Genomic DNA, 115017 nt, shown 5'->3' with positions numbered 1-115017 from the left:
AGAACCCTTGAATGTTGTAAAAACCGAGATCGTGCAAGACTTGCAATTGCGCTCGCTCTTCTACTCCTTCGACAATCACTGACATGCTTAGGTTTCTTGTCAAGGTGTGGATTGCTTCCAACAAAGGTTGGATCGTCTGGCCATTACCAAGGTTGTTAACGAATACGCGGTCGATTTTGATGATGTCGAATGAATATTGACCAATAAAATCTAAACCCGAATATCCGGTACCAAAATCATCCACCGCAATTCGGATACCAAGTGCGGTTAATCGGTCCAAGTGCTTTCGAAGTACAGCCAGTTCACTCGCGCTGAAGATGGCTTCTTCGGTGATTTCAAACACCAAACGCTCACTAATGAAATAATGATATTTAAGACGCGATTCAACCTCTTGAATAAAGTCTTCTCTGAGGATCAATGAGCGGCTCACGTTGACGCTAATGTAGCGGTCATGGAACGCAAGCTTGTTACTGCTTATCATGCTGATCACTTTATCTAGCACAAGGTAAGTGATCTGATCGATCAACCCCACCTTTTCTGCCAGAGGGATAAAGATACTTGGTGAAATAAACCCTTGTACTGGATCGTTCCAGCGAACAAGTGACTCTCCACCAATAACGCTGCCATCACGTTGATCGACAATGGGTTGATAATGAACGGTTAAGTTACGTCCTTTAATGGCAAGAGCAAGAGAGAATTCTAAGCTATTTTTGGCGAACTTCTTGGAAGAGAAAAATAGGTGAACAATCAACGCACACGCCATTCCCAACAACCCAATCCAAAGCTTGCTACCTAAGAACTGAAAATAGAATGGATAGCTGATTGCAGAGTAGACGGTAAAAGGCAAAATCTCGGAACTGGCTTGTTCCATTCTAAGTGGGTTGAGTGCAATGGAATCTATAGCGGTTTTGTCTGTGATGTCGATTCGGTAATCCATATCACCAAAACGAAATATATCGCTAACGAGAACTTCCAAAACCTCTTTCGGGAAAACAACACTGATTCCTCGTCCTTGTTGTTTGGTGAAAAAGAGAATCAGAGCTTGGTTGTTGGTGAGCGCTCGCTTAGTAAAAGCCAATGTTGCATGCACATCACTGTCACCAAGACGCGTCAATATTGACGAATAGATACTGAAAGACGGGTGGCGTTCGCTACTCGTGCACAACACTTTTCCGTTTTGATCGAAGGTGGCAATGTCTTTTGCCATGCCCAAACCAAAAATGCTTGTCCTGAGATCATGGATAAGCTCGTCGCACGACTTAAGAAAAAAGTTATCGTCTAACAGGTGTGTTAACTGCTCCACGTTATCGTGAAATTCAGACTCAATCGTCAAGATAGCTTCTTCTGTGAGCTTTTTATGATATTGGTGTGCAAAAGGGATAAAAGCCAGCATAGTGATGCTAAAAGAGAGTACACCAACAACTATTAATGCAATGTTGTCACTCCAACTCTTGGACGGATTTTTAAAGAATTTATTGTTCACAGTTATCGGTGCTACCAGCAAGTAATTGCGTAAAACTATAACAAGTGTCTCATTTTTAGGAATTGAACATTTCAAAGTGTGAGTTAGATCTTATAAATTATCTATAAACTACTATTTTAAAATAAAAAGTATGGGTTTCCTTATCTAAATATAAGGCGACCATAAAGCGAGTTTATTCAATTTTAGTTGCTATTTAGGCAACTGGTCGTGCCTGTTCGAGTAGAAATTGGCTGAGATAAAGACAATTTTTTTGCATTATCTTAGGGTGATTTTGATGTGATTTTATTTGTTTCTGGGAGTGAAGTTTTTGAGATTAAATACTGGATTTATGATCGATGAAAATGCTGGTTTTTGATGATGAGATAGTCATGAATATGAGAGGTTTTGGTGTTTTTTGCTGAGCTTTTATTTCTCTTTTGAGCTTTATTTGTAACTTTGTGTGGGCGTATAGTTTATCGATGATGACTGAATGACAGCATACCGTGCTTGAAGCGCACAATGACGGGATAAAACTAAAAAAAAAGCGGCTTTACCCCGGAAAAGATAAAAGCCGCTTGCCAATAGACGTGTTAATTCACGTCTTAGCGCATAATCATTTGTTCACGACCAGGACCAACCGATACCATCTTCACAGGTACACCCATCAGCTCTTCAATACGTAGAACGTATTTTTGTGCCGCGACTGGTAGCTCTTCGAATTTACGACAACCAGTAATGTCTTCGCTCCAGCTTTCCATCTTCTCGTAGATTGGTGCTAGTGCAGCCGTTTGAGGCCAAATTGGGTTTTCGCTGTGCTCGCCTTCGTAACCAACACAGATTTTTAGATCTTTAAGACCAGTCAGACAGTCCACTTTTGTCAGTGCGATTTCAGTCGCTGCTTGAAGCTCAACACCGTTCTTCGTTGCTACTGCATCGAAGTAACCCATGTCACGTGGACGACCTGTTGTTGCACCGAACTCACCCGCTAGTTCACGGAATGCATCTTGCTCTTCCATTGCAGTAATTAGTGTGCCGGTACCTACCGATGAGCTGAACGCTTTTGCTACCGCAATAACACGCTCTGGACGAAGAGCAGGAAGACCACTACCGATACCAGCATACATAGACACAACGTTTGAAGATGTTGTCCATGGGTACTCACCGTAAACAAGGTCACGACCTGCACCTAGCTGCGCTTCGAACAGTAGAGTTTGGTCTTTTGCTTGCAGTTCTTTTAGCGGTAGCGTTACGTTGCAGATAGCGTCACGCCAAGGTGAAGATACTTCTAACAACCAGCTCGCCATCTCTTCAGCGGTTTGTTCAAATTCGAACGTTGGGTAAAGCGCACGTAGTTGAGGAAGTTTCCACTCCATCCAGAATTTGATGCGCTCTACTAGGACTTCTGGCTGCTTCAACCAACCAACTAGGATGCCTTTTTTCATCACACGGTCGCCGTATGCAGGTGCAATACCTTGACGAGTTGAACCGTATGCTTTGTCGCCTAAACGTTGTTCTTCTAGCGTATCTTCTAGTGCGTGTAGAGGTAGACACAGTGTTGCGCGATCAGAGATGCACATGTTCACTTTAACGCCTGCTTCTTCAACTTCCGCAATCTCCTGAGACAGCGACGCTGGGCTGATTACCATACCCGGACCTAATACTGCTAAACAGTCAGGGTTGAAAACGCCACTTGGTAGCTGGTGTAGCTTAAACGTACCTAGGTCGTTAACTACGGTATGACCCGCGTTGTTACCACCTTGGAAACGAATGCTTGCAGAAGCTTGCTCTGCCAAAAAGTCAACGATGCGGCCTTTGCCTTCATCACCCCAGTTTGCACCCACAACAACGATAGACGACATAATTCATTCTCCAAAAACAGACCGGAAAATCTTAGGATGCTCGCATGAATAAGAGAAATTAATTATACTCATTAACTTGATAAGAAATTCATATCGGGTAATTTTCTATGTTGGATTTGAACTGGTTACGCACGTTTGTCACCTTGGCAGAAGTGAAACATTTCGGAAAAACAGCGATTGAACTGCACATGACGCAGCCAAATGTGAGTCTTCATATCAAACAGCTAGAACAAGCCACTCGCACTAAGTTGATTGAACGCAACCCTGTGCAATTGACCCAAGCCGGAAAGCGTTTGTTAGACACTGCCGAACACATGCTGAATGAGCTGCAAATCTGCCAATCCGACCTCAATGCCATCAATGACTTAACGCAAGGAACGCTCTCGATTGCAGCGAGTGATATTGTCTCGCGCCTATTACTTATCAAGCCTTTTCAACAGTTTAAAAGTGAATATCCTGGAATTGATTTGGCGCTGTTCAACACTACATCATCACAAGCGGTAGATTTGGTAAAAAGTGCTCGTGCAGACATCGGCTTTGTTATTGCGCAGAAAGAGAGCCAACCATTGCACTTTACGTCACTTACTCAAATTCATTGGTGTGCTTTCGGCGATAACATCTTTGATTGGCGAGAAAACAGTGAAGAGAACCAAACATTGATCTTGCTCGGTCACGACACCCGAACGCGCGAGTTGATTGACGCGTCTCTACCAGAGCTAAATCTTCCTAGGCATAGGGTCATGGAAGTTGGCAGTGTTGAAGCTCAAATAGATTGGGCTGAAGCCGGATTTGGAACTGCGATTGTACCTGACTTCTCCCTCGACCCAAGGTTGAAACTCTCGCGAGAAGTCACGCCATTACCTAGTTTCCCCAACACAGATTTTGGCTATATAGTGCGCCAAAACCAAGTGCTGTCCAAAGCCGCAAAACAACTTCTTAAATGGGTGGCTGATAATGTGTCTGTGGTGGGGTAATACCTAATAAAGCTCTTCGAAAGTAAGCGCATTTAGGTCGCAAACACTATAGATTTCATTGGTGACTGGTTCCGTTTGTGTTGTAGGGTACGTGAATACTTTGAGTGGGGCGTCCAAATTACAAGCTAAGCTTTCAAGAGAAATGAGCAGAAGGGGAGACGGGTGAAATGAGTGTACTTTTGATTGCCATATCGTCACTTCATCACCTTGAAACTCGGTACTCAGATCCAGCTTCACTCGAATATCTTGCAAAGAATGTTGTTGGTGTTTGGAATCTAATAGCACAGCTTCAAAAACAAAGTGCCCTTCGGCGTCAGATTGCGTCGAGTCAGAAGCAACACCGTTGAAAACAATCGTCCTTTCTATATTGATGCCCTCGACGGGCTTGCCATTTAAATGCAAATAGCCAGAAATATAAGGGCTTAAAATGCGCTCCATTTCTTATATCACCTTGTCCAAGAATGAAAGGTGCCAGAATCTTTAAAGTCTATTGAGCGGGCAAGCATAAACCTTGTATTTTCGACCAAAATCACCACGCTTTGAAAACGATTAGGTTTTCTCGATGAAAAAATGAGGCGAGCTGTTTATCATAGGCGACGAAATTAACCATGCCACTATTGTGATGACTGACAAGACTATCTCCATCCCTCTACCATCTTTGATTCACCGAATTGGTGGCGATCATGCTAAGCGAGCTAAAGCAATTGCGGCTGATAAGAAGTGCGAAATGAAGCGCATTCGACGCTCTCGTAATTGGCAAATTGCTGGTGATGCGTTGGATTTAAAAGTGTTCCTCGATCATATCAAGGCAGAAGAATCTGAGCCGATGCGGTTCGTGATAAACAAAATGGAAGTTGGTCTGGCTAAACACAGCGATAAGCTTGAACCTTTGGAAGCCAAGCTGATTCGATTGGTCTTGGAGAATCCAAACATTACTTTGGCGGAGCTAATGTCAGAAACCAACTGTACTATCGCCCAAGCTCGAACGGCGCGTTTCGAGGCTGAGATGCTTTAAACCTGAAAGTTTCTTCTGATTTTTCCTGTCTATAGTGGTAAGCGACTGATTATCGACATTGGATAAGATGAGAGAGGAAGTTATGAAGCTGATATCGAAACTTTTGAGCGTATTCTTCATTTGGGGGAGTTTGACGCTTCCTGCTTTCGCGCTTGATCCCGTTTATAGCGACTTTCTCGGTAAAGCGATTCGTGGTTATGACCCCGTCGCATACTTCACTCAATCGAAACCGGTAAAAGGTGACAGCGATTTCACTTACCGTTGGAATGATGCCAAATGGTACTTTTCATCGGCTGAAAATCGAGATGCATTTGCGAAAAATCCTGAGAAATTTGCACCGCAATATGGTGGTTATTGTGCTTGGGCAGTAAGCAAAGGTTACACCGCAAAGATAGACCCGAATGCATGGTCAATTGAGAATGGCAAGCTCTATCTCAACTACAGTAAATCTGTGCAAGCGACATGGGAAGAAGACATTCCTGGCAATATTGCGAGTGCTAATAAGCACTGGCCAACACTGCTTTCCCAATAGGGCTCTGATGCCAAAACGAAAAGATACAGAAATCAAAAGACGCAGAAATAATTCAGCCGCGATGATCGCGGCTTTTTCAATTTGGGTTCCAAGAAGTGGAGCATTACCACATCAGATCGTCTGGTACGACGAAATCTGCGTACGGGTCATCTTCTGCCGGGATGTCTGCTTCTGGTTCTTTTTGCTCGATGATCACAGATTCATCGCGTTGAGCAATCTTGTTTGCTACACCACGTGGGATGACAACGTAGCTTTCACCAACAATCGCGATTGCCAAGATGCCTTTGATAAGCTGTTCGCGGATCTCTGACTCAACGTACAAAGACTTCACAAGCGTACCGTGTGTGAAGTTGTATTTGATGTCTCCATCTTTCAAATCAACCTTGTTCATTTCAATCAGTTGGTTGATCTGAGCTTTGATTTCTTTGTTCAAGCGTTCTGCGTTTTGCTGCTCGCTCAATTGCTTGTCACGCTCTAACTGCTGACGTTTGTTCTCTTCAACCGCCGCTTTTACTTCGCGAGCTTGAACGCGTGATTTTTTAGAGCCTTTTTTCGCTTTCTTCAGTTTTTTCTCGTTAACCAAGCCTGCTTTTAGCATCTGCTCTTGAAGGGTAAGTTTTGCCATGATCTATCCAGTTAGTGCGCAATTTTGTGCATTTTAACCAGTCATCCGCCGCAAAGAAAGAGGGATATACTCAAGTGACTTCAAGGTGCAGGATTCAGAGCGTTGTCACTGATTCCCTATTTACCGAAAGCAAGCAAGGAAAACAACGAAGCGGAATAGTTAGCTCTTTCCAATATAAACACAAGGCGGGATATAGCTCGGCGCTTTGTTGAGCAAAAAAACGAAAAATAAATCGAGAAAGTGTGCGTCTTATTGCAACTTCCAGCGTCTTAAGTACATTAGGCGAAAAATTTTGAAGCAAAACCATGAGTACCTCAGACAAACAAACGATCCCACAACAAGTGATTGAAGAAGCTTGTGAGTGGGCAATCATGCACGGCGTGGCATTTCGCCAAGCAGATAACACCGCAAGACACTGTCCTTTTAGCTTTGCGCCAATGACGATAGAGCGTGATGTGTTCGCTCATTTGAAGAAAGTGACGCCGTTGATCGCCAAGCTGATCAGTCACGTGTCTGAGGATTATGAATTCCTGCAAACCTCCTTAGCCGAGCTAGGCAAAGCCGATACTTTCTTTGAGCGTTTGTTGGAGCTGCATAAAGAGGTTCACCATGAAGCAGCACGCCAGCCACTGTTGTTAATGCGAACCGACTTTATGGATGATCGTCAACACGGCGCGAAAGTGATCGAGTTTAATGGTATTGCGGCTGGGATGGCGCCTTTCGGTCAGCGTGCCACAGAGCTGCATCAATTTTTGAGCTCTCAGTGGGGCAGCGTTTACCAACAATGGTTAGAAGATAAAACGGCAACACCAGCCGATAACCAAGGCATGCAGCAACTTGCGCTTGGCATTGCCACTGCCGCGAGAAAAGTCAAAGCGCATTTTAATGAAGAAGGCGCACCGACGTTTCTGATGGTGGTGCAGAAAAACGAAGACAATGTATATGACCAACACTTACTCGAAGTGGAATTGCAGAAGCTTGGCGTTCGCACAGTAAGACGTACCTTTGAGCAGTTAAGTTCACAGCTATCGAGCGGTGACAAGCAACGCCTCTTGCTAGATAACATCGGCGGTCTTGACGTTGTGTACTTGCGCGCAGGTTATCAATATATGGACTACTTCTCGCCAGAGCTAAATGAACCAATCTGTTGCCATACCTTGAGCCAGACTCGTTTGTTCATGGAAAAGCACTACGTAGCGATGAATGCGACCATCAGCCAACAGTTGGCGACCAGTAAATCAATGCAAATGTTGTTAACTATGATGCCGGCAAGTGAGTATCAGCGCTGGGGGATCAATCTTGAAGAAGCCGAGTTAGTCAAAAGCGTATTGGCAGAGATGAAGCCAATTAACACTGATACGATTAAATGGTTTGCTGCTTCTGGTAACAAAGACGAATGGGTATTGAAAAACCAAGGTGAGGGTGGTGGTCATTGTATCTTTGGTGACGATATTGCGAAACAGCTGAGTCGACTGCCGCAAGAGCAATATAGTGCTTGGGCTTTGATGCAGCGTTTGTATCCGCATGAAAGAGAAACACCAACGATTGCAGTGCGTGATGCAAAGCAGAGCGTGGTGACGGACCTTGTGAGTGAAATTGGTTTATTCACGGCGCACTATCAAGGTGAACCTGTAACGCAATTGGATGGCTACGCTGGTTATTTGATTCGCAGTAAACCAGCCAGTGAAAACGAAGGTGGCATCCACAGCGGCAAAGGCATCTTAGATTCTTTAGTGCTGGTGGATTAAAAAGAAACACTCTCCATGAGTAAAGCATGGAGAGTGTTTTTATCTGTGGATTAGTCGGTTACATGTGACCCATACCGTGGAACATCCCACCGAAAAGCGCCCCTAAGATACTGAAAATAATACCTAGGATGATCATCGCAGGAATTGAAGCGATAGCGAACTTGACCATAAAGATCACCATCGACATAAACGGCATTTTAATATCAACAACCGTCACTTCCTGTTTTGTTTTTTCATCAGACACGAGCGTTCTCCTAAATTTGCATTCTGAATATGCAGCCAGTTTATTACACTCAAACTTAAGAAAACGTTGAGCTGTGTTGCGCTTTTCTTTTTATGGGATAGCAACTGATTAATCTGAGAAATACGGCACGCTATGAATCGTTACCAGAAGCGGGTAAAGCCTCTCAACCAAGCGCCGGATAATCTGTATAGCCGTGTTCATTACCACCAAAGAGTGTGGAGCCATCCAGTTCTGCCAGAGGTTGTTGGTGCTGTAAGCGCGCCACCAAGTCTGGGTTAGACACAAACGGGCGTCCAAACGCGACTAAATCCGCATAACCTTTCTCAAGTACCTCGTCAGCACGCTCTTGGGTGTAACTGCCCGCGACGATAATCGTATTGGTGAAGTATTCACGCAGTTCGATGCGGAAGCTTTCTGGAATCACTGGTGCGTCGTCCCAATCCGCTTCAGACAGGTGTAAGTACGCAATATCACGAGCTTGAAGTTGTTTCGATGCATCGAGGATGGTTGGCACAATGTCCGGGCAGTTCATGTCCTTGAAAGTGATGAAAGGTGCGAGTCGTACTCCCACTTTGTTGGCACCAATGGCTTCGCTCACCGCATCGACCACTTCTAATAAAAAGCGAAGTCGGTTTTCGCGAGTACCGCCGTAGTTGTCGGTTCTGTGGTTTGAGTTGGTACGTAGGAATTGGTCAATCAGGTAACCATTACCGCCGTGGATTTCGACGCCATCGAAGCCTGCTTCAATCGCACGTTTCGCTGCATGGGCAAAATCACTTACCACACGGTCAATATCGGCTTGAGTCATCGCTCGTGGCTCTACACAATCGACCATATTGCCGTTGCCTTGCTCGTCGGCAATCCACACTTGGGTTTCTACGGGTTTTAGTGCTGATGGGGCAATAGGCTGTTCGCCTTTTTGGAATGTTGGGTGTGATACACGACCGACATGCCACAACTGACAAAACATAGCTGCGCCTTGCTCTTTTGCTGCTTGAGTGACGGTTTTCCAGCCTGCCACTTGTTCATCAGTGTAGACGCCTGGTGTGAATGAGTAACCCTGCGAATCGTCTGAAATCTGGGTGGCCTCAGAGATGATTAACCCTGCGGTAGCGCGTTGCTTGTAGTAAGTCGCCATCATTTGGTTTGGAATGTTTCCCGGTTGGCTAGTGCGCGCTCGGGTCATTGGAGCCATGGCTACGCGGTTTTGCAGAGTTAGTTGTTTCAGCTGTGTTGGTTCAAATAGCTTGCTCATGATCGATTCCTTACTTAAGTAGTGGTACTTGGGTTTTGTTGCTTACAGATTCCATCCAATCTTTCACAGCGTTGTCCCATTGGATTTCTGCGGCGCTGAAGAACCCGCGCAAAATAGAAAATAGGATCGCTTCGTCTACCAAAGTCACATGCTGATAAGAGTCGAGATTCAACACGCTTTTCGCACGTTCAATGAGCGCTTCGACCTCTTTGGCAATGTTTGGTGTGTCTTGCAGAAGTGCATCAAAATTGAGTGCATCCGTTTCCTTTTTTGCGCGCCAAGCTTGTTGTGCAGACTGAGTGGCAAACTCTGGTAAATCCATGTTTGACCAACGTGGGTAACCCACTTTTTGTAGTGGAAGGAACGCGATTTTTTGCCAATCCAACACCGCTTGCGACGGTTGGCTTGTTTCACTTGATGTTGCCAGTTCAAGGAAGTAAGCGATGATATCGAGACTTTCTGCCATCGCTTCACCGTTGTCTTTGATAAGAAGTGGCACTTGCTTGGTTCCAATCAGGTCTGTTGTGGTTTTGTCGTCGTCATAAGCAATATTGATGACGTCGAGTTGGATATTCAGCATGCCAGCAACGTAGCGGACGCGAGCACTGAATGGGCAATGTTCGTAAATGTAGAGTTTCATAGTATTTTCCTGGTGATTCGTATTGGGTAGCCCCGCTTGCTCGAGAAGCGTTAAGTCAGGGCTACCTGTAGGGATGACATTAATTGTTGAAGCTCGGAGCTAACTCAGCCTGTTTGCTTTCTTTGCGGTTTGCCTTGGCGATGAATAGCAAACCAATCAGTGGAACAATGATGGCTGCGTAAGGGATCATGCTTGCGCCCATTTGGCTATCGAGCACCATGCCGCCTAAGAAACCGCCAAAGGCATTAGCTAAGTTGAACGCCGAGATGTTTGCCGTCGCTGCTAATTCCTGACCTTCACCACCGTGGTTCATTACTCGAAGCTGCATTGCTGGTACGTTGGCGAATGACGCAATACCAAATACAAAGGCGGTGGCAATGAACAGCACTTTGCTGTCTACAGTGATTCCGACCAGTACGAGTGACACAATCATCGCGATAGCCCAGAACATAGATGCTTTTTGTAGGTTTTTATCCGATGAACGACCACCCATAGTGTTACCAACAATCAGACCGACACCAACGATAACCAGAATCCAAGTTACGGCACTTTCACCAAAGCCAGTGATGTGCATGGCGATAGGGGCGATGTAGCCATACAGAGTCATGAACCCCGACCAAGCAAATACGGTGATCGCAAGGCTGATAAGTAGCATTGGGTTTTTGAACGCAGCTAATTGCGCTTTGACATCTTTTGCTTCGCCATGACCGGTGGATTTGATCACTGAAGTGATAAAAAACAGAGCCACTAAACCAAAAGCTGCAACGGTCAAGAAAGTGGTGTGCCAGCCGAATTGCAAGCCAATCCAGGTACCGCCAGGCACACCTAAAACGTTAGCCAGCGTTAAGCCCGCGAACATTTGTCCGACCGCACGACCCGCCATTTTTTCTGAAACCAAATTGGTCGCGACCACGGCACCGATGCCGTAGAAAGGGCCTTGAACTAAACCTGTGATCACTCGGCTGACCATCAATACAAAGTAGTTCGGCGCGAAAGCGGACAACACGTTGCCGAGAATAAACAGCACCATTAGCCCAGCCAGTACGGCTTTCTTGTTAAAGCGTGCTAAGTAAATCGTAAGTAGCGGACCGCCAAATACAATGGCAAGTGCGTAGGCACTGATTAGGTAACCGGCTTGTCCTTCCGTGATGGACAAAGAGTTGGCGACTTGAGGAAGGATTCCTGCAATAACAAATTCTGCGGTACCGATAGCAAAAGCTGCAAGTGTTAAGATCCATACCTGCAGCGGCATTTTTTCTTTATTCATGGGGGAGTCTCTTTTTTTAATTAGTTTTAACCCATTGGTGCCATGCTTTTTTCTTGCTCTGGCACCTTGTTTTTATTTGTTGTTATCCAAACGTGTGTTATTAGCCGAGCAGTGCGCCACCATCGACATCAATCACGGCACCGGTCATATAGGTGTTTTCAATCAGAAGCAGGTAAGCTTTTGCAACGTCACTGGCTTCGCCAACTTTGCCCACTGGTAAGCTATTTTGTGTGCGTTTGTACATGGCATTTCTGTCGTCTTCGTTCATGCCTTGATACGCCTCAGTTTTGGTCAAACCTGGGCTGACTGCATTCACTCTGATCGGAGCCAGTTCTTTCGCCAGTACTTTTGTGGTTGCTTCAATGGCAGCGTTAATCGCGGTTTTTACGTAGGTGTTAGCAACAACTTTGCGCGATAACATGCCGGAAGTTAGCGTTATTGATCCGCCTTTCTTGATGTAGCGTGCTCCATGTTTCGCAGCGTTGATGGCGCCCCAAAATTTGGTATCGAACGCGTATTTTGCTTGGGAAACTTCTACATCCACCACTTTGCCTGCCGGAGCATAAGAACCTGCTGTGACGATCAGGTGGTCAAAAGCACCAATGGTTTCGAAGTAGTGGTAAACCGACTGTTCATCGCTGATGTCTAACCCTGTCTTGCGGCTTGCTACGTGGACAACCGCATTGTCGCTCGCAAGTTGTTGGCTAAGTTCAGCGCCAATACCTGATGTGCCACCCAGTACGACATAAATGGTTTTTTCTCTTGTCATGATTTGTTTCTCCAATCTCGTTTCGATGGAGTCAGTATATTGATTGGAATAAATTTGATAATTGAGTAATATTTGAATTGATTATTCAGCCCAGATGAATAATGAAGTTTAAGGAGGGAATGTGGACAAGTTTTCGGATATGACGCTGTTTGTCAGCATAGTGAAGAACCAAGGGTTGGCGGCGGCTGGCAGAGAGCTCGGCTTATCGCCAGCAACAGTAACGGCAAGATTGCAGTCGCTGGAAGATCGCTATGGGGTGAAATTACTTAATCGCAGTACAAGGCATATCTCACTGACGGACTCTGGCGCTATGTACCATCAGGCATGCTTGGAAATCATCGACAGCGTCAAAGAGACGGAGAACTTACTCCAAACTGGCACCAAAGAAGTGCGCGGCACACTTAAAATCTCGGCTCCTCGTGATATTGGAAAGCAATACATTTCGCCAATACTGTCGGAATTTAGTCAGCTCTATCCCGATGTGATCCCTTATCTGTATTTGAACGATAACTTATCCAACTTAGCTGAGTCCGGTTTGGACATCGTTATCCGATATGGGGAGCTAGCCGACAGCAACCTTATCTCTCGCAAACTGGCGTCCAGTCGCCGAGTGCTTTGTGCTTCTCCTCAGTATTTGGCAAAGAAAGGCACGCCGATCACGCCACAAGATTTAGCACATCACGATTGTTTAGCCATGGTTCGCAGCAATGAAGAGTTGAAAACATGGCACTTTCAAGATGAAGAGCAGCACAATGTTGTTACTGTCGTACCGAAGCGTTTTTCTGATGATGGCGAAGTGATTCGTCAGTGGGCGTTAGATGGCGCGGGTATTGCGTTGAAATCGATTCTTGATGTACAAGAGGACATCAAACAGCAGCGTTTAGTGACGGTGTTAAATGGCTATATGAAGAACTTCAACGCATCGACCTCTTCTGCAGGTGCGGATTTGAACGTGATTTACCTGAGCCGCCAGTATCAACCCAAGCGACTTCGTTTGTTTTTGGACTTCTTGATTGAGCGTTTTCACACTCAATTTTAATGAGGCGAACGTTTCGATGTGTCGCATGGAAAGGCTGCATCATACTGAGGTTAGAGATTAGGGTCTGTTGACCTTTTGTGATGATTTTTGTAGCAATTTGTAGGTGTTTTATACAAGGCAGAGGCTTTGATATGTAGCTATTCTACCTGATAAGCCGATAACGCAGTAGAAAGCACCTACAAACGCTGCCCAAAGGGTTCGGCTAAAAGCGTTTTACTCTTTGTTGAGTCAATTTTACTTAGAACCACTAGGTTTAAATCGACTCGCCGCGATTAAAACGCTTTTATCTCGAACAAAATTTAACCACGAAAGATAAACAGACCCTAGTAACACAGCGCTTTTAAGAATATTGGCATCAAGCGCGGTGTGGCTGAGTTAGCTAAAAACAGGTCTGAAGAAGCTGCGTTCGTAACTCAATACACAGTCGGTCTCTTCCGCGAACTTAAAGGCTTGGATGCACTCTTCATCGTTGAGCGACTTTTCTCGGTATTCCTCATACGCCGCGAGGCTTGGGAATGTAAATAATGCCAGTGCAATATTGTTAGCACCTTCAGATGGAAGATAGTAGCCGTTGTGTTGTCCGCCAAATTTCTCTACTAACGGAATCCACATTTTTGCGTACTCTTCAAACTCTTTGGTTTTTTTTGCATCAATGACATAACGAACATAGCAAGTGATCATAAAGATAAAGTTCTTTTTATTTGGTTTATACCCAAGTAACCTCGAGATGCTAGGTTCAGCGAGAATGACTTGGTTTGTAGACGCGGCGGCGATTTAAAGGTCTAGTGGGTCTAAATCAAGAATCGACAACAAAGTATACAAACCAAGACAACTCGCCCTTTGGGAGCGTGTCATTGACTCGACTTCTGCGTCATACAACTTGGAAAGAGCTGGCTATTACGCTGCGTTGTTTTCCTTGACCTCGAATCAATGACTACGCTCTGAATCCTGCATCTTGAAGTCACTTGGGTATATATATCCGAGAACCTTGAGGTTACTTGAGTACAAGTTTTAGGTTTGGCCAAATGGTTAGCCAATTTTTCTGAGTTAATCGCTGTCGAAATAAAACTAATGGTCGTTCTGGATTCCAAGTCAGGTAACCTCTAAACAAAGACTCAAATCCGAACGCTGAAATGCACTCTATCTGGTTCTTTTCGTTCAATCTGGCAGCAACCGCCGTCTCTTTTTCTGGCCAGTAACTCATCGCATCCAAGGTACTTTGGTATGGCTTATCACCATTCTTTAGGTGCATGTTTGCTTGATTACGCACTTGCCAGTTGAACTCTGGCATCATTGCAGTTAACTGAGCTTCATAAATCAACGCCGCCTTGTCATCTATTTCATTTGGGTCGAAGTAGACAATATCAAGGTCATTGAGTGGGGTTGGCTGCGGTTTGTGATGAAGATGGTCCCAAACTAGATTTCGTACGAAGCCTGCAGCAACGTAGCAATCTGGTAAAGCCAGTGAGCGAGCACATTCCATTGCTTTCATACGTTCATGATCGGCGAGCAATAATTGAACAAGATCTTCCATGTTCACCCTTAAGATTTGGCTGGTGGCAGCTCAATGCCCAATTCATCGCGTTTTCGCTTACTCAAGCCAAGTGCAACTAATCGATAAGATTCTGATAAATAGTACTTTAGCTCTTCGTCTAGGCGTCCGGAGGTTTCCGTTTGTTGAATCCACTTCATACCTCGGTTAGCGAAATAAGGGGCAGGAATATAGCCTTCATAATCACTTAAAAAATCGAAGTTTAAAGGGGAAGTCTTAAATGTAAATGCAGGCTGCTTGTCTTTACTCCAGCCACCAATAGCAAATACCTTTCCACCGACTTTCCATACGTGCGCATCACCCCATTGAACAACATGAGAAGTAGCAGCGAATGAGCCACAGAATTGATTAAATTCATCGTATGTCATGATGACGTCTCAACCTATCTTAGTCACGGATTTCGCTAGACTAACACAGGTTGAGAGTAAGGTTAGGACGTTTGCGGAAAAGTGCTCACCAGCGCTTGGATTCCGACATGCTAATGGAGAGATGGTCGATAAAGGCTCTTAATAACGGTGTGACTTGTTTACGTGTGCCATAGATGGCATGAACGCCTAACGTTTTTGGGTGCCATTCTGGTAACAGCTGAATCAACTTACCCTCAGTGAGCAAATCCTTCACGGTTGGGAAAGGCTGTAAGCTGATTCCGTTACCATTTAAAGCGGCAGCAAGCAGTACTTCTGGGGTATTCGCGCTGATATTGCCTTTGATGGAGACTGATTCATCACCGTTTGGTCCAGAGAATATCCACTCGGAACGACCAAAATAGCTAAAGGAAAGACAATTGTGGTGTCCTAGGTCTTGGGCGTTTAACGGTGCGCCTTTTTGTTCGATATATTTGGGAGATGCACATATCACCGAGCGGCATTCACCTAATTGCTTTGCTACGACATTAGCAGGCAACTCATTGGTGATGCGTATGGCAAGATCAATGCGTGATTCCACGAGGTTTATGGTTTCATCTGTCGACACAATATCAATCGCCACATCTGGCCATTGTTCAACAAAGCTTGTGATTGCATCAATGAGGAAGCTACTCACAATGGAATAGCTTGCGGTAATACGCAATTGACCTTTTAGATTCACTCGATTTTGGTTTCGGATTCCGCTTAGGGATTCTTCAAGTGCAAGTAGCTCTCGTGCAATCTCAAGCGTCTCTTTCCCTGCACTGGTTAAGCTGAGGCTTCGAGTTGTGCGGTGGAGTAAACGAGTATCCATCCACTTTTCGAGCTCACCTAAATAACGTGTCACTTTAGTTCGCGAAAGATCGAGATGCTCAGCGGCAGCACTTAAGCTTCCTCGCTCTACGATCGTGACAAAGACGTTCATTGCCTCAAGTCTGTCCATTCTGTTGCTTCACCTTAAGAAAATCGCCGTCACAGTATATGTCCGGATTTCGCAACAGTGAAAGTTAAATTGCTGTCTATTTCATCTAAAACCAATCAAATAAGATGACCTCAACACTAAACGAGCCGCATGAGTTGGTTCTCTAATACGGAATAAGATGATGAATAAGCGTTCAATTACTCTACTGATTACAACACTAGCGGCATCGAACTATGTGTCGGCTGCGGACTTAACGATTACCCACTACAACCCCGGTGAAAATGCGATCTTTCCTGCAAGCTCTGTGCTTGTTTCTGGTGAAAAAGAGCTGATGTTGTTTGACGCACAATTTAGCGTCAAAGACGGAAAAAAATTGGTGGAACAGATTAAAAACAGTGGCAAAGAGCTGTCGATGATTTACATCAGCAGCGGTGACCCAGACTATTATTTTGGCTTAGAGCCTATTGTTGCTGCATTCCCTGATGTAAAAGTGGTTGCGAGCGAAGCGGTTGTTAAACATATCGAACGAACAAAAGACGCGAAACTGGCGTACTGGGGACCTATTTTGGAAGAGGGGGCACCATCAAAAATTGTTGTCCCTACTGTACTCAATGACACCACTCTGACGCTTGAAGGTAAGCACATTGAAGTAAAAGAAATCAATACTCATGATGCTTACCTTTGGGTGCCTGCGGAGAAAACGGTATTTGGTGGTGTATCGGTTTACAGTGGTGTTCATGTTTGGATGGCGGACACTCAGTCGAAACAAGAGCGTGCTCAATGGTCTCAATCGTTGGAGCGCATGAAAGCACTGAAACCAAAAACCGTGATTCCGGGACACTACCTTGGTGATATGCCGAAAGGTGTGGAAGGTGTTCAATTCACCATAAACTACATCGCAGACATCGAGCAGACGTTAGAAAAGTCAAGCAAGCCATCATCAAGCGAGATTTCGGCAGCGATGAAGGCTAAGTACCCACAGTTTGCTGCGACAGAAGGCGATCTTGAACTGGGCGCGAAAGTGCTAAGTGGTGAAATGGAATGGCATTAATCTAAGCTTGCTATTCGCCATACTGCCCAAAAAACAGCCCCTCATTGTGAGGGGCTGTTTTTTATTATTTTGCTGCTTGTGGACGTGGCTTGCGACGTTGTCCTGATGGCTTGTTGCCTGACGGTTTGCCGTTTGAAGGTTTTGCACCCGCAGGTTTACCGCTGTTAGGCTTGCGGTTTCCTGATGGTTTACCACCGTTACCATTTTTATTTGCGCCTGATTTGTTCGTATTAGGCTGTTTGGTATTCGGCTTGTTACCGCTTGGCTTGTCGTTTGTGCGAGCTTGACCATCACGGTTGCCTTTTGGCTTACCAGCGCCGCCTTTGCCTGATTTGTTTTCGCCCTTGCCATTTTTGTTGTCGCTGTTGAAACGACGCTTTGGTTTGTTGTTACCGCCGTTGTTTTTCTTCTCAGCTGTTTGACCGTTTTCACCTTCTGCTTTTGGCTTCTTAGGCTTTTTCGGTTTCTTTGGCTTGATAGGGCGAGTATCAAGCTTCGACTCTGGCAATACGTTAGTTGGTGCGTAGCCTTCCAGTTCTTTACGAGGCAGCAGTTGTTGAATTAAACGTTCAATCGCAAACAACTCGGATGCTTCAAGTGCGCACACTAGAGAAATCGCTTTACCTACTTCACCAGCACGACCGGTACGACCGATACGGTGAACGTAGTCTTCAGCTACTTTTGGTAGCTCAAAGTTAACCACTTGAGGAAGCTGAGGAATGTCGATACCGCGCGCAGCGATGTCTGTTGCGACTAATACGCGAACTTCGCCAGATTTAAAGTCAGCCAGAGCTTTAGTACGTGCGCCTTGGCTCTTATTGCCGTGAATTGCAGCTGCTGTAATCTTTTGGTCGATTAGGAACTTGGCTAAGCGGTTCGCGCCATGCTTGGTTTTGGTAAATACCAATACTTGTTTCCAATCGCCATCTTTGATCAGCTTGACCAGCATTGGTGCTTTCTTCTTCACGTCTGCTGGGTAGATGCATTGTTCTACGGTGCGTGCTGTCGAGTTTGCTGGGTTAACTGAAATCTCAACAGGGTTGTTGACCAGACCTTTCGCAAGCTCACGGATTTCGTTTGAGAATGTCGCAGAGAACAATAGGTTTTGACGTTGCTTCGGTAGCAATTCAAGAATCTTGCGAATGTCGCGAATGAAACCCATGTCAAGCATGCGGTCTGCTTCGTCCAGTACTAGCATTTCTAGTTGGTCGAACTTCACTGCATTTTGGTTGTATAGGTCCATTAGGCGGCCTGGTGTTGCAACCAATACGTCTGCACCTTTACGCAGGCGAAGCATTTGTGGGTTGATCTTCACACCACCAAATACCACTGCACTCGTTAGAGGTAGGTGACGGCTGTACATGAATACGTTTTCTTGTACCTGGGCAGCAAGCTCACGAGTTGGTGTCAGCACCAATGCGCGGATGTGGTTGCCGCGTACGCGTGGACCGTTTGACAGACGTTCAAGAATTGGCAGCGTAAAGCCCGCCGTTTTACCTGTACCAGTCTGTGCTGCTGCCATTACGTCTTTCCCTTCCAAAACAGCAGGAATTGCTTGAGCCTGAATCGGCGAAGGGGTGTCGTAGCCTTTTTCCTGAATAGCCTTAAGGATTGGAGCAGATAGACCTAACGAGGTAAAACCCATATGTATGATTCTCAATTGTCGAGTTTGATAACAAGGCGTCGATTTTATGCGCGACGCGAAAAGTGCGACATTCTGAGGCTTTTGGGCGTTAGCTTCAACTATTTCCGTCATGGATAAATGTTTGAGGTAGATCTCATTTCGAAATTGAGTGAGCTAATCAAGCGATTTGAGCGTTGAAGAAGAGCTCTCATACCTTTGGCATTTTTGGTAGTGATGATAGAGGAGGGAGGCTTAACAACACATTTCATAGATATGAATACTGTTGCTAAATGTAATTGTTGCTTATTAATTTAAAGGTGTCTTTTTTATTTTATAATATTTGGTTATGCAAATTAAATTATCTTTCTATTTATAAAGCAAAAATATAGCAAACGATAAAACGACGCTTTGTAATTGAAAATTAAGAATTAATCTAATTGATTTCATGTGTGTAAAGTGAAGATGAAAAAATAGAAATAATCGTCTTAACAATGAGACCAATTGCTGTGCTTAAATGCTGAACGCCGAGACGGCTATTAAAATAAATAGATATAGTGGTAATAAGAGCGATCATAAACCACATAGATAAATGATATTCAGCTTGCTTAATAAAGGTTCCTTAATGTTCTCGTTTCTTCGTATTAATTTAAAATATATATCCTCATTTCTTTATTATAAGTTCAACGTTATTCTTTCTGTCAATTAATTGACTGCTTCGGCGTGCCAGCGTGAAAGTACCGCTATGTAACGCCCTGATTTGAAAATTATATAAATTCACTGCTGTTTACCTGACCACGTCATTTAGCGGTTCGGGTTCAAGGCATTTTTTGCGTTCCTGTCGATTAAATTATTCAAAAAAGATCTGTAAAGGTTCTATATTTTTAATTAGTAGGTCGTTCTAATATTTGTGTGAGTAATAATCATGTTAATTGAGAATGAAAAGTTCTATTGGCTCGGGGATAAACCAACTGAATACGAACTTGAAAATGTAGAGTATATCAATGACGTAGAGGCACTGCCTGCTGGTATGGGAGGTATGTTTTGTGTAAACGCTTCGGAACCAAAGCAACTTGAAGGAATACTTAAAGCTTTTTACCAACAGCAAGAGCGATGGAGTTGGGCTGTCTACACCACGATTGAAACACCATATTCTCGATGTGTTACTGATGGCGCTTTTGATTTAACGACGTCCTATAAAGCATGGCAAAGCTCGCGAAGCCGCCTTGAATCGGTACCTCAGGTGACGTCGTTAGATCCGCTGATTGGCTGGCTTGGTATAAATAGAAACCGCAGATTAACGGCGATGAAAAGCCTTGAATCATCTTCAATTTATACGTATCCACTGATAGAAGCGTTTTACCCTGACATTTACTCAACCTATCGCTACGTGTTGTCCGAGAAAGCTCGAGATATTTTAGAAAGTGAACAACTGATGGATCGTATTCGTGTCTGTACGCATTGCAACAGCGGTCACTTGAATTACGTTGAAGTTTGCCCTCAATGTAGCAGTATCGACATTGAGTCTCAGAGTTCGCTCCACTGCTTTACTTGTGGTCACGTTGGTGAGCAGCAGTCATTTCAACGCCGCGGTAAGTTGGAATGCCCAAAGTGTTTAACGCAACTAAGACACATTGGTGTGGACTACGACCGCCCTCTAGAGAATCACGTTTGCAATCAGTGCTCTAATCTTTTTGTTGAAGCAGCAACGATGAGCCAATGCTTGAGTTGTGATGAGAAGATGAAGGTTGATGATCTCGTTGTGCGCAAGCTGTACCAATACCGTTTAGGTGAAGCAGGAGAATACATATTCCAGCACGGAAAGTCCTCTCAAGCTCCTGAGCTCTCAATCAAAGGTAAGGTTGAGAACAGTTTCTTCCAGAACTTACTCGCGTGGCTAAATAAAGTCGCTATGCGCCACAAAGAGCATCACCTACTTTTGGGGTTACACCTTCCATCTTTAGATGAGTACGGAAAGCAGCACGGTGACGCCAAGCTTTTCTCCTTGATGGATCAACTGACTAAGCGTCTTAGTGAGATATTCAGAGATACGGATATCTGCTGCCAATTTAAGCAAGATGTGTTGCTGGTGCTCATGCCGAATACCGAAACGTCTAGCTTATCGGTATTGCAGAACAAACTCTCGGTACTGGGAAGCCAAATTGAAGATGAAGAGTTTGAACTCAATGTCTTCTCATGGGCACTTCCTCAAGCAAGTATTGAAGATGGCGTAGCGGTATGGTTAGAAACACTGGTTGGTGATATTTATGCTGCAAGATAGTCTTGTTCTGCTTGATTATCTTCGCGGGATGCTGCTGCACAATGAAGAGCTGTGGCTACTGCTATTCCCGGTCATGATTATTATCGAACTGCCCTTGTACCTGTTGGTATTAACGGGCATTTTTCGATGGTCGTATGATCAGGAAGACGTTGAGTTGACGCAGTTTCCATCGATCAGTTTTGTCATCACTTGTTATGGCGAAGGGGATGCGATTGGAATCACCATCGACACTTTAGTTGAACAAGTGTATCCGGGTCACATAGAAATTCTCGCCGTCGTAGATGGCGCGGTACAGAACCAAGATACTTACCAAGCGGCGTTGAACGGAGAACTACGTCACGCTGGCGTCCGCAATCGCAAAGTACGGGTTATTCCAAAGTGGCAACGTGGCGGTCGAGTGTCGACTCTTAATGCTGGTTTATCTGTTGCTCAGGGCGAGATTGTGATTAACGTCGATGGTGATACCTCCTTTGATAACGACATGGTGTTTACCATGATGAAACAATTTACATCGAAAGATGTGATTGCAAGCGGAGGCGCGTTACGGGTTAGAAATCATGACGCCAATATTCTGACAAAAATGCAGTCCTTAGAATACATGTTGTCCATGCAAGCAGGCAAAACTGGGATGGCAAAATGGGGCGTATTAAATAATATTTCAGGTGCGTTTGGGGCTTTTAGAAAAAACTTACTCAAACAAGTGGGTGGCTGGGATACGCATACTGCAGAAGATTTGGATCTAACCATGCGTTTAAAACAATATAAGCGACGCTATCCAAACAATAAATTAGCTTTTGCCACACATGCGATTGGTCATACCGATGTTCCAGATACCTTAAAAGGGCTAGTTATGCAGCGTTTAAGGTGGGATGGCGATTTGCTTTTTCTATTTTTGCGTAAGCACAATGAAGGATTATCACCATCTCTTCTGGGGTGGGGTAATTTTCTATTTACTCTCGCTTATGGTGTGGTTCAAAACGTCTTATTACCTTTGTTAGTTGTTATTTTTACCGTGTATATGCTTATAGCGTATCCGCTTAAATTTGTTTTAGCGTTAATGCTGTTGCTGTACTTAACGTATTTATTTCTCTCTTTAATTATATTTATTGTTTATATCGGGCTGGTGTCTGAGAGAAGAAAAGAAGACTTAAAATTTACGAAATGGCTATTTCTATACCCCGTTTATCAGTTTTTCATGCGTCTAATAACGGCGTTTTCGATGGTGAATGAGGTAGTAAGACGCAGTCACGAAGAATCTAGCATGGCACCTTGGTGGGTATTGAAACGAGGCAAAAAGTTTTAGTATGAAAGTTAACTTTCACTTAGATAAAAAGAACAAGCCACAATCTGAGAGTGGCATGAAAGTCGCCTACGGCCAGGCGAAGCGTGGTGGTTATCGACTTCGTTGGTATCTGATTTTGGCAATTGTCATTAGCCCACTGTTATTTATGGCTTATTACTTGTTTAAGACGCAGATTCTAGTGACTGCGCCCGGTATCGTGACCTCTTATCCATTAACGATAACGGCGACTCAAGCCGCAATTGTTGGACCGATTCCGGCGAATGTTGGAGACGAGGTAGGCAAGGGGCAGTCTTTAATTCTATTGGCAGATAGTGCGTTAAACAAAGAAGTCGAGTTTTTACAAAAAGAGTTGGTTTCGTTGTCCAATAACAAGGTTCAAAGTACTGATGAGTTGTACCAGCAAGCGATAGCCAGTACCAAAACAAGCCTCGCTAAGGTGCAACAAATTCAGCAAAAGTACGACCAATTTAGAAAGAAAGGTCAGGTGTCAGAAGTGGATTACGCTGCGGTAGTTAACGTGAGCAATGCCATTGATAGCCAATTGAGCGACCAAGAAATAGCTTACATCAATGCCAAACGTGATAGAGAGCAATTGGCATTGGCGGGGCCGGTTGCACAGCAGTATCGAGCGTTAATGCAAGAGCTTGTCGTAAAGCGTGCCCAACAAGAGAGCTTGACGTTTAGAGCACCGTTTAGTGGTCGAGTTTTGGATATTCATGTTCATGAAGGTCAGCGCGTTACAGAGAATGCACCATTATTGACGGTAGCTCAGAACGTAACACCGGACATTACCGCATTTTTAAATCCTAAGTATCTGGATTACAGCCAAAAAGGAACCAAAGCGAAGGTCATCTTCCCTGACGGTAAAAAGTTATCTGCGACAGTTTCAAGGCCGGTTGAAGTGGTTAACAAGCTACCCCAAGAGCTGCAAAGCCCATTTGAGGGTCAACCAGCGTACCTGAAAGTCACATTATCTTTTGACGAACCCGTAGAGCAAACGAGATGGATTGAGGGCGTTGAAGTGGAAGTTCGTTTTTAACTTAATGAGTTTAATAAATGATAAAAGGGAGCAAATGCTCCCTTTTTTGATGAATATCGCGAATAGACTCAACGCTTCGCGTGATCCAAAAACGCTTGAGTCAGCGTTTGAAACAACGTATCAACACTTAGTTTTTGTTCTATATGGTCGAATAGGGGAGTATGAACGTCGCCACGAATATCATCGTTATGCCCGCAAAGGCGATTACATAGCTTTACTGGTTCAACGATTTTTTCTACGTCAGCATCTATGAGAATACAGGCTTGAGAGAGCACTACTTGTCCTCCGCCTTTTTTCAGTAAGACACGTTGTGCTGTCCCAACCACTTTTTTCCCATCAATATTTAAGTTGTATTCGCCATCACAATAGGAGTTTGGCGTAGCGTGCACATCAACTTTGACACCTAACTGTTTAAAAAACACGGCGAGTACGGAACATAAGTCGAGATACGCTTTTTTAATGTTGTAAGGTTGACCTTCAGGCCAGTGGTAGATATGAGAGAGGTTTATGATCCCCGGAACCTGTGGAACTGGTGCACCGCCGGTTTTACGTGAAAACAGCCTCCAACCTGAGTCTGCTAGATCTTGTGCTAGTTGCTCTGAAATTGTCCACTTCTTACCTGCTGGAAGCACTAGCGTAGGGCTTTTGACTTGCCACAACAGTAATACTTGAGAAAGTTGACCAGATTGAACAAGCTTGATTAACTCGTTTTCTTTGCTGAATACGTCCGCTACTTCTTTAGATTGGTAACGGATCAGTTTGTTTTTCGAAGTCAAATTCAGTCCCTCTTGCCGCTTACTCCTCTGTTTTACTCTAATTTGGTCAAAAAGCAAATCGCCTAGTTATTTATGTTTTCTATTAAATTATTAACTAAAACATAAACTTAATAAAAATCCATTTAATTAAGCTAAATTTTAATGATTTTATTTCAATCGCAAGTGTTGCGTATACAATGATTGTTGTGTAATCTTTTTTTTTGTGCCGTGAGTCCCAACAACATGAAAAGAGAATATCGCTATGAAAAAGACACTCAGCTTTGCTCATCGAATCACCTCTATTAGTGCATACCTGCTCATCATGAGCTTTTTCACCAGTACAGTCGCGGTTGAGTTGTTTGGTGATCATCACGCAATTTTGGCGGTTAAAACTTATATCTCGTACGCGATTTGGGCAGTTGTCCCTCTTATGGCAGCAGCCGGCATAACCGGGTCAAAGATGGCTCCGAATGTGAAAAAAGGACCTCTAGCGGCAAAGAAAAAGCGTATGCCTTTCGTTGCGATGAACGGCATCTTGATTTTGGTTCCGGCGGCGATTTATTTGCAGCATTTAGCCGCAAGTAATCAGTTTGATACGACCTTCTATATTGTTCAGTTGGTTGAGTTGCTTGCTGGTTTCACGAACCTAACATTGATGACGCTGAACATTCGCGATGCGCGTGCATTAAAGATGCCTAAGAAAGCTCCTAAACGAGCGGTTATGTAAAGCATAAAAATAATTTGTTGGTCATTGTCTAAACGATAAATAGAATCCGCAGACGATTTAATTCTAAGGCGATGAAATTATGAAAAAGTTAATGACTGGTGCAGCATTAGCAGCGTTATTAACTGGCTGTGTGACGTTCCCAACACAAGAATCTGAACAAGTAAAAGTGATTTGGGATGACGCAAACGCAATCGCGAACTGCCAACATTTAGGTACAGTGATCGGTTCAGAAGGTCACTTCTATGACTACTGGTTGCATGCGGACAAAGATATGGTTTGGGGAACGCTGAACCAAATGCGTATCAAAGCTGCTGAACTGGGGGGTGACACTCTTTATTTGTACCAACCGCTTGGTTTTTCGAGCTCAGTGACAATGTTCGCTAACGCGTATAAATGCCAGAACTAATAAAAGCAGACCTGAGGTCTGCTTTTGTTTTTGTGTAATCGTCAATTTTGCTATCTAATTCAAGCCCGCCGTTGCCATGGCGACCGCATCAGTAAATGACACCGAGAATGCTTCGTCGGTATTCAACACTTTCGCAGGAAATTCTAGGCTAAGCTTCATTTCGGATGCGACTTCCGACTCGATACTGGTAATGAAAGTGCGTGTTTCTCCCGGAGCAATCACCAGATCAGTTCCACTTTCTGGACCGAGTTCAGCGATTCCCACGGTTGTTAGACCATTTCCCTCGCTGTCCACTAAGCTCAATAAGGATTCTGATTTGTAGATAAGTTCACCTTTGTCTGTTTGGTATGCTCTAAACGTATTGAAGTTTGGTTGTAGTTCACCATCAGCGGATAGGTTAGTCACAGAGAAGGTCACATTGGAGCCATCGAACTTTTCAACTTTAACCAAAACATTTGGGTCTTGATAGCGAGCTGCCGCTGCGGCTGCCGCTAACTCTTGCTGTCTTTCTTTCTCACGTTCTACTTCTTCTTGGCGCGCCTTTTCTTCTGCGAGCTTCGCTTCTTCTTCAGCAATACGTTTTTCTGCCATCGTATAAGACTTATCGACCATTGTTAGTAGAGCTGGTATTGAAAATGCAGTTAACCCCTCTAAATGGTCAAAATCGATTTTTGCATGCGTAGTGAGTTGGTTGGTTGAGAACTGGCAGTGCCCGTCAATAAGGCTCACAAACGCTACTTCAAAAGTCCCTTGAAGCTTACTCACTTCTACGCCTGCTTTTTCGATGTTTTCTCGTACTTGCTTGATTTCTTCTAATGACTGCTTGGATAACGGTCCATTTGGTGAAACATTGTTAGAGACAGAGACAAGCTCTTCGGTCACAAACGGATTATTTTTTGCTGGGACAACAGTAGTGATTAGATTTGATTTGGTGATGTCTTCACCCAGCAATATCGTCATTTTCTGAGAAGCGGCGGTCTTGTTACCCGCTAGTACGTCGCTACAGTTTGGTGAATTGCCCGCATGCGCTGTTTGTATGGCTGCGAGAGAAAGCATGGCGGACAAGCCCGTGACGACGAGTCCTTTCGATGGTCGATTGTTCATCCTGATAAACCCCTCTGTAATATGATGCGCTAAGCCGACGTGTATAAGACCAATCGCGGATTGGTATAGCGACATTCAGAATGGTTGTAATTGCGTCCTCACCACGTTCATCTTCACAAGACGACATTGCTGATGGTGTCAGCTCGACTTTCGATGGTGATAAGCCATCACGATCAAAAGTGTTTGAATTCGCAGATGATGCTGCAAGGGCGATGTCTTTTTTCTGAAAGATAGACGTAACTTTTCCAAGCTTCAAATACGTGATCGAGATCTATTTTTTGCGATAGTGCGAGGATCAAGCGAAAACAGACACTTAAGCTAGAGAGTTGATTTTGAGAGAAAAAAAATAAATTTTTTAGGGAACTTTTTATACTGCTGCCTTTGGGACTTAATTCGCATCCCAAAGGCAGGTGATTGGATTCTAAAGGGGAATTCGGATTACAGCGCCTTCAGTACATCAGCTAAACGGGTTACGGCAACTCTGAGTTCATCAGGTGTTGCGTTGGTGAAGTTCAAGCGAAGCGCTGCTTTTACTTCTGAACCTTCTGGGTAGAACACTGGGCTCGGTACGACAGCTACACCGTTCGCAAGCAATGACTTCGCTAGCTCAAACGTATCGCACTCTGGAATCTCCACCCATACGAACATACCGCCATCAACCGGTTTCAATACACAACTTGTCGGAAGCTGTTTTTCTAATTCTGCATACATCACGTCGTAGCGCGATTTGTATAGCTCACAAATAGTAGAGATGTGGGTTGCAAAGTTATCGTGCTGCAATAGGCCGTGCAACAGAGCTTGCATAGGCACGCTAGAATGCAGGTCTGCACCCTGTTTGATTTTAATCAGTGGCTCTAGGTAGCTGGTTTTACCCGTTACAACACCGATTCGTAAACCCGGAGAAGCGATCTTAGAGAAAGAACGCAACACGATAGAGTTTTGTGGGCAGAAGTCAGATACCAAAGGCAGAGCTTCACCAGAGAAGCGTAACTCGCGGTATGGTGCATCTTCAATGAAAGCCACGTTGTATTGAATACAAAGCTCCGCAACCTTTTGGCGTGTTTCCAGTGCCCAGCAAACACCTGTTGGGTTATGGAAATCTGGCACGGCGTAGAACATCTTTGGTTGTTGCTTAGCAAAGCATTGCTCCAGCTCATCAAGATTTGGACCAAATTCTGTTTGAGAAACGGTAACGATGTTTGCTTGAACCAAACCAAACACCTGCATGGCACCCAAGTAACTTGGCGCTTCCATCACGACTTTGTCACCTGGATTCACGTAAGCACGTGCGATCAAATCCAAACCTTGTTGGGAGCCAGTAGTGATCATCGCAGTGTGTGTTTCAGGCAGTTTGAAGTAACCGTTTAGGAAGTTTAGTAGTGGTCCATAGCCTGCCGTTGAACCGTATTGGAAAACTTCAGGCATGTTTGCCAAGTTCTCTAATGTTGGCTTCATCAGCTCGATAGGAAAGGTTTTTTCATCTGGCAAACCACCAGCAAGTGAGATGACGTTTTTATCGCTAGCGGCAGCGAGGATCTCTCGAATGTACGATGACTTTACTTGTTGCAGTGACTGTGCGATTTCCATGTGTTGTGTTTCTCGTATTTTTTAATTTTATGTGAAAGATAGTACATGGGATTTGCTAACTAAGGTGTGTCCATTTATGCTGTTAAACATGTCCATTTATGCTATTTAAGTAAAGCGATAAGCTATGAGCCAGCAACAGGTTTCCAGAATCAATGACGTGCTGTTCTATATTCATCAAGACATCAGTAGAGAATTATCCGCCAAAGAGCTAGCTGATGTAGCGGCGTATTCTGAACAGCACTTCCACCGTATATTTAAAGATGTAGTAGGTGAGTCTATTCATCAATACATACGTCGTACGCGAATGGAATACGCAGCAAATCAGTTGATGTTTGATACTAAATCGTCGGTATTGGAAATTGCTAATAAGTGTGGTTTCAGCTCAGTGTCGTCTTTTAGTCGTGCTTTTAAAGCGACGTTTGAATTGTCTCCAGGAGCATGGCGTAAGCATGACCTTCATGTGGCAGAAAAGCCGTATTTGAAGGATCCGGAAGTGGCAGCAGGGTATCATCGAGTCGCAAAGCGCACTCTACCAGAGCCAAAGATTATTGAAGTTCCACAACGCTTTGCTGCGTACGTTCGCCATGAAGGTTACAACCGTTCGATTCGTAATGCGTGGCTGGTGCTGAAAGCGTGGGCGAACTCTGAGCAGCGTGATTTCTCTACTCAATATGGTTTGCACCATTCCAACCCTGCTTGGGTAGAGCTGGATAAGTGTCGCTATGTCGCGTGCATGGCGATTGATAAACCGCTTAAATACCGTGGTGTGGTGAATCAAATGACCATTCCAGGTGGCTTACACGCGGTGTTCCGATTAACAGGCGTCTATGGTGAGCTTTTGCCGCAAATCAGCATGGTATTGGAAAAGTGGTTACCTAACTCTGGTTTTAAGCAACGTTCGACACCTGCTTATGTGCACTATCATAAAAACCATTTTCTTAATCACGAAGAAGTCTTCGAGTTAGATTTCTATTTACCTATCAGTTTCTTCTAAAAGTCTTTGCTTCAAATTGAATGCTTTACTATTGTGTGGGAAGAAAATAGCCATTAATAACCTCAGACTTTATAGAATAAGTTGAAAATAAAATGAACATAGAACATCTAAAACTTTTCGTTCGTTTAGCATCGACCCACAATATCAGTATGGCGGGACAAGAGCTGGGATTATCTCCTGCGGTTGCTAGTGCCCATATTAATAAATTGGAAGAAGGTTTGGGCGTGCGCCTTGTACATCGAACCACGCGCAAGGTTTCGTTAACAGAAGAGGGGCAGGCATTCTTACCTCATGCTGAGGAAGTGTTGGCAACGGTTGAAGCGGCACGAGGTGCTGTAGGTGTTGGTCACAAGGCGCCAACAGGGACGTTACGAGTCACCGCATCTGCATCTTTTGGGCGCTTGCATTTAGTGCCAGCACTTAAAGGGTTTATGGCAAAGTACCCAGAGCTGACCATTGATTTTCGCTTCTCCGATTCGATTATCGACATGGTGGAAGGTGGCTTCGATGTTGCTGTTCGCCTTGCCGAGCTGAAAGACTCGTCTCTAGTGGCACGCAAACTTGCTCCAGATCGTCGTATTGTTGTCGCGTCACCGGAGTATTTGGCGCAGCATGGCACACCTCAATCGCCAGAAGAGCTTGTAAATCATGAATGTGTGACTTTGGCTGGTTTGGAGAACTGGGTATTTGAAACCCCAGAAGGGCAGTACTCGATGCGCGCTTCTGGCAGCTTTAGAACCGATAATGGTGATGCAATGCGTGATGCTTGCATTGATGGGCTTGGGGTTTCAATTAACTCGATTTGGAGCGTATACAAACAGCTACAAAAAGGTGAGTTAGTCGAAATATTACAAGACTATCCATTAGTGATGAATGCGAGTATCTGGGCGGTCTACCCGAGCTCTCGCCTGATCGCCCCTAAAGTTCGAGCGTTTATTGACTATTTCGCGGAGTATTACGGTCAACCGCCTTATTGGGAGCTTGAACTGGCAGAACAGCAAAAGTAGCCTGAATAATATTCAATGGAAACGCCACTTAATTCGCATTAAGTGGCGTTTTTTCTTATAAAATTAAGAAGATTAGCTGCGACCAAGCATACGTGAGATGGTGCCATCCTTATCGATCACTTGGTGTTTGATAGCGCCAGCAACGTGCAAAACAAACACTAAGATGAGCACTTCTACCGCAGAGTGATGAATCGTTGAGCCAAGCTCTTGCAGCCAAGGTGTTTCTGCGCCTTCTGCGATGATCACCCACCCGAAAATATCAACAGCTCGACCACCGCCAGCACTCATAGCAATACCAGAGATAGGCATTGCTAAGGTGGCTAACAGTAGAATACCGTGGACTGCCTTGGCTGCTTTGTCTTGCCATGCTGGCATCTCAGAGGCTGGTGGTAGAGCGCCTTCTTTTAAGCGCCACACTAGACGAGCAAGAGCGATAACTAAAAGGATAGCGCCTAGCGATTTATGAATCCCGTACCATTCGAATTTTACTGGGCTGCGTGGTAAATCCACCATGTATAAACCAAGTGCGAACACACCAATAAAAGCGAGTCCAGTTACCCAGTGCAAAGCGATAGTTTGCCAAGTTAAAGGCGTTTTGTTGAGCATAAGATAATCCTCTTTTTCTTTGTGGTTATGCGAACGATTATCCATTAATGTTGTGAATAGAACTACACATGTCAGTGTAAAGTTGGGTAAATTTTGTTCATAAAAAACGCTCCGAAAGTTGGAGCGTTTTGCGTTAATTCAATGAGCAAAAATTGCTTAGCCTTGCTTTAACTCAGCGAGAGCGTGGTGCAGTGAAGGAACGATCGCATGACCAAATCCACGCACTTCTTCACAAGGTTCAACGAGGTCTGGGATTTGGAAAGTTACCATGTTGGCAGCAACAGCAGCACGAACGCCATTATTTGAATCTTCAAAGGCGAGACATTTGGTTGGTTCTATGTCTAAACGACTTGCCGCAAGCAAATAAATTTCTGGATCGGGTTTACCGTGTGAAACTTCACAGCCGGTAGTTAAGTTGTCGAAATACTGGCTCAAACCTGCCAATTCCAACTTCTTTTTCGCCACTTCTTTTGCTGTAGAAGTGGCAACAGCAATGGGTAACCCTTGCTCTTTCAACCATTCAAGTAGCTCAATCACTCCTTCTTTGACCGGAATGGCTTGGTGTTTAACTACCGCATCGTATCGGTCGCGCCACTCTTTGTGTAAGCGGTCAAGATCATCCCCATAAGCTTTGCGGAAAATTACTTCAATGCCGGCTGCATTGCGACCAATGATTGAAAGGTAAACGTCTTTATAGAATGGGAGGTTTTGTGCTTCACACGCTTCTTGGAAAATGCGCATGCACACACGTTCCGTATCGAGGAGTAAACCATCCATGTCAAAAATAGCAGCTTGAAAATTCATTACGTTATGACTTGTCGATTGAGATGGCGCATTTTGACATAAGCGAAAACGATTTTCTTGTGGAATTCCACCATCTCACATGCTTTTCACTCAATCCTTATTTTATTCCTAAGCGTTTTGCTAAACGGTGCAAATTGCCGTTATCCAGCTCAAGTTGACGTGCCGTTGCTGCCCAGTTACCTTGGTTCCCTTCCAGTGCTCGAACAATCATCGCTTTTTGGAATGCGTCTGTAGCTGGTTTTAATCCGCCTTCTGGCAGCTCTAAGCGAGAGTTTTGTTTCGTTTCTTCAACGTTCTTGATCTTCTGATTCGGCGTTCGAATATCAAAATCTTGTTCGACTAACTCAATATCCATGGAATGGGTGCGTGCTTTGGCCAAAACTCCAGCCCGTTTGATGACATGTTCGAGTTCTCGAACGTTGCCTGGCCACGAATAATCCTTAAGTGCGTGAACGAGCGTAGGGGACAAGCGAATGCTGTTCAATCCGAGCTTACTTCTCAAGTGTTCAGCAAAGAAGCCCGCCAGCAACACAACATCATCCTCGCGTTCGCGAAGAGGTGGCACATGAAGTGGGAAGACGCTTAGGCGGTGATATAAGTCGGCTCGAAAACGCCCAGCGGTGACTTCTTCATGCAAAATACGGTTGGTGGCGGCGACAATGCGTGTATTGACTCGGATATGACGGTCGTCACCCACTCGTTGGATGTCGCCGTATTGTAGGGCTCGAAGTAACTTGGCTTGTAGCTCTAATGACAGTTCACCGACTTCATCCAAAAACAGTGTGCCGCCATCTGCTTGTTCGAATTTACCCTTACGATTACTGATTGCGCCCGTAAATGCGCCTTTGATGTGCCCAAACAGTTCGCTCTCTGCTACGGACTCCGGCAGTGCCGCACAGTTGAGGTAAACCAAGGTATTGCTGGAACGATTGGAGCGATGGTGAATAGCACTGGCGACCAACTCTTTACCCACGCCAGTCTCACCCATGATCAGTACAGACAACTCGGTATCGGCGACTGCATCTATTTGTTCTTGAAGATTCTTCATCCCCTGAGAGTTGCCAATGATTTCGTTGCTCAAGGTGCGTTTCTCGGCGTAAGAATCACGTGGCAGGCTCGCTTGAGTTTCTAGTTGCTCTAACAGTAGAGCTGTATGTAAGCCACCTGCGGCTAATGCACTAACAAAACGTAATTCTTGGTTACGCAACCCATCAAATTGGTTGGGGTCGAAGGCGTCAATCGTAATAGCACCAATGAGCTGATCGTCGATCAGCAAAGGTAAACCAATGCAGGAATGGACATGTAGTTTGTCATCGTGGTTTGGAATCAAGCCGTCGTAAGGATCAGGTAAGTCGCTGTCAGAGGGAAAGCGCACGATGTCGCCAGCTCGGGCAATGGCTTCTAACCTTGGGTGCTGCTCAATGGAGAAACGGCGTCCCAGCACTTCTTCTGCCAAACCATTGATCGCTAACGGCTTAAAGTGCTGATCTTCATACAAAAGAAGGGCAGAAGAGTCACACTTTAATACCTCTCGAATCGTGGTTAACAACGTATCAAAACGAGCTTGCTGAGTGAGTGCTGAGTTAAGGTCTTGTGTGATGTGTAGCCACTGCGCGATTAAAGAAGTCATAACCAATACCAATTGTGTCAATATGACTATTGTAGTGTCTTAATGACAATTTTCAACTGTGTCTTAATGACAGTTATTATTGTTGATTTTGTTTTAACTTGTTGAAAATAAAGAAATTAAAAAGTTGGCATGCCCGATGCAGTATAAAAGTCAGTTCTTCTTATTTATTTCGTCATTCAAGGTAGTAATTATGACAATTCACGTAAAAAACAACATTCATTGGGTAGGTCAGCGCGATTGGGAAGTTCAGGACTTCCATGGTACAGAATACAAAATGACAAAAGGTACCAGCTACAACAGTTATCTAATTCGTGAAGAGAAAACCGTACTGATTGATACGGTCGATCATCGATTCAGTCAACAATTCATCCAAAATTTAGAGATGGAAATCGACCTTAAGTCTATCGACTTTATCGTGGTAAACCATGCAGAAGAAGATCACTCGGGCGCATTGTCTGCATTGATGGAGAAGATTCCGAACACGCCAATTTACTGTACAGAAGCGGCGATTGACTCCATCGTTGGTCATCACCACCATCCCGAGTGGAACTTCAAAACCGTAAAAACGGGCGACAGTATCGATATCGGTAATGGCAAGCAACTGGTGTTTGTGGAAGCGCCAATGCTGCATTGGCCGGACAGCATGATGACATACCTAACGGGCGATGCGGTGCTATTCAGTAACGACGCATTTGGTCAGCATTACTGCGATGAACGTCTGTTCAATGATGAAGTGGACCAAAATGAATTGATGGAGCAGTGTTTGCGTTACTACTCAAACATCCTAACGCCATTTAGCAGCTTGGTAACCGCTAAAATCAAAGAAGTACTGAGCTTCAACTTGCCTGTCGACATGATCGCAACGTCACACGGTATTGTATGGCGCGATAATCCGGTTCAAATCATCGAGCAATACTTGGCGTGGGCAGACAATTATCAAGAAGATCGCATTACGATTTTCTACGATTCTATGTCAAATAACACCCGAATGATGGCAGATGCCATTGCGCAGGGCATTCACGATGTCGATCCTGGTGTGGCGGTTAAAGTCTTTAATGTCTCTAAGCACGATAAGAATGAAATTCTCGCCAATGTATTCCGCTCAAAAGGCATTTTGGTTGGTTCTTCTACCATGAATAACGTCATGATGCCGAAGATCGCAGGCATGCTAGAAGAAATTACCGGTCTGCGCTTTAAAGCGAAGAAAGCCGCTGCGTTCGGTAGCTACGGTTGGAACGGTGGTGCGGTGGATCGTATCCATGCTCGATTGACTGACGCAGGCTTTGAAACGGCGGTGAGCTTGAAAACCAAATGGCGACCAGATGGTAAAGCGATGCGTGAATGTCGCGAACATGGTCAAAACATCGCGAAATTGTGGGCAAAGCATGACCTGACAAGTCCTGTTATTTCTCCGGCGATTGCTGCGTCTGCACCACAAGTTCAATCACAACCCGCAGCACAAGTAGCAACACAAGCTGTGGTAGATGCTGCTCCTAGTAACCCTAGTACCGAGGCGCATCCTGCAGATTGTCAATGCTTGGTTTGTACGGTTTGCAATTGGGTTTACGACCCAGCTAAAGGTGAGCCTAATCAAGGTGTTGAACCAGGTACGGTTTGGACTGAAGTGCCAGATTACTTCTTGTGCCCAGAATGCCACTTGGGTAAAGACGTTTTTGTCGAATACAACGGGTAAGGGGGCGAATATGCAAGCTCCTATTGTGATTATTGGTAGCGGCTTTGCGGCTTACCAATTGGTGAAAACAGTGCGTCGAATGGACGCACATATTCCGCTGCAAGTGTTTACTGCTGATGATGGCGCGGAATACAACAAGCCTGATTTGAGTCATGTATTTAGCAATAAGCAAACCGCCCAGGACCTAGTGGTTAAGAGTGGAGAAGCGTTTGCACAGGAACACAACATTGAGTTATTTGCCCATACCATGATTGAGCATGTCGATGTGCAAGCTCAGCAAGTGGTAGTCAATGGTCAAGTCTATCCTTACTCCAAATTGGTATTTGCGACAGGTGCGAGAGCCTTTGTGCCACCGATGTCAGGCAATGCGGCATCTGAGGTGATCACGTTAAATTCACTCCAAGAATACCAATTGGCAGAAGAGAAAATTAGCCGTGCGAAACGTGTTTTAGTGATTGGTGGTGGGTTGATCGGCGTCGAGATTGCCATGGATCTCGCGACCAGTGGTAAAGCGGTTACGGTGGTTGAGCCAAATCCCCGTTTGCTCGCTAACCTGATTCCTGAATTCGTCGCATTACCGCTCGAAAACCAACTTAAGCAGCAAGGTATTCAACTTGCTTTGGAGACTGGGGTTGTCGCGATCAATCACTCAGATGATTCGCTGGTAGCAAGCGTGAGCAAAGGTAATGCAATCGAAGCCGATGTAGTGATTTCAGCGGCGGGTTTACGTGCTAACACTTGGTTAGCGAAGGCTTGTGGGGTGTGCGTCAATAAAGGCATCAAGGTGGATGCTCGATTACAGACATCAGCAGCCAATGTATTTGCATTAGGCGATTGCGCCGAGATCCAAGGTCGAATAATGCCGTATCTCCAACCGATCGTGCTAAGTGCCAATGTGTTAGGCAAACAGCTACTGGGGCAAGAAGCAGAGTTGAAACTACCACCTATGATGGTAAAGGTGAAAACGCCGAGCTACCCAATTCAATTAGCGGGCGATTTTAGTTCGGTGAAGAACTGGAGCGTGCAGATTTCTCAAACTGGTATTGCCGCAAAGGCTGAAGATGAAAATAGCCGACTCATGGGCTTCGTCGTGACGGGCGAACAAGTCAGCCAAGCATTTCCATTACTTCGAGAGTTGTCTCAAGCCGGTCAGGCTTAACCGATTTAAACGAAAAGAATTGTAATTAGAGAGGGTATCATTATGTCGCACTTACGAATTCCTAAAGACTGGACTGTTCAACGTTCAACGCCTTTCTTCACTAAAGACAATGTGCCACCAGCGCTACTGACTCATCATAATACCGCTGAGGGTGTGTTTGGGCAGCTGTGTGTCATGGAAGGGCAAGTGACTTACTACGGCTTTGCTGATGAAAATGCCACAGAAGCAGAATTGGTGGTGGTGATTAATGCAGGCCAGTTTGCTACCAGTCCTCCGCAATATTGGCACCGAATTGAGATGAGCGATGATGCTCAGTTCAACATCAATTTTTGGTCGAACAAAGATAAGAGTGGGCAAGCGATGTTCCACGCGAAGAAATAACGCATACAGAAGTGAATACAGCGCTAATTTGTCGGGAAGAAGCGTTTACTATCACACTATGCATTAAGCGTAGGCAAAAGAGCAGAGATTCGTCTCTGCTCTTTTTTGTCTCTTACTTTACGACGATTACAAATGATGTTGAATAATGGTTTGCGTACACAGAACTCCGACGAGAAGAGCGTTAAAACGAAACTGTGCTCTCATTTATGTGATGGATATCAATTATATAGTTGGAATGTAACAAAAAGTTACGATATTTTTGTTATGTTATAACGTAATTAATATTGAAAAGCTCGAGTTATTCAGAAAGAATCAACTTAAGGAAATACTATGACGCTAAAAAAAGTGGCTCTATTTTGCGCACTGGCATTCGCAACTAACGCAATGGCAGATGTGGAGGTCAAAGATACCAACAACTTTAACGATGTTGCGGCTAAAGTAAATCAGCTGAAAGAAGCAGGGAAAAATCCACTGATCGTGGTTGATATCGACAATACTTTGCTGACTTCGACTTCCGATATTGGGGGCGATATTTGGTACCAATGGCAACGCGGTAAATTGGATGTGAAGCCGAAAGATGGCGATAAAGTCGATTGTCTTTTTCAAGACTCTATCGGCATGCTGTACGAGCTAGTACCGATGAAAACCATCGAAAATGGCGTGCCTGCGATGTTGCGTGGCTGGCAAGATGACGGTCTAACGGTGATGGCTCTAACGTCTCGTTCTCCAAATTATCGTTACGCCACAGAGCGTGAAATGATGCGTAATCAATTTGATATGACACGCACTGCGCTTAAAGAGAAAGGTTCAGATGCACTGCCTATCTATATCGATAATCCCAAGCGCCCGCTGAGCTACATCAATGGCATTATGATGACCACAGGTATGAACAAAGGCACCATGCTTGAGTACATTTTAGATAAGACAGATCAAAGCTTTAGTGACGTTGTGTTTGTTGATGACAGTGAGAAGAACGTCGTCAATATGAAGAATGCCTACAAAGATGACAAAGCAGTAGATATGACAATCTTCCACTATACCAAAGTAGAGCATGACCGTATTGCAGCAAATGGAGCAGTACTAACACAGGAACAAGCAAATAAGATGGCGAGTGATTGGAAAGCGTTAAACAAAGTCCTGGACCAGATTGCGCCTGCACGTATGGGTGACACTTGTTTGGGTCAATAACCAGATGAAAAAGTGATTTAGGTTTGTTGCTTGTGCCGGGTTATTAATACCCGTTTAGAGAGATGGAGGGGTCCAATCGATTTTTTCGGATTATTTACTGGTCTTGCAACCTTATCCAAAGCGATATCAATGTTGGTATCGCTTTTTTTCTGCCTGTAGAAAGCTAGATTCGATCCTGTTCTGCTTATTCTGAAATCATTCAGGATTTGAATGGGTATAGAGGTCTAACTTGATGATTTTATAGACAATTAAATATCACTAAACTGTCATTTAAATAGGAATCAATAGTCCTGATGTAAGCCTCATCCTACAATTTCTTCATTGCGACGGAGCGACAAGCTTAAGGAAAGTCATCACTCAGTTACGTTTTAGCATTGTTTAGATCGTCTTAAACGTCTAAAGCGTCTTAAACTAGGAGCTTCCACAATGAATTTAATGTTGGACTACGCCTCTCTGGCGATCTTATTTGTGGTGCTGTTAATTCTGATTTTTGGATTGATAGCTTTACATGATATCCCCTACGAAATTGCAAAAAAGCGCAACCATCCCCATGCCGATGCGATTCATATTGCCGGTTGGGTGAGCTTGTTCTTTCTTCATGTGATTTGGCCGTTTCTTTGGGTATGGGCAGCCATGTACGACGGAGAGAAGCAAAACTGGTTAGGTGCTAAGCCTTCGGTATCTCAACAAGATTATGAGCAACTATTGGTTCGTATCAATCAACTTGAGCAAGCGAGAGGGGGCGAATAATGGAAACTCTTATCATCCTAAGTTACGTAGCGCTGTGCGTTATCGTATTTCGAGTATTTCGTGTACCTAAAACCAAGTGGACACTCACCACGGCATCCGTTATTGGCATGTTCATCGTGGGATGGATTTTTCTCTATATGGCAATGTATCAACCCGTTTCTCGCATGGCGCGTTTGTACAGTGTGACGACACCAATCACTTCTCAGGTAGAAGGTATAGTTACTCAAGTGTATGTGCAAGGAAACCAACAAGTGAAAGCGGGTGACCCTCTCTATCAAATTGACGATACACCGTTCAAAGATAAAGTGAGCCGTATTCAAGGTGATATCAGTCGTACCGAATCAGCGATTGATTTCTATCAGGCGGAGCTGGAGAGATACCAAAAGTTAGGGCGTAAGGGGTATTCTTCTCAAGAGAAAGTGGACGATATTGAGAACCAATTGCTGGAACAAAAGGCAAATAAGAGCAAATATCAATCAGAGTTAGCTGTTGCTGAGTTTAAACTAGGCAAAACCACCGTCACCGCACCAACGGATGGCTATGTCACGCAAGTGGCGCTGCGTCCGGGGATGAAGAGTCGCATTGTGCCGTTTCAAGGAAACCTGACCTTCGTCCACAAAGAAGACAAACAACTGTTTGCTGCATTTAAACAAGCGCCAGCACGATACGTGAAAGTCGGTTATCCGGCGGAAGTGACCTTCAATACCATTCCCGGTCATGCTTACAAGGCGCATGTGACACAAGTGAATGACATTTTTGCTCAAGGCGCGGTATCACCATCAGGCAATATGAAGTACCCAGAACAAATTCCTGCTGGTGGTCGAATCTTAGTGAAAGTGGAACTGGATAATCCAGACTTGGTAAAAGACATGCCATTGCCATCCGGCACAGATGCACATGTTGCGGTGTACTCACCGAAATGGGAAATGTTCAGTATCGTACGTAAAGTGATCCTGAGAATGCAGAGTTGGCAAAACTGGTTATTCGAAGGCTAATAGCAACAAGGGCGAAGCAGCAGGCTTCGCCCTTTTTCTATGGATGTTCTGTGATTATTTGTCTGTTAGTCAATGGATTGAGCGACCGCCTGTTTAATTGCATTCCTCAGCCATTCATGCCCTTTGTCGCTCTTTTGTGATTGGTGCCAAGTCATGTAAATAGGCACCTTATTGGCTTCAAAAGGCAGAGGGAAAGCGTTTAATCCGAGGCTGTTCGCCAAGTTGTCAGAGAACCAACGCGAGGTAACGCATATCCAGTCGGTTTGAGACACTAGCTGCAGCGCTGTCATGGTCGAGCCGGTGGAGTAAGCCACTTGTCTCGGGGGAAGCGTATCTTCGATGATCAAAGAGTCTAAAGCATTGGTATTGAGTCGCTGAGTTCGCCAAGTCACATGAGATTCACGCATGAAGTCGTCGTATGTGAGTGTGTTTTGAATACGAGGATGATCTTGGCTTACCGTCACCATAAGTTCCTGTTCAAACAGCAATTCATTGTGATAACCATGATCCGTCAAAGGCACGGTAGCAAGAATCACGTCTACGCGTCGGCGTCTTAAATCGTCTTGACGGTCTTGTTCGTTTAAGTGTTCCACATCCGCTTCAATAGACACCAATGGCGCATGCTGAGATTTGTATTTCGCCAAGGCTGGTACAAGCATTAAATCGATATCTTTATGGCTAGAGATTCGAAACGTGCGTTGGCTGGTTTCTGGCGTGAATTCTTGACGAGATTTCGAACCGTTGATCAGCAGGCTCAAAGGCTCTTTGATTTCTGCGTGTAGCTCAATCGCAAAATTCGTCGGCACAATACCTCTGCCTTGACGAACAAAGAGGGGATCTTGGTATTGATCTCTTAACTTGTTGAGTGCGTGACTCACGGCGGGCGCAGTGATATTTAACGCGGTAGCGGCATCGTTGACGCTTTTTGACTTCATGACCGCATCAAACGTTTTTAACAAGTTAAGGTCCATAGGCTATCTCTTTGATTTGCTTTATCTTCAATGTAGGTGGATAGCGTAAAGATTTCGAGGATTATTTCTGTCAGGCGAGATTCAAATCATCACCAACGAAAAGACCAGAGTATGGGTTCTGTTCTTTTCGTTGGTTGAAAAGGGTTATAAACACTGCAGTAAACGGCGAGGTAGTGCAGTTTTATCCATCCAGTGATTTGGAATCGACATTGGTGTGTCGTAGTAACTTGCCCCAAGAATGGCGCCGAGCGGAATAGCTCGCCCACTTGAATCGCCGCCACAGTAAATGTTCTCACGCATGGTAGTTTCGTAGCTTTCTGAGTTCATCAACAAATGACAAATCACCACAAACGAAGCGTCTAAACCGCAATGCATCCCAACCGACTCCGCAACGCTGGTGGCGCTTCTGCCGCTCATCGCTTCTGCACGTTGAATATCGTTAGCAATCTTTGGAGAAACCGTCTGAGCTGCCATTACACACGCTTTGGGCGCAGCGCCTTGCAACGCCATCTGAATCATCACTGCGATAGCTTGGGCGTACATAACTGCGGTGTCGTTGTTATTGGTAATCCGCACGGCGGAGTCGACCAGTTTAGCGAGTTTGTCATCATCAGAATGAAAAGCCACCAACGGAGGAAGCTTAGATAGTGCTGGATTTTGCGTGTCGTCAGCCCCACATTGCGTTACGCGTAGCTCTTTGGCTTCTAACTCATGAATGTTGAGCAGTGTTTGCTTTGTCGGTTTGTCTGTATAGCCCTGCCATTTACCGCCAAAATCAAACCATTCTCGAAAGGAGCGAATGTAACGCGCCTCGTCGTAGTGTCCGGTTTGAACCAGAGCATCTAACATGGCAACAAGCTGTGCGCCGTAGTGGGTGAGATCACCGACTTGCTTGCTACCGTGGGCAAAATAACCTTTGTCATGGTATTCAGTTCGGTTAGGTTGATGAAATTCCGGATGCGGAGAACCAAACTGCCTGATGAGTTCTTGATCGTAAAGCCAATGAAATCCGAGAGATGCTGCATCACCGACGAGTGCGCCGATAATGGCATGAAGAGAGCGAGCGTTTCTATGAGTCATCTTGCCACCTTTATCAACAGGGCTACTCAATAAGTCTTACACAGTTTCTTGGTTTTGTAGGGAAATTTTTCTGTTTTGGATCAAGACTATAGTGCTCAATTAACCATTGCTTTACTAGGGTTAAAAAGACTAGGGTTAAAAGCAAAACGCCCCGCGAGTGGCGAGGCGTTGGTTTTAGTGGCGTACTATTAATAATAACGATTAGCTGTAAGCGCGTGCGACACGACCTTCACAATCCAAAGTAACCTGTTTTGCGTAAGCTGGAATGAAAACTGATTGTCCTTTTTCAACCACGCATGTTTCGCCGTTTGCGTGAGTTAGCACAAGTTTGGTATCCAGAGGCATAAGGATCTCAGCGGTTTGAACATCTAGAGTACGCTGGTTAGCTTGCTTAACGATAGCGAATTTGAAATCGTCCACAGGAATTGGGTATTCCAACATGTCGTCGATTTCATTCGGTGCGAGCAATAGGCTGTTGAATGGCTTCTCGTTGAAGCGTGTGCATGCAACGAGCTCTTTCACGTCCATGTATTTTGGTGTCAGACCCGCGCGCAGTACGTTGTCTGAGTTCGCCATGATCTCAAGACCCGTACCTTTCAAGTAAGCGTGTGGCGTTTCTGCATCCAAGAACATGGCATCACCCGGTTGTAGGGTAATGACATTAAGCATCAGTGGTGCAAACAAACCAATATCGCCAGGGTATTGCTTCTCTAGCTCAAGAATAAGGTTGAACAGAGGTAAGTCGGTGATGCGAGCTTGAGCCAATAGCACCGTCAGCGCCATCTCTTTCTGTTCGCCTTCTAGTGATAGTAGACCCGAGAAGAAAGTCGCCAAGCCAGTTGGCGTTTGGTTTGCGATAAGGTCACCCACCAAGCCTTGCAGCTCAGGAATCGCCAACTCAGAGAAGAAGCTGATGATTTCACTTGTTGGGCGGAAGCCATTCATCGCTTGGTATTCGGTTAGCGCGTAAACCAACTCAGGTTTGTGGTTTGGATCTTTGTAGTTACGGTTTGCAGCGGTTAGGGGAATGCCTTGTTTTTCTTCCAGTGCAAAGCCTAGCTCTGCTTGTTGTTTGTTTGGGTGGACCTGAATCGACAGTGCTTTCTCAGCGGCAAGCACTTTAAACAGGTATGGAAGTTCACCAAAACGGTTTGCGACTTCTTCACTCAGAAAGGCATTCATGTCTTGAGCAATCAGTGAAGAGAGTTTGGTCTCCTCACCGTTTACCATCACCAATGAGCAACCGTTTGGATGCGCGCCCATCCATACTTCTGCTTGTGGTTCGCCCGTTGGGTTTTCAATGCCAAACAGTTGGTTAACAGAAGTAGTACTGCCCCAAGCGTAGTTTTGAATCACGTTGTTCATCAGGAAAAACATCGGATGCTTAGCTTGAGTTTGAATCGTTTGTGTATCGGACATCGTTAAATCAGACATAGAGTGTCACCATGAGAGAAAATCATGGCTTGGACGACATTGCCCAAGCCATAGGAGCCATTTGGGGGTAGGGGTGATTAAGCGGCTGCTTGCATCATTTTTGCTTTGCGAACTTTCTTCAGAGTTACACACGTTACTGCGGTAACCACTGCGCCAGCTGCCATACAAATCAGAGCAAGTACTGGGTGGTTCATCGCGCCAAGTAGAGCGACAACTGGACCGCCGTGAGCAACACTGTTAGTAATGCCGAATGAGAACGCCATTACTGCTGCTACCATTGAGCCAAGTACGTTTGCTGGAATCACTGACATTGGATCTTGCGCTGCGAATGGAATCGCACCTTCAGAGATACCAACCAGACCCATAGCGCCTGCTGCTTTGCCCGCTTCGGTTTCTGATTCTTCGAACAGGTCGAACTTGCGACCAAGCGCTGTTGCTAGTGCCATACCTAGAGGTGCCACAGGGATTGCACACGCCATCGCACCCATAAATTGAGTTTGACCACTCGCAATCATGCCTACAGAGAATAGGAACGCGACCTTGTTGAATGGACCACCCATATCGAAGCCAGCCATACCACCAAGTACGATACCTAGTAGAACGACGTTACCTGTACTCATGCTTGTTAGTAGCGCAGTCAGACCGTCCATTAGGCTTGCGATTGGCGCGCCGATAACGAAGATGAAAAGACCAGCGATGAATAGCGAACCTGTGATTGGCGCAATCATGATTGGCACTAAAGGTTGAATGAATTTGTGGTAGTTAATCGACGTAATCCACTTCACGAAGTAACCCACAAGCAGACCTGCGATGATGGCACCGATAAAGCCTGTACCAGCGTCTGCGCCGTAGAAAGAACCGTTGTTTGCAATCCAACCACCGATCAAGCCAGGAGCTAGAGCAGGACGGTCAGCAATCGCGTAAGCAATGTAACCGGCTAGGATTGGGATCATCAGCGTAAAGGCAACCACACCTACGTTTAGGATTTGGTTCCACATGCTGCCTTCAGGAATTGCCATGCCCGCTTCACTTGGCTGACCACCGACTGCAAGAGCAAGTGCAATCAACAGACCACCTGTGACAACGAATGGGATCATGTGTGATACGCCGTTCATCAAGTAGCGGTAAAGGTCCGAGCGAGCCTGAGAGGCTTTGTTTGCAACAGAAGTTTGCGCATTGCTGCTTGCTTCTGCTTGGTATTCTGGAGCGCTTAACGCTTCGTTAATCAGACCTTGAGCATCGCGGATAGGGGCTTTTACGTTGGTTTTAACCACGCGTTTGCCCGCAAAGCGGTTCATGTCGACTTGTTTGTCACATGCCACGATGATTGCGTCTGCACGTTCGATTTCTTCTGTGGTTGGGCTGTTTTTCACACCGATTGAACCGTTCGTTTCAACCTTGATTTCGTAACCCATCGCCGCTGCACCTTTCTCTAGCGCTTCTGCCGCTAGGTAAGTGTGCGCAACGCCCGCAGGACAACCAGTAACACCAATGATGAAGCCTTGGTTTGCTGGTGCGTCTGTCACTGCTTGAGGCTCTTCTTTAGCAAGCAGAAGTTCCAGTGCGTCTTGGCTGTTTGCTGCACCTAAGAACGCATCAATAAAACCATCTTCAATCAGTTTTGAAGACAGCTCTGCAAGAACTTCGATATGGTGGTTATCGCCACCGTCTGGAGAAGCGATCATGAAGAACAGTTTTGAAGGCAAACCGTCTTCTGCGCCGTATTCGATACCTGATTTGCTTACGCCGATCACAACCGCTGGTTCAAGAACTGCTGCACTTTTCGCGTGTGGGATCGCAACGCCATCCTCAAATCCGGTGTTACCTAATTCTTCACGTGCTTTTATATCTGCAAGAAATTGCTCTTGGTCTGAAATACGACCTTGGGCGTGTAGAACTGCAACCAGTTCTTTAAATACGTCTTCTTTTGAAGTCGCTTGAAGATCAAGCTTAATCAAGTCTTCATTTATTAGTTTGGTGATCATTGTCGAACCCCTATAAATATAATTTTTATTTCAGGGGTATTTTGAAATTAACCAAGCGGAGACAGTAGTGAAGAAAAAATGCATTTACTGGACGATTGTAACCGCCCGACTAGAGTGTGATGTAGATCGTCTACTGGATAAACTTACTGCATATCTGTGACATTATGTGGAAGTCGATGAACCATAAGTGAAATGTGTTATTGCTCCCATATATAAGGGTTTGAAAGCTTTGTTGATGATTTACTAGACTGGATAATTAATGCGTTGACTGGATTTTTGTAACCTTAAAATGGAAGTGTGATTTTGCTCAATAGCACAAAAATCCAGTAGGGTGTATATCTATAGGTATAGCATCATGGATGCGTGTTTAAGAGTACGTAAAATGATTTTTCATGATTTAATTTCATCAGTATTAAACGAGCGAGAACCATTCCACAATATATGGTTTGCTGGTGATTTTCATACACCACCTGAATTTAGCTATCAGGTTAACTTCCCTCGATTAGAATTGGTTTTGTCTGGTGAATATATTAATGAAATGGAAAGTCATGATCGCAAAGTGACACATATCGTGGCGAAAACCGGTGATGCGATATTTATTCCGCCTAACTGTTGGAATAAACCTGACTGGGATACAGATTGCTCGGTATTAAGTATTCTCTTTGGTCGCCGTCAATTGGGTTTGAGTCTCGTATCCAAACGTAAAGGGGAAGCGAGCTTTTACGATATCCAAAAGCACAGTATTCAAACTCGTTCTGGATTTGCGATTGATAACATTTTGGAAGCGCTCAGTTCACTGGCTCGTGAATGTAATAAGAAGCCAATGGATGAGTTGTTGCTGCAAGCCTTGTTGCAATACGCTAAGTCGATGTTAGATGCACCTGTTGAGACGCAGGCGCACAGCCGAGTGCAAGATCTGTATCAGGGTATTTGTATCTACATCCAAGAGAACTTCCACCGTCCAATCACGCGTGACAGTATTGCGTCGAGGTTCAGCATCTCTTCTAACCATTTGTCGCGTTTGTTCCGTCAGCAAGGTCATATGACGTTAGCCGATTACATTACGTGGGTTCGAGTAGATCGCGCGAAGTTTATGCTCAAGAAATACAACTTTAAGTTGAATGAGGTATCGGTGCGCTGTGGATTCAAAGATGTGAACTACTTCTGCCGCGTCTTTAAGAACCGAACGGGCAGAACGCCAACGGAATATCGCGGTTCAATTTAAGGATAACATTGTAAAGATTAAGCGAGCAGCCTCGACATGGCGTACATCAGAAGCGCCTGTAAGTCGACGCTGCTTTTTGTTAGCAGCAAACGCTCAGCCATTTGGTCGGTCAGCAGGTTACGAGTTAGGTTGGTTGCTGCGATGATGTGCTCGCGTGTGGGCTTTGCTGGCATTACTAATGCTATGGCAAGATGCACTTCACCCATTTTAGATGCCCAATCCATCGGTATCTCATTGGCGATCACTGCGATAGAAATGTGGTCCACACCTTCGAACATGACGTGGGGCAGGGCAATGCCCGGTGTTACTGCGGTTGAAGATCGTTCTTCGCGTTTGATAAAGGCGAGAATGAGTTCGTCTGGGTGAATAGGATGAATAAGCTGCGCTAGCCCTTTCAAGCACTCAAACTTGGTGAGCTCGGTGTGCGCTTTGGCGTAATGCCATTTAATTTCACAAGGTGGGCAGATTTGCGGAAGACGCTCAGCAAGTTGGCTTGAGAATTCGTAGTTGATGTGAGAACCCACAACGGTGAAGTTCTCAGCAATCATATCTTTGATAACGAAACAGGCAAGCTCGGCGTCAATACCAATAGCCGTGATTTGACACAAGTCGCCTTGCTGCAAGCCAACTTGTAAAACCGCGATTGACTTAGTGAGTTCAGCGACGCGATTTTGGGTTATGTTGATGATGTGTAACGTGCTTTTGAACTTTTTGGCGACGCGATTGAGGGGCTGTGCGACATGAGCACTGGCATTAATATCGTCGACAAAAAAGGTGATTTGGTATTCGTTCATCAGCACAGCGTATCATCGACAGTGTACAAGGAATACTTTATCGACATTGAGTAACACGTCTTCAATCGGGATTTGGACTTTGTTGGTGCCTTCAAAGCGAGCTGGTTGTTCAATCTCAATATCGGACACAATTAAGACACGATCCGCTTGTGCAATATCGTGGGGAGTGAGCTGATTCTCAATACCCATCGCGCCTTGCGTCTCAACCTTAATTTGTACGTTATGCTTAGGCGCAGCTTTCATTAGTGCATCTGCCGCCATATAAGTATGAGCGATGCCTGTAGGGCACGCTGTCACCGCTACGATCTTCATGTTCTATCCACTTTATTTTTTTGTGGATTTTAGCATAGTGACCGTCGGAAGGATGGATTTAAAGCAGATAATCGCAAGAGCTCTATCACAGTTTAAATCTCATGTTACATTAATCCAGTTAATGCACTTTTTGTCCTGTATTGGAAAGGACGAGTGTTGGTTACTCTGTACACAGTCATAGATGGAACAAATAACTCATGACTCTCGAGCGTGAACATTGCAAGGTACAAACAATGGACATATTAAACCTTATTGAACCGGAAACCATTTGCTTGGATTTGCAGGCTCAAACCAAAGATGAAGCGCTCAAAGAGCTCGTCGAATTGTTGGACGCGGCGGGCAAGCTCACTAGCAAAAGTCAGTTCTTGGCGGACATTTGGAAACGAGAAGAGATTGGCAATACCGGCTTTGACGAGGGTATTGCCATTCCTCACGCCAAAAGCAATGCGGTCGCAAAACCCGCAGTTGCAGTAGGCATCAGCCGCAAAGGGATTGATTACGGTGCTGATGACGGCGAACTGTCTGACGTATTTTTCATGCTGGCCTCTCCGGATGGGGATGATCATCACCACATCGAAGTCTTGGCACAAATCTCCACCAAAATCATTGAAGATGGTTTCGTCAATAAGTTAAAAGCGGCGAAATCAGTGGATGAAGCACACGAACTACTCACTGACATTCAGTCGAACGCAAACGACTCAGGTTTAGATCCTCTGGAATTCGCATCCGAACCCCTTAGCCCTTGGGCACAAAAGCTGAGCAGAATGAAAGAGCACTTGCTGTTCGGCACTTCACATATGATCCCGTTTATTGTCGCGGGTGGTGTATTGCTATCTCTCTCTGTGATGATCTCAGGTCATGGTGGGGTTCCGAAAGAAGGCATTCTGGCTGATATCGCCAAAATGGGCATTGCAGGTCTGACACTATTTACCGCGGTATTAGGTGGTTACATTGCCTATTCGATCGTTGATAAGCCCGGTCTTGCTCCGGGAATGATTGGCTCTTGGATTGCGGTTAGTCATTACAACACTGGCTTCTTGGGCGCGATTGTCGTCGGATTTTTCGCCGGCTTTGTGGTTTGGCTACTGAAGAAAATTCAATTGCCGGACAGCATGAGCTCCCTCGGCTCGATTTTTATCTACCCACTGGTTGGTACGTTTGTCACCTGTGGCGCAGTGATGTGGGTGATTGGTTCACCTATCGCCAGCGCAATGACGACTATGAACGATGTGCTCACGGGTATGGCTGGCTCAGGCAAAGTGATGTTGGGCACCGTACTGGGTGCAATGACCGCGTTTGATATGGGCGGTCCTATCAACAAAGTGGCGACTTTGTTTGCTCAGACACAGGTGAATACTCAGCCGTGGTTGATGGGTGGTGTCGGTATCGCGATTTGTACCCCGCCTTTAGGTATGGCGTTAGCAACTTTTCTATCGCCAAGTAAGTTTAAACGTGATGAACGTGAAGCGGGTAAAGCCGCGGGCATCATGGGTATGATTGGCATCAGCGAAGGAGCAATTCCGTTTGCGGCGGGTGACCCAGCTCGCGTACTGCCTGCGATTGTTGCTGGTGGTATCGTCGGTAACGTGATTGGGTTTATGTTCCATGTCATTAACCATGCTCCGTGGGGCGGCTGGATTGTGCTGCCAGTTGTGGACGGCAAGATTGGCTACATAGTTGGCACAATTGCAGGTTCGTTTACCACAGCATTGATTGTTATTGCGCTTAAGAAGACAGTCACAGAAGACGATAGCTCAGTCGGTCAATCTCAAGCTTATACATCTGTGCAAGGCGAGGGCGAAGCAGACATTCTTGCTGTGACGTCTTGTCCATCAGGTGTGGCGCATACCTTCTTAGCTGCGAAGTCACTAGAGAAAGCCGCCTGTGCGTTAGGCATTAAGATCAAGGTCGAAACGCAAGGTGCGAACGGCATCATTAACCGAATCACTGACAAAGATATCGCCAAGGCGAGGTTTGTAATCTTCGCTCACGATGTAGCCATCAAAGAGCCAGAACGATTCAGAAAAATGAAGGTGCTGGATGTCAGTACTAAAGACGCGATGCTCAATGCTGCAGCACTGTTGCAGGCGAAAAGAATCCCTTAAGTATGTAGCCCCCTAACTAAGGCTATCTATCTGCTCGTTAGCTCCATCATTTTTGATGGAGCTTTTTTATCCCTGAGAAAAGTGCTGAACCAAGAAATCAATAAAAGTGCGAATGCGCTGAGGTTGGTACTCACTATCTTTGTAAACCAAGTACATTGGTAGCTTAACTGATTGATATTGCGTTAGTACTTGAATCAGTTCACCGTTGTTAAGCTCTTGTTCTACCATCCATTTTGGCATTGCAGCGATGCCTTGCCCAAGCTTTGCCATTTGCACCAGCATCTCAGGACTGTCACTTCGAACCTGCTCTTTCACTTTGACTTTAATGGTTTCATTTCCATCGCTGAAACGCCACAAGTTAGATGGATTGGAGAGTGAGTAGGTTAAACAAAGATGTTTGCTCAAATCGTTAGCGGTATGAATAGATTTTTGCTTGTCGAGGTAACTGGGAGACGCGAAGTAAACCAGTTCGTTATCCATCAACCAGCGTGCTTTTAAACCCGAGTCTTTTAGGTAGGCGGCACGAATCGCGATATCAACATTGCCTTCAACTAAATCGACAAACTTGTCCGATACTGACACATCGACGCTAAGCTCCGGATGTTGGTTGAGAAACTCATTCAGTGGCGCAGATAACAAGCGAACGCTAAACGCACTCGGTACTGAAAGCTTGAGCTCGCCAGAGACCGACGCTTGTTCTTGTCTAAGCTGCGACTCGAAGGAATCCATTTGTTCTGTGAGTGTCTGCGCCAGCTCGAAATATTGCTTTCCACCAGAAGTTAAGCTGATAGCGCGAGCATGACGATGAAACAAGGTGATGCCGACTTCACTCTCAAGCCAAGCGATCTTCTTGCTCACTGCACTCTGAGTGGTATTGAGTTCGTTAGCCGCGGCAGTAAATGAACCTAACTGAGCGACACGAGAAAAGACTTTCAAACAATCAAATTTATCCATGACGCATTCCTGTTTGGAATGATAAGTAGCTAAATACTACTCTCCTTAAGTTTTAAATGGAATGCTTTAATACTTCCATCATTTGTTCGGGAGTTAAAATCATGGTGTTTATTCAAGGGGTATTAATCGCGTTTTTCTTGTTTGCTAGTTCGATCAAAATCATCGGTTGGGTGAAGCCGATTTTTGAGCCACAGCTCGCTTTCTTCCATAAATACGGGTTGAATCGTGCGGCTATGTTTTTGGTTGGAATGATTGAGGCTACGGGTGCAATTTTGATGTTAATTGGCTTGTTATCGGCGAACAACTTATTAAGTGCGATAGGTGCAAGTTTTATTATTTTCACCTCAGTTGGTGCGATGTTTTTCCATTTTCGTTTTGATACTTGGAAAGATGCGATTCCGTCTATTGTGACGCTTTTATTATCACTTTTGGTGGCTTCACCTTTGATTGAGTTTGTTGCGCTTATTTAAGACGAAATTATTGCAAGTAATGTTCTGAAATCTTTAGTAACATGTTTCAAATATTAACGGTTTCAAATAGTAATAGTTTCAAAACGTCACTTATTTCGAATTCAAGGAGGCTTGCAATGGAAAAACTAAGAGTAGCATTTATTGGTCTGGGTGTGATGGGATACCCAATGGCTGGTTACCTAAGTAAAGCGGGCTTTGAAACCAAAGTATACAACCGCACAAAAGCGAAAGCCGACAAATGGGCTGAAGAATACCAAGGTGTGGCTTGTGAAACACCACGTGAAGCGGCAGAAGGCTGTGACATCGTTTTTACCTGTGTGGGTAATGATGATGACGTTCGTAGCGTTGTTTACGGTGAAGAAGGCATTCTGGTTGGCTTGAAAGCGGATGCCGTGTTAGTGGATCACACGACGACTTCTGCAGACCTAGCGGTTGAGCTGGCTGAAGCGTGTGTTAAATACGGCAATCACTTCATTGATGCGCCTGTTTCTGGCGGTCAAGCGGGTGCAGAAAACGGTGTACTAACCATCATGTGTGGTGGTGAACAAAGCATTTTTGATCGTGTTTCTTCAGCGATGGATGTGTACGCGAAGCAGATGACACTACTGGGTGAAAACGGTCAGGGTCAACGCTGTAAGATGGTAAACCAAATCTGTATTGGTGGCGTTTTACAAGGTCTGAGTGAAGCTTTGCTGCTGGCACAAAAATCAGGCTTGGACATCGCTCAAGTTGTAGATACGTTGAAGCATGGCGCTGCAGGTTCATGGCAGATGGAAAACCGCGCAAATACCATGGCGGAAGATAAGTTCGATTTTGGCTTCGCTATTGATTGGATGCGCAAAGACTTGGGTTTCTGTCTGCAAGAAGCAGAGCGAGTGGGTCTAGAACTTCCACTGACTAAGAAAGTGGATGAGCAATACGCAGACCTTCAACGCGATGGTTTAGGTCGCATGGATACATCAGTACTGATCAAAGCGGTCGCTAAAAATCAGTAGTTGATGAATCAGTAATAGATAAACAGTTCTTTGGTATCAAAGAGCTTAAAGAAATCTAAGTTAATCATAATGAATCTCCTTGAGCATGGTTTGTGGCTAGTGATTAAGGATTAGTGATTTGAAATCAGGAGGTGCTGTTGGGCACCTCCTTTTTTATGTCTTTTAATCACACAGTGTGATGATTACAGCGTTCGCTTACTTGTTTAAGCCTAGCGCAATCTCAAGACCTTTGCCGTACGCTTCGTCCGCTTGGTATGCGTGTTGAACGTGGCGCTGTTGGATGAACTCTGGCACACCGTCCATTGCGCGAGCTGTGTTGTCGAACAGAGTTTGACGTTGCTCTTCGCTCATTAGACGGAATAGGTCACCCGCTTGGCTGAAGTAGTCTTCGTCTACACGGTGATCGTAGTGATCAGCGTTGCCATTGATGCGTAGAGGTGGCTCAGAGTAATCTGGTTGCTCTGCCCATTCTTGTTTGTAGTTTGGCTCGTAACCCAGTGTTGAACCAAAGTTGCCATCAACGCGCATTGCGCCATCGCGGTGGTAGCTGTGAACAGGGCAACGAGGTGCGTTCACAGGGATTTGATGGTGGTTCACACCTAGGCGGTAACGCTGAGCATCGCCGTAAGCGAACAGACGACCTTGTAACATCTTATCTGGAGAGAAGCCGATACCAGGGACTACTGCTGCTGGGTTGAACGCTGACTGCTCAACTTCTGCGTAGAAGTTTTCTGGGTTACGGTTCAGTTCAAACTCACCAACTGGGATCAGTGGGTAGTCTTTTTGAGACCACACTTTTGTTAGGTCGAATGGGTTGAAGTTGACTTCATCCGCTTCTAGCTCAGGCATGATCTGTACGTACATCTTCCATTTAGGGAAGTCTTGACGCTCAATCGCTTCGTAAAGGTCACGGTGATGGCTTTCGCGGTCTTTACCGACGATTGATTCTGCTTCTTGGTCAGTTAGGTTTTTGATGCCTTGCTGAGTTTTGAAATGGAATTTCACCCAGTAACGCTCGTTTTCTGCGTTGATAAAGCTGAATGTGTGGCTACCAAAACCATGCATATGACGGTAAGAAGCTGGGATACCACGGTCGCTCATTACGATAGTCACTTGGTGGAATGCTTCTGGTAGTGATGTCCAGAAATCCCAGTTGTTGGTAGAGCTACGCATGTTAGTGCGAGGGTCGCGTTTTACTGCGTGGTTTAGGTCTGGGAATTTTAGCGGGTCACGTAGGAAGAATACTGGTGTGTTGTTACCAACCAAGTCCCAGTTACCTTCTTCAGTGTAGAATTTTAGTGCGAAACCACGGATATCGCGCTCTGCATCTGCTGCACCGCGCTCACCAGCTACGGTCGTGAAGCGAGCGAATAGTTCTGTTTTTTTACCGATGTCAGAGAAGATTTTCGCGCGAGTGTATTTTGTAATGTCGTGCGTTACAGTGAACGTACCGTAAGCACCAGAGCCTTTTGCGTGCATACGACGCTCTGGGATCACTTCGCGGTCAAAGTGCGCTAATTTTTCAAGGAACCAAACGTCTTGTAATAGTTGAGGGCCACGAGGACCAGCAGTCATAACGTTTTGGTTATGGGCGACAGGGCAACCTGCTGCTGTAGTCAGTTTTTTGCTCATTTGATTTTCCTTGCAATATAGTGATTATTTATCGACTTTTCGGCAACTGCTCGAAAGTTATGCAAGGAGAATAGCGCTGCAACTGAGAATAAAAAAACTGTTATTAGCAATCAGTGTGATAGGTATCACCTATGCTTTAAGTGCTTGTTAAACAATGCCTTTGTGTCAATTAACATTATTTGTCGTATGGATTAAAGGTTGTTCTTGAATATGGCTTATATGAATAATTTCTGTCTATTTCAATTAAATCGGAAATAGACAGAAACTTAGGCTACTCAGCGCAGATTGGCAGTCATTAAGTTAGCCATACTTTACCTCTAGTTCTTCAGCTTTGTGGAATGCTGGATGAGTGGCAAGCTGTGCACCATAACGTTGGATGTTTGGGAAGCGCTCAATGACGCCAAACTTGTTTAGGACATCGACGACAAAAGACATCATGAAATCCGCGCCTGTTAGTCGCTCTTCTACAAAGTAGGTTTTTCCTTTAAGGCTTTGATCAACGTAACCCATGACCTTCATGGTTTCCGCATCGGCGTAGTCCGCAAGGAAATTGGTCTGTGCGCCATCTTTAGCAACAAACATCTTGAGCAGCAGGGGAACCATGGCTGAGCTCTCTGCAAAATGCATCCATTGAATGTATTGCGTGTAAGCTTTGCTGCCACGTTCTGGTGCAAAACGCCCGTCCGCGTACTTCTCAATTAAGTATTCAGTGATGGCACCAGACTCTGTAACGATCTCGTCGCCATCTTCCAATACGGGTGACTTGCCGAGTGGGTGAATGCTCTTGAGCTCAGGTGGAGCAAGAAAGGTGACGCTGTCACGAAGATAAGGTATGACTTCATAATCTACGTCCAGCTCTTCTAGTAACCAAATGATGCGTTTTGAACGAGACTGGTTTAAGTGATGCAGTTTAATCATAGAAGAATCCTTTTCTTATACAGGTTGATTAGTTTTAATAACAAGTTTGCCGAAGTTTTTGCCTTCCAGCAGACCGATGAATGCTTCTGGCGCATTTTCTAGACCTTCCACTAAATGCTCACGGTAGTGGATTTTGCCTTCCGCTAGCCATTGGTTTACATCTTTCACGAAATTTGTGTAGTTTTGCTCATAGTGATCAAAAATGATGAAACCTTGCATTTTGATGCGTTTGACCAGGATGTTGCCCATCAACATCGACATACGATCGGGACCTTCTGGTAACGCTGTCGCGTTGTATTGAGAAATCAAACCACAAAGTGGCACGCGAGCGCCGACATTTAACAGAGGTAACACGGCATCAAAGACTTTACCGCCTACGTTTTCAAAGTAGACATCGATACCTTTGTCGCATGTAGCTGCTAGTTGATCTGCAAAGTCATCTGCGGTGTGATCAAGACAATCATCAAAGCCTAGGGTCTCTTTTGCGTACTGACACTTCTCTGCGCCGCCCGCGACACCAATCACGCGGCAACCTTTTAGCTTACCGATTTGACCAACCATAGAACCAACTGCACCTGTTGCGGCTGCGACAACTAGAGTATCACCAGCTTTAGGCTGACCAATTTCCAATAACCCCACGTAAGCGGTAAAGCCAGGCATACCAAGTACACCAAGGGCATAAGAAGGATGCGTCGGCTCACTGCCTAATTTAAATAGACCTTCGCCGTTAGATAGCGCGTAATCTTGCCAGCCTGTGTAAGCTACCACCCATTCGCCTGCTTGGAAGTCAGAGTTCTTCGATTCCACGACCTGACAAACGGTCCCGCCAACCATCACGTCGTTTAGTTCAACAGGATCTGCGTAGGATTTGCCTTCATTCATTCGACCGCGCATATATGGGTCGAGAGATAGGTATACGCTGCGCAGAAGCACTTCACCTTCACTTGGAGTAGGGATAGCAGTTTGTTCTAAACGGAAGTTCTCCGGGACTGGCGAACCTTTTGGACGGTTAGCCAATACGATTTGACGGTTAAGCGTTTGGGTCATGGTAAGTTCCTATATTAATTATTAGACCAGTCGTCTAGTTTTTATTCCTAAAAAATCCGCCGTACTTTTTGGGTAAAGATAAGGCGGATTAAGTGTGGTTCGTTATTTGCCTTTTAGCATACTTTGAGTGCTCTCAAAGCTGCGTATTAAGCCGGAACGATCCTGATACAGTTTGTTGAGTAAGCTTGCACCAATCCATTGATGATAAATCAAGTGGGCGGTTTGTTCTGCTGATTCAACTTGGATAGAGCCGTCTTCAATGCCCGCTTGGACACAATCTTCGATGGCTTTCACCACTTGAGTGGCACCCGAAGCCAGTCTTACACGCATTGCTTCTGAAAGATCAGAAACTTCCGCGCTCAACTTCACCACCAAGCATTTGTTGGCATTGCATTGACCATTTTCAATCGCCATCCAGCGCTCGAAGTAGCTCAACAGGCGCTCGGAACCAGAGCCTTCACTTTCAGTAAAGTGGGCTGTGATCATTTTAAGGTAGCGAGAGAAGTAATCTTCAATCAATGCCTCACCAAATTGCTCTTTCGACTTGAAGTAGTGGTAGAAAGAGCCTTTCGGCACATCCGCTACCTTTAATAGTTCTGAGAGTCCAACACTGGTAAAACCTTTGGTCACTACCAACTGGTAGCCGACATCAAGAATGTGTTGGCGTGTATCGTTCGTTTTTGCATTCATGACTAATACTATAAAAGCGATTAGACCAGTCGTCTAGTGATTTGTGAATCTTACTTGATCAGTTCGTATTCAATCACATACAGCTCATTGATATTTGGGTAGATCTCACGGATAAGTTCTTTCAGTTTTGGCAGTTCAATCGCTTCTTGTTCTGCGTGGAACTCGTTGATGTCATCAAACTTCAGTGGTGCTACTGACAGGATTTTAATGTCGCATACCTTGCGATCTGTTTCTAAGGTAAACACTTCCACTTCGGTATTGGGCACGTAGTGGCTTTCTGATTCATCACGAATCGTGATTGTCTTTTTACCTGCAGTGATAAGTGGTGTTAGGAATTCAAAGAAGGTGATTTTAGTTGGATGCGAAGACATAACCGATGCTCATATTAATGTAATAGGGCGAGAGTATATCTCGCCCTTTAAGAAAAATATCCAAAAAAGTGCTCACCAAAGACGCCTATGTTGAGTTGCTATTTCGAGGCGTATAGTTTGTCGCTTTAGAGTGTTGAGTGCGCCGAAAATGTTATTGTTTAACAATGAGTTTTATAAGTTTGGCGCAGAAATAACCTAATATAATACCGATCCAATTAGTGCTTAAGTCATCAAAACTGAAGGAGCGAGTTGCGATAAACAATTGGCTGAACTCCTCTAAAGAGACGATAAACAATAGGACGATCAGTAACCGAATACCAAACATGTCCGCGTTTGTTGCTGTCACCCATTTAGGGAAGTTAAACACGGCTAGAAAACCAATCAAAAGGCTAAAGGTAAAATGTAACGTACTTGAGCCGCCGACATAATTCTCTAGATTTTGGTACGTGACATGACTGATATCAGAACTCTTCCAAAGCGATAGAGAAATCGTCAGTAGTAACACTCCGATAAAGCTAATTCGTGCAATCGTATTTGTCATATTTACCCCACTGGAAAAAAGCCAAGATAACGTTTCACGAAGTAGAGTGCGGCTAAGTTTTGGATTGCTAAACCTATCGCCATTGCCCAAGCTGCGCCTAATACGCCGTACCATTGAGAGAGCGTGACCAGTAATGTAATGGAGATGACACCAGATACGATAGTGATGTATTTCATGGTCTTTTCATGTCCACTCATAAGCAATAAAAACCCGACTGAACCTGTTGCTACATTCACTAGTTGTCCTAGCGACAATGCAACGAGTAAGGGCGCAGCTGCAGTAAACTCTTTGCCAAACAGTTGCATAACAAACTCAGGAAAGGCGACGCACACAACCACGGGAATCATTGCTGCGCCAATATTTGCACGGCATGCCAAACGACTAAGGCTTTGCAGTCGATCTAGTTTTCCTTCCTTATAGAGTGAAGCAAACATCGGAGCGACGACGAAGTTAATTGTGACTAACACAAAGCCAATGAGTAATGAGGTGCGTTGTGCTGCTGCAAGTAAGCCAAGATCGGAAGTCGCGAGAAAGAAACCCGCAATGACCAAGCTGCCCCATTGAACCAAATTGGAAAAGATGCTGCCAAACCAAACTTGTTTTGCTGAATAGGTTAGCTCGGTATTTTTCTCCGTTTTCCCATGACTATATTGATCAGACTTAAGCCATTTGATGCTCGATTGGAGAGCGACAGCTCCTGTTGCTATGACGAGTAAAATCATAAGGAGGTCCGCATCAATTGAGTAAGCTCTCTGAGCCACTAATACCAGCGCAACCATAAAGAAGCTCACGCCGAGTTGTAACGCAAATAGCGAGGGGACAACTCGTCTAGAGGCTTGCAATACTCGACTATTTGTCTGTCCAATAACGAGTAATGGGATCGACAACAAAGCAAGTGCCAGTGCAGCGTCGGAAACGCCAGTTGTGTTTACGTGTTTAGGGAAAAAGTTGAATGCCAAGTAGATAAAAGTACACGCTGCTACACTAAACAACAGACTTCGTGCTAGCGCGATACGGTAGTTGTTGCTCTGTTCCTCACTATTGTTATTCGAGAAACCAATAGCGTTGTACTTAACAAGCGAAACATCAAATCCTAACTGAGAAATAATGGCAGTGAAGTAAGCGAGATTAAACAAAAAGAAAAACTGCCCTGATGTCGATGCATCTGTGACTCGGGAAACGATGAGCGTTAAAAGAAACGCAAAACCAGCACTCAGAACACGGGTAACTGCGGTTTGAAAGCCGAGGGAAAACAGACTTTTTTCCTTGTTCTGAGTGGCTGCGCGCTTTTGTTGTAGTTGTTGAAGCATTTGATCCTCTAGCTGTAAATGCTGATTAGCGCGATTCGTTGTTTTTCTTCACTAAATGTTTCATTGAGCTCCTTTGAGTACTGATTGAAGTCAATATCGTGGTAGTGATTAATGCAATGGGTGATTTGTTTTGCCATCTCTTGTGGACCTTGTGCCAAGAAAGGGTAGTTAAGATCTTTGGTGGCACCGATAGAGCGAATGACCATAGGTAAATGCAGCTTCGCCGCTTCAAGAATGGTCAGCGGCATACCTTCCCAAGCAGCAGTATGTAAGTACAAATCCGAAGTTTTGAGTAGGCTAACGACTTCATCTCGTGGAATCATGCCCGTGACTTTAATACCTTGTGCACGTAACTGATCTTCAAGCTCTCTCTCGCCGCCACCAATCCAAGTGATATCAATATCATGTGCTAACTCAGCCTTTTTGATTTGACCGAGTGTATCAAGCAAGAACTGAGGATCTTTTTGTGGAGCGACTCGTCCTAGAATGACCAATTTCAGTTGAGTTTTGTTAGTATTTGGACTGCGCTCTTCGCTACCATAGGTTACGTAGTTATTGAGTAACTCAGCGCGCTTAGCGCCTATGCTGATGGCTAAATCGCATTCGCGTTGACTGCACCCAGCAACAACATCGATTTTTTTGAGCGCGATTTTTTCTAACGTCTTGTAAATCTGTTTGGCAAAATTGGAAATATCTTCACGTTCAAATGCATAACAGTGGGGCGTGTAGATAAGGCGAGCATGACCGAGCTTTAAGAATCGACCGAGGAAGCCCGCTTTACTTGAGTGCAAGTGAACAAAATCTGGCTTGATCTCCGCAATGAATGCGTTTGCGTCCTTCATGAATTGCAATAAGTTGCCCTCTACCCATTTTGTGTGGCTAAAGACATGGTTGCTTGATTCATTAGTCATATCATTTGAGCGAGCACGAGCAAGCAATGAATGTTCGAATGCTTCGCTACGCGAAGAGTGAACGTAGCTGTAGAGTGCTGTTTGAACCCCACCGCCAAAAGCTTCGGTTATGTGCAGTACTTTTTTCATTATGCTTTGGTCCCTGGAGTTTGCTTCCACTTGTTCTTAAATGCTTCACGATCTTGCTCTGAGTAAAGGTGACGATAAAGAGGAAGATCGTACATGTAGAAAAGCTTGGAGAAGTCGTAACGCTCTTTAAAGTACTGATGGATATTGGAATACCACTTGTTCTTTGCTTCGTTGCTGTTTTTAAGAATAAAATCATCAAGCTGAAGAAACTCACCGATCTCTTTATCAAGGGAGCTCAGCTGTTCGCATTTAATTAGAATGACACTCGCTTTTTCATTACTGAATGTATAAAAAGGTTGAGTGTTATCAATCTCTTGGCGAAGTACATCGATGTTGAAGTTACGTTTAAGCTCGTTATCGAACCAGTTAGCAAAATAATTAAGGTTAAGGTAGTTATCGAAGCAATGCTCTAAATGTTTGTAAGTCACATCCATATCGCGATGGATAGCGTCGTTTTTCTTGCCTTCGATGAATTGAATATGCAGGTCTTGGAAAAAGCGGGAGAAAACCGTTGCAATTGGGTCACGTACCAGAGTCACAATCTTGATGTTGTCGCGCTTTTGTAAGATGCGTTTTCTTTTGTTGAGAACAAGGCGATACATGGTGCGTTTTTTAAAGTCGAAGAATTTACTCACATCTTTTTTATTGTGGTACATCTGGAACTCTTCGTGATCATCAAACGTGTGGATGTGGTAGCTCGGAATTTTACGCTCACTCAAAGTATGCTCAATAGACGACGAACCGACTTTACCCATTTGGTAAACCAGCACGAAATTGTCTGCTTGAAGTTCTCGGTTTTTCTCAAATTGTCGAGAGATTGAATATTTCATTTATCCTATCCTTGATAGCTTTAAATTGTTTGCTCTTCGCCATTTCTATTTGTTGGTTGGTGGCGAAATCAGTTAATTGGGTTTTGAATCATGAGCAGGTTGAGAGTGGAACTCTGCCGAAACGGTTGTCTCTTGCTGGAGGTTATAATGCCTTGCTTTACTGATCATGACGGGTAGTAAAAGTATTAAAATGATGGTGGTATTCACGGCGACAAAAAACACCATGATTAGAGCGTAGATTGCGAGTAGGAAGCTCTTTCTATTCTCTTCCAATGAGTTGAAACAGCCCTTCATAAAGTGCACATAACCACCAAATAACAACAAAATGCCTAATAGCCCGTATTCGATAGAGGTATCTAGAACAAAGTTGTGGGTGTAAATCGCTAACTCATCGTAGTTAAAGTAGTTGATCATGTAGTGAGGTAACATCTTTGCTCCGACACCTAAAATTGGATATTGAAGCAAGATGTCTAACCCGTTTGCCAAGAGCAATTTACGGTGTAAATTGGAGACCCAACGCGCTTCACTTTGGTTGGCAAATAGGATGTCTTCTTGAGTAATTTCGAGCTTGTCTGCAAGCTGGTCAAAACCCACGTAAAGCGTTGTTGATACGACGAAGAAGATGACCAAACTTACCCCAATCAGAACAGTCCAAGTGTAGGTCTCACTGATGGTTTGTCGTACTAATCGCTTGATCACCAGTTGATCCATAAAAACCAACAAACAAAAACCGAGCAACGCTTTTCTCTCTTGAGAAAGAACCAGTAGTACGAATGCAAATAGCATTAATAGGGGAAAGGCGCGGATTTTGTCTCTGTAAAGGTAGAGTAGGGAGCAGAGAACACCGAAGGCGTACTTACTCACGCCCAATAGCTTGAATCCACTCTGGTAGCCTTGTGAGAAGTGCCACAGCGAAACAAGAGAGCAAATCACCAGTAAGCTGTATGTAAAATAGACCATGATTCGGTCGTCGTTAAAGACACCGTAGGCGTAAAGCAAACACAGCAAACTTAATATGGCAACCCATTGAACTGTCTCCGTAACCAAAGGCATAAATGGGACACGATTAAGAAGTCCATTGACAAAAACATAGCTGGTAAACAGTAATAAGAAGCCCATGCGAGGATGTAGCAATGCATGGGTTTTACCTTCCAGTATGATAAGAGCCACCAAACCGATCGAGAGCAAGCTTGCAATATCGGAAGGTGCGAGTACGAGGCTACCTGCTCCCACTTTAAATGGTGCGAAAAAGAGGGAGAGCGTAATTGCTGCCAGTAATGAGATGCGACTACTTACTGGTGCAGAGTTGCTGGTAAAGTCCATAGTAACCGTCTCGGAATTTGTCGATGGTGTATAACTTGGCGCGATTAACTGAGTACTCGCTTGCTCTGTTGTACATTTCTTGGGTGGTGCAAAGTTGAGTTAATTTGTGGGCAAGTTGCTTTGAATCTCCCAGATCAAACAGGTATTCGCTGCTGCCCATGACTTCATCTAATCCAGGTACGTCAGAAGACAATACTGGCAAACCTGCTGCCATCGCCTCAACCGCAGCTAAACCGAAGCCTTCCACTTTAGAAGACTGGACGTATACGTCGATGTCGCTCAGGAATGACGGAATATCAGAGATGATGCCGTGAAAATGAACCCTTTCGGCAATATTGAGTTGATGACTAAGAGACTGTAGTTCGGTGCGTTTACTACCATCTCCCGCTAAGTGAAGCTCATAATTGGTCGGCATTAGGGCAGTCGCACGAATCAAGGTTTCATGGTCTTTATGCTCATGCAGTCTTCCGACCATACCGATATTAATAACTGGCTTTTGTAGCACTGAACTGGCGGACTTTGCGACCATTGGAAAACGTTCGAGATCAACGCCATTGTGTACAACACGATATTTGTGTTGGTAGTGAGGCATGAATTTCACGAGCTCTTCTTGCACTTTTTCACTGATGCTAACAGTAAGGTTATGACCTCTGTAAAGCAGGTGTTCCATGAATTTGAATAGGGGGTAGTCACGGCGGCGGTTATAAGAACAATGCTCGGTTTGAATTCGTTTTTTCCCCACAGCTAATAGCGCGAGATAGATGGAAGGATATAGGTGACCATGAACTAAATCAGGCCAACGCAACAGTGACCACTTTTCTTTTAGTGAAAGCGTTTTCCAGTTAAAACATTCGATGCCTTGAGCAGATAACAAGTCCAGATAGTCGTTGTCATCGCACAATACAAGAATCTTTATATCGTATTGAGGTGCGTGTTCCATCACAAGATCCACAAGGAATTTTTGCGCGCCCCCATTTTTGGATAAGTCATTGATGATGTGAAGTATTTTTGTTTTCATAATTAGGCAGATAAGTAATCTTTTTTGAACTTTTCGATCTCAGATGCAGAAAAGAAATGCTTAGTGAATTTAGAAGTGAGCATTTCTTCAATGAGCGCTACTTTGGGATGAAAAGTACGTTTAAATTCAACAAGAAGAGGGGAGTACCACTTGTTATCGGCTTGGTTGTCATGCTGCACCTTTACTTCTTGTTGTAAAAAGGTGCTAATTGCTTTTTGTGACTGATCGAGTTTATCGACACGAACAACCATAAGAGAGAAGTTGTCCTTTTGGTAAACTTGATATCCAAGCTCATGATCAAAAGGGTGTGTAAACACGTCGATGCCAGTGAGTGGCTTGATTTCATTATCAAACCATTCCAATGGATATTGATGGTTTACATGCTCCTCAAAAGCTTCATGTAACAATTGAGAACGTTCAGAGCGTACTGCACTGTCATCGTTTAAGTACTTTGCCGCCATCCAGAATGGTAGGGATTGGAAGAACATGGATATGTTTCGACCAATCGGCTCACGCACTAAAGAAATGATGCGGACTTGTTTCTTACGCTTGAGCATGCGACTCATGATCAAGCGCTTTAATAAGCGCTTGATGTAGTTAGTCGCAGGGTTATGCAGTTGTGCACGAACTGGAGATATCTGTTTTTCTGCATCGATAGACATCAGATCGTGTAGATGAATCGATTTTGGAATCGATTTCTCCAACGCGCTCGACCCCACTTTTCCCATTTGATAAATCAGTACCGGGCTGTCCTGCTCCTTTAACAGTTGGTACCACTGCATGCTAAGGCTAATAGGCGTACTGCTGGACATAATTCGCTTCTCCTTCCTTTGATTTTGCCTGAGTAATCAGAACGCCAAGCGAAGGAACTGAGTGTTGAATTTGTTTAGATAGCGCTGCGTTAACCAATGATGCCTTGGTCGATTCTGATCGGATTACCGTAATTAATCCGTTTGCTTTCTTACCTAGAATGAGTGCATCGCTCACTGATAGCAGTGGAGGCGTATCAATAATGATGCGGTCATATTTCCCCTTGAGGTATTCGATCAATTTGTCGAAACGATCGGATGCCAACAACTCTTGTGGGTTTGGTGGAATAATCCCTGCAGGCAATACATCTAGATTCGCCTCCTCGCTGCGAACAATACACTCACTTAGCGATGTATCCATCGTAAGGATATTGGTGAGTCCAGGGCTCGACTCCGAGATATTAAAACGTTTGGCGATCGATGGTCTGCGTAAGTCACAATCGATGATCAAGACTTTCTCCATGGTGGAAAAAGACACTGCCATATTGATGCTCGTTGATGTTTTGCCTTCTTCTGGAATAGCTGAAGTGAAAGGGAGCACTCTCTGTTTCGAGTTTGTTAATCTGAGCAGGAGAGAGGTTCTGACCGAGCGGCAGGCTTCGCTGAACAGTTTCTCATCTTTGTCGAGATAAGCGGTATAGCTCACCCCACCTTTGCGTAGATTACGCTTTTTCACTCTTGGTATTGTGCCTAGGCAGGTGACACCCAGCTTTTCTTGTACATCTGAAGAAGTACGAATCACTTCACGCAATGTTTCTAAAATGATGACAAGCGCACAGGCAATAGCAAAACCAAAGAAGGTCGCAATTAACACCAGCTTCATACGTTGTGGCGCAATCGGGAAAAGCGGAATGATTGCTGGATCAGTAAAACGCGCAGTGACGTTTTTGTAATCGCTAGTGGCGCTGGTCTCTTTCTCGCGGTTCAAAAACGCTTCATACAAATCTTTGTTCGATTCGACCTCTCGCTTCAGTTGCTCATACTTGGCTTTTTGGGAGCCTAACATTTGGAAATCTGACTTTTTGCTGTCTAATTCCGCGCGAAGCATATCTTCTTGCGCTTTCGCTGCGAGTAAGTCTTGTTGTTTGCTGAATGAGATTTCGCGAATCAGCTGTTGAGTTCGGGTGCGAATTGAATCTAGCTGAGCCCTAGCTTGAACCATACGGTCATGCTTTGGTCCATAGCGTTGAGAAAGCTCAGAGACATTTTTCTCAGCTTGAGCTTCAGAAAGTTTAAGATCGCGGATCTGCGCTTGGTTTGCAAATTCGTCGATAGACAGAAGGCTATCTAAGTCTTGTGAAGATTTACGCTTCAAAAGGTCGATCAGAGTCTGCGCTTCAATACGGTTGTTAATCGCGGCATTTAACTTGCGGCTTAGCTCTTCGAGTTCACTGGCGTAGATATCATCAATACCATTGATATCAATAAGACCTTCTTGCAATAAGAAGTCTTGTAGCGCTTGCTCAGACGTTCTCAAGCGTTGTTCTAGCTTTTGTGAGTTATTGGTCAACCAAGTCGCTGCGTTTTGAGTAATTACTAGCTTGGCTTCGAAGTTGGTATCGATGTATGCCTGACCGACGGCATTCGCAATCTTGGTAGCAAGCTCGGGATCAGTAGAGCGAAAGCGAATTTTCACTAGCTGAGTGTTACGTACAGGTTCGATCTCTAGCTTCTCTTTGAATGCTTGAAGAGCTTGGTAGTATGGCTTTGCATGCTGTTGAGTTTCTTCAGGGTTTGGAGACACTCGTAACACATCTTGTACTAGTGGGATGGACTTAATCTCATCGATTTTCTGCTCAAATCTACTTGACCCTGTGAACTCAGGGTGCTGGGTTAAGTTAAGCTGAGTAATCACTTTGTCGGCAATGTGATTTGATTTAAGAATGGCGATTTGAGTTTGAAAGTACTCTTTTTTAGTGGTGTCCACGCCGTACACTTCTTCAATTGAGAGTGCACTTTTTTGCTCTTCTTGAATAAGAAGGGTAGCAGTGGCTTGGTATACCGACTTTTTCGAATAGATATACCAAGTGCAAGTGAGAGAAAAGATGATGGTAAACGCTAAAATGCTTAACCAATTCTTTTTAAGTGTTCGGTAGTGATGCCCAAAACGAATCAACTCGATGCGATTGGAAGAAGGATGAGTAGAATGAATTCCGTTCATTGAATTGCCTGTCATTAGAAGAAGCTCTGATCGATAAATACAATGTCGCCAGGCTCTACCGAGCGCTGCATGTTGACGCTTTCAACAGTTTTACCTGTTGCATGTTGGGTAAGGTTGATACTTTTTCTTGATGCTCGATCGGTCAAACCACCGGCTAGAGCGATCGCTTTTTCTATGGTGAGCCCTGGTTGATATTCAAACCCACCTGGTTTTCTTACTTCACCGTTCACATAGAAAAGTCGAAAGCTGTTGATTGTGACCATGACTTTAGGGTTAATGAGGTAATCACCTTTTAGCCCGGTTTCTATTTCGTATTTCAGCTGTTTTGGTGTTTTGTTGATCGCCTTGATGCGTCCTAGGTATGGGTAATCGAAGTAGCCATCTGACGTAATTAGGATGTTTTTTATCGTCAGATCTTCTTCGCCATACACTTGTACAGAAATGGTATCGCCTGTATCGAGCAAATAATCTTGCTCACTGGTATTTGCCGAAACAAAGGCGCTAAATAGAACCAGCGTTAAGCCAAGCAGCGTTGTTAAAAGGTTCATTGATATTCCTTGTTATAAAGAGAATCGGGCACTGATAGACCAAACGTTTTGGTCAAAACTATAGCCCTGCAAGTTGGAGTTTTTATCTTGATAGCGCCAATCTGCCTTAAGTAGTACCCAGCGCTTAATTTGATAATCCACACCTGCGGACAAGGCGTAGCGATCCTCGTTACGTGTGACGCCGGTATAGTCATCTTGCTGATAGAGTGCTTCTAAACGTGTGGTTAAGTAGCTGTTCCAATCTTGCTTGAGCGCTAGCGTATAACGAGTTTGCAAGTTGTAATCGCCATCCTGATCTGGGCTAACCGCAGCTTGAGTCGTCTTTAAGGTCAGGAGCGTGTGTTCCTGTGGTTGCCATTCCAATCCGATATCCCAACTAAATCCCTCGAAGGTTTCTCTTTGATGACTATCGAAGTCCTTTATTTGGTAACCCAATCGCGCGATACCTTGTGTTTTCCCCGTGACTTCCCACTGAGCACCGGTGTAATAGAAGCCCGAGTGATTATCTTTGGAAGGTACATTTGGATTATCTGTTTGATAATCTGTTAAGGTTTGTTTTGTTCCGATTAACCAATAAGTCCTGGGTGTGGCGCGCAAATAAAATTCGAGATGCGCGCTCGGCGCTCGAAAGTCGTTGTATTTGGTTTTAGAGTCAGGCTTTCCTGGCAGTCCATCACGGTAGTTCTGATAGGTTTTATCTTGGTAACCTATACCAAACTCAAACCGTCCTTTTGAACCGTCAGAGCCCAATATGTAATTGGATCTGAAAACATTGCGATGAAACTCCAACGGATCGGTAATTTTGTTTCCTTGCCCCTCAGTAAACTCTTCACCTTTTTCTTCATGCTGAGCGCGAAATTGGTAATCCAAGACCAAGCGGTTACGATGATTAAACTCAAAGAAGTTAGTGAATTGAATAAGATGATCATCGTAATCATTTTGTTCATCAGAGGAGAAGCCCGCGCTTAACTTATAAAGCAAGTCTGCACGGTATTGATTGCGTTCAATCTTTGTTAATAGGCTTGGCTCAACACCCCAAATATTTACTGATTCAACGTTTTCACCTTGGTCAGCTTTCGCAATGTTGTCATTGCCTTCATAAAACACGCCTACGGTAGGAATAAACTCAATGCCTGATTCGGTTCTGTAAGCCATCGGTTCTGCCATTGAAGCAGCAGAGCTTAGTACTAGAACAACCCCCAAGTACGTCTTTTTTATCATGATCGACTTAGTACGCATTTGAACCTGTAAATCCTTTGAATATCGTCAGGAAGATGATTTTGATGTCCATCCAAACTGACCATTGGTGGATGTAATCCAAATCGAACTCGACACGCTTTTCCATTTTATCGAGTGTATCGGTCTCACCACGGTAGCCATTGATTTGCGCCCAGCCTGTGATGCCTGGTTTTACTTTGTGTCTTAACATGTAACGGTCGACGATTTGGCGATATTCCTCATTGTGTGAAACCGCATGCGGACGCGGACCGACAATCGACATCGTGCCTTGCAGAACATTGATAAACTGGGGCAGTTCATCAAGAGAAGTGCGACGTAGGAATCCACCAAATGGTGTAATGCGAGGATCGTTTTTGGTGGCTTGTTTTACGTCGTTCCCTTGCTCCATCGTGGTCATTGAACGGAACTTCCAAACTTCAATTTTTCTGCCATCCAATCCGTAGCGGAATTGCTTAAAGATAACCGGACCTTTAGATGTAGCTTTAATGCCGATAGCAATTGCGAGTAGGATTGGTGAAATAAGAAGCAAGATAATGCTTGATAAAACAATATCTTCTAGACGTTTTACCCATGATGAAATACCAGCGAAAGGTGTATCGAAAACGCTGAGTGTTTGAACTTGACCTATTTGATCCCAACGAGAGTGCAGTAAGTTGTAGGTAAAGAAATCAGGGATAAGGTAAGTGTTCGCCGTGGTGTCTGAAAACTGAGTCAGGAATGATGCAATACGCTCGTTAGCGTGCATTGGCATAGCGATATAAACGTAATCCACTTCACCGCGTTTAGCTCGTTCTAAGGCTAGACCAACATTGCCTTTTATTGGGTATTCGGATTCTGGCAATCGGTCTTTAGAGCGCTCATCGTAGAAACCATCAAATAAGACACCATGCTCTGTGTGGCTTTCTAGTTCATTTGCAAGTGTTAAACCGTGTGGCGTTTGACCAATAATGATTGCAGTTCTAGTGTTGTAGCCCATCTTTCTCATGTATGCCAAGACCGCACGAAACGCAACGCGCCAAGAAAGAAGTAGTACTGGTGTAATTAAGAACCAAGATGCAAGAATGTAGCGCTCGAACAAGACATGTACTTGAGAAAAGTACAGAACCATAAACAGGAAGGTGCAGGTCACTAACCATGAAATGCACAGGATAAATATTTGTTCTTTAAATGAACTGGTGCGCCAAGAACGATATAGCTTTCCGCTCTCAGCCATGATGAGGAAAGAAACGCTGCCTACGAAAGATAGGATAACGTAATCTTTGTAGAGTGACGTGTTGGCATCTTTGACAACCAAAAACAGCATAAACGAGACGATGACTACGAGATCAGAGATGCGGTATAAAAATGCGAATTCCATCTCATGAGAACGTATGAGTCCTTTGTGTTTCATAACCTAATTTCCCTTAAGACACGCTACCGCCATTGGGTGTCGTTTCCCAATATCCGTGTCGTTAACGCTTTTTAGTGATAAATAAAATGTGTTTGTCGGTGACCGCAGAAAACCGATCTATCAATCACCATAATTCGGAAATTAGTTTAAAAATTCGCTCTGTTTAGGTAAGTGGAAATAAGAATGAAATTTAGACCTTCGGCTAATATTGGCAGTTTAGGAAAAACTTAATACTTGTCTGAGTAGGGCGGGTAAAAGTACTAATCGTAAAGGATTGAAAAGAAACTAAGGTTTTAATTTGCTTATGGTCTATCGAATTAATTCTTAGGACGGAAAATTAATACGTTAGTTTCGGAAATAAAAAATCCCTCTCGAATGAGAGGGATTGGTAGCAAGCAAAGGTGAAAGAAGTTTTACTCGAAATCTACGCCGTTTTCTTTATGTAGTCGGCGGCATGCGCGACCATCGCTGTGGAATAGGTGACAACGATGTGCAGGGATACCGATTTCTAGTTTGTCACCAGACTCTACTGGTAGTGTATCTGGTTGACGGTAGATAACGTCTGCGTCCGCCCCTTCTAGGTTTAGGTAAACTTGAGTCTCGTTACCTAGTTTCTCTACGATCATCACTTCACCGTGAATTGTCGCATCAGCGTCAACGGCTTGAACTAAGTGCTCTGGGCGAATACCTAGTGACATACGGTCACCGCGGTTCACCGTCGTACCATCTACTGGGATCCAGAATGATACACCGTTAGAAAGTTGTACTTTTACGCGCTCTGATTCGACTTCGTCAATGAAAACACTCATGAAGTTCATCTTTGGTGAACCAATGAAACCAGCAACAAAACGGTTTTGTGGGTAGTGGTAAAGCTCTAATGGCTTACCAACTTGTGATACATAACCACCATCAAGAACGACAATTTTGTCAGCCATTGTCATCGCTTCAACCTGATCGTGCGTAACGTAGATCATGGTACAACCAAGCTGGCGTTGTAGCTTCGTGATTTGCGCACGCATGTTTACGCGCAGTGCTGCGTCCAAGTTTGATAATGGTTCATCAAGAAGGAATACATCTGGTTGAGACACAAGCGTACGACCGATCGCAACACGTTGACGTTGACCACCAGAAAGTGCTTTTGGTTGACGCTCTAGCAGGTGACCCAACTGTAGAATTTCTGCTGCGTGTTCAACACGCTTATCGATTTCAGCTTTGTCAGCTTTTGCTAGTTTCAGACCAAATGACATGTTGTCATATAGGTTTAGGTGTGGGTAAAGAGCATAAGACTGGAACACCATACCAACACCACGTTTGGATGGTTCTACGTCATTCATGCGCTGGTCACCAATATACAAATCACCTGAAGTAATGTCTTCAAGACCGGCAATACAACGTAGCAGGGTAGATTTACCACAACCTGATGGACCTACGAAAACAACGAATTCACCTTCGTTGATCTCTAGATCTACGTTCTTAGAAATCAGTACGTCGCCATACGCTTTACAAACATTTTTTAACGTGACACTCGCCATGTAGCTCGTCCTCGATCAATTTTTATTATTCACCGCTCATCATTATATGAATTATCTAGCGAGCAGTAACAGTAGGAATCGGTAAGTTATTGGGATTGGTAAGAAAAACAGGGTAGCGCTCCAAATGTCCTGAACTGGAGCACTACCCATCATAGCCAAATACGAGTTTCTCTCCCCCACATTATTCGTGTTGTCTCCCCCGTGAAATAATTACCACAAACAACACCAATAATGACATTCCACTCGTATGGCAATGAAAAACCAGCAAATCTTTTCACCTATAGGGTAGGTACTGCTGGGAAAGGGTTCTTACCATCCACTCTTGGATGACTGCAGTTTCTAAGATTGTGTTCACTGCTACATCCTCCTAATCGAAATAATTGTAGGGGGAGTAGGCGGGGAGGAGTCAAAAAGGAGGAGTAGAGTGGGAGTTGGGCTGAAATCACATTATTGCGTGACCTAAAGTTGAAACCGATCACAGGAAGTATTCATTTTGTGATTTGAGTCTCTAACCCTTGGCGATTCAGATCACGAAAATACGTCATAATTGCAAGGGCGTAGGGATTAGGAGGATGAGACATATAGGATTATTTCAGATGATATATGTCGAAATACGGCTGAACCTCAATGGACTAGCCCTACATCAAAAATATAAAAAGGATACGAACATGAAAAAATTAAGCGCTGTAGCACTAGGTACTCTTGTTGCTTTGGGTTCTTTTGGTGCTAATGCTGCCATCGAAGAAGGACAACTGACTATCTGGATCAACGGCGACAAAGGCTATAACGGTCTTGCTGAAGTTGGTAAGAAGTTTGAAGAAGACACTGGCATCAAGGTAACAGTGGCTCACCCAGACGGTCTACAAGACAAGTTCCCTCAAACTGCAGCGACAGGTGATGGTCCTGATATCGTATTCTGGGCTCACGACCGTTTCGGTGGCTACGCAGAATCTGGTCTACTAGCTGAAATCAAACCATCTAAAGAAATTCAAGACGGCATCGTTGATTTTGCATGGGATGCAGTTCGTTACGACGGCAAACTTATCGGTTACCCAGTAGCAGTTGAGTCTCTATCTCTAATCTACAACAAAGACCTTGTTCCAAACCCACCTAAGACTTGGGAAGAAGTAGCAGCGCTAGACGCGAAGCTTAAGAAAGACGGTAAGTCTGCAATCATGTGGAACCTAAAAGAACCGTACTTCACATGGCCACTAATGGCAGCTGATGGCGGTTACGCGTTTAAATACACATCTGAAGGTTACGACATTAAAGATGCTGGTATCGCGAAGGAAGGCGTGAAAGACGCGATGAACTTCGTTAAAGGTCTAGTAGACAAAGGCGTAATCTCTGCGGATATGGACTACTCAGTATCTGAGTCTGCGTTCAACCAAGGTACTGCAGCAATGACTATCAACGGTCCGTGGTCTTGGGGCAACATCGAGAAGTCTGGCATCAACTACGGTGTAACAACACTGCCTAAATTCCAAGGTCAGTCTTCTAAGCCATTCGTTGGTGTACTAACTGCTGGTATCAGCACTGCATCACCTAACAAAGACCTAGCGGTAGAGTTCATCGAGAACTACCTACTAACTAACGATGGTCTACGTATGGTTAACAACGACAAGCCTCTAGGTGCAGTAGCGCTTAACTCGTTCCAACGTGAGCTAGATTCAGATACTCGTATCGCAGCAACAATGGACAACGCGATGAACGGTGAAATCATGCCAAACATCCCACAAATGAATGCATTCTGGGGTGCAGCTAAGAACGCTATCATCAACGTTGTTGACGGTCGTCAAACTGTAGATGCTGCTCTAGCAGATGCAGAAAAACAAATGACTAAATAATTCAGTAATACCCTTTTTAAGGAGGGGGCAACTCCTCCTTACTTTTCTATATTTATCCTATATTCGCTAGCAGGTTCCCTATGCAGTCAGTTCAAGGTACAGATGCTATGACAGCACCAGAAGCCAGCCTACCAAGCAGCAAGAAAGTGTTCACCAAATGGGCACTATTGGGCACAGTCGGCATTATCAATGGCTACGCAACTATCTTAATGTATTCTCGCGGTGAGATTGCGTTTGCGCTACTTACGATCATTCTAACCGCATTAGCGCTATTCATTTTTGGTAGTAAGAAAACTTACGCTCACCGATACATCTACCCTGGTATTGCCGGGATGATTCTATTCATCCTGTTCCCTTTGGCATATACCGTCGGTCTGGCGTTTACTAACTACAGCGCGAAAAACCAGCTTTCTTTCGATCGTGCACAGACTGTACTGTTAGACAGAACTTATCAGAGTGGTGAAAGTTTCCCATTCACTCTGTACAAGACTGAGCAAGGTCACCAAATTGTTGTGAAGAAAGGCGACGAGCTATTAGCAACGCCAACCTTCCAACTTGACGGCTTCTCTGCAACGGATCTTGATTTAGCGCCTATCACTGAAGCGACTGGTGACAAAGAGCCAATCAAAACTATCGTTAAGAACCGTAGTGCACTAAGCAGCGTTGACTTGCACCTTCCAAGCGGCGATGACATTCGTATGAGCGGTCTACGTAAGTTCGCAGCTGTGGTTCCGCTATACACACTTCAAGATGATGGCGAATCACTGTTCAACAACCGTACTCAAGAACTATTGCGTCCAAACATGGATGTGGGTTACTACCAACCCGTTGATGAGAATGGTCAGTTTGTTGGCAACACAGTTTCTCCTGGTTTTGTCGTAAACATTGGTACAGATAACTTTGAGCGAGTTTGGAAAGACGACGGCATCAAAGAGCCTTTCATCAGTATCTTCATTTGGACGGTCGTATTCTCAATCCTGACGGTTGTGTTCACGCTAGTTATTGGCTTAGTTCTAGCGAGTGTTGTTCAGTGGGAGGAGCTGAAAGGTCGAGCAGTGTACCGAGTACTTTTGATTCTGCCTTATGCGGTTCCGGCGTTTATCTCAATCCTAATCTTTAAAGGTCTCTTCAACCAAAGCTTTGGTGAGATCAACATGGTATTGAACGCTATCTTTGGTATTAGCCCATCTTGGTTTTCTGACCCATTCCTAGCGAAAACCATGGTAATGATCGTGAACACTTGGCTTGGTTTCCCTTACATGATGATTCTATGTATGGGTCTACTAAAAGCGATTCCTGATGACCTTTATGAAGCGTCTGCAATCGATGGGGCGAACTTCGTCCAAAACTTTATGAAAGTAACGTTGCCTATGATGATTAAACCTCTGACTCCACTACTGATTGCGAGCTTTGCGTTTAACTTCAACAACTTCGTAATGATTCAGCTATTGACTGGCGGTGGTCCAAACATGATTGGTACTTCTGAGCCAGCGGGTTACACCGACCTACTAGTAAGCTACACGTACCGTATCGCGTTTGAAGGTGCAGGTGGTCAAGACTTCGGTCTAGCAAGTGCAATCGCAACGCTTATCTTCCTATTGGTTGGCGCGCTAGCACTATTGAACCTACGTTTCACTAAGCTATCTCAGGACTAAGGAGTAACGACCATGGCTATAGTACAAGGTAAATCTTTAAAGTACCGTGTATGGACGACCCATATTGCTCTTTGGGCTTTCCTGTCACTGATTATTTTCCCACTGCTGATGATCATTGCGATCTCATTCCGTGAGGGTAACTTTGCAACGGGTAGTCTGATTCCAGACAACCCATCGTTAGAGCACTGGAAGTTAGCACTAGGCTTCTCGGTAACAAATGCAGATGGTTCTGTAACACCACCTCCATTCCCAGTACTAACTTGGCTTTGGAACTCAGTAAAAGTTGCGGGTATCACGTCAATCCTTATCGTGGCACTGTCAACAACTTCGGCTTACGCGTTTGCACGTCTACGCTTCAAAGGTAAGAACACTATCTTGAAAGCGATGATGATCTTCCAAATGTTCCCGGCGGTACTTGCGCTTGTGGCTCTTTACGCATTGTTTGACAAACTAGGTCAGTACATTCCGTTCCTGGGGTTAAACACGCACGGTGGTTTGATCTTCTCTTACCTAGGTGGTATTGCACTGCACGTGTGGACCATTAAAGGTTACTTTGAGACGATTGATAACTCGCTAGAAGAGGCCGCGGCATTGGATGGTGCTACGCCATGGCAAGCGTTCCGTTTGGTACTACTACCACTATCTGTGCCAATTCTAGCTGTAGTGTTCATCTTGTCATTTATCGGTGTTGTAGGTGAGGTACCGGTAGCATCTCTACTACTTTCTGATGTAAACTCCTACACACTAGCAGTTGGTATGCAGCAGTACCTATACCCGCAGAACTATCTATGGGGTGATTTCGCAGCTGCAGCAGTATTGTCTGCACTACCAATTACAATCGTATTCTTGCTTGCACAACGCTGGTTAGTCGGTGGTCTGACAGCTGGTGGTGTGAAAGGATAATCTCAGTTGGTCTCTGAGAGAAAAGAATAACTAGAAAAGGGCGACCAAATGGTCGCCCTTATATTTAGCATCGATATTACGCTTTTGGTTTGGCCGCCGATCAGTAATATCAGGCTTTATTGGCGTTACGCATAGCTGGCTGTTAGCTTAGTTCCTTACGCTTTAATCACTAACAGTTTCTTGTAACCATAACCTGAGTCTCGACTCAGGTTTTTTTATACCCGTAGAATCTCTATGCTTTCTTGTTTCCGATACAGACTAACCAGTTTGCAATGGATTACACAGTGACATCAGAATGCCCTGCGTATCACTTCACAGAATTAATTTAAGCGTATTTAGAGGGAAGGGGCTGGATTTTCTGAGAAAGCGTTAAAACTCGCGGCTAGAGGGAGCACAGCCTACATATTGAAGTAAGGTATATAAACTTTCTTGCTGTAGAGCAACACGGCGGAATAGATCGGCAAAAGTTGAGTCACCACCAAAACAAGTTTGTATGTAATGGTTAATTTCTTCTTCGTTATAGCCTTCGACATACATGGTTCTGACCCACTGATATTCGACCGCTTTTAAATTGGTTAATGTATTTTCACTTAACGTGGTCTTTTTTAAGCTCAAGATCCAAACTCTACCCAACACCAAAATTGTGGGTGGATTTAACCAAATCAAAGTGAAAGATTTATGACAATTTGAACCTGGCATGAAGTGAATGACAGAACCATGACATTACTTCACGGGGACACCCAAGTGTCTGGAGGACACTTGGGTATATAAGTTGATTTATTTGAGATATTTGACGTGAGCTTCCATTTCTTCGCCAATCTGCTTGCGCATATTCATTAGGCGAATAGCCGATTGTTCGAGCGCTTTATCTTCTTCAGACTCCGGTTTCCACTTAGGAACATCAGTTGGCTTTCCGTCTTCGTCAACCGCAACCATGATGACGATGCAATGTGTTGTAAGGCGGTTTTTCAATTCTTTTGGATCGCTGGCTTGTACATCAATAGCAATGTGCATTGAACTGCGCCCCGTATAAATGACCTTGGCACTGACCTCGACTAAATTCCCAACATGAATTGGGGCGACAAAGCGAATACCACCTGCGTACGCGGTAATGCAGTATTTTCCACTCCAAGCTGCACTGCATGCGTAAGCTGCTAAATCGATCCACTTCATTACGGCGCCGCCGTGTACTTTGCCACCGAAGTTTACGTCTCCAGGTTCTGCAAGAAAACGAAGGGTAATGTCTCTTTGACCACTGCTCATCTGTCATTCCTTTGTGCGTTGTTTAGCTTCAATGTAACAGCAATGCAACGACTCTTAAATACGTCAGCAAAACATTTATCACATCAGTGTCGTTTCGAGTTGGATTAAGTAATCCAAAAGCTGGCTAAAAATCCTTCAAAAATCGAGTTTTATCATTTTATAGATAAAACATAAGTCACACTTATTAAAAAAATACGCTATTGATAAAAAGCGCACTAATTCAATTAATTGAATATCTGTTTTGTTGGTTATCTTACTTTTGAGAATGATGTGTCTTTGTTTGTAAGGGTTGTGTAAGGATCTGTAATTGTGGAATGAATATCACATAATTTAATTTATGAATAAATATTCATTTGGAATGCTGTTTGGTGATTGTTTGCTCAATTGCATACGGTTTAATTATTTCGTATGGTTCTGCCCGTTTTTTAATAACACTTTATGGTTAGTCTCTTGTTCCGTTTTTTAAGTCTTAGTTTGGCTATCTCACTAATTAGTATAAAGATATATGCAGGGATGGACTCTGGGTATCTGTATGCTTCAGGGTTTGGTGACGCTGAACATGTCGCTCTAAAAGATGCTAAGAAGCAATTGGCACTTAACTTGATTAGTGTTATCGAAGTGAATGAAAAGTCATCTATTGTTAAGACTTCCCATGGTATCGACTCCTCTTTTTCTCAGGATTCATCCATACATTCACTTCCAATTGAAATCCCTCACTTGGAAGTTTTAAGTCATGAATGTGGCGAGAAAGGTTGTGAGTATCGCTATCGGCTGAGTAAGAAAACCTGGCAGAAACAGGTTGAGCATGATTTGACGGTCTCGTACCAAACGGTTGCGATAAAACTTAAAAATCTCAACAACAACTGGCGTGGTGTGAAGGACTACTTTCATGCTGAAGAGCTAATGACGAAAAGTGCCGTTCAGCTCGATGTGCTCGGTATTTTAGATTCCGATGCTGCACAGTCATACCGTGCACAACACCTACAGATTAGCGAAACGATGAACGCGAAGAGAGAAATGCTCTCGATTTCGTTTGTCGCATCGAATGATGCTTTTTCTCATCAAATTCACGAGTTGCTATCACGTCACGCATTTGCGTCGAATCATGGTGGCATCTCCGTTTATATCAAGACGAAATCCCAGCAGGGACGACAAGGGAAAGACTTTGTCGCCAAGCAAAGTATTCAACTTAAAGTCTTCGATTCAAATTCATCTCATATGGTGACCCAAAAGGTGATCACCGTGTTAGGTAAATCCCAAGCTAGCTCTGCGGCGGCAAAACACGCTGCTGAGCAAAAAATAATTAAAAAGCTTACTAATAAATCTATCTATTCAGTATTGATCTAAAGGATACAGAAATGTTTAAAAAAACAGTCATGGCTTCTCTATTTGCTACCGCTCTAGCAGGTTGTTCTTCAATGCCAGGTATGGAGTCTGCGACGGTTGACCGCAACGAAATGAGTGCAGCTCTTGTTAAATCTTGTACTGAGCTAGGCTCTGAGTACACACCAGTATCTTACGCTGTAGACAAAGTATCTAAAGTGATGGTGTCGATTCAAGAGCGTCAATGTGCTGTATTCCAAGACTACCGCACACTAGCAGACAAGCATGCAGACGTAGCAGGTTTCCTAAAGATCAATGCTGATAAGAGTGATGAAGAGCTTCTTGTTGCGATGAATGAATTCGATGAAGGCAAAGCTGAAAACAAGAAAATTCGCCCACAAGTTGAAGCGTACAAAGCGGCGTCTGATTCAATCTTTGACAAGAACGTTGAGCTAGCGAAAGACATCGCGCTTGAGGCGGCTGAAATTGCAATTATTGCTTCAGACAACGCGGCAGTAATTGCGCAAGATTCTGCAATGGCGGGTTTAGGCAACGCACTTTCTTTCCTATCAAACGAGTCTGAAGAAGAAGGCGAAGCGGATGCAGAAGCAAAAGAAGAAGTGCCAGTTGTTGAAGCTTACAACGAGATGAAAGCACGTTCTCTTCTTGTTTACGACGCAAACGACATGATTTCTCTAGACCAAAACACAATCGAGCAACTAGAGAACCTAGACAAAGTTTTAGCAGAGAAAGTTAAGTCGTAATGAAATATTCAAAGATCGCAACACTTGTCGCTGCTGGTCTTGTTTTGGCTGGGTGTAATAGCACGCCCAGCCAACAAACTTACGCAGTTGAGAGTAACGCAGGCAACTCGTCTTTAATCATTGGTAAGTCAGCGTTTGAATTCACCAACAGTGACATCGAAGTTCCAGCATACTTCAACACTCAAGGTCTTCAATTCTGTACTTACGAAGCAAACGAGAAAGACAGCCGTTGTCCGTTAGCTAAAAAGACTATTCGCCTTTACTTCGGTGACGTTCAAACTGACGTTAGCGAGAACCTTCAAGGCAAATCTGCCGATGTATTCAATGCAATGCATTCAAGTATTGGTAAGTTCGAAACGAAAGCGCTTGAGAACACGTTAGAAAACCAATTTGCGGGTGTGAACCGTTTCCGTATCTTGACGCGTGACACTAAGTCAGTAAACGCGGCGATGGAAGAGATTCTTGCCGATGAAGGTGCAGCAAAAGTCGCACAAAAAATGAGTGGTCGTGACAAGTTATCGACGGACTACATCATGAAGGTCGACGTGCTTAAAACTGGCGATATGCTCTTTGGTTCTACGCAGTCTTTATTCCAAACATCAATGGAAATGACGACGGGTGTTATTGACCCGTACACTCGTGAAAAGCTGAGCTACCCGAATATCGGTAAGATCCGCGTTTCTAACTTTGATGTTCGTGATAAGGAAAGCTTCACAACCGTAATCGCAAATGGTGACTACTACCGCGGTTTTAACTACACCAGTAGTAAAGACGTTGATTCTGTGATGAACGAAATGGCGTCACGTGGTTTCGATATCATGTTGACTCGTCTGCTAAAAGAGATGCCAGCAACAGCACAAGTTATGGGCATTAAAGGCGACCGAATCTCGCTAGATCGTGGTCAAAATGCTGGTGTATTACCAAATGAAACCATGGTTGTATTTGAGTACAGTGCAGGTTTTGTTGAGCCAATCGGTGTGGCGACGGTTAACCCTAGCCAACAAAGTGCTCAAGGCAAAATTGTCCGCTGGAAAGACAGTAAGCTTGCTGACCAAGTGAAAGACGAAGCTGAGCAGGGTATTTACCGTCCAGATCGTCAGCGTCGAATCTTTGCAGTTAGCGTCGGTGTCCCGATGGAATTCATGAAGGAACGCAGCACATGGGCGCAAAAGGGATAAGTCTTAGTCTTACCCTCGGTGGATTGCTTTCGGTTGCACCTGCAGCTGCGCTTGAACTTGATAAGAGCCAGTCAACACTGGCTCTTGTTGAGCAGGGGTGCGCCTATGGTCGTGGTGCGTTAGCGATAGAGGGGGCGAAAGCGGATGCGATCAATAACCTGCGACTGTTTTTAAATGGGCAGGTTTCACTTTCTTTATCTTCTGAAGATTCCGAATTACTCAACGAACAGTTTAATCAAGCTGCTCGAGAAATGTTAGTAACTGGAATCGAGAGAGGGATGATCACTGCGGATTTTGGGCAACCTGAAATCTACGGCGATGATACCTGTGTGAATGTGCGTCTTATGCCACCAACGCAAACAGAAGAAGACTCAGATGAGGGTATTGTTTGGGGGTCTGACTCGACGGTTTCTGTTGTGGTCATCGGTGAGGGTATCCCGAACGCTAAGCAAGGTTTAAGTGCGCGCCAAGCGGCTGAGCAAGATGCATTTCGTCGTGCTATCAGCCAAGTTTTGGGCGTGATGGTTAAATCTGGCTACCTCCAGCAAACCTATTCAAGCATGTCGGCAAATGCGGTCAGTGATGACTTTAACTTGCATGATGTGGCTGTCCAATCCTTATCAATGCAATCGCAAGGTATGATTACTGGTTGGAGCGAAATTTCTAGCCAAACTAAACCAAATGGTGTGCTTGTCGTGACGCTCGATGTGTCTGTTGAACGCCAAAAGGTTGAGGCTAAGATCGCTCAACTTATCAAGAGTTTAGGGCAACCTGCCGTTTACGTGGATGCGCACCTTCCGGTTGTTCAAACCACGTTCAGTAGCTCTCTTGCTCAGATGGGCTTCGATCTCTCTGGTACTCCAGAGCAGGCAACCATCATTCTTCAAGTTCAAGAAAAAGAGAAAGTGACGCCTTCCGGCTTGCAGTTGGAATTGGCGGCTAAGCTATTAGACCGAGCGGGTAATGAATACGGTAATTGGCACAACGATCCAACACTGATGACCCTTCCTAACAAAGAGGGGATGCTGAATGAACTAGCGTCAGTGCACTTGGCTGTCGATCAAAACCAGAAAATGCTGACTCAAGCGTTACATAGCGCCGTCCAAAAAATGGCAATGCGTGGTGGCCCGGTTAGAGAATTGATCTTTACGCCGAAAGCGGCGGGTCAACAAGGTCAACTTTATACCTTGCTTAGTGCGATTAACGGCGTTTCTGATATCAAGATTGAAAGTCGTTCTGGCAAGGTTATTGTCCGACTTCGCTCATTAAACAACGCCAATGACCTTGCTCAGTTTATCCAGCCAACGTTGCGCATTCATCAGCCAAATTATCAGTCCAAGCTACGTGTTTTGAACGATTACCAAATCAACGTGCTTTAAGACCTCTACAGGATATTTATGTTTAAAAAAACACTTCTTTCATTGGTACTAGCAAGTGCCTTTGGTTCTGCACATGCAAATGTAGATTTTGACCTTAATGATCTCGTTCCTGCAACCGATGCACCTTCTGAAACACAAGCTGTAAATACAGATGACGTAAAAGAGGTGGGTGATCTAGTTGTGGCGGCAGACCCGAAAGCCGCGGTACTTGTTGCTCACCAAAGCCTGATCGAAGACGAAGGTGATGGCGTTAAGATGATCGCAGTTGGCTCGGGTATCGGTATTCTATCTACGGGTTCTGGTAGCTACGAAACTTACGAAAACCGTAACGCGACGTTGTTATCTAAGCGTGGTGCATACATGAAAGCTTTCCAAATTGCGAAAAAGCAATTAGTGGAAAACATGGAAGGCATGAGCAACATGTGTGCGACAGCGATCAACGAAACCATGGATGTGATTGATACTGCGACAGAAGGCGCGGCAAACACCACAAGCATGATGAGCGATAACTGTGCTGAGTCAGTAAAAGGCGCGTTGGCAGGTTACGTGACGTTCGATGTGTATGATGATCCAAGTGAAAACCTAGTTCGTGTTAGTTTGATTTCAACGCCGAAAACACGTGAGCAAACGAAGCGTAAAGTGGGCGCTCTGACTCAGACTACAGAACCAAACGTGATTTTCAAACAAATCATCGCTGATCTGCAGGCGGGTGTGATGCCTCCTGTTGGTGCGAAAGTGATTACCAACGCTGAAACGGGCGAGTCGTTTGTACTTGGTTTCGGTTCTTCGATCATTCGTGACAACAAGAATAAGAGCGTGAAACGCAAGCTGCTTGGTATGTCTAAATCTCAAGCGCAAGCAAAAGCGAGAAACGGTCTGATTGCAGTAATGCAAGGTGAACAAGTTTACTGGGAAGGTGGTTTCACAGAGAACCAGTTAGAGAAGAATGAACAGTTCGAGTACCCACCTGAGAGCGTTAACCCAGCAGATGCGAAAGTATTGGCAGAAGACAAACACACGTTCATGAACAACATCAAGAGCTTTGATTCGTACAAGTCATTTGCAGCGGGTCAAGTTCCTCCAGGTGTTTCTGTTAAAACCTTTAAGAGTAGCGATGGTGACTGGATGTTAGCCGTTGCGGTTTATGCCCCTTCTCTAGAGGCGACGGCAAAGCAAGCAGCTGCAGAAAACAAAAAGCGCGTTCGTGAAGGTCAAAACGCAAGCTCAGACCACAAAATTTCAACAACTGGCGGTTTGACTGACGGAAGCAACAATACTCAAGGACCATCTGGTCAAGTGAGTAACGCAAATGATCTGTAACCACAGATACTTGCTTGTTCTGGTAGGTCTTTTAGGTCTACCAGTTTTTGCTTCCGACTCTCATTCTTGGTCGTTCAACGGCACGGATTACGAGCTTAAAACCAGTGACTCAGAAGTGTCAGTTGAAGTGAAAAGACAGCATGAACTGACCACGAAACAAATGAAGTCATTGTGTCGTAAAGGGCTCGGTTTAGAGCTTCGCAAAAAATACGAAGACAAGTTGCTTGAAGGTGGTTTCATTCGTGAAACTTTAGATTCGTGGCCTTTTGCGAGTCTAACTTACGAACTGACCAATATTCAGTTTTCTTCAGTGAGTAAGAGTCAAGCTCAGTGCCGTGCGAATGTGAATGATACTGGCTACAAAACCAATCTCCAAACCACAGCGCTGAACTATGCCGTTGCGTATTACTCAACAAAGCAGTACCAGCACATCAAGCCGATATTACCGTTGATCATCAAAGAACCTAGCGTTGCGATGGATGCCGCAGGTTTGGTCACCTTGCTCTTATCTCAATCAGACGTGACCAAAGCTGAAAATTACTATCAGCAGTATGTCGATGTTTCCGCAATTTCCAACAGTGAAATCAAGCACTGGCTAGCTCAATGGCAGTTTGAGCAAGGAGAACTTGAGGAAAGCTTGTTCATCGCAAAGCAGTGCTCAAGCAAAGAATGCGAGCGTTTGGTGATAGACATTGAAGATCAAATGTTTGAGCAACAAGCTGAGAGTGTCGGAGATCTGTCTTCTTATTTCTGATTTAACAAATTACGGTAACTCAATTTATGAAATTGAAATATTGCGCACTGGCTGCGTTGTTAAACCTAATTGTGATGCAACCAAGTTTTGCAAATGATCCTTTTGCCGAACTGGACCAAGAAATCGAACAATTAACCGCTGATGATACGGATGAGTTTGAGCAATGGTATGCCGCCCAAATTCAAGAGTTCAATCAATGGCAGCAAGCTTACTTAGCGGATTGGGACAAAAAACAGAAAGCCTCTATTCAAAAATGGGGTGACACCAAAATACCTTCTCCGGATGTGGTAGTGGTTTATGACGAACAACATAACGCACGAACCGTTGTTGATTTGGAGAAAGGTGAGATTACGGTTAGCTACTTACCGCCTGCGGAAGAAGAAAAAGCCGAAGCTCCAGTTGTTGAAGCTGAAGTCGTCAATGCCGTTATCGAGAAAAACGCCAAGGTGTTTGAAGAAGTTGGTGTAACTCAACCTAAAAAAGCTGAGCCCACAATGGTTTTCGTTGAGGAAATTAAAGTAGAACCAAAGACTTTCGAAGAGGTGAAGAAAGAGATTGAGGCGCAAACTGAGCGCCAAATGAGTCAACTTGACATCTTTGCTGCTGAGAAAAGTGCGGTGTTAAGTGAACAAAAGCAAGAGCAAGTGATTGTTCAGCAAAAACAACAAATGGTGAAGCAGGAAGAAAAACGCATTGCTGCTGTGAAGCAAGAATTAGTTCAGCAAGAGAAGCACCTAAAGCAACAGCCTAAAAAGATTGTTGAGTATAAGGTTAAGATTCCAAAATCATCACTGGCGAACCGCGCCAATCAGTACCTTCCTGCGATTCAACAAGAAAGTGCAAAGCGAGAACTACCGCCTGCACTTGTTTTGGCAATCATGCACGAAGAGTCGCATTTCAACCCGAAGGCAAAATCTCATGTGCCAGCATACGGGCTGATGCAAATCGTGCCGACAACCGCTGGTCATGATGTGAATAAGCTATATCGCGGTAAAGATAAGCCGATGAGAGCGAATGACTTATACGATCCCAATTTGAATATCGAAACTGGCACGGCGTATCTAAAAATTCTTCAGAGTCGATACCTAAAAGGCATTAAAGACCCACAAAGTGCGACTTACAGTGTGATAGCGGCTTACAACACCGGGTCAGGTAACGTGGCCAAAGCATTTGGTGAGCGACGTGTTTCTAGTGCGATTAAGAAAATCAATACCATGAGTTCTGATGAAGTATATGAGCACCTTATCAAGAACTTACCTTATAACGAGACTCGCAAATATCTCAAAAAGGTCAACGATAGAATGAAAACCTATCATGCGCAGTCCAACTCAATTATCTAAAAGGAATTGAAGATGAAATATCAAATTCTTACCGCTGCAATCAGCGCAGTGATCTTATCTGGTTGTGCGAGTCAAAGTGGTTCTGAAAACACGGCGAAAGTGGAAACCAACAAAGGCAGCAATGTGCCTAGCTGGGTACTAAACCCAACTTCAGCGAATGGCTTTGCAGCGTCAAACTGTGTTACGGCGTCAGGTAACTTTTCTGTTGATCGTAACCACGCTATCTCTCTAGCACGTAACACGCTTGCGCAAAACCTTGATATTAAAGTCAGTGTGTTAGAGAAGAACTATCAAAAAATTGATAGCTCAGTTGACGGTCAAACCTCTGGCACATCTTTTGAGCAAATCGCTAAGCAAATAACTAATACTTCAATTCAAAAGAGCCAAGTTGAGCAAGTATCACTGGTTGAAATTGGTGGTGTAGAGCAAATTTGTGCGCTAGTAGTCATGCCAAAGATTGAATCAGAAAAGATGTTTAACTCTGCTGTAACGGCAGGAACGGATATTGATCCAACGGATAAAGCGGCGCTATACAAAGAGTTTGTGAGCCAAAAGACAAGCAAAGAATTGGAACAGCAGGCTGAAGCCCTTTAATCCAAATGAAAGCAAAAAGAAAAGAGCCATCATGGCTCTTTTCTTTTTAGTTGCTATGAGCTCGTTGCAGTTTGAGCTTCTGGGTCGATGACTTTGCCTTTTCTGCGTACTTTAATTTGCGACAAGATAACGCCAGAGATAACCAACATACCGCCAATGATGTGGTAAACATGAACTTCTTCGCCGAGCATGGTTGAAGCGAGAGCTACCGAAACCACAGGCATCAGGTTCATGAACATGGCACTTGAGTCAGCACCAATCAAGTCAATCGCTTTTACCCACATCAATGGAGCAAAGATAGACGCGGCAATACCAGCGTAAGCAATTAAAGGTAATGCGCTTTGGCTTGGTAGAAGTTGATCGCTGCTTAGCCACAATGGCGCAAGCATAACCAATGAGAAAAAGCCTTGCATGTAAACCAAAGTCATACTGTTGAAAGGCATCTTCCAGCGTTTTAGTAACACACAATAAATTGCGTAGCAAAGCGCAGCCAGCAGCATCAAGCTGTCACCTTGCGTCATATCTTGATGCAGGAAGTAGGTGATATCGCCGTGCCCTAACATAAACGCCAAGCCGCCTAATGAAATCACACCACCTGCCACGCTCAGCATGGAAATCGACTTGCCAAGTAAAGGTACACTCAAGAAAACACTGATCAAAGGAACGAGAGACGTAATCAATGCCATGTTAGAAGCGGTCGTCGTAAGACCCGCGTAATAGCCGAGTGATTGGTTTAGTACCATGCCCAGTAGCGCAAGGAACGCTAACTTAGCCAAGTATGGGCGAATCACATGGCGCTGTTTGATAACCGCTGGTAAGCAAAATGGCGTCAGAAGCACCATAGCGACAAACCAACGATAGAAGCTCATGGCACTTGGTTCGATGGCACTTGCTGCCATTTTATTTACGATGGAATTTCCACCCCAAATCATGACAGTAAAAAACGGAAGCAAATAAACCATGAGAACCTCATCGCAGAATAATTAATGGCGCTAGTCTGACAGGTCTTTATAATGAAAAGTATCTCTGGAAAGACATCGTAAGCGATAGGAAGACAAATTTGAAAAAGAGCACAAGGAATCTTCATCCGTCATTATCAATCGACAGAGCACCATCAGATGTGTTTATGAATTTTGAAGCCTTTTTGTCGAATACAGAAACTCGCATTCACAGCCACCCGTGGGGACAAGTTCAACTGATCAGTGGCGGTATTCTAGAAATGGATGCGGAAGACACACGTTTCTTAGCGCCTCCGCATCTTGCGATTTGGGTACCGGCTGGGATCCGTCACACCAGTTATAATCGTAAGCCTTTGGAATACTGCTCGTTAAATATCGACCCAGAGTTGACTCAGCACTTTCCATCCAAAACGAGCTTGATCAAAGTGACGCCCATTGTTTCGGCGATTGTGGAAGACTTTCGCCAGCGTGATATTAATGTTGCTAAGAGCGAAGAAGATAAACGCCTCGTTCAGGTCTTGTTGGATCAGCTAGCCAAACAAGAAGTCGAACATCACTTTTTGCCAACCACAGACAACAAATATCTGGAGCCAATTCTTAAAGCCGTCGAAGAAGCGCCAACTGATGAAATTAGCTTGGGGGAATGGGCGGAAAAGGTTCATACCACGGAGCGCACTTTAGCTCGCCATTGCCAAAGTGAGTTAGGGATGAGTTTTACCGAGTGGCGATTGCGAGTGCGTTACTTGCATTCGATGGAGTTGTTAAGGAAGGGGCAAACCGTAAAAGAGGTAGCGTTGACATTGGGTTACAACCAGGCCAGTCCTTTTATCGCCATGTTTAAGAAATACTCCGGCATTACACCGGAGCAATATAAGAACCGCTTGTTATAGCTGAGTAAGCACGTAATCTAAACCACCTACAACTGCTGCAACTTGAGCGTCGTTACACTCTTCATCAGTGACTTTCGGGCTGTCTGGGTAAACTTCTGTTGTAGTGCCGTAAGTGCAGTTGGTGACGCCGCCACACAGACCCAGTTTCACCATTGGGTAATTAATCACACCAAATTGCACCACTGGCGAACCAATGATTTCGCCTTTATCGTCAGCAGGTGCAATGTGCGTTACTTTCGCTACTGACTCGATGACGGCTTTTTGGAACTCAGGTTGCGGGTTTTCTGTATCGCCCACCGTGTAGAAACCATCTGGGATCATGCCTTCGATGTATTCAAGACCATCACGTGCTGCAAGTGCAGGGCGGAATTCGGTCTCGTCAGAATCGGTGGTTTCGTGCAGGTCGATGTGCATTAGAACATCATCTAAGGTCGCAACAAGCTTAATCAAGTTAGCTGACTCTTCCGCAGGGCTATTTGCGTAGAAAGAGCGGTTTGGGTCAATCGCATTTGGATTCCAGCGGTTGATCACCTCGTACCCCCAAGGGCTGACACATGGTGCAACGACAATATTGAAGTGTTCTGCATAACGCTCTGCCTGCGTATCAACAAACTTCAGCGCACCATGTACGCCACTTGTCTCGTAGCCATGTACGCCGCCAGTTACTAAAACAACCGGTTTTGCAGCATCCCAGTTACGAGTCTTGATACAAAACAGAGGGAAGCGCGCCTCGTCGTAAGAGAGTGCGCCGTATTGCTCAACATCAAAACGTTCGCGAAGAGCATCAATTTTGGTCACGACTTCTTCTTGGTAGCTACGTTTTACGTCACGTTGCTCACGCCAAGCTTTACGTTCTGCTTCACCCCATGACTGACCTGGGGTACCAATTGGGTAAGTGTATCCGCTTTTCATCTATACTTTTTCTTTTGTGTGCGTGAAAGGTAAGACAAGACTAGTCCTGTCTCAAAGCCACGGCAATAGAAAACACAATTTGTGACCTTATTCTTTGCGAAATCATAACTTTGCTGAGTAGTTTATTGGTGTTACATTTTGTTACTTATTCAATTCCATAAAAGAGATAAATAAATGGCTGGAGCAAGTTTACTAACACTGTTGGATGACATTGCAGCTGTATTGGATGATGTCGCGTTGATGTCGAAGATGGCGGCGAAAAAGACCGCTGGTGTACTGGGCGACGATTTAGCGCTAAATGCGCAACAGGTGTCTGGCGTAGCGTCAGAACGAGAAATCCCGGTGGTTTGGGCGGTGGCAAAAGGGTCGTTTAAAAACAAACTGATTCTAGTGCCATCGGCGTTGTTGATCAGTGCCTTCATTCCTTGGCTGATCATGCCATTACTTCTCATTGGTGGTTTGTTTCTTTGCTTTGAAGGGGCTGAGAAGATCTTAGAAAAGCTTTTTCCTCATGCGCACCAACATGAAGAGAAGAAAGAAGAGCTCAATACCGGAGAATCGGTTGAAGAGTACGAGAAGAGAAAGGTCGCCGGTGCGATTCGTACTGACTTTATCCTCTCTGCAGAAATCATCGTGATTGCTTTGGGTACGGTGACAGGCTCAAGCATCGTAACGCAAATTCTTGTGGTCAGCTTAATCGCGGTATTAATGACCATTGGTGTTTACGGCTTAGTCGCTGGCATCGTTAAGCTTGATGACTTAGGTTTTTACCTAGAACGCACATCAAATGGTGAAGGACTGAAAGCCAAGCTAGGTGGAGCGTTAGTGGCGTTTGCGCCTAAGTTGATGAAGATGCTTGCTGTGGTGGGTACTGCGGCAATGTTCCTTGTTGGGGGCGGTATTGTTGTCCATAACGTGCCTGCAATTCATCATCTGATTGAACCGATCATCATGGATTTCCGTGGTCATACGATTGCGACGGCGATTGTGCCGACATTGCTTAATGGTGTGATTGGTGTCATCGCTGGCTTGGTTGTGGTTGCAGCTTGGACTTTAGTAGAGAAAGTTCGTGGTAAATAATTACTCTGTAGACAGTAGACAGTAGACAGTAGACAGTAGACAGTAGACAGTAGACAGTAGACAGTAGACAGTAGACAGTAGACAGTAGACAGTAGACATAAGGCTTTATAGGAGCCAAAAGAAAAGGGTCATGCGTTTCCATATCGAATATGGTGGCATGACCCATTTTTATTTCGTGGAGATGATTACTTCACTTCCCACTCAATCTTTTCATTTGCACGAATTGGCACAACGATGTCGCTACCAAACGGCATCGTTTCTGGTACATCCCAAGCTGCTTTTTCTAGTGTTACTGTGTCTGAGTTGCGAGCGATGCCGTAAAAATCAGGACCATTTAAGCTTGCGAATGCTTCTAGGTTTTCTAGTTTGCCTTCATTCTCAAACACTTCTGCATAAAGTTCTAGTGCTGCGTGTGCGGTATAAGAACCTGCACAACCACAAGCTGATTCTTTTGCGCCTTTTGCGTGCGGCGCTGAATCTGTACCTAGGAAGAATTTCTTGCTACCGCCTGTTGCTGCTTCGATAAGCGCTTGTTGGTGGGTATTGCGCTTAAGGATTGGCAGGCAGTAGAAGTGAGGCTTAATGCCACCGACTAGCATGTGGTTGCGGTTGAACAGCAGGTGGTGAGCAGTGATGCTTGCTGCGACGTTATCAGAAGCGTTCTTAACGAAGTTTGCGGCATCCGCCGTCGTGATGTGTTCAAGAACGATTTTTAGGTTAGGGAAGTCGTTAACGATAGGAGCAAGAACCGTGTCTAGGAATTCCTTCTCACGGTCAAAAATATCAACGTGGTTGTGAGTCACTTCTCCATGAACCAAAAGCAGCATGCCAACTTCTTCCATCGCTTCAAAAACGTGGTAGATGTTCTTTGCATCGGTTACGCCAGAATCAGAGTTGGTGGTTGCACCTGCTGGGTAAAGCTTTGCTGCGACAATTTTGCCTGTTGCTTTGGCTTTGCGGATTTCGTCTGGCGTGGTGTTGTCTGTCAGGTATAGCGCCATAAGAGGTTCGAATTGCTCGCCGTGTTGCTCAGCAAGGATTCGATCACGGTAGGCTAATGCCATTTCAGTATTGGTCACTGGTGGGACGGTGTTTGGCATGATCAGCGCACGGCCGTTATAACGGCTAATATCGCGAACGGTATCTTTTAGAACTTCACCATCGCGTAAGTGAACGTGCCAATCGTCAGGACGAGTAATAGTCAGTGTTGTCATTAATTGCTCCCACCATTAAAAAGTTATGTTTGGAGCCTAAACGCTGCATTTACCTCAAGAGCAAACGCTTGCGCTTAGGCGACAGGATGATAGAGGAATTGCAGCTCTATTTCACCCCATTTTTCACATTTCTTTACGGTAGGAGCTCAGTGGGTTACTTCATCGTCAACCAAAGCGCGTGAATTGTGCCGGGTAGGAAGAAGAAGAAAGTCAGGATTAGGTTGATGAAGAAGTCTTTCTCTAGACCTTTTTCCATGTAAACCGCCACTGGCGGAAGGAAGATACAAAGTAGAATTAGAATCAGTTTATTAGTATCCATGGTCTATGCTCCGGATAGATTATTTATAGTGTCAAAAAGTTGGCGAATTATGTGCTCGATATCACATCTTGGCAATCCTAGTTTCGTCAATACTATGCAAATTTATGGGACTCCATTCATAAAAAGAAGTTCTTCCACCTGCAAAGCAAGTGTCATATCGGGTGACTGACGAAGGTGCGGTTATAAATCGATATTTTATAGAGGCTTGGGTCATAACTGTTATAAGGATATGATAGTCCAATAATGAGAAAGTACCTGTAGGAAGAAGGCTATGTCGCAATCAGTTTTGTCCCAAATTAATATTTTTCCAGTCAAATCCGTCGGAGGCGTTGCGTTATCTTCCGCTTGGGTAGAAAAACAAGGATTGAGTTTTGATCGTCGATTTATGATTGCGACGTCAGATGGCTCAATGGTGACAGCTCGAAAGTTCCCTCAAATGGTGACCATCAAGTCCGCGTTGTTGCCAGATGGAGTGGTGTTTACCAGTCTTGGCGAAGAGCCACTAAAGATTCGCTATCAAGATTTCAAAATGCAGGAAGCACCTGCAACGGTTTGGAAAGACAGTTTTACGGCATATACCACCACGGATGAAGCGGATGATTGGTTTAGCAAAGTATTAGGTCTTCGCGTCGAGTTACTTTTTACTGGTGAGCAATCAAATCGCATAAGAGAGAAACTGGGTCACAACGTCAGCTTTGCCGATGGCTACCCAGTACTTGTCATCAGTGAGGCATCACTGGAAGAATTAAACCGCAGAAGCTCTGAGCTGCACTCAATGGATCAATTCCGAACCAACCTTGTGGTATCTGATACCAAGCCATTTGAAGAAGACTCATGGAAGCGTATTCGCATTGGCGAGGTAGAATTTGAATCAGTAAAACCATGTGAACGATGTATTCTAACTACCGTTAATACTCAGCGAGGCACATTTCGAGAAAGCAAAGAACCATTGAAGACATTGCAAGAGTTTCGTGCAAACGAGCGTGGGGGCGTGTTCTTCGGTCAAAACCTTGTTGCCCTGAACGAAGGCATTATTCGTTCTGGTGACAAAGTTGAAGTGCTGGAATACAAAGAGCCAGAGTTCTATCCAGATAACTCTCCTCACCGAATGACGCTAACTTGTGTCGAACGAGAAGAAATCGCACGCGACTTTGTCACCTTGTGGCTTGAGCCAAGCAAAGGTCAATTACCTACGTACTTACCGGGACAGCATTTACCTATTGAAGTGGATATAGACGGTAAGAAAGTAGGGCGTCGTTATACGCTGTCATCTAGCCCGTCTCGCCCGGGACGCTATGCAATTTCGGTGAAACGTGTTTCTGGTGGGCGCGTATCCAATGCTTTGCTTGACAACCTACAAGTGGGGGATGTTCTGGAAGCGGAAACGCCAGATGGTCAATTTCATCTAAAAGAGCATTCTGTTCAGCCTCTATTGCTGTTGTCTGCTGGTAGCGGCGTAACACCAATGCTGTCGATGGTTCGTTACTTGGCTGATCACAACCAACTCGATGATGTGGTGTTCTACCATCAGTGCAGCAGCGAGATTGATATTCCGTGCAAGGATGAGTTAAACGAGTTAAAGCGCCAACACCCGGGGTTGGATGTAAAGATCTGCTTAACGCAACCTGCGATAGATTGGTTTGGTCTTAAGGGGCGAATCAGTCTATCTCATATAAAACAGATCAAAGATGTTGAACAGCGCCAAGTGTTTGTTTGTGGTCCTGACGGCTTTATGCAAAAGGCGAAAAACCTATTGCTTAAGAAGGGGCTCCCAGAAGGCAATTATCATCAAGAAGCATTTGGTGTTGCAGCGACAAAAGCTAAGCCAGAGAAAAGTGTTGAGATTGAATTCAACGGCTTTAAGTTGATGGGTAACAACCAACAAACGTTACTTGAACAAGTTGAGAATGCCGGTCAAAGTATTACCAATAGTTGTCGTGCGGGCTTGTGTGGTGCTTGTAAGGTTCAATTAGAATCAGGACAGGTAGAGCATCCTGACGTGCCTGCACTGAGCGCAGAAGAGCGCGCGATGGGGAAAGTGCTCGCGTGTTGTGCTATTCCGGAAACTGATGTGACGCTGACAGACTAACGTTGCTGAGCATAAACACTGCTTGTAACAAGCAAACAAAAACGCCGCTAAATTAGCGGCGTTTTTATCTATAGCAGAACGATTTAAAAACGAATCGTTGATGTGCACAATCGTGATTTAGTCGTAGATCGTTGGGATCGGCTGACGCTTGTGCTGAGTCATTTTGTAGATAGCCACAAGGCGATCGCTGACTTCTTGAGATACTGGCTTGCCTTCTAGGAAGTCATCGATTTGTTCGTAAGTTAAACTCAGAGCATCTTCATCAGCTTTTTGAGGATCAAGCTCTTCTAAGTCTGCCGTTGGTACTTTCTTCACGAGCTGCTCAGGCGCACCCAATGTTGCTGCAACTTCGCGAACTTGACGTTTGCTCAAGCCGAATAGTGGGGCCATATCGCACGCGCCATCACCGAACTTAGTGTAAAAACCAGTGATGTTTTCTGCTGAGTGATCAGTACCAAGAACCAAGCCACCAACGTAACCAGCGATTTCGTATTGAGCGACCATGCGTGCACGCGCTTTTACGTTACCCTTCACGAAGTCCACTTTTGCAGCATCCGTTGGAAGAAGGTCTGTTCCTTCAAGTGCGACGTGAGAAGCGGCATGGAGACCATCGACACCAGCTTTAATGTTTACTGATACAGAGTGCGTTGGTTGGATGAAAGAAAGTGCGAGCTGTGCTTCATCTTCGTCTTTTTGTTCGCCATAAGGCAAACGAACAGCGATAAACTGGTAGTTGTTGTCACCAGCTTCTTCGTTTAGTTGGTCTACAGCCAGTTGAGCCAAGCGACCACATGTCGTTGAGTCAACGCCACCGCTAATGCCAAGAACAAGAGACTTACAGCCTGCTTCTTGCAATTTACGCTTAATAAAAGCGACACGGCGTTCAATTTCGAAATGCGGATCGATAGAAGGGAGTACTCGCATTTCATCGCGGATGGATTGTTCCATTTAGGGTTCCTTTTCCTGCAAATATGTACGACACCAAGTGAGTGTGAATAAATTCATACTGTCGCAGGCGTTTATAGTTCACAAATGGCGATAAACCATGCAGTTGATGTCTATAAACGTCGCTTTAGTGTCAAAAAGCTCTAAAGATTAGTAGTATCATACCGAATTCATCGGATTAGAAAACTCTCTTCAACCAGGTAATCACCGGATATGAAAAAAATCGCCGTTTTTGGCAGCGCATTTAACCCACCAAGCTTAGGTCACAAGAGTGTGATCGAGTCACTGAGCCACTTTGATCTTGTGCTACTAGAACCAAGCATTGCACACGCTTGGGGCAAAAATATGTTGGATTACCCAATTCGGTGCAAACTGGTTGATGCCTTTATTAAAGACATGGGGCTTTCTAATGTTCAACGCTCAGACCTTGAGCAAACTTTGTACCAACCAGGACAAAGTGTGACGACTTTTGCGTTATTAGAAAAAATTCAAGAAATCCACACGCAAGCCGATATAACTTTTGTCATTGGTCCTGATAATTTCTTCAAATTTGCTAAATTTTACAAAGCAGAAGAAATTACGGAACGTTGGACTGTGATGGCATGCCCTGAGAGAGTGAAAATCAGGAGCACCGATATTCGCAATGCATTGCTCGAAGGTAACGATATTAGCGGGTATACAACATCAACGGTCAGTGAATTATTGCTAAGCGAAGGCTTATATAAACAATCGTAATCTGAGAACTGAGAGGTCAGGTTTTCATGGTCAGAATCGTCGTACTTAGTGCATGCGCAATGCTTGTGGCAACACAGGCGAGTTCCGCATGTAACTATTTATCTGATCGTTCCGTTGTATTTGCTGATAACACCATGCCAGTTTGTGAAGACATCTTTGACAGTGTTGGCGTTCTTAGTATCGATACGCTCAATTGGTATACCGCAGAAAAACAGATAGAAGGTCCGACAGAAAGTTACTGGGATCAATGGGCGTTCAAGTCTGAAGACTCTCCAATACTTACTCAAAATTTAGATAGTAACTATTTTGGGCTCGGGTTATGGATGCCAGAAGAACTGCGTGATGATGAAGCCGAAATGAGTACAGAAGAGTGGCTGAGAAGTCATGGCTTAATGTTCAGCATCGGCTTTGGTGACAAGAATGGCAGTGAACCACGAATGCGTGTTGATTACCGCTGGCATGAATACTATGACGCTGATTGGATGATGCAGATCGAAGTACCGTTTTAATATTCGAATCAAAATAAAAAGGGCGCACATTGATGCGTCCTTTTTGTATTCTATTGCGACTTACCCTTTATAGCGCTTCCCCAAACACCAAAAAGCAAAGCTGTTCGTATTCTTCTTCATTGTCGTTAAATAGCTTCGCAACGATATCCGCTTGTTTTTTGCCGGATAACTTCATCTTGCGTGCTTCTCGAAGCGTTAATACTAGACAAAGCTCAATGGAAATCTGAGATTCACAGCCTGGTTTCCACTTATTGATAGAATCCGTTAATGCTGAACTGGTAAGCATTGGTTTGAGTGTTAGCACTTCGTGTTTCACAACCGCTAGCAAGTCGAGCTGATGTTCACTGCGTGCTTTTGTCATCACCAACTTTTCAATCAGCGCTGACAATAACACTGGTAGTTTCACGTAGCCTGCTTGTTGAGCAAATGCATCAGTTAAGCGCACAGAGAAGTCACAGCGAGTTACTCGTGTGTTAGGTAAAAAGGTGAGGGAGCTCAAACATCCCTGAGGAATCCAGAAGTGTTGACCCGGTTCAATGGCATACTCATGTTTACCCAATTTAATGATCGCCAAACCTTCCACTACTGATAGTAAGCTGTGTTTTAGCGCTTTTTTACGCGCAGCAACATTAAGAAAAGGGTAATTAGCGTCGTGAAATTCAATTGCGTAGTTCATTGTGAATACCAGAGTTTTTGGGGCGCTAAGGGTAACGCTAAACCCCTAAATTGCCAACCGGATAACAGATTTTTTTGCGAATAGAAATTGTAATGCTACTGGTATGACCATGTTAAAAGTATGGTCTGAAATGCTGCGGGTTGGCAAAACAATGCGTAAAATGTGCCAGCTTTTTTTGAAATGAATTGAATAATGACTGCCAATAACGATCCTTATATTGAAATTCGTCCATACAACGACGAAGAAATTCCAGCTGCGCTGGACCGCCTGATCAAAGACGATGAGTTTATCAGTGCGATTTTAAACCACCGTTTTGCAAACAAAGCGGCGTGGTTCAAAACACTCATGAGTCCGATTATCCGTGTCTACTTAAAAGCGAAGTGGAGTAAACTGGATTCTGTGGAAGCCATTCAGCTAGAAGTGAAGAAGTACCTTAAAGACACACTAGATACGACTACTGACGGAGTTACTTTTTCAGGTTTGGACAAACTCGACAAGAACACATCGTACTTGTTTGTCTCTAATCACCGCGATATCGCAATGGACCCCGCGCTTGTTAACTTTGGTTTACATCAAACAGACCACCGTACAGTGCGTATCGCGATTGGTGATAACCTGCTTAAGAAACCTTGTGCGACGGAGCTAATGAGGCTCAACAAGAGCTTTATTGTAAAACGTTCTGCGAAAGCACCACGTGAAATGATGAAAGCGCTTGGTCTACTGTCGGGCTATATTAAGCACTCTTTAGATACCGGTAACTCAATCTGGATTGCGCAAAAAGAAGGTCGTGCGAAAGACGGTAATGATTTCACTGACCCAGCAATCTTGAAGATGTTCCATGTTGAAGGTCGTAAGCAAAAAATCAGCTTTGGTGAATACACTCGTTCACTGAAGATTGTGCCTGTTTCTATCTCTTACCAAAATGACCCTTGTGATATTGCAAAAGCTAAAGAACTGTATGAAAAAGCAGAGAACGGCAGTTATGAAAAAGGTGAGTTTGAAGATATTGAAAGCATCATCCAAGGTATCGTGGGTTACAAAGGTAAAGTGCATGTCGCATTTGGTGATGTGATCAATCAAGAGTTCGAGACGCCGGATGAGTTGGCAAACGAAATCGATCGCCAAATCCACAATAACTACCGCGTATTCCCTATCAACTTGCTCGCTGCGGGTCGTGAAGACGAATCGATCACTGAGTCAGTAAAATCTCAGTTGCAAGAGAAACTTGAACAGCTACCGACAGGTGCGCATAGTTACTTGGTTGCAAGTTACGCTAACCCAGTAAATAATCAAGAATAACCTTGCTATTGTCCATTGCGCGAAGTAGCAATGGACATTCAATTGCGAGGAACGGGACCTAATCGGAATCTATCTCAGGCGTGTTATTTGTTAGATTCTGAGCTCGTTCCTCACTTCAATTACTTTTATGGTGCAACCGCACCGCCTAAGGTCAAATTCGTTGGCCACTTTGTCACTCGATTTCCTCCCAAGAAGATGTTGCCTTTGACTGTCATGGTGTCAGGAAATGTTGTGACCTTTGAACCTCCTATATAGAGGTTACCATCCACCACCAATCCTTCTGGTAGTTCGGTCAATGGTGTCCGAATGACGCTCAAGTCGCCTTTTACTCTTAGTCTTGCTGGTAGGTTAGTTAACGGGGTATCGGTTAAATTCAAATAACCACCCAGTTTTACACCGCGAGGCCAGCGTTCAACTTTACTACCAAGTAAATTTGCATAGCCTTTAATTTTAACTCCAGGTCTTATCGTTTTGAGGGCGCTATTCGTTGCTTCAAGGCTGCCTTGAACATCGAGTCCTTTAGGAAGTTTAGTAATCGGTGTCTGGGAAATATTGAGGTTTCCTTTTACGACAAGACCATCAGGTAGGGTCGTATAGGGCTTGTTGCGGAGATCGATATTACCGTAGTTGTCGGTATGACCGAATTTAGCATAGTAATCAAGCTCGTAAGCGATAGAAGAGCTCGAGAAAAACACCAGAGCTAATAAAAGAGGAAAAATGCGCATAGCAACCACAGTATTGGTAAAAGCGAGAAAAGGATAACGTAAAGCTTGGGGGGCTGCTACCTATCCATGTCTCAAGAATATGAGATGCTGCCAAGAACTGAAAGCGCTTCTTTGTTAGTTTTATGGCTCTTCATTAAGGGGATATTCATGAACGTAAGATCGATTTCTGTTTTGCTTGCAAGCGTTGCTGCTGTTTTATCAAGTTTTGCGATGGCGAAATCCTATAATACGCCAGATTCAAAAGCGTTAGTGGTGGCAGACGGTAAGCTAGGGCAGCGTGTTTGTTACTATGACGACAAAGCCTACACTACTGGGGCAGTGCTAAACGTAGATGGGGTGCTACTGATGTGTACCGATGAAAATGATTTTGAAACTAATGGCTCGTTGAAGTGGGTTGTGTTTCAGAAAGACAAGAAATAGATAGGTTCATCAGAGATCAAAAAAGCGAGCTGGATGCTCGCTTTTACCTATCTAACGATGAAATATCGACGATTAACGCGCTAGAGAGCGAGTCTTAAGTTCGAAGATTAGCTTTTCAGCGCTTACTTCAAACTTGAATCGAGCAGTAAGCTCTTTCGAATCTTCCGTTAGTTCAGAAACGTTGTATTCAACGCCTGTACAAACTTGTTTTGCTAGTTCGATGTATTTCGCCAACTCAGCTTCAAGTGCTGCTTTAGTCTCTGCGAAAATCGTTACGTCAGCGACATCGTCGCCTTCTTTGATGATAAAACCCATTTCACCAGCGCAACCGCAAGCTTCACATACTTGGTTTTCTTCTAATTCGACACTCATAACGAATCCTCTTGTAAATACTGTCAGTATTCTATCAGGTATTTGATCTCTATCTACAAAAATGAATGATTTTGGATAAAAAAAGGACAGTATGTTATGTTGTTAATGGAGGGTTAACTAATTTTATTAGAACTTCCTTAAGGAAATTAGTGTGATATGTATCAATATTTAAAATCAATTAACCTAGATATTCGTGAGATTTCTGTCAGGTGAGTTGAACTGGGGTTCAATTTATAAGACTATTTCCGGATTAATTATTTTTACATAATTATCATTCTTAGCCTGAGAATAGTTTCGATGAATGATTTGGTGCAAGGTTTTGATGGAGTGGACTTTTCGCCATATTTTGAGTCACATGTATTGACAGAAATATCACTGTAAATTGCACGTTACGCAGTGCAGTTTAGTTATGATTGGTCCTCTAACTTTGATGTTTGAGGTATACAGTACATAATGCTGAGGATGATTTTCATTCTGGCCTCATTTAATTGTGAGTTAGATGGATTTACAAAGAGAAGAGCTTAAAATATGCCAAAGCGTAGTAAAGAAGATACCGAAATCACTATCCAGAAGATCATGGATGCCGTTGTTGATCAGCTTCTGAGACTTGGTTATGACAAAATGTCTTACACCACGTTAAGCCAGCAGACAGGTGTATCGCGTACAGGTATTAGCCACCATTTCCCTAAGAAAACGGACTTTACCGCCGCTTTAGACGGTCGTATTTTCAAAATGTTCGTTGAACATCTAGAATTCGATAAAGGTCTGGAAGCGTTTTCAAAGAGCTGGATCACGGCTCTAGAAGACTCTGAATTCTTAGCGATTTTGCGTCTATTATTCCACCATATTGTTACTTCTGAGAGCGCGCACGAGTTTGCGGCAAACGGCATTGATCGTTTGTACAAAATGGCTGAGAGCCAGTTTGGCGCAGGCAGTGACAAAGAGCTAGAGTGGTTGATTGGTCGCTCATTGATCCAAATGAGCAAGTAACACCACAGTAAATAGCTAAAACCAAGAGGCTGTTTGGCTCTTGAGTATGTTTAGACCTGATTTCAAAGTGTTTGAAGTCAGGTCTTTTAATTTCTTTATGTTGGCGTTTAGCCAACGTTTTTGCTTTCTATCTTTCTCATTAAACGCAGCATGTTTGATGGCATTAACCTTTCCTATCTCCTCTAGACTTCACCCCATCATCTCTTTTCTTTGCTGCCTATCGAGTCGAAGATCTTCATACATTGACAGCAGGAATGTAATGTATGTATGGCGTCAGACGATGAGTTCATTTACAAATTTGCGTCGTCATTTATTCCTTTTTTCAAAATAATCTTACTGTCTGTTTTGTTATTTTTGTGTCATAGAGAGTTATCGAGCGCAAAGAATTCATGCACTTCGGTTGGAAACTGCGCCAATCTGTTCTTATGCTGAATAATAACCTCAAGTTATTAACGAAGTGGAACATGGCTAAAGATCTATTCTCAACTCTTGACTTAAACCTGCTCAGGACATTCATCATTCTTCATCAAGAGCGCAATATGCGGCGCGCTGCTGAACGTTTGTTTGTTTCCCAACCCGCCGTGAGCAAAGCGCTACAAAGATTGCGTGATCATTTTGAAGATGAGCTTTTTGTGAAAACTCACCATGGTTTGCGAGCAACCGAATATGCCAATGATCTTGCAGAGAGCTTAGCGCCTTTGTTGGACGATATTTCCATAACGATAAACGGTTCCAAGGCATTTAACCCACTGGAAATGAACGGCACGGTAAAGATCGCTCTGGCACCATTTATTCTTAGTTCTTACGCGAGTGAGATCTTTCAAGCCATCAGGCAAGCTGCCCCTCATGTCCAAATTCATTTGCTGAATTGGTCTCGCTCAACCATGGAAGAGATCATCAAGGACGAAGTTGTGTTAGGAGTCAATTACGAAATAAACCATGCACCCAAAGAGCTTCTGACTAAAATGATCGTTAAAGATGAATTCTGTGCTTATGTGCGAAAAGATCATCCTCTACAAGGTCACCGACTGCAGATATCTGATTGCAATGATCTGGAATTTGCAACTGTCATCGCTGCTGACTGGAACTCGAACATTTCTTTTTCAGAAAAGATCATGAAAATTAAAGGGGTAGAGCCAAAAATCGCGTTTAGATCAGAGCTTCCATCAGCCATCATCGACGTAGTCGCAAACTCAGATATGGTGTTTCCTGCATCAAAAACCGTCAATGTCGATAAACTTTATAAGCTACGTAGGTTGGATATTGAGTTGGATGGTATGGTGATAGAACCGTGTTTGCACGCTTACTTCCATCATAAGAATCGTCGCAACGAAACCGTGCACTGGTTACGTAATATCGTGACCGAAGTGATCATTAGTCACCTCGAACGCCCTCAAGAACAATAATAACCATCGGTTATCAAGCTCTCTACCTTGGTTTATTAATAACCCGCCGTTAATGGCGGGTTTCTTATAAGCGATTAGAGCAATAAAACACCGCTCAATATACTTCTCTTCATCGGGCAGGGAGTCCACTGAATCTGCAAGAGGCAGCCCTGAATTTCGACAAATTAAGAGAGTAAATCATGAAAGTTAAATTACTAAGTGCAGTTATCGCAGCGTCTTTTCTAGCCGGTTGTTCATCATCTGGTTCTTCGGACTCCCCAAGTGAGCCTGCAGGAGTTGCATCGGTACAAACCTTCGAAGGTGAGCACTTTGATGGCATGGCAATTCAAGGTGACAACGGCGAATACAACACAGTAGCTATTCGCGGCGTAGAAGGTAACACCGTATTCAACGTTGGCGGTGAGCTGTACTTCACTGACGGCGATGTGGTGAAAGACGCTTCTGGTAACGTAGTTGGTAACATTGAAGTTCGCAATAATGAATTGGTGTTTGTGAATGACAAAGGCTTTATTCACTTATCTGTTGACGATGGTCGTCTAGTAGTCGAAGAGGTAAAACCTAAGATCGAGCATCCTATTGAAGAAGATGTAGATCCTGGTTACGGAGGCGGCGTTGTTCCTACATATGGTGACATCATCGAGCTTGAAGGCGCTGCGGTTATCGTTGGTGATAATGGCAACCATGTGTTTATCAGTAAAGACGAAACAGACACGATAAACATTGCCGTCGGTGATTCGGGTGCCTCTTACACCGTTAATGGTAGTGAGATTCGAAATGAAGACGGTGAGATTGTCGGACACACTTCAAAAGAGGGTGATAACTACATCGTACGCTTAGAAGATGGTACAGAAGTCGTATTCCGTAATGAAGATGGTCGTTTATTCGCAGGCGTTACGAACCGCCCGGATATTAGCCATCCAATTGAAGGTGTGCCAATGCATCCAATTGAACTTCCGTCGCCAGTTAACCCAATCGAGCCGGAAATTGGTCACCCGATCGAAGGTCCAGTTAATCTTCCTGCAAATGAGTTAACCAAAGAACAGCGTGCGGAGCTGAAACAAAAGGTTCAATCTCTGTCACAAGAGCAACGTCAGCAAATAAAAAGAGCGATTCGCGACCGCGTTGAGCGTTCGTAAGCTAATCGCATAAGGGTAAGTAGCAAGGAGCCGCTTGAATAAAGTGGCTCCTTTTTTTGTTTTAACTCTTCTTCACAGGTCTCTCCAATGAATAAATCTTTAACATTGCTTTGCGCGCTCTTTGCTGTCCCGTGTTTTTCCGCTGACTATAAAATGCCAGAGTTTGGATTGGACGTATCCAATACAGATGATGAATGGATTGTCACTGCTAGTGGCTACTTACAAGCAACGGAAGAGTGGAATATTTCAGCGGAAATTGACTCGACTGGTTACCTAGAACTTGGGACTGGATATGGTGTCATGCTGGGACAGTTTTATACCGAAGCTTTTGTGAGTTACGGACGTGCTGATTTGTTTGATGTGTATGACGCCGGCGTATTTACTGGAACAGCGTTGGGTGAAGATTGGATGGTTTATGCCAATAGCTCTCACGAATGGAGAAAAAGCGCTATTGGTAAGTCATTTCCGGCATTCGAAAATACAACAAGAGAATGGAAAAACACCATCGGGGCAAGTTATACACCAATTGAATTTGTCAGCCTCGGCTATGCTTATAACTACGATAAAAAGCTCACGGAGGGCGGTCATCGTACAAACCATGAAGTGCGAATTACATTAAAACCAAAGTGGGTTGAACCTTACGTGAAATACACATTTGGTGAACATAGAGTCTCTCCAGGTTCCACGAAGGTAAGTGAAGAAAATAGTGTGGAGCTAGGCGTTAACTTCAACTTTTAAGGAGTCGATATGAACATACAATCAACGATGATTGAATACGCAGTGGCGATTATGGGGTTGCTCTTGACGGGAATCACCCTCTAAGCCGGAAGCTTAGAGGGTTTAGTAAATTAACGATTGATATTGTAGCGAGCCATTGCTGCTTCTTCTGTTGTCACGACTGTTTTACCGATCGGAGCTAGAGAGATAACCGCAAGTTTCAGGTGTTGAAGGGCAAACGGGATGCCGATGATGGTGACAAAGCACGCTACGGCAGAAAGTACGTGACCGATTGCCAACCAGATACCTGCAAACACAAACCAAATTACGTTACCAATGACACCAAGTGGGCTCGTGCCTATGTCCATTTCATTGGTTAATTCATCTCGTGAGACTGCTTCTTTACCGAATGGGAAGAACGAGAAGTTCCCCATTACAAAACAAGCGCGTCCCCATGGAATGCCGATGATGCTGATGAATGCTAGAAGTCCAAAGAACCACCATAGCAAACCCATGAATACGCCACCGAATACAAACCAGATGATGTTGCCGAGTGTTCTCATTTAAAACCCTTTTTGATTTATAGCGTTGTGTTAAGTATGTCACACGAATCTTAACAGAGGATGAATGGACACACTTTATCTTAAATAAGCAATCATTGATGAGAATACAGATTTAATACAGGTACTAGACCGCATGAGATGGAGTAAAGAAAAGGCTCTCAACGAGAAATGTCGAGAGCCTTTCAGGTTAGGCAGTAGCTAAGTTCAAGCGAGGGACTGGCTTGTCATTGATTGGCAGGTGAATCAGTGCTGCAATAAATGCTAATACAACGGTCGACCACCAGATTGGGTCGTACGAACCGTAGTAATCGTAAATACGACCGCCAACCCAAGCTCCTAAGAAGCTACCTACTTGGTGCGTAAAGAACACCAAGCCATACAAGGTGGAAAGGTAACGAGCTCCAAAGATTTGACGAACTAAGCCGGAAGTCAGTGGCACTGTGCCTAACCAGCAAAAGCCAATTGCACCACCAAAGATAGCAGCGGTGTGTTCGGTGACAGGTAGCGTCACAAAAGCACCGATTACGACTGTGCGCATCAAATAAAGTGCAGACATAACATGACGCTTGTTAAAGCGGTCTGCCATTACACCCCAGAAGTACGAGCCAAAGATGTTGAAAATACCGACGTACGCTAGCGCCATTGCCGCCGTTGATGCCGGTAAATCTTTATCGGCTAAGTAACTCGGCAGGTGAGTCGCGATGAACATTACGTGGAAACCACAAACAAAGAAGCCAGCATGGATTAGCCAATAGCCTTTATGTGAAAAGGCTTCTTTCAATGCTTCTTTTAGAGTTTGTGTGTCTTCTTGAGCATTAGTTGCATTGCTCGCTTGTGGTTTCGCCGTTCTCATGAACAGTGCAAACATGATCATAAAGCTACACAGTACAGCGAATGCTTGAAGCGCGCCTTGCCAGCCAAAATCACTCAACAGCGCTTGGGCACCTGGGATCATGGCGAACATACCGAATGAACCTGCGGCTGTTGTCAAACCAAATGCTTTCGCAGCATGTTGCGCAGGGACGACCTTTGCAACGGCACCTAGCACGATCACGTAACTGGTCGCGCTCAGACCAAAACCGACCAAAACACCAAGTGACAGGTACATCATGGTTGGTTCAACTGCGATAGAAGTCAGGTAGAGACCCAAAGCGTAAGAAATGGCACCTAAAATGATAATACGCTTCGCGCCCCAACGATCTGAAGCCATACCAACAAACGGTTGGAACACACCAAACAACAAGTTTTGCAACGCAATAGCAAAGCTAAAGAACTCGCGACCAGTGTGAAAGTAGTCTGAAATTGGCATCATGAAAATGCCGAAAGATTGTCTGATCCCTAGACAAATAATCAAAATCCCTATTCCAAGCCAAACAAGAATTGGAAATCGGAAAATACTCATAATTTGCTCTTATTAATGATGGTGGTGATGAGAATGATCATGATGCTCGCCGTCGCCTGTGGTTTGGTGACAGCCGCTGTTGATGGCTTGCTCTGCTAATATTTCCAGCAACCTAGGAGAGTGATGGACGATAACTAAAGATAGCCCCAACATGACGGACATTCTCAGCACCTGAGCGAAAATGGATTGAGAAAAAAGCATGCATTGTGCGCTCAAGTAGAAAAATGAGCGCGAAGTGTAGAGATAATTGTCTAGCGAGACAAATTACAAAAAGTGAATAGAGGTATGCGTTCTATGCATACCTCTATAATATTTCGTTTATAGTTTTTGTTCTGCAGTTATTAGGGGAACGCGGGTAGAGACTGCGTGTAAGGCAATGTTGTGGATCATTTCGTCAACCGTTGTGCAGCAGTCCATAAGAATTGAGACATCATACTTTTCTGCCGCTTTAGAAATCGCAGTATGAGTGACACAGTTTTGCGTCATCATACCGCATACCAATAGTTCTGTTACCCCATGTTTTTGCAGCACTTCTTCAAGGTTTGTTTGCTCAAAGCTGTCTGCAAAGTGCTTGATAACTACATCTGCACTCGGCGCCAGCGCTAAGATCTCAGGGTGAATAGCAGCACCTTCGGACCCCTCATTAAAGAAAGGTGCAATACCCATTGCCGGATCCGCAATGTGCTGAATATGAATGATAGGAATATTTTTCTCATTCGCTTTAGCAATTGCGCTCTTGATGTTGTTTAGTGTTGCTTCTGTATTCCATAGAGGAAATTTACCGTTTGGGAAGTAGTCGTTTTGTAGATCGATAACAAGAAGTGCTGCTTGGCTCATGGTGTTTTCCTTTTGTTTTCAGTGAATGTATTGCTTTGGTATGGGAGCTATTATGCGTGCTTTCTTTTATCTTGCTCAGTGTCTAAAATGACAAAAAATTGGTTAAAAACGACAATTGGAATGAATGAGATAAACATTGCCATTGTGAGCTATCCGGGCGCCTCCAAAGCGTCAGTCTTTGGTTTGCAGGAGCTGTTTGAGATGGCAAGCCGCGCTGCGATTGAGCTGGGTGCTGAATGCCGCTTTGATGCAGACATCATTGATTGGCAAGAAGACGTTATTCGAGCCGGTGATTTCACGGTCGTCATATTGCCGCCAAGCGGCGCGGAGCAATATTATCTTTCGCCAAGTGAGGCGTTAACGTCTTGGCTGTTTGAGCAACACAAAGCAGGAGCGGTTGTTACGTCTGCATGTGCCGGGGCTTTTGTTCTCGCTCAAGCTGGTTTGTTGAACAACAAAGCGTGCACGACACACTGGGGGCTTGCAGGGTTATTCCGAGACAAGTTTCCTAACGTGAGGCTTAAGCCAGAATCCATCCTTATCAATGAGGGCAGTATCATCACGGCTGGTGGCATGATGTCTTGGCTCGATTTAGGGCTGGAGTTGGTATCTCAGTTAAGCACGCCTTCGGTGATGCGGTTATTGGGAAAAATGTTGGTGGTAGATACAGGCGCGCGCGAGCAGCGTTTTTATCAGCAGTTCATGCCTAATTTTCAACATGGTGATAGTGCTGTGCTTAATGTCCAACATTATATGGCCGACCATTTCTCACACACCATTTCAAACCAAGTGTTATCAGAACTGAGCTGTTTGACCGAACGAACACTTCAAAGACGTTTTCAAAAAGCGACAGGTTTGAACTTGAATCAGTATCTACAACACCTCCGGGTACAAAAAGCATGTGACTTGCTGGAATCAAGCAACCTCACTTTTGAGGCGATTACTTACCACGTGGGGTATCAAGATGCGAGCGCGTTTCGAAAAGTATTCATTAAAACCATGGGACTGGCACCCAAAGCATTCCGCGCTCGTTTTTGTGCTTAATTATCGACGCACTGATTGTTCAATGTGCTGACAAATCGCTTCGGCAAGTTGATGACTAGCAATGTTGCGCTGGACAATTTCAGTGGCGACTTTACCTGACTGAATGACATTAAACCAATCTAGCAACATAGAGTGGAAACCTTTACTGGTCAGCATTGGCGTCCAATCTTTCAAGCTGAGCTTTTGCTCTTGATTGTCTTGCCACAGTCTCCCTTCAACAAATGAATCAAATTCAATCGCTTTATTTGAATAGCAAGCTTGGACTCGCTCCGTTGTGATACCAAAATGGCGGTTCATTGATGCGTGAAACAGTGTCTCACCATGCTGCCATTGGATATCTAAACGAGCCAGTTGGTCGCCTTCCATTTGGTGCGTAATGTAAGCGTCTTGTAGATCTGCTTTGGTCGTAATGTTCACGCTATCGAGAGGGTGGATAAAATCATCGAAAATGAAGGTACGAATATCCCCCGGTAATTGATGACGATTCTTCTCCCAACGTATTGATTTCAAGCCTGAAAGTTCGCCTTGCTGTACGCCCGGCATATGCTGATTGTAGAGCGGAATGTGACGGCGATTGAAACCGACATACAAAGGCTGATTCACGCGTTCTGCTAGTTCGTATAGCTTTTCCACCTCAGCAGCACTGTCTGCCAAAGGTTTGTCAACAAATGTCGGGATGCCTTGTTCTAAAAAGAAAGATGCGATTTGAGGGTGAATGCTCGTCGCTGCATGAATCATTACTGCATCCACACCCATGCCAACCAACTGTTGGTAGTCCTGACAGGTTTCTGTGATGCGATATTGTTGAGCCAGTGTGTTAAGTGTATTTGCGTTACGGGTACAAAATACCAGTTCAACATTTGGAATCTGGGTGATAACAGGAAGGTAGGCTTTTTGAGCAATGTCGCCCAAGCCAATGATGCCAATTTTCATTTGGTTCTACTTTGTTCGTTGACGGGATAAACATTATAACGAGAACCTGTTGGATTTCTGAGAGCAAAAGGTCATAAAAAAGCCTGATTCATATGAATCAGGCTTTATCGTGCTGTTTGATACTAAGATGTTCTGCAGGTTTTAAAGATATCCAAATCTCCATCATAAGCATCGGTTTCTACGTCCATGATACCGAGTAAAGAGTGGAATACATTATCGTGAGAGTGCGTCGCGGTTTGTTGCGCCTCTTGTTCCAAACAATCAGTATTGATGTGTTTAGCTTGCTTAAAGCCCGGAGACATCCAAAGTATCATAGGAACACGCTTTTGGAAATCAGGCGCCAATCCGTAAGGCATGCCGTGTAAGAACAAGCCATTTTCACCTAAAGACTCACCGTGATCAGAAACATAAATCATGGCCGTATTGTATTTGTCTTCTAGCGCTTTCAATTTCGCTATAGTTTGATCCAAAACGAAGTCCGTGTAGCGAATAGTATTGTCATAAGTATTGACGATTTGTTCAACGCTACAGTTTTCGATGTCTGCACGCGGGCAGTCTGGTTGGAAGAAGGCTTTGTCTTTTGGATAGCGTTGGAAATACGTTGGACCATGACTACCAATGAGATGCAGCGCAACAAGGCGGTTACCTTTCATGCTTGCGATTTGATCATCTAGGTTATTTAGCAATGCGATGTCATAGCAAGTGCTGCCGTTGCACTGTTCATTTTTCTGGCTGCGGTCCACATCCATCTTATTGATCTTATGCGCGACGCCTTTATCTCCGCCGTCATTGTCTTTCCACATCAAATCAATGCCAGCACGTTGCATTATATCCAAAGCATTGTCTTGGTTATCTGCTGTACTACGATCGAAGTCGCTACGAGGCAGTTGCGAAAACATACAAGGAACGGAAACCGCTGTTGCTGTACCGCAAGAGGAAACGTCTTGGAATGAAATGACGTCTAGCTTGCTGGTGTATGGGTTGGTTTCGCGATCGTAACCGTTGATTTGGTAGTTTTGAGTACGCGCAGTTTCTCCTAATACGAAGACAACCAGAGTAGGCTTCTCTTTGGCTTGTTCTAAAGCTAGCTGAGATTGCTTAGCATCAGTGCCAATCTCACGGTATGGTTGTGGTGTTGTCAGGTAGGTTTCTTTGACATAACTAGAGATCGCATACACGTACTGAGTAGGGATAATGATTTTCTTTAAGTAGCTATTATTACGACCAACGGATGCGTAGTCTTGGTAATACAAACCAGCAATCACCGCAATGATCACTAAAGAAGCAAGCATTGAGACGATTTTAGTTAATGTGAATCTTAGCCAGTTTCCTTTTAGCGATTGAAACTTCACTTTAAAGACAAGTAATGCAGGAAGTACCCCCATCAAAACTGTCCAGATCAACGAGTAAGCGCTGAAGTAAGAACTTGCTTCACTGGTATCAGTTTCGACAATATTGGTGATCATGTCGGTATCGAAGAGTGTGCCGTAGTTGTAGCTCGCGTAGCTCACTATACCTGAGGTGATCAGCAATAAGATAAAGAATGGTTTACTGATCCAAGGCCAACTGAACAAGTTGAATAAAAAGTTCAGCGCTGCAAAAAAGAAGATGGGAATGGTAATAATGAAACCGATCTTAACTTGATCGAGATTAGTAAGGATGTGAACCAATTCCTTGTAAATGGGAATGTTCACCACAAGGGCGAAATACAAGGCGAGTAAAAGCGTAAAGGTAACGTAAGAGAGACCTTTAGTTGGTAGTTCAATTGTCTTCATAATTGACGTACTTCGATGTAACTAAATTAAAATCGACGCCCAAACAAATAGGGCGAGAACAAGCGCAACAAATACTGCTGCGGAACCAATGTCCTTGGCTCTTCCACTGAGTTCATGCCAGTCATCGCTGACACGATCGACAACCGCTTCGATGGCGGAATTAATCAATTCAACTATTACAACCAGCAGCAAGCTGCTGATCATCATTGTTCGTTCAAGCATGGTGACGGGAAGCAAGAATGCAGCGATAGAGAGTACTAACGTCAGTACTAACTCTTGTCTAAATGCTGCTTCGTTAATCCATGCTGCTTTCAATCCTTGAAGTGAATAGCCGGTTGCGTCCAATATCCGGCGAATGCCTGTTTTTCCTGGTTTCAAAATGGGGCCTATACTGCTGAGCCAAAAAAGAAGGGGCGCTTGAGGGATAAGCATCCCCTGATAAAAGAAAAGGCATCAAATTGCGAAAGTTGAGAGTAATAGGTCGAGCGTGAAACATTTGTGAAAAAGATGTCGCCTGACTATTATTTTATGCAATTGATGCTAATTTATACGTTATGAATCAAGGTCGTATACGGTATAGCCTTTATTTGCTAGGCATTTACGAAGCACGAGCGATTGGGTTTTGGTTGAGTCATTTGCACCGCCAAGTGCACCTGCGCCAGCACCGACTGCTGAACCAGCTACGGCACCTACGGCAGCACCACCGACGCCATCTTCTAGTGCGCCAGCTACGGCACCAACAAGAGCACCTGTCACAGCTCCATTTTTTGCTTCAGTTTTTGCCGCTTCGCCTTTGTCGACTTTTTCGGCATAACCTTGGCAATAAGCGAAGTCTTGCTCGTATTGAGCTTGGTCGACATTGGTCATATCAACGACAGGCTTTTGGTTGTAGGCACAAGCAGCAAGTGTGGAAGAAAGGGTGAGGAGAAAAAGGTGTTTATACATTTTTGTAATCCATTATTGCTGTGAATTGATGGATTAAATGTACACTGTTTTATTTTTGAGCTCTGTCTATCGTATGTATTGAAATGTCGTGTTTTGTAACAACAAGATAGGAGTTACTGATAAGTTTATGATTTTATTTTTGAAAGCATACCGTGAAGCATGCGCCGCCCAAAGGACTGTGAGAGACAGACACGCAGCCATCTTGTAACTCAACAATCTGTTTTACGATGGCGAGCCCTAAGCCAAAACCACTGGTGCTTTTGTTTCGCGCTTTATCGGCGCTATAAAATGCATCGAACAAGTGAGGCCAGTCTTTCTCTTCAATTCCGCAGCCGTCATCGTGGATCTGAATACAGCAGTGGTCGGGAGTATCAACCAGCTCTAAAACGATCTGCTTTTTCGCATAACGCATTGCATTGCGAAGTAGGTTATCGAGTGCACGTTTGAGCAGCGTTGGATCGGCGTTGACAACCACGCCTTGTGATTCGGCATCATCAATCACAATGGATAAAGGCGTATCGCGCTGCCATTTAGGAAGAAGCGATTGAAGAAAGCGAGATAACACCACGGTAGATGTTTGTATCTCGGAATTTGGTCGCTCCATTTTTGCGTAGTAGAGCAGTTCTTCAACCATTTTTTCCATATCGTCAATGTCTTCTACAATGCTATCGACGTATTTTTGCTGATGCTCATTTAACGAAGCGTCCGCCAGAAGATCGGCTTGCCACTGGAGTCGGAAGATTGGTGTTCTTAACTCATGAGCGACAGCATTGGTTAGCATTTTGTTACTCGTAATAAGACGAGAGACCTTCTCTGCCATATGGTTAAAGCTTTTGTTTAATGTTCCCACCGACTTCGCGCTGGAAGTATCGGCGCGAGCATTAAAATCACCGGATGCAAAATCCATCGTGACCTTCTCTAATGCCCTTACGCGGCGGCTTAAAAACCAAATCAGCAGAACACAATACAGTGCAAATCCAGCGAGGAAGAACAGCCAAACGATATTGTCGTCAAAATTAATGGCTTGAATGATTGGGCTGTTGGGGTTTTGGCTTAATTTGAATACTGGCGAGCCTGGTTCAAATCGAAACCATAAATCTCGATCCTCATCAAACGCGGTATTGACGGAAGGATCTTCATCGAAAGCTTGTTGAACCTCAAGAGGGACACTAGTCATCTCTTGAGCGATCAACAACATATGGCTAGAGGTTGCGAATTTCTCCAATTGTTGAATGGTGTAGTCTTCACCTTTTTCACGATAAATCGGATAAATAAGCTCATGGAAAGCTTGCGCCTCATGCTCTTCCAGTAGGTAGTCGTAGTCAGTGTTCAGTTGATAAACAATGATTTCGTAACCAACTAAACTGGCGACAAAAAGAATAATCAGACCTAAGAAGCTTTCCAGATAAATACGTTTCATTACGCATTCCAAGCATCAGGCATAAACAAGTAGCCTTTACCACGCACAGTGATGATCTTTTGTGGTGGAGTGGTGCTGTCGCCCAGCTTTTTGCGTAAGGTAACGATGCGGTTATCGATAGTACGGTCAGTGCCGTCATATTCGATACCACGTAAGGTTTTTGTTAGCCACTCGCGAGAAAGAGTTTGTTCAGGGTGGTTTGCGAGGACCCAAAGTAAGTCAAATTCACCATCGGTTAGGGCAATGGGCTCATGATTTAGAGCGCAAGCCTTACGTAGGCGGTTAAGGCATAATAACCCCACTTCTAGACAAGTATCGGAATCAGACGTCGTTACCTCCTTACGACGCAAAAGCATGCGGATTCGAGCAAGCAAAACTCGTGGTTTGATTGGCTTGTTTACGAAGTCATCTGCGCCGATTTCAAGGGCAGCGACGTGGTCAAAATCATCGTCGCTAGCAGTTAGCATCAAGACTTTGCCTTTAAAGCACTCGCGAATCTGGCGGCAGACGCTCAATCCATCTTGGCCAGGCAACATTAAATCAAGCAGTACGAGGTCGGGCTGAGCCTCTATAATCGCATCTGGAGCGTCTGTTCCATTATCGATACAACGGACGTCGAAGCCTTGTTCAACAAAGTATTCGCTTAACATGGCTTGCAGTTTAGGATCGTCTTCAACGATGAAAATTGATTGCTTAGTGTCTTGTACATTCATGGCAGTGATGCGCTTTGTAGGAATTCTTCCTGAAACTTAAACAAATTTGTCAGTGATTTCAATAAACATCAATAGTCTTGTGGAATTTATAGACGGCAGTGATTGAACTTAACAACCAATAAAAAAGCTCCGACGTTTATCGGAGCTTTTGAGAGTTAGAAGTCGATGCTAGCTAGCTTGAGGAGCGGGTGTCGAGTTTGTTACTTCAACTTGTTGCTCTTGTGCTTGTTTTGCAAGAAGTTCGTCTTGTTGGCGTTGATGCTCCATAATTTGTCCGTAGTTTTGCTTAAGGTATTGGAGTGTTTTAACCGCCGCGATGAAGAACACTGGCACGATCAATACGATGATCAGTACAGGGAACGCTTTAAGGATATTCAAGTCAGCATTAATCAGTAAGAAGATGATTGGTAGTGCTGTTAGCAATAAGCACCAGAACAGACGAAACATTGGGTTTACGTTTGCTTCTTCATCTAGCTGTTTAGTTGCGATGCCTGCTAGTGAATACGAGGTGCCATCTAGTGTTGTTACTGTAAACAGAATCATCGTGACTAGGTAGATAGCAGTTAGCAACATTGGAATAGATGTTGAGTCAAATACTTGCTTCACCAACTCAGTTGGCTGACCTTCACCAATCAGTTTGACACCATCAACGACGCCGTTGTTTACAAGATCCATTGAGAAGGTGCCACATACACCGAAGATAACCGCAGAGCCCATTGTGCCGCCAATCACGAGGATGAGAACCACGTCTTTTAGCTTCTGACCTTGGATGATCTTAGTGATGAAGACACCTACACCCGGTGAGTAAGAAATCCAGTTCGCTAGGAAGAATACCGTCCAGTATTGAGGGAACAACGTTGTGCCATATGGATCTGTGTTGGTGCTCATGCGGATGTATTCAGTCAACATGATACCAATGCCATTGGTTAAGTTGTTCATGATCAGAGCTGATGGTCCGATGATGAAGATGATGCCAACAAACGCTGCACAGATATAAATGGTTGCACTAGATAGGCGGGCCATGCCTTTCTCAATGCCGATGTAAGAGCTGAGAGAGAAGATCACTGACAACCCAAGGATAACGCCAATACCCAACATTAAATTGTCTGGAATGCCCGTTAAGCTCGCTAGGTTAGAGGAAATCATCGGGATGCCCAAACCTAATGTTAATGCGGTTGCGGCAAGCGTTGTGATGATAAACAGTAGGTCAATAAACTTTTGCGCCCAAACCGGTAATCGGTCATCAAACAGTGAGTTAATGACACCACTTAAGCTCATTCGACGGCTTTTCTTTAGGTAGAATACGACGGCGAATGGGATGGCTACAATGAGGTAGATAAACCAGCCTGCTGCGCCCCAGTGGAACATGTTGTAAGCCGTAGCGTATTCCATTGCCATGGCTTTATCTGTAATACCGAACTGAGGGTCCATGAAGTAGTATACCGCTTCAATAAAGCCCCAGTACATGGTGCTTGCACCCATGCCCGCAGACAATGCCATTGCGAACAGTTGGAATTTCGTAAACTTAGGTTTGGTGTCACCCATACGAATATCGCCATATTTAGAAAAGGCGAGGAACAATAGGGCACCTGTTGCAAAAAGTGTGTACCAAAGGAAACCAGAACCGAAGTTAATGACGGTAAAATCTAGCATGCCGCTCATGGTGCTTTTTACGGCTTCTGGGTATACCACTGCAAGAATACCTAGAAGCAGTACAAATCCAAAACTGCCAAAAGTAAGTTTCCAGTCGATTTCTGAAGTATTCAATTTCATTGTGACTTTCCAATATTGTCTATTAATGAGAATACTCGGACGGCCTTGTTTATTGTCACTGACACTCAGGGTGTCTGCCTTTCTCCCGTTCCCATACGAGTAATTAGAAAGGCAGACAGTGTAGGGGTAGAGGGATGTCAGTCTTTTGCTGTCTCTGTATTAATTGTTTATGTCGTGAAGCATGCGGTTTATTCGAAAACGTACGACGCCACAGACATTTCTTTCACTTTGTCCCAATCCATTTCAACACCTAAGCCATTGCCTTCAGGAGCACGGACATAACCTTCTTTGTCGGTGCGGATAACGGTTTTCGACGCTAGCTCAAAGTCTTCGTAAGGGTAGAATTGTTCAAAGAATTTACAGTTGTTATGCGCAAGAGCGACGTGCAGGTTTGCAGCTTGCGTTAGCGTGTAACCCATTGATTGGATCTCTAGGTTCTTAGAGAAGCCCTCTGCAATGTGGAAGCATTTGTTTAGAGGTGTAATACCACCGCAAACCGTCGCGTCTTGGCGAATGTCAGACCACATCTCTTGTGATAAGGCATAGGTCACTTCTTGCAGTGTTAACAAGCAGTTACCATGACTAGAAATCTCAAGGTCAGTGTTTTTAACTAGGCGTTTATAAGTGTTGTAGTCGTAATCAGAAACCGGTGCTTCTAACCATTCCCAGTGGTAGCGTTCTAGGCGTTTGGCCATTGCCATTGCTTGTTCTGGCGTGTAGAAGGTTGCCGTATCAAGCATGAATCGAATGCCTGTTTTGCCGTAACGAGCCTGAACTGCGTCAACAAGGGCAACGTCCTTTTCGTACACGCAGTAGCAGTGAAGCTTGATTGCTTTAAAGCCGTGTGCAATACAGTCGTCTAGGTACGGGAAGTACTCTTCTACGGTGTCGAACATTGGCGTCGATGCGTAAGACAACATTTTGTTTCGAGCGCCACCTAAAAGCATGTAAAGAGGCATGCCCGCTTTTTTGCCTTTGATGTCCCATGCTGCAATATCAATTGGCGCTTTAGCCGGCAGACCACCCCAAGTACAACGCGCCATTAACCAGTTGTAGAGCTCTTGAGTTGCCAATGGATTTTTACCCAGTAAACCTGGAACTATGGTGCGTTGAGATTCGATAATGCAGCGGTCAAAATCATTCTCTGTATAGCTGATTGTTGCGCCTAACCCCTCTGTACCATCGTTACAAATTAGACGGACGATGTTATTGGTGTATAACAAAGGTTCTTGGTTATCTGCCCATGGTACAGGTGCTGCATCGCGGTCTGCTACAGCATAAAGTTCTACACGTTCAATTTTTAGTTCGGTCATTTTTCAGTCCTTACAGGCGTGAGCCATTTTTAATCATGGTGGCGCGAATCTCCGCGACATTTAAGTCACGAATCGCCGTATTTGTATCAATCGCTTGTGCAGCAGCAACGCCAGCTGCATGACCAAGCTCAAAGCATTGCGCGGTGACGCGAGCAGAAGCAAGCGCTTCGTGTTCAGCGCTCAAGCATCGACCAGCAACAATGATGTTTTCACCAACCACTGGCACTAGCGTATGGAATGGGATGTCGTAGTAATCGTTAATTAGCCAGTGCAGTTTTGGTTTATCGCCGGAGTGCAATTCAATAGGCCAAGGGGTACGGCAAATACCGTCTTCACGCTTGCGACAGTTAACAACGTCTTCATTAGTTAGCGTTTCGATACCAACAATAGAGCGCGTTTGACGAATGCCGACTTCTACACCGGTGTCGACAACGAATGCCTGTTCACAACCAGGAACAAAGTTATTCAAGAAAC

Annotated in this window: 113 protein-coding genes (2 of these 113 cut by a window edge); 46 read left to right on the top strand and 67 right to left on the bottom strand. The window is 44.4% G+C overall.

Features of this window, described 5'->3' with window-relative positions; translation table 11 throughout:
• On the bottom strand, positions 1–1393 hold the 5' portion of the coding sequence (locus OH459_RS15385; protein ID WP_005451301.1) for an EAL domain-containing protein. Its footprint begins 95 nt before the window's first position; 1393 of the gene's 1488 nt are visible here — the first part of the coding sequence; it begins with the start codon at positions 1391–1393; its stop codon lies off the left edge, out of view.
• Between the two features lie 671 nt (positions 1394–2064).
• On the bottom strand, positions 2065–3321 hold the full coding sequence (locus tag OH459_RS15380) for an adenylosuccinate synthase (protein ID WP_009699225.1): 1257 nt from the start codon (positions 3319–3321) through the stop codon (positions 2065–2067).
• 107 nt (positions 3322–3428) lie between these two features.
• Here OH459_RS15380 and OH459_RS15375 point away from each other — a divergent pair, with 107 nt between their 5' ends.
• Positions 3429–4295, top strand: coding sequence for a LysR family transcriptional regulator (locus OH459_RS15375; RefSeq protein ID WP_005451305.1), 867 nt, complete (start codon positions 3429–3431; stop codon positions 4293–4295).
• Positions 4296–4298: 3 nt separating this feature from the next.
• Here the strand turns inward: OH459_RS15375 and OH459_RS15370 are convergent, their stop codons facing one another.
• Entirely contained in the window at positions 4299–4733 is a 435-nt protein-coding gene (locus OH459_RS15370) for a DUF6795 domain-containing protein (protein WP_005451306.1), read from the bottom strand.
• Between the two features lie 184 nt (positions 4734–4917).
• On the opposite strand from OH459_RS15370, the gene OH459_RS15365 reads away from it, so the two are divergent.
• Together OH459_RS15365 and OH459_RS15360 are read left to right on the top strand one after the other, a co-directional pair.
• Complete coding sequence (locus tag OH459_RS15365; RefSeq protein WP_045486861.1) at positions 4918–5310, top strand: ribosome recycling factor family protein; 393 nt, start codon at positions 4918–4920, stop codon at positions 5308–5310.
• 82 nt (positions 5311–5392) lie between these two features.
• A complete protein-coding gene (locus OH459_RS15360; RefSeq protein ID WP_005451310.1) occupies positions 5393–5842 on the top strand; it encodes a YHS domain-containing (seleno)protein in 450 nt (149 codons plus the stop codon).
• 103 nt (positions 5843–5945) lie between these two features.
• On the opposite strand, the gene OH459_RS15355 is transcribed toward OH459_RS15360, so the two are convergent.
• Positions 5946–6467 carry a DUF2058 domain-containing protein gene (locus OH459_RS15355; RefSeq protein WP_005439241.1) on the bottom strand — a complete coding sequence of 174 codons (522 nt, stop codon included), beginning with the start codon at positions 6465–6467 and terminating at the stop codon, positions 5946–5948.
• A gap of 305 nt (positions 6468–6772) precedes the next feature.
• On the opposite strand from OH459_RS15355, the gene OH459_RS15350 reads away from it, so the two are divergent.
• Positions 6773–8215 carry a glutathione synthase gene (locus tag OH459_RS15350; protein WP_269987578.1) on the top strand — a complete coding sequence of 481 codons (1443 nt, stop codon included), beginning with the start codon at positions 6773–6775 and terminating at the stop codon, positions 8213–8215.
• A 58-nt stretch (positions 8216–8273) separates the two neighbouring features.
• Here OH459_RS15350 and OH459_RS15345 read toward each other — a convergent pair whose 3' ends face one another.
• From OH459_RS15345 to OH459_RS15325, 5 genes are all read right to left on the bottom strand, one after another.
• Positions 8274–8459, bottom strand: coding sequence for a hypothetical protein (locus tag OH459_RS15345; protein WP_005451314.1), 186 nt, complete (start codon positions 8457–8459; stop codon positions 8274–8276).
• A 163-nt stretch (positions 8460–8622) separates the two neighbouring features.
• The gene (locus OH459_RS15340; RefSeq protein WP_005451315.1) at positions 8623–9714 is read right to left on the bottom strand and encodes an alkene reductase; all 1092 of its coding nucleotides are present in this window, start codon (positions 9712–9714) and stop codon (positions 8623–8625) included.
• A gap of 10 nt (positions 9715–9724) precedes the next feature.
• Positions 9725–10354: a GrxB family glutaredoxin gene (locus OH459_RS15335; protein WP_009699218.1), complete on the bottom strand. Its 630-nt coding sequence runs from the start codon at positions 10352–10354 to the stop codon at positions 9725–9727.
• Between the two features lie 79 nt (positions 10355–10433).
• Positions 10434–11621, bottom strand: a complete 1188-nt coding sequence (locus OH459_RS15330; protein ID WP_005451319.1) for an MFS transporter — start codon at positions 11619–11621, stop codon at positions 10434–10436.
• Between the two features lie 100 nt (positions 11622–11721).
• Positions 11722–12390 carry an SDR family oxidoreductase gene (locus tag OH459_RS15325; RefSeq protein ID WP_269987576.1) on the bottom strand — a complete coding sequence of 223 codons (669 nt, stop codon included), beginning with the start codon at positions 12388–12390 and terminating at the stop codon, positions 11722–11724.
• A gap of 121 nt (positions 12391–12511) precedes the next feature.
• Between OH459_RS15325 and OH459_RS15320 the strand changes: the two genes are divergently transcribed.
• Positions 12512–13429: a LysR family transcriptional regulator gene (locus OH459_RS15320; protein WP_005451321.1), complete on the top strand. Its 918-nt coding sequence runs from the start codon at positions 12512–12514 to the stop codon at positions 13427–13429.
• Between the two features lie 375 nt (positions 13430–13804).
• Here the strand turns inward: OH459_RS15320 and OH459_RS15315 are convergent, their stop codons facing one another.
• The 4 genes from OH459_RS15315 to OH459_RS15300 form a co-directional block, all read right to left on the bottom strand.
• The gene (locus tag OH459_RS15315) at positions 13805–14110 is read right to left on the bottom strand and encodes an NIPSNAP family protein (RefSeq protein WP_017188647.1); all 306 of its coding nucleotides are present in this window, start codon (positions 14108–14110) and stop codon (positions 13805–13807) included.
• 313 nt (positions 14111–14423) lie between these two features.
• Positions 14424–14963, bottom strand: coding sequence for a nucleotidyltransferase family protein (locus OH459_RS15310; RefSeq protein WP_009699213.1), 540 nt, complete (start codon positions 14961–14963; stop codon positions 14424–14426).
• Between the two features lie 8 nt (positions 14964–14971).
• On the bottom strand, positions 14972–15349 hold the full coding sequence (locus OH459_RS15305; protein WP_009697183.1) for an MmcQ/YjbR family DNA-binding protein: 378 nt from the start codon (positions 15347–15349) through the stop codon (positions 14972–14974).
• An 85-nt stretch (positions 15350–15434) separates the two neighbouring features.
• On the bottom strand, positions 15435–16328 hold the full coding sequence (locus OH459_RS15300; protein WP_269987571.1) for a LysR family transcriptional regulator: 894 nt from the start codon (positions 16326–16328) through the stop codon (positions 15435–15437).
• Between the two features lie 160 nt (positions 16329–16488).
• Between OH459_RS15300 and OH459_RS15295 the strand changes: the two genes are divergently transcribed.
• A complete protein-coding gene (locus tag OH459_RS15295; RefSeq protein ID WP_269987602.1) occupies positions 16489–17358 on the top strand; it encodes a Vmh family MBL fold metallo-hydrolase in 870 nt (289 codons plus the stop codon).
• A gap of 64 nt (positions 17359–17422) precedes the next feature.
• Here the strand turns inward: OH459_RS15295 and OH459_RS15290 are convergent, their stop codons facing one another.
• Positions 17423–19003 (bottom strand): DEAD/DEAH box helicase, encoded by a 1581-nt coding sequence (locus OH459_RS15290; protein WP_050924321.1) that lies wholly within the window; start codon positions 19001–19003, stop codon positions 17423–17425.
• Positions 19004–19904: 901 nt separating this feature from the next.
• Between OH459_RS15290 and OH459_RS15285 the strand changes: the two genes are divergently transcribed.
• From OH459_RS15285 to OH459_RS15275, 3 genes are read left to right on the top strand one after another with little or no spacing between them, the layout of a single operon-like run.
• Positions 19905–21260: a diguanylate cyclase domain-containing protein gene (locus tag OH459_RS15285; protein WP_152164113.1), complete on the top strand. Its 1356-nt coding sequence runs from the start codon at positions 19905–19907 to the stop codon at positions 21258–21260.
• Positions 21247–22563 carry a glycosyltransferase family 2 protein gene (locus OH459_RS15280; RefSeq protein WP_017819371.1) on the top strand — a complete coding sequence of 439 codons (1317 nt, stop codon included), beginning with the start codon at positions 21247–21249 and terminating at the stop codon, positions 22561–22563. Before OH459_RS15285 ends, OH459_RS15280 begins: the two co-directional genes overlap by 14 nt.
• A 1-nt stretch (position 22564) precedes the next feature.
• The gene (locus tag OH459_RS15275) at positions 22565–23602 is read left to right on the top strand and encodes an HlyD family secretion protein (protein WP_009697177.1); all 1038 of its coding nucleotides are present in this window, start codon (positions 22565–22567) and stop codon (positions 23600–23602) included.
• 68 nt (positions 23603–23670) lie between these two features.
• On the opposite strand, the gene OH459_RS15270 is transcribed toward OH459_RS15275, so the two are convergent.
• Complete coding sequence (locus tag OH459_RS15270; RefSeq protein WP_269987566.1) at positions 23671–24378, bottom strand: lipoate--protein ligase family protein; 708 nt, start codon at positions 24376–24378, stop codon at positions 23671–23673.
• A gap of 241 nt (positions 24379–24619) precedes the next feature.
• Between OH459_RS15270 and OH459_RS15265 the strand changes: the two genes are divergently transcribed.
• Entirely contained in the window at positions 24620–25084 is a 465-nt protein-coding gene (locus OH459_RS15265; RefSeq protein WP_009697175.1) for a hypothetical protein, read from the top strand.
• A 79-nt stretch (positions 25085–25163) separates the two neighbouring features.
• Positions 25164–25490, top strand: a complete 327-nt coding sequence (locus OH459_RS15260; protein ID WP_005451338.1) for a DUF4156 domain-containing protein — start codon at positions 25164–25166, stop codon at positions 25488–25490.
• 54 nt (positions 25491–25544) lie between these two features.
• On the opposite strand, the gene OH459_RS15255 is transcribed toward OH459_RS15260, so the two are convergent.
• Entirely contained in the window at positions 25545–26594 is a 1050-nt protein-coding gene (locus OH459_RS15255) for a hypothetical protein (RefSeq protein ID WP_074051746.1), read from the bottom strand.
• 438 nt (positions 26595–27032) lie between these two features.
• On the bottom strand, positions 27033–28181 hold the full coding sequence (locus tag OH459_RS15250) for an aminotransferase-like domain-containing protein (protein ID WP_009699691.1): 1149 nt from the start codon (positions 28179–28181) through the stop codon (positions 27033–27035).
• Between the two features lie 124 nt (positions 28182–28305).
• Between OH459_RS15250 and OH459_RS15245 the strand changes: the two genes are divergently transcribed.
• Positions 28306–29175 (top strand): AraC family transcriptional regulator, encoded by an 870-nt coding sequence (locus OH459_RS15245; RefSeq protein ID WP_009697173.1) that lies wholly within the window; start codon positions 28306–28308, stop codon positions 29173–29175.
• A 92-nt stretch (positions 29176–29267) separates the two neighbouring features.
• Positions 29268–30182: a LysR family transcriptional regulator gene (locus OH459_RS15240; RefSeq protein WP_005451346.1), complete on the top strand. Its 915-nt coding sequence runs from the start codon at positions 29268–29270 to the stop codon at positions 30180–30182.
• A 72-nt stretch (positions 30183–30254) separates the two neighbouring features.
• Here the strand turns inward: OH459_RS15240 and OH459_RS15235 are convergent, their stop codons facing one another.
• From OH459_RS15235 to norR, 3 genes are all read right to left on the bottom strand, one after another.
• Positions 30255–30788, bottom strand: coding sequence for a cytochrome b (locus OH459_RS15235; RefSeq protein ID WP_009700145.1), 534 nt, complete (start codon positions 30786–30788; stop codon positions 30255–30257).
• Positions 30789–30944: 156 nt separating this feature from the next.
• Complete coding sequence (locus OH459_RS15230; RefSeq protein ID WP_017188655.1) at positions 30945–31592, bottom strand: HAD family hydrolase; 648 nt, start codon at positions 31590–31592, stop codon at positions 30945–30947.
• Between the two features lie 97 nt (positions 31593–31689).
• Positions 31690–33222 carry a nitric oxide reductase transcriptional regulator NorR gene (norR, locus tag OH459_RS15225; protein ID WP_269987563.1) on the bottom strand — a complete coding sequence of 511 codons (1533 nt, stop codon included), beginning with the start codon at positions 33220–33222 and terminating at the stop codon, positions 31690–31692.
• Positions 33223–33412: 190 nt separating this feature from the next.
• Between norR and norV the strand changes: the two genes are divergently transcribed.
• From norV to OH459_RS15195, 6 genes are all read left to right on the top strand, one after another.
• On the top strand, positions 33413–34915 hold the full coding sequence (norV, locus tag OH459_RS15220) for an anaerobic nitric oxide reductase flavorubredoxin (RefSeq protein WP_269987562.1): 1503 nt from the start codon (positions 33413–33415) through the stop codon (positions 34913–34915).
• A gap of 10 nt (positions 34916–34925) precedes the next feature.
• Positions 34926–36074 carry an NADH:flavorubredoxin reductase NorW gene (gene norW / locus OH459_RS15215; RefSeq protein ID WP_269987561.1) on the top strand — a complete coding sequence of 383 codons (1149 nt, stop codon included), beginning with the start codon at positions 34926–34928 and terminating at the stop codon, positions 36072–36074.
• A 42-nt stretch (positions 36075–36116) separates the two neighbouring features.
• Positions 36117–36455, top strand: coding sequence for a DUF1971 domain-containing protein (locus tag OH459_RS15210; protein WP_009697167.1), 339 nt, complete (start codon positions 36117–36119; stop codon positions 36453–36455).
• Positions 36456–36785: 330 nt separating this feature from the next.
• Positions 36786–37643 carry a DUF2608 domain-containing protein gene (locus tag OH459_RS15205; RefSeq protein WP_009697166.1) on the top strand — a complete coding sequence of 286 codons (858 nt, stop codon included), beginning with the start codon at positions 36786–36788 and terminating at the stop codon, positions 37641–37643.
• A gap of 426 nt (positions 37644–38069) precedes the next feature.
• Positions 38070–38393, top strand: coding sequence for a DUF3302 domain-containing protein (locus OH459_RS15200; RefSeq protein WP_269987559.1), 324 nt, complete (start codon positions 38070–38072; stop codon positions 38391–38393).
• Entirely contained in the window at positions 38393–39388 is a 996-nt protein-coding gene (locus OH459_RS15195) for an HlyD family secretion protein (RefSeq protein ID WP_047515197.1), read from the top strand. Before OH459_RS15200 ends, OH459_RS15195 begins: the two co-directional genes overlap by 1 nt.
• A 65-nt stretch (positions 39389–39453) precedes the next feature.
• Here OH459_RS15195 and OH459_RS15190 read toward each other — a convergent pair whose 3' ends face one another.
• The 4 genes from OH459_RS15190 to OH459_RS15175 all read right to left on the bottom strand — a co-directional run bounded on the left by OH459_RS15190 (position 39454) and on the right by OH459_RS15175 (position 44858).
• Complete coding sequence (locus tag OH459_RS15190; protein ID WP_269987557.1) at positions 39454–40359, bottom strand: LysR family transcriptional regulator; 906 nt, start codon at positions 40357–40359, stop codon at positions 39454–39456.
• Between the two features lie 144 nt (positions 40360–40503).
• A complete protein-coding gene (locus tag OH459_RS15185; protein ID WP_269987555.1) occupies positions 40504–41439 on the bottom strand; it encodes an ADP-ribosylglycohydrolase family protein in 936 nt (311 codons plus the stop codon).
• A gap of 201 nt (positions 41440–41640) precedes the next feature.
• Positions 41641–42873: a mannose-6-phosphate isomerase, class I gene (gene manA / locus OH459_RS15180; protein WP_269987553.1), complete on the bottom strand. Its 1233-nt coding sequence runs from the start codon at positions 42871–42873 to the stop codon at positions 41641–41643.
• Positions 42874–42950: 77 nt separating this feature from the next.
• Positions 42951–44858: a PTS fructose transporter subunit IIABC gene (locus OH459_RS15175; RefSeq protein WP_269987551.1), complete on the bottom strand. Its 1908-nt coding sequence runs from the start codon at positions 44856–44858 to the stop codon at positions 42951–42953.
• Positions 44859–45240: 382 nt separating this feature from the next.
• Here OH459_RS15175 and OH459_RS15170 point away from each other — a divergent pair, with 382 nt between their 5' ends.
• Positions 45241–46083 carry a helix-turn-helix transcriptional regulator gene (locus OH459_RS15170; RefSeq protein WP_085319247.1) on the top strand — a complete coding sequence of 281 codons (843 nt, stop codon included), beginning with the start codon at positions 45241–45243 and terminating at the stop codon, positions 46081–46083.
• A gap of 17 nt (positions 46084–46100) precedes the next feature.
• Here the strand turns inward: OH459_RS15170 and OH459_RS15165 are convergent, their stop codons facing one another.
• Together OH459_RS15165 and OH459_RS15160 are read right to left on the bottom strand one after the other, a co-directional pair.
• Positions 46101–46877: a PTS sugar transporter subunit IIA gene (locus OH459_RS15165; RefSeq protein WP_017188665.1), complete on the bottom strand. Its 777-nt coding sequence runs from the start codon at positions 46875–46877 to the stop codon at positions 46101–46103.
• Between the two features lie 12 nt (positions 46878–46889).
• The gene (locus tag OH459_RS15160; protein ID WP_005441202.1) at positions 46890–47189 is read right to left on the bottom strand and encodes a PTS fructose transporter subunit IIB; all 300 of its coding nucleotides are present in this window, start codon (positions 47187–47189) and stop codon (positions 46890–46892) included.
• 233 nt (positions 47190–47422) lie between these two features.
• On the opposite strand from OH459_RS15160, the gene OH459_RS15155 reads away from it, so the two are divergent.
• On the top strand, positions 47423–49294 hold the full coding sequence (locus tag OH459_RS15155) for a fructose-specific PTS transporter subunit EIIC (protein ID WP_269987529.1): 1872 nt from the start codon (positions 47423–47425) through the stop codon (positions 49292–49294).
• 66 nt (positions 49295–49360) lie between these two features.
• Here the strand turns inward: OH459_RS15155 and OH459_RS15150 are convergent, their stop codons facing one another.
• A complete protein-coding gene (locus tag OH459_RS15150; RefSeq protein ID WP_050936113.1) occupies positions 49361–50248 on the bottom strand; it encodes a LysR family transcriptional regulator in 888 nt (295 codons plus the stop codon).
• A 101-nt stretch (positions 50249–50349) separates the two neighbouring features.
• Here OH459_RS15150 and OH459_RS15145 point away from each other — a divergent pair, with 101 nt between their 5' ends.
• Together OH459_RS15145 and OH459_RS15140 are read left to right on the top strand one after the other, a co-directional pair.
• On the top strand, positions 50350–50718 hold the full coding sequence (locus tag OH459_RS15145) for a DoxX family protein (protein WP_050936114.1): 369 nt from the start codon (positions 50350–50352) through the stop codon (positions 50716–50718).
• A 116-nt stretch (positions 50719–50834) separates the two neighbouring features.
• Positions 50835–51713 (top strand): NAD(P)-dependent oxidoreductase, encoded by an 879-nt coding sequence (locus OH459_RS15140; RefSeq protein ID WP_269987526.1) that lies wholly within the window; start codon positions 50835–50837, stop codon positions 51711–51713.
• Positions 51714–51908: 195 nt separating this feature from the next.
• Here the strand turns inward: OH459_RS15140 and OH459_RS15135 are convergent, their stop codons facing one another.
• The 17 genes from OH459_RS15135 to malK all read right to left on the bottom strand — a co-directional run bounded on the left by OH459_RS15135 (position 51909) and on the right by malK (position 70112).
• On the bottom strand, positions 51909–53345 hold the full coding sequence (locus OH459_RS15135; protein WP_005451376.1) for a catalase: 1437 nt from the start codon (positions 53343–53345) through the stop codon (positions 51909–51911).
• 300 nt (positions 53346–53645) lie between these two features.
• Positions 53646–54263: a glutathione S-transferase family protein gene (locus OH459_RS15130; protein WP_269987523.1), complete on the bottom strand. Its 618-nt coding sequence runs from the start codon at positions 54261–54263 to the stop codon at positions 53646–53648.
• A 15-nt stretch (positions 54264–54278) separates the two neighbouring features.
• Positions 54279–55310 (bottom strand): NADP-dependent oxidoreductase, encoded by a 1032-nt coding sequence (locus OH459_RS15125; RefSeq protein ID WP_199479970.1) that lies wholly within the window; start codon positions 55308–55310, stop codon positions 54279–54281.
• 102 nt (positions 55311–55412) lie between these two features.
• Complete coding sequence (locus OH459_RS15120; protein ID WP_009697152.1) at positions 55413–56000, bottom strand: TetR/AcrR family transcriptional regulator; 588 nt, start codon at positions 55998–56000, stop codon at positions 55413–55415.
• A gap of 50 nt (positions 56001–56050) precedes the next feature.
• Entirely contained in the window at positions 56051–56371 is a 321-nt protein-coding gene (yqfB, locus tag OH459_RS15115; protein WP_010645058.1) for a N(4)-acetylcytidine aminohydrolase, read from the bottom strand.
• Positions 56372–56522: 151 nt separating this feature from the next.
• Positions 56523–56912 carry a VanZ family protein gene (locus tag OH459_RS15110; protein WP_050908213.1) on the bottom strand — a complete coding sequence of 130 codons (390 nt, stop codon included), beginning with the start codon at positions 56910–56912 and terminating at the stop codon, positions 56523–56525.
• A 2-nt stretch (positions 56913–56914) separates the two neighbouring features.
• Positions 56915–58222: an oligosaccharide flippase family protein gene (locus OH459_RS15105; RefSeq protein ID WP_017188673.1), complete on the bottom strand. Its 1308-nt coding sequence runs from the start codon at positions 58220–58222 to the stop codon at positions 56915–56917.
• Positions 58223–58230: 8 nt separating this feature from the next.
• The gene (locus OH459_RS15100) at positions 58231–59262 is read right to left on the bottom strand and encodes a glycosyltransferase (RefSeq protein ID WP_009697149.1); all 1032 of its coding nucleotides are present in this window, start codon (positions 59260–59262) and stop codon (positions 58231–58233) included.
• Positions 59262–60092: a putative capsular polysaccharide synthesis family protein gene (locus OH459_RS15095; protein WP_050936119.1), complete on the bottom strand. Its 831-nt coding sequence runs from the start codon at positions 60090–60092 to the stop codon at positions 59262–59264. Before OH459_RS15095 ends, OH459_RS15100 begins: the two co-directional genes overlap by 1 nt.
• A 72-nt stretch (positions 60093–60164) precedes the next feature.
• Positions 60165–61415: an O-antigen ligase family protein gene (locus tag OH459_RS15090; protein WP_269987518.1), complete on the bottom strand. Its 1251-nt coding sequence runs from the start codon at positions 61413–61415 to the stop codon at positions 60165–60167.
• Positions 61381–62433, bottom strand: a complete 1053-nt coding sequence (locus OH459_RS15085; RefSeq protein ID WP_009697146.1) for a glycosyltransferase — start codon at positions 62431–62433, stop codon at positions 61381–61383. Before OH459_RS15085 ends, OH459_RS15090 begins: the two co-directional genes overlap by 35 nt.
• A gap of 2 nt (positions 62434–62435) precedes the next feature.
• A complete protein-coding gene (locus tag OH459_RS15080; protein ID WP_017188677.1) occupies positions 62436–63245 on the bottom strand; it encodes a putative capsular polysaccharide synthesis family protein in 810 nt (269 codons plus the stop codon).
• On the bottom strand, positions 63223–65418 hold the full coding sequence (locus OH459_RS15075) for a GumC family protein (protein WP_005453395.1): 2196 nt from the start codon (positions 65416–65418) through the stop codon (positions 63223–63225). The genes OH459_RS15080 and OH459_RS15075 overlap by 23 nt, the downstream gene beginning before the upstream one ends.
• Positions 65418–65951 (bottom strand): polysaccharide biosynthesis/export family protein, encoded by a 534-nt coding sequence (locus OH459_RS15070; protein ID WP_005453398.1) that lies wholly within the window; start codon positions 65949–65951, stop codon positions 65418–65420. Before OH459_RS15070 ends, OH459_RS15075 begins: the two co-directional genes overlap by 1 nt.
• Before the next feature lie 12 nt (positions 65952–65963).
• Entirely contained in the window at positions 65964–67190 is a 1227-nt protein-coding gene (locus OH459_RS15065) for an outer membrane beta-barrel protein (protein WP_005453399.1), read from the bottom strand.
• Positions 67180–68580 carry an undecaprenyl-phosphate glucose phosphotransferase gene (locus OH459_RS15060; RefSeq protein WP_005453401.1) on the bottom strand — a complete coding sequence of 467 codons (1401 nt, stop codon included), beginning with the start codon at positions 68578–68580 and terminating at the stop codon, positions 67180–67182. Before OH459_RS15060 ends, OH459_RS15065 begins: the two co-directional genes overlap by 11 nt.
• Before the next feature lie 413 nt (positions 68581–68993).
• A complete protein-coding gene (gene malK / locus OH459_RS15055) occupies positions 68994–70112 on the bottom strand; it encodes a maltose/maltodextrin ABC transporter ATP-binding protein MalK (protein ID WP_005453403.1) in 1119 nt (372 codons plus the stop codon).
• Between the two features lie 668 nt (positions 70113–70780).
• Between malK and malE the strand changes: the two genes are divergently transcribed.
• The 3 genes from malE to malG all read left to right on the top strand — a co-directional run bounded on the left by malE (position 70781) and on the right by malG (position 74517).
• Positions 70781–71959 carry a maltose/maltodextrin ABC transporter substrate-binding protein MalE gene (gene malE / locus OH459_RS15050; protein WP_005453405.1) on the top strand — a complete coding sequence of 393 codons (1179 nt, stop codon included), beginning with the start codon at positions 70781–70783 and terminating at the stop codon, positions 71957–71959.
• Between the two features lie 80 nt (positions 71960–72039).
• The gene (gene malF / locus OH459_RS15045) at positions 72040–73614 is read left to right on the top strand and encodes a maltose ABC transporter permease MalF (RefSeq protein WP_005453407.1); all 1575 of its coding nucleotides are present in this window, start codon (positions 72040–72042) and stop codon (positions 73612–73614) included.
• A 12-nt stretch (positions 73615–73626) separates the two neighbouring features.
• The gene (gene malG, locus OH459_RS15040; RefSeq protein ID WP_269987512.1) at positions 73627–74517 is read left to right on the top strand and encodes a maltose ABC transporter permease MalG; all 891 of its coding nucleotides are present in this window, start codon (positions 73627–73629) and stop codon (positions 74515–74517) included.
• Positions 74518–74886: 369 nt separating this feature from the next.
• Here the strand turns inward: malG and OH459_RS15035 are convergent, their stop codons facing one another.
• A complete protein-coding gene (locus tag OH459_RS15035) occupies positions 74887–75132 on the bottom strand; it encodes a hypothetical protein (protein WP_005453409.1) in 246 nt (81 codons plus the stop codon).
• Positions 75133–75294: 162 nt separating this feature from the next.
• The gene (locus OH459_RS15030; protein WP_005453411.1) at positions 75295–75780 is read right to left on the bottom strand and encodes an acyl-CoA thioesterase; all 486 of its coding nucleotides are present in this window, start codon (positions 75778–75780) and stop codon (positions 75295–75297) included.
• A 513-nt stretch (positions 75781–76293) separates the two neighbouring features.
• On the opposite strand from OH459_RS15030, the gene OH459_RS15025 reads away from it, so the two are divergent.
• Genes OH459_RS15025 through OH459_RS14990 form a run of 8 tightly spaced genes read left to right on the top strand, consistent with a single transcriptional unit; the run spans position 76294 to position 84432 of the window.
• Positions 76294–77127, top strand: a complete 834-nt coding sequence (locus OH459_RS15025) for a hypothetical protein (RefSeq protein ID WP_269987509.1) — start codon at positions 76294–76296, stop codon at positions 77125–77127.
• 11 nt (positions 77128–77138) lie between these two features.
• Positions 77139–77867, top strand: coding sequence for a hypothetical protein (locus OH459_RS15020; protein ID WP_009697141.1), 729 nt, complete (start codon positions 77139–77141; stop codon positions 77865–77867).
• The gene (locus OH459_RS15015) at positions 77867–79045 is read left to right on the top strand and encodes a hypothetical protein (protein WP_009697140.1); all 1179 of its coding nucleotides are present in this window, start codon (positions 77867–77869) and stop codon (positions 79043–79045) included. Before OH459_RS15020 ends, OH459_RS15015 begins: the two co-directional genes overlap by 1 nt.
• Positions 79027–80424: a hypothetical protein gene (locus OH459_RS15010; protein ID WP_009697139.1), complete on the top strand. Its 1398-nt coding sequence runs from the start codon at positions 79027–79029 to the stop codon at positions 80422–80424. Before OH459_RS15015 ends, OH459_RS15010 begins: the two co-directional genes overlap by 19 nt.
• A gap of 18 nt (positions 80425–80442) precedes the next feature.
• On the top strand, positions 80443–81744 hold the full coding sequence (locus OH459_RS15005; RefSeq protein ID WP_005453420.1) for a hypothetical protein: 1302 nt from the start codon (positions 80443–80445) through the stop codon (positions 81742–81744).
• The gene (locus tag OH459_RS15000; RefSeq protein ID WP_005453422.1) at positions 81734–82498 is read left to right on the top strand and encodes a hypothetical protein; all 765 of its coding nucleotides are present in this window, start codon (positions 81734–81736) and stop codon (positions 82496–82498) included. The genes OH459_RS15005 and OH459_RS15000 overlap by 11 nt, the downstream gene beginning before the upstream one ends.
• Positions 82499–82524: 26 nt before the next feature.
• The gene (locus OH459_RS14995) at positions 82525–83838 is read left to right on the top strand and encodes a transglycosylase SLT domain-containing protein (protein WP_045489937.1); all 1314 of its coding nucleotides are present in this window, start codon (positions 82525–82527) and stop codon (positions 83836–83838) included.
• 12 nt (positions 83839–83850) lie between these two features.
• A complete protein-coding gene (locus OH459_RS14990) occupies positions 83851–84432 on the top strand; it encodes a hypothetical protein (protein ID WP_017819341.1) in 582 nt (193 codons plus the stop codon).
• A gap of 53 nt (positions 84433–84485) precedes the next feature.
• On the opposite strand, the gene OH459_RS14985 is transcribed toward OH459_RS14990, so the two are convergent.
• Positions 84486–85394, bottom strand: coding sequence for a DMT family transporter (locus OH459_RS14985; RefSeq protein WP_009697137.1), 909 nt, complete (start codon positions 85392–85394; stop codon positions 84486–84488).
• A gap of 98 nt (positions 85395–85492) precedes the next feature.
• On the opposite strand from OH459_RS14985, the gene OH459_RS14980 reads away from it, so the two are divergent.
• Positions 85493–86281: an AraC family transcriptional regulator gene (locus OH459_RS14980; protein WP_005453431.1), complete on the top strand. Its 789-nt coding sequence runs from the start codon at positions 85493–85495 to the stop codon at positions 86279–86281.
• Here the strand turns inward: OH459_RS14980 and OH459_RS14975 are convergent.
• Positions 86276–87193 carry a M14 family metallopeptidase gene (locus OH459_RS14975; protein ID WP_050925051.1) on the bottom strand — a complete coding sequence of 306 codons (918 nt, stop codon included), beginning with the start codon at positions 87191–87193 and terminating at the stop codon, positions 86276–86278. The two genes, OH459_RS14980 and OH459_RS14975, sit on opposite strands and share 6 nt — an antisense overlap.
• A gap of 174 nt (positions 87194–87367) precedes the next feature.
• On the opposite strand from OH459_RS14975, the gene OH459_RS14970 reads away from it, so the two are divergent.
• Positions 87368–88273, top strand: coding sequence for a DUF808 domain-containing protein (locus OH459_RS14970; protein ID WP_009697135.1), 906 nt, complete (start codon positions 87368–87370; stop codon positions 88271–88273).
• Positions 88274–88458: 185 nt separating this feature from the next.
• On the opposite strand, the gene pyrC is transcribed toward OH459_RS14970, so the two are convergent.
• Together pyrC and OH459_RS14960 are read right to left on the bottom strand one after the other, a co-directional pair.
• A complete protein-coding gene (pyrC, locus tag OH459_RS14965; RefSeq protein WP_269987504.1) occupies positions 88459–89487 on the bottom strand; it encodes a dihydroorotase in 1029 nt (342 codons plus the stop codon).
• Between the two features lie 154 nt (positions 89488–89641).
• Complete coding sequence (locus OH459_RS14960) at positions 89642–89806, bottom strand: YqaE/Pmp3 family membrane protein (RefSeq protein ID WP_005453437.1); 165 nt, start codon at positions 89804–89806, stop codon at positions 89642–89644.
• A gap of 271 nt (positions 89807–90077) precedes the next feature.
• Here OH459_RS14960 and OH459_RS14955 point away from each other — a divergent pair, with 271 nt between their 5' ends.
• Positions 90078–91895, top strand: a complete 1818-nt coding sequence (locus OH459_RS14955) for a hybrid-cluster NAD(P)-dependent oxidoreductase (RefSeq protein ID WP_269987500.1) — start codon at positions 90078–90080, stop codon at positions 91893–91895.
• Positions 91896–92012: 117 nt separating this feature from the next.
• Here OH459_RS14955 and nadE read toward each other — a convergent pair whose 3' ends face one another.
• Positions 92013–92843, bottom strand: coding sequence for an ammonia-dependent NAD(+) synthetase (gene nadE / locus OH459_RS14950; protein WP_047515263.1), 831 nt, complete (start codon positions 92841–92843; stop codon positions 92013–92015).
• 210 nt (positions 92844–93053) lie between these two features.
• On the opposite strand from nadE, the gene OH459_RS14945 reads away from it, so the two are divergent.
• Entirely contained in the window at positions 93054–93575 is a 522-nt protein-coding gene (locus tag OH459_RS14945) for a nicotinate-nicotinamide nucleotide adenylyltransferase (RefSeq protein WP_009697132.1), read from the top strand.
• A 26-nt stretch (positions 93576–93601) separates the two neighbouring features.
• The gene (locus OH459_RS14940; protein ID WP_269987496.1) at positions 93602–94084 is read left to right on the top strand and encodes a hypothetical protein; all 483 of its coding nucleotides are present in this window, start codon (positions 93602–93604) and stop codon (positions 94082–94084) included.
• Positions 94085–94151: 67 nt separating this feature from the next.
• Here OH459_RS14940 and OH459_RS14935 read toward each other — a convergent pair whose 3' ends face one another.
• Entirely contained in the window at positions 94152–94760 is a 609-nt protein-coding gene (locus OH459_RS14935) for a hypothetical protein (protein WP_009697130.1), read from the bottom strand.
• Positions 94761–94952: 192 nt separating this feature from the next.
• Between OH459_RS14935 and OH459_RS14930 the strand changes: the two genes are divergently transcribed.
• Positions 94953–96059 carry a 1-acyl-sn-glycerol-3-phosphate acyltransferase gene (locus OH459_RS14930; RefSeq protein ID WP_269987492.1) on the top strand — a complete coding sequence of 369 codons (1107 nt, stop codon included), beginning with the start codon at positions 94953–94955 and terminating at the stop codon, positions 96057–96059.
• 125 nt (positions 96060–96184) lie between these two features.
• Here OH459_RS14930 and OH459_RS14925 read toward each other — a convergent pair whose 3' ends face one another.
• On the bottom strand, positions 96185–96784 hold the full coding sequence (locus tag OH459_RS14925; protein ID WP_017819336.1) for a hypothetical protein: 600 nt from the start codon (positions 96782–96784) through the stop codon (positions 96185–96187).
• 147 nt (positions 96785–96931) lie between these two features.
• Here OH459_RS14925 and OH459_RS14920 point away from each other — a divergent pair, with 147 nt between their 5' ends.
• On the top strand, positions 96932–97204 hold the full coding sequence (locus tag OH459_RS14920; RefSeq protein WP_026000170.1) for a YnjH family protein: 273 nt from the start codon (positions 96932–96934) through the stop codon (positions 97202–97204).
• Between the two features lie 72 nt (positions 97205–97276).
• On the opposite strand, the gene OH459_RS14915 is transcribed toward OH459_RS14920, so the two are convergent.
• Positions 97277–97576: a YfcZ/YiiS family protein gene (locus tag OH459_RS14915; protein WP_005453449.1), complete on the bottom strand. Its 300-nt coding sequence runs from the start codon at positions 97574–97576 to the stop codon at positions 97277–97279.
• A 528-nt stretch (positions 97577–98104) separates the two neighbouring features.
• On the opposite strand from OH459_RS14915, the gene OH459_RS14910 reads away from it, so the two are divergent.
• The 4 genes from OH459_RS14910 (at position 98105) to OH459_RS14895 (ending at position 101846) form a co-directional block, all read left to right on the top strand.
• Positions 98105–98566 (top strand): TetR/AcrR family transcriptional regulator, encoded by a 462-nt coding sequence (locus OH459_RS14910; RefSeq protein ID WP_005453451.1) that lies wholly within the window; start codon positions 98105–98107, stop codon positions 98564–98566.
• Between the two features lie 464 nt (positions 98567–99030).
• A complete protein-coding gene (locus OH459_RS14905; protein WP_009697126.1) occupies positions 99031–99972 on the top strand; it encodes a LysR family transcriptional regulator in 942 nt (313 codons plus the stop codon).
• A 179-nt stretch (positions 99973–100151) separates the two neighbouring features.
• Positions 100152–101108, top strand: coding sequence for a hypothetical protein (locus tag OH459_RS14900; RefSeq protein WP_050904342.1), 957 nt, complete (start codon positions 100152–100154; stop codon positions 101106–101108).
• 87 nt (positions 101109–101195) lie between these two features.
• The gene (locus tag OH459_RS14895; RefSeq protein WP_005453457.1) at positions 101196–101846 is read left to right on the top strand and encodes a hypothetical protein; all 651 of its coding nucleotides are present in this window, start codon (positions 101196–101198) and stop codon (positions 101844–101846) included.
• 110 nt (positions 101847–101956) lie between these two features.
• Here OH459_RS14895 and OH459_RS14890 read toward each other — a convergent pair whose 3' ends face one another.
• From OH459_RS14890 to OH459_RS14875, 4 genes are all read right to left on the bottom strand, one after another.
• A complete protein-coding gene (locus OH459_RS14890; RefSeq protein WP_005433505.1) occupies positions 101957–102388 on the bottom strand; it encodes a YccF domain-containing protein in 432 nt (143 codons plus the stop codon).
• Positions 102389–102575: 187 nt separating this feature from the next.
• On the bottom strand, positions 102576–103790 hold the full coding sequence (locus OH459_RS14885; protein ID WP_038899558.1) for an MFS transporter: 1215 nt from the start codon (positions 103788–103790) through the stop codon (positions 102576–102578).
• Between the two features lie 12 nt (positions 103791–103802).
• Positions 103803–103952, bottom strand: a complete 150-nt coding sequence (locus tag OH459_RS14880) for a hypothetical protein (RefSeq protein ID WP_009696272.1) — start codon at positions 103950–103952, stop codon at positions 103803–103805.
• A 156-nt stretch (positions 103953–104108) separates the two neighbouring features.
• The gene (locus OH459_RS14875; RefSeq protein ID WP_269987482.1) at positions 104109–104627 is read right to left on the bottom strand and encodes a cysteine hydrolase family protein; all 519 of its coding nucleotides are present in this window, start codon (positions 104625–104627) and stop codon (positions 104109–104111) included.
• A gap of 120 nt (positions 104628–104747) precedes the next feature.
• Between OH459_RS14875 and OH459_RS14870 the strand changes: the two genes are divergently transcribed.
• Entirely contained in the window at positions 104748–105671 is a 924-nt protein-coding gene (locus OH459_RS14870; protein ID WP_269987481.1) for a GlxA family transcriptional regulator, read from the top strand.
• On the opposite strand, the gene OH459_RS14865 is transcribed toward OH459_RS14870, so the two are convergent.
• The 9 genes from OH459_RS14865 to OH459_RS14825 form a co-directional block, all read right to left on the bottom strand.
• Positions 105672–106604 carry a Gfo/Idh/MocA family protein gene (locus OH459_RS14865; protein ID WP_017819330.1) on the bottom strand — a complete coding sequence of 311 codons (933 nt, stop codon included), beginning with the start codon at positions 106602–106604 and terminating at the stop codon, positions 105672–105674.
• A gap of 122 nt (positions 106605–106726) precedes the next feature.
• The gene (locus tag OH459_RS14860; RefSeq protein ID WP_009696268.1) at positions 106727–108379 is read right to left on the bottom strand and encodes a phosphoethanolamine transferase; all 1653 of its coding nucleotides are present in this window, start codon (positions 108377–108379) and stop codon (positions 106727–106729) included.
• A gap of 21 nt (positions 108380–108400) precedes the next feature.
• Complete coding sequence (locus OH459_RS14855; protein ID WP_005453489.1) at positions 108401–108757, bottom strand: diacylglycerol kinase; 357 nt, start codon at positions 108755–108757, stop codon at positions 108401–108403.
• A gap of 174 nt (positions 108758–108931) precedes the next feature.
• A complete protein-coding gene (locus OH459_RS14850) occupies positions 108932–109324 on the bottom strand; it encodes a glycine zipper family protein (RefSeq protein ID WP_009696267.1) in 393 nt (130 codons plus the stop codon).
• Positions 109325–109457: 133 nt separating this feature from the next.
• Positions 109458–110744, bottom strand: a complete 1287-nt coding sequence (locus tag OH459_RS14845) for an ATP-binding protein (protein ID WP_009696266.1) — start codon at positions 110742–110744, stop codon at positions 109458–109460.
• Entirely contained in the window at positions 110744–111457 is a 714-nt protein-coding gene (locus OH459_RS14840) for a response regulator (protein ID WP_009696265.1), read from the bottom strand. Before OH459_RS14840 ends, OH459_RS14845 begins: the two co-directional genes overlap by 1 nt.
• Positions 111458–111625: 168 nt before the next feature.
• Positions 111626–113230 (bottom strand): BCCT family transporter, encoded by a 1605-nt coding sequence (locus OH459_RS14835; protein WP_005453498.1) that lies wholly within the window; start codon positions 113228–113230, stop codon positions 111626–111628.
• A 188-nt stretch (positions 113231–113418) separates the two neighbouring features.
• A complete protein-coding gene (locus OH459_RS14830) occupies positions 113419–114543 on the bottom strand; it encodes a mandelate racemase/muconate lactonizing enzyme family protein (RefSeq protein WP_009703179.1) in 1125 nt (374 codons plus the stop codon).
• A gap of 10 nt (positions 114544–114553) precedes the next feature.
• Positions 114554–115017, bottom strand: partial view of an FAD-dependent oxidoreductase gene (locus OH459_RS14825; RefSeq protein WP_009696263.1) — the end only. Its footprint extends 892 nt past the window's final position; only the last 464 of its 1356 coding nucleotides appear in the window; the start codon falls outside the window, past its right edge; its stop codon occupies positions 114554–114556.

Origin of the sequence: Vibrio sp. MM46 (assembly GCF_027587135.1) — a bacterium.
Lineage (GTDB): Bacteria > Pseudomonadota > Gammaproteobacteria > Enterobacterales > Vibrionaceae > Vibrio > Vibrio harveyi.
This window is presented reverse-complemented; position numbering and strand designations above follow the sequence as displayed.

What these genes read in the sequence shown, in the direction of transcription:
- OH459_RS15380 (WP_009699225.1), bottom strand. Translation starts at nt 3,321, where the DNA reads ATGTCGTCTATCGTTGTTGTGGGTGCAAACTGGGGTGATGAAGGCAAA.
- OH459_RS15375 (WP_005451305.1), top strand. Translation starts at nt 3,429, where the DNA reads ATGTTGGATTTGAACTGGTTACGCACGTTTGTCACCTTGGCAGAAGTG.
- OH459_RS15370 (WP_005451306.1), bottom strand. Translation starts at nt 4,733, where the DNA reads ATGGAGCGCATTTTAAGCCCTTATATTTCTGGCTATTTGCATTTAAAT.
- OH459_RS15365 (WP_045486861.1), top strand. Translation starts at nt 4,918, where the DNA reads ATGACTGACAAGACTATCTCCATCCCTCTACCATCTTTGATTCACCGA.
- OH459_RS15360 (WP_005451310.1), top strand. Translation starts at nt 5,393, where the DNA reads ATGAAGCTGATATCGAAACTTTTGAGCGTATTCTTCATTTGGGGGAGT.
- OH459_RS15355 (WP_005439241.1), bottom strand. Translation starts at nt 6,467, where the DNA reads ATGGCAAAACTTACCCTTCAAGAGCAGATGCTAAAAGCAGGCTTGGTT.
- OH459_RS15350 (WP_269987578.1), top strand. Translation starts at nt 6,773, where the DNA reads ATGAGTACCTCAGACAAACAAACGATCCCACAACAAGTGATTGAAGAA.
- OH459_RS15340 (WP_005451315.1), bottom strand. Translation starts at nt 9,714, where the DNA reads ATGAGCAAGCTATTTGAACCAACACAGCTGAAACAACTAACTCTGCAA.
- OH459_RS15335 (WP_009699218.1), bottom strand. Translation starts at nt 10,354, where the DNA reads ATGAAACTCTACATTTACGAACATTGCCCATTCAGTGCTCGCGTCCGC.
- OH459_RS15330 (WP_005451319.1), bottom strand. Translation starts at nt 11,621, where the DNA reads ATGAATAAAGAAAAAATGCCGCTGCAGGTATGGATCTTAACACTTGCA.
- OH459_RS15325 (WP_269987576.1), bottom strand. Translation starts at nt 12,390, where the DNA reads ATGACAAGAGAAAAAACCATTTATGTCGTACTGGGTGGCACATCAGGT.
- OH459_RS15315 (WP_017188647.1), bottom strand. Translation starts at nt 14,110, where the DNA reads ATGATCACTTGCTATGTTCGTTATGTCATTGATGCAAAAAAAACCAAA.
- OH459_RS15310 (WP_009699213.1), bottom strand. Translation starts at nt 14,963, where the DNA reads ATGGAAGATCTTGTTCAATTATTGCTCGCCGATCATGAACGTATGAAA.
- OH459_RS15305 (WP_009697183.1), bottom strand. Translation starts at nt 15,349, where the DNA reads ATGACATACGATGAATTTAATCAATTCTGTGGCTCATTCGCTGCTACT.
- OH459_RS15300 (WP_269987571.1), bottom strand. Translation starts at nt 16,328, where the DNA reads ATGGACAGACTTGAGGCAATGAACGTCTTTGTCACGATCGTAGAGCGA.
- OH459_RS15295 (WP_269987602.1), top strand. Translation starts at nt 16,489, where the DNA reads ATGAATAAGCGTTCAATTACTCTACTGATTACAACACTAGCGGCATCG.
- OH459_RS15290 (WP_050924321.1), bottom strand. Translation starts at nt 19,003, where the DNA reads ATGGGTTTTACCTCGTTAGGTCTATCTGCTCCAATCCTTAAGGCTATT.
- OH459_RS15285 (WP_152164113.1), top strand. Translation starts at nt 19,905, where the DNA reads ATGTTAATTGAGAATGAAAAGTTCTATTGGCTCGGGGATAAACCAACT.
- OH459_RS15280 (WP_017819371.1), top strand. Translation starts at nt 21,247, where the DNA reads ATGCTGCAAGATAGTCTTGTTCTGCTTGATTATCTTCGCGGGATGCTG.
- OH459_RS15275 (WP_009697177.1), top strand. Translation starts at nt 22,565, where the DNA reads ATGAAAGTTAACTTTCACTTAGATAAAAAGAACAAGCCACAATCTGAG.
- OH459_RS15265 (WP_009697175.1), top strand. Translation starts at nt 24,620, where the DNA reads ATGAAAAAGACACTCAGCTTTGCTCATCGAATCACCTCTATTAGTGCA.
- OH459_RS15260 (WP_005451338.1), top strand. Translation starts at nt 25,164, where the DNA reads ATGAAAAAGTTAATGACTGGTGCAGCATTAGCAGCGTTATTAACTGGC.
- OH459_RS15255 (WP_074051746.1), bottom strand. Translation starts at nt 26,594, where the DNA reads ATGAACAATCGACCATCGAAAGGACTCGTCGTCACGGGCTTGTCCGCC.
- OH459_RS15250 (WP_009699691.1), bottom strand. Translation starts at nt 28,181, where the DNA reads ATGGAAATCGCACAGTCACTGCAACAAGTAAAGTCATCGTACATTCGA.
- OH459_RS15245 (WP_009697173.1), top strand. Translation starts at nt 28,306, where the DNA reads ATGAGCCAGCAACAGGTTTCCAGAATCAATGACGTGCTGTTCTATATT.
- OH459_RS15240 (WP_005451346.1), top strand. Translation starts at nt 29,268, where the DNA reads ATGAACATAGAACATCTAAAACTTTTCGTTCGTTTAGCATCGACCCAC.
- OH459_RS15235 (WP_009700145.1), bottom strand. Translation starts at nt 30,788, where the DNA reads ATGCTCAACAAAACGCCTTTAACTTGGCAAACTATCGCTTTGCACTGG.
- OH459_RS15230 (WP_017188655.1), bottom strand. Translation starts at nt 31,592, where the DNA reads ATGAATTTTCAAGCTGCTATTTTTGACATGGATGGTTTACTCCTCGAT.
- norR (WP_269987563.1), bottom strand. Translation starts at nt 33,222, where the DNA reads ATGACTTCTTTAATCGCGCAGTGGCTACACATCACACAAGACCTTAAC.
- norV (WP_269987562.1), top strand. Translation starts at nt 33,413, where the DNA reads ATGACAATTCACGTAAAAAACAACATTCATTGGGTAGGTCAGCGCGAT.
- norW (WP_269987561.1), top strand. Translation starts at nt 34,926, where the DNA reads ATGCAAGCTCCTATTGTGATTATTGGTAGCGGCTTTGCGGCTTACCAA.
- OH459_RS15210 (WP_009697167.1), top strand. Translation starts at nt 36,117, where the DNA reads ATGTCGCACTTACGAATTCCTAAAGACTGGACTGTTCAACGTTCAACG.
- OH459_RS15205 (WP_009697166.1), top strand. Translation starts at nt 36,786, where the DNA reads ATGACGCTAAAAAAAGTGGCTCTATTTTGCGCACTGGCATTCGCAACT.
- OH459_RS15200 (WP_269987559.1), top strand. Translation starts at nt 38,070, where the DNA reads ATGAATTTAATGTTGGACTACGCCTCTCTGGCGATCTTATTTGTGGTG.
- OH459_RS15195 (WP_047515197.1), top strand. Translation starts at nt 38,393, where the DNA reads ATGGAAACTCTTATCATCCTAAGTTACGTAGCGCTGTGCGTTATCGTA.
- OH459_RS15190 (WP_269987557.1), bottom strand. Translation starts at nt 40,359, where the DNA reads ATGGACCTTAACTTGTTAAAAACGTTTGATGCGGTCATGAAGTCAAAA.
- OH459_RS15185 (WP_269987555.1), bottom strand. Translation starts at nt 41,439, where the DNA reads ATGACTCATAGAAACGCTCGCTCTCTTCATGCCATTATCGGCGCACTC.
- manA (WP_269987553.1), bottom strand. Translation starts at nt 42,873, where the DNA reads ATGTCTGATTTAACGATGTCCGATACACAAACGATTCAAACTCAAGCT.
- OH459_RS15175 (WP_269987551.1), bottom strand. Translation starts at nt 44,858, where the DNA reads ATGATCACCAAACTAATAAATGAAGACTTGATTAAGCTTGATCTTCAA.
- OH459_RS15170 (WP_085319247.1), top strand. Translation starts at nt 45,241, where the DNA reads ATGATTTTTCATGATTTAATTTCATCAGTATTAAACGAGCGAGAACCA.
- OH459_RS15165 (WP_017188665.1), bottom strand. Translation starts at nt 46,877, where the DNA reads ATGAACGAATACCAAATCACCTTTTTTGTCGACGATATTAATGCCAGT.
- OH459_RS15160 (WP_005441202.1), bottom strand. Translation starts at nt 47,189, where the DNA reads ATGAAGATCGTAGCGGTGACAGCGTGCCCTACAGGCATCGCTCATACT.
- OH459_RS15155 (WP_269987529.1), top strand. Translation starts at nt 47,423, where the DNA reads ATGGACATATTAAACCTTATTGAACCGGAAACCATTTGCTTGGATTTG.
- OH459_RS15150 (WP_050936113.1), bottom strand. Translation starts at nt 50,248, where the DNA reads ATGGATAAATTTGATTGTTTGAAAGTCTTTTCTCGTGTCGCTCAGTTA.
- OH459_RS15145 (WP_050936114.1), top strand. Translation starts at nt 50,350, where the DNA reads ATGGTGTTTATTCAAGGGGTATTAATCGCGTTTTTCTTGTTTGCTAGT.
- OH459_RS15140 (WP_269987526.1), top strand. Translation starts at nt 50,835, where the DNA reads ATGGAAAAACTAAGAGTAGCATTTATTGGTCTGGGTGTGATGGGATAC.
- OH459_RS15135 (WP_005451376.1), bottom strand. Translation starts at nt 53,345, where the DNA reads ATGAGCAAAAAACTGACTACAGCAGCAGGTTGCCCTGTCGCCCATAAC.
- OH459_RS15130 (WP_269987523.1), bottom strand. Translation starts at nt 54,263, where the DNA reads ATGATTAAACTGCATCACTTAAACCAGTCTCGTTCAAAACGCATCATT.
- OH459_RS15125 (WP_199479970.1), bottom strand. Translation starts at nt 55,310, where the DNA reads ATGACCCAAACGCTTAACCGTCAAATCGTATTGGCTAACCGTCCAAAA.
- OH459_RS15120 (WP_009697152.1), bottom strand. Translation starts at nt 56,000, where the DNA reads ATGAATGCAAAAACGAACGATACACGCCAACACATTCTTGATGTCGGC.
- yqfB (WP_010645058.1), bottom strand. Translation starts at nt 56,371, where the DNA reads ATGTCTTCGCATCCAACTAAAATCACCTTCTTTGAATTCCTAACACCA.
- OH459_RS15110 (WP_050908213.1), bottom strand. Translation starts at nt 56,912, where the DNA reads ATGACAAATACGATTGCACGAATTAGCTTTATCGGAGTGTTACTACTG.
- OH459_RS15105 (WP_017188673.1), bottom strand. Translation starts at nt 58,222, where the DNA reads ATGCTTCAACAACTACAACAAAAGCGCGCAGCCACTCAGAACAAGGAA.
- OH459_RS15100 (WP_009697149.1), bottom strand. Translation starts at nt 59,262, where the DNA reads ATGAAAAAAGTACTGCACATAACCGAAGCTTTTGGCGGTGGGGTTCAA.
- OH459_RS15095 (WP_050936119.1), bottom strand. Translation starts at nt 60,092, where the DNA reads ATGAAATATTCAATCTCTCGACAATTTGAGAAAAACCGAGAACTTCAA.
- OH459_RS15090 (WP_269987518.1), bottom strand. Translation starts at nt 61,415, where the DNA reads ATGGACTTTACCAGCAACTCTGCACCAGTAAGTAGTCGCATCTCATTA.
- OH459_RS15085 (WP_009697146.1), bottom strand. Translation starts at nt 62,433, where the DNA reads ATGAAAACAAAAATACTTCACATCATCAATGACTTATCCAAAAATGGG.
- OH459_RS15080 (WP_017188677.1), bottom strand. Translation starts at nt 63,245, where the DNA reads ATGTCCAGCAGTACGCCTATTAGCCTTAGCATGCAGTGGTACCAACTG.
- OH459_RS15075 (WP_005453395.1), bottom strand. Translation starts at nt 65,418, where the DNA reads ATGACAGGCAATTCAATGAACGGAATTCATTCTACTCATCCTTCTTCC.
- OH459_RS15070 (WP_005453398.1), bottom strand. Translation starts at nt 65,951, where the DNA reads ATGAACCTTTTAACAACGCTGCTTGGCTTAACGCTGGTTCTATTTAGC.
- OH459_RS15065 (WP_005453399.1), bottom strand. Translation starts at nt 67,190, where the DNA reads ATGCGTACTAAGTCGATCATGATAAAAAAGACGTACTTGGGGGTTGTT.
- OH459_RS15060 (WP_005453401.1), bottom strand. Translation starts at nt 68,580, where the DNA reads ATGAAACACAAAGGACTCATACGTTCTCATGAGATGGAATTCGCATTT.
- malK (WP_005453403.1), bottom strand. Translation starts at nt 70,112, where the DNA reads ATGGCGAGTGTCACGTTAAAAAATGTTTGTAAAGCGTATGGCGACGTA.
- malE (WP_005453405.1), top strand. Translation starts at nt 70,781, where the DNA reads ATGAAAAAATTAAGCGCTGTAGCACTAGGTACTCTTGTTGCTTTGGGT.
- malF (WP_005453407.1), top strand. Translation starts at nt 72,040, where the DNA reads ATGCAGTCAGTTCAAGGTACAGATGCTATGACAGCACCAGAAGCCAGC.
- malG (WP_269987512.1), top strand. Translation starts at nt 73,627, where the DNA reads ATGGCTATAGTACAAGGTAAATCTTTAAAGTACCGTGTATGGACGACC.
- OH459_RS15030 (WP_005453411.1), bottom strand. Translation starts at nt 75,780, where the DNA reads ATGAGCAGTGGTCAAAGAGACATTACCCTTCGTTTTCTTGCAGAACCT.
- OH459_RS15025 (WP_269987509.1), top strand. Translation starts at nt 76,294, where the DNA reads ATGGACTCTGGGTATCTGTATGCTTCAGGGTTTGGTGACGCTGAACAT.
- OH459_RS15020 (WP_009697141.1), top strand. Translation starts at nt 77,139, where the DNA reads ATGTTTAAAAAAACAGTCATGGCTTCTCTATTTGCTACCGCTCTAGCA.
- OH459_RS15015 (WP_009697140.1), top strand. Translation starts at nt 77,867, where the DNA reads ATGAAATATTCAAAGATCGCAACACTTGTCGCTGCTGGTCTTGTTTTG.
- OH459_RS15010 (WP_009697139.1), top strand. Translation starts at nt 79,027, where the DNA reads ATGGGCGCAAAAGGGATAAGTCTTAGTCTTACCCTCGGTGGATTGCTT.
- OH459_RS15005 (WP_005453420.1), top strand. Translation starts at nt 80,443, where the DNA reads ATGTTTAAAAAAACACTTCTTTCATTGGTACTAGCAAGTGCCTTTGGT.
- OH459_RS15000 (WP_005453422.1), top strand. Translation starts at nt 81,734, where the DNA reads ATGATCTGTAACCACAGATACTTGCTTGTTCTGGTAGGTCTTTTAGGT.
- OH459_RS14995 (WP_045489937.1), top strand. Translation starts at nt 82,525, where the DNA reads ATGAAATTGAAATATTGCGCACTGGCTGCGTTGTTAAACCTAATTGTG.
- OH459_RS14990 (WP_017819341.1), top strand. Translation starts at nt 83,851, where the DNA reads ATGAAATATCAAATTCTTACCGCTGCAATCAGCGCAGTGATCTTATCT.
- OH459_RS14985 (WP_009697137.1), bottom strand. Translation starts at nt 85,394, where the DNA reads ATGGTTTATTTGCTTCCGTTTTTTACTGTCATGATTTGGGGTGGAAAT.
- OH459_RS14975 (WP_050925051.1), bottom strand. Translation starts at nt 87,193, where the DNA reads ATGAAAAGCGGATACACTTACCCAATTGGTACCCCAGGTCAGTCATGG.
- OH459_RS14970 (WP_009697135.1), top strand. Translation starts at nt 87,368, where the DNA reads ATGGCTGGAGCAAGTTTACTAACACTGTTGGATGACATTGCAGCTGTA.
- pyrC (WP_269987504.1), bottom strand. Translation starts at nt 89,487, where the DNA reads ATGACAACACTGACTATTACTCGTCCTGACGATTGGCACGTTCACTTA.
- OH459_RS14960 (WP_005453437.1), bottom strand. Translation starts at nt 89,806, where the DNA reads ATGGATACTAATAAACTGATTCTAATTCTACTTTGTATCTTCCTTCCG.
- OH459_RS14955 (WP_269987500.1), top strand. Translation starts at nt 90,078, where the DNA reads ATGTCGCAATCAGTTTTGTCCCAAATTAATATTTTTCCAGTCAAATCC.
- nadE (WP_047515263.1), bottom strand. Translation starts at nt 92,843, where the DNA reads ATGGAACAATCCATCCGCGATGAAATGCGAGTACTCCCTTCTATCGAT.
- OH459_RS14945 (WP_009697132.1), top strand. Translation starts at nt 93,054, where the DNA reads ATGAAAAAAATCGCCGTTTTTGGCAGCGCATTTAACCCACCAAGCTTA.
- OH459_RS14940 (WP_269987496.1), top strand. Translation starts at nt 93,602, where the DNA reads ATGGTCAGAATCGTCGTACTTAGTGCATGCGCAATGCTTGTGGCAACA.
- OH459_RS14935 (WP_009697130.1), bottom strand. Translation starts at nt 94,760, where the DNA reads ATGAACTACGCAATTGAATTTCACGACGCTAATTACCCTTTTCTTAAT.
- OH459_RS14930 (WP_269987492.1), top strand. Translation starts at nt 94,953, where the DNA reads ATGACTGCCAATAACGATCCTTATATTGAAATTCGTCCATACAACGAC.
- OH459_RS14925 (WP_017819336.1), bottom strand. Translation starts at nt 96,784, where the DNA reads ATGCGCATTTTTCCTCTTTTATTAGCTCTGGTGTTTTTCTCGAGCTCT.
- OH459_RS14920 (WP_026000170.1), top strand. Translation starts at nt 96,932, where the DNA reads ATGAACGTAAGATCGATTTCTGTTTTGCTTGCAAGCGTTGCTGCTGTT.
- OH459_RS14915 (WP_005453449.1), bottom strand. Translation starts at nt 97,576, where the DNA reads ATGAGTGTCGAATTAGAAGAAAACCAAGTATGTGAAGCTTGCGGTTGC.
- OH459_RS14910 (WP_005453451.1), top strand. Translation starts at nt 98,105, where the DNA reads ATGCCAAAGCGTAGTAAAGAAGATACCGAAATCACTATCCAGAAGATC.
- OH459_RS14905 (WP_009697126.1), top strand. Translation starts at nt 99,031, where the DNA reads ATGGCTAAAGATCTATTCTCAACTCTTGACTTAAACCTGCTCAGGACA.
- OH459_RS14900 (WP_050904342.1), top strand. Translation starts at nt 100,152, where the DNA reads ATGAAAGTTAAATTACTAAGTGCAGTTATCGCAGCGTCTTTTCTAGCC.
- OH459_RS14895 (WP_005453457.1), top strand. Translation starts at nt 101,196, where the DNA reads ATGAATAAATCTTTAACATTGCTTTGCGCGCTCTTTGCTGTCCCGTGT.
- OH459_RS14890 (WP_005433505.1), bottom strand. Translation starts at nt 102,388, where the DNA reads ATGAGAACACTCGGCAACATCATCTGGTTTGTATTCGGTGGCGTATTC.
- OH459_RS14885 (WP_038899558.1), bottom strand. Translation starts at nt 103,790, where the DNA reads ATGAGTATTTTCCGATTTCCAATTCTTGTTTGGCTTGGAATAGGGATT.
- OH459_RS14880 (WP_009696272.1), bottom strand. Translation starts at nt 103,952, where the DNA reads ATGTCCGTCATGTTGGGGCTATCTTTAGTTATCGTCCATCACTCTCCT.
- OH459_RS14875 (WP_269987482.1), bottom strand. Translation starts at nt 104,627, where the DNA reads ATGAGCCAAGCAGCACTTCTTGTTATCGATCTACAAAACGACTACTTC.
- OH459_RS14870 (WP_269987481.1), top strand. Translation starts at nt 104,748, where the DNA reads ATGAATGAGATAAACATTGCCATTGTGAGCTATCCGGGCGCCTCCAAA.
- OH459_RS14865 (WP_017819330.1), bottom strand. Translation starts at nt 106,604, where the DNA reads ATGAAAATTGGCATCATTGGCTTGGGCGACATTGCTCAAAAAGCCTAC.
- OH459_RS14860 (WP_009696268.1), bottom strand. Translation starts at nt 108,379, where the DNA reads ATGAAGACAATTGAACTACCAACTAAAGGTCTCTCTTACGTTACCTTT.
- OH459_RS14850 (WP_009696267.1), bottom strand. Translation starts at nt 109,324, where the DNA reads ATGTATAAACACCTTTTTCTCCTCACCCTTTCTTCCACACTTGCTGCT.
- OH459_RS14845 (WP_009696266.1), bottom strand. Translation starts at nt 110,744, where the DNA reads ATGAAACGTATTTATCTGGAAAGCTTCTTAGGTCTGATTATTCTTTTT.
- OH459_RS14840 (WP_009696265.1), bottom strand. Translation starts at nt 111,457, where the DNA reads ATGAATGTACAAGACACTAAGCAATCAATTTTCATCGTTGAAGACGAT.
- OH459_RS14835 (WP_005453498.1), bottom strand. Translation starts at nt 113,230, where the DNA reads ATGAAATTGAATACTTCAGAAATCGACTGGAAACTTACTTTTGGCAGT.
- OH459_RS14830 (WP_009703179.1), bottom strand. Translation starts at nt 114,543, where the DNA reads ATGACCGAACTAAAAATTGAACGTGTAGAACTTTATGCTGTAGCAGAC.